This window comes from Sulfolobus tengchongensis (assembly GCF_036967215.1).
Lineage (GTDB): Archaea > Thermoproteota > Thermoprotei_A > Sulfolobales > Sulfolobaceae > Saccharolobus > Saccharolobus tengchongensis_A.
The window spans coordinates 57672-147500 of sequence record NZ_CP146016.1; the positions used below are offsets into that span (position 1 = coordinate 57672).

General features: G+C 33.9%; 94 protein-coding genes, 3 tRNA genes and 2 pseudogenes (2 of these 99 running past the window's edge). 60 read left to right on the plus strand and 39 right to left on the minus strand.

The window, feature by feature from the left end; genetic code table 11:
• Positions 1-73 carry the start of a hypothetical protein gene (locus V6M85_RS00380; protein ID WP_338601559.1) on the minus strand. It extends 239 nt beyond the left edge of the window, so only the first 73 of its 312 coding nucleotides appear in the window; its start codon is at positions 71-73; its stop codon lies off the left edge, out of view.
• A complete protein-coding gene (locus tag V6M85_RS00385; RefSeq protein ID WP_338601562.1) occupies positions 70-288 on the minus strand; it encodes a hypothetical protein in 219 nt (72 codons plus the stop codon). Before V6M85_RS00385 ends, V6M85_RS00380 begins: the two co-directional genes overlap by 4 nt.
• Positions 289-396: 108 nt before the next feature.
• Between V6M85_RS00385 and V6M85_RS00390 the strand changes: the two genes are divergently transcribed.
• From V6M85_RS00390 to V6M85_RS00415, 6 genes are all read left to right on the plus strand, one after another.
• Entirely contained in the window at positions 397-924 is a 528-nt protein-coding gene (locus V6M85_RS00390; RefSeq protein ID WP_338601565.1) for a hypothetical protein, read from the plus strand.
• On the plus strand, positions 866-1489 hold the full coding sequence (locus tag V6M85_RS00395) for an N-glycosylase/DNA lyase (RefSeq protein WP_338601568.1): 624 nt from the start codon (positions 866-868) through the stop codon (positions 1487-1489). The genes V6M85_RS00390 and V6M85_RS00395 overlap by 59 nt, the downstream gene beginning before the upstream one ends.
• A gap of 194 nt (positions 1490-1683) precedes the next feature.
• A complete protein-coding gene (locus V6M85_RS00400) occupies positions 1684-2655 on the plus strand; it encodes an NAD(P)-dependent oxidoreductase (RefSeq protein WP_338601569.1) in 972 nt (323 codons plus the stop codon).
• A complete protein-coding gene (locus tag V6M85_RS00405; RefSeq protein ID WP_338601572.1) occupies positions 2652-3773 on the plus strand; it encodes an aminotransferase class V-fold PLP-dependent enzyme in 1122 nt (373 codons plus the stop codon). Before V6M85_RS00400 ends, V6M85_RS00405 begins: the two co-directional genes overlap by 4 nt.
• Positions 3764-4051 (plus strand): DNA-directed RNA polymerase subunit K, encoded by a 288-nt coding sequence (locus V6M85_RS00410; protein ID WP_338601575.1) that lies wholly within the window; start codon positions 3764-3766, stop codon positions 4049-4051. Before V6M85_RS00405 ends, V6M85_RS00410 begins: the two co-directional genes overlap by 10 nt.
• Positions 4052-4056: 5 nt before the next feature.
• Complete coding sequence (locus V6M85_RS00415) at positions 4057-6087, plus strand: DNA topoisomerase I (RefSeq protein ID WP_338601578.1); 2031 nt, start codon at positions 4057-4059, stop codon at positions 6085-6087.
• A gap of 25 nt (positions 6088-6112) precedes the next feature.
• Here the strand turns inward: V6M85_RS00415 and cdvC are convergent, their stop codons facing one another.
• Genes cdvC through cdvA form a run of 3 tightly spaced genes read right to left on the minus strand, consistent with a single transcriptional unit; the run spans position 6113 to position 8762 of the window.
• On the minus strand, positions 6113-7228 hold the full coding sequence (gene cdvC, locus V6M85_RS00420; protein WP_338601581.1) for a cell division protein CdvC: 1116 nt from the start codon (positions 7226-7228) through the stop codon (positions 6113-6115).
• A gap of 16 nt (positions 7229-7244) precedes the next feature.
• Positions 7245-8027, minus strand: a complete 783-nt coding sequence (cdvB, locus tag V6M85_RS00425; RefSeq protein ID WP_338601584.1) for a cell division protein CdvB — start codon at positions 8025-8027, stop codon at positions 7245-7247.
• Between the two features lie 18 nt (positions 8028-8045).
• Complete coding sequence (gene cdvA / locus V6M85_RS00430) at positions 8046-8762, minus strand: cell division protein CdvA (protein ID WP_338601587.1); 717 nt, start codon at positions 8760-8762, stop codon at positions 8046-8048.
• Between the two features lie 177 nt (positions 8763-8939).
• Between cdvA and V6M85_RS00435 the strand changes: the two genes are divergently transcribed.
• Positions 8940-9191 carry a hypothetical protein gene (locus tag V6M85_RS00435; RefSeq protein WP_338601590.1) on the plus strand — a complete coding sequence of 84 codons (252 nt, stop codon included), beginning with the start codon at positions 8940-8942 and terminating at the stop codon, positions 9189-9191.
• Here V6M85_RS00435 and eno read toward each other — a convergent pair.
• Complete coding sequence (gene eno, locus V6M85_RS00440; RefSeq protein WP_338601593.1) at positions 9188-10447, minus strand: phosphopyruvate hydratase; 1260 nt, start codon at positions 10445-10447, stop codon at positions 9188-9190. The genes V6M85_RS00435 and eno overlap by 4 nt on opposite strands.
• A 29-nt stretch (positions 10448-10476) precedes the next feature.
• Between eno and V6M85_RS00445 the strand changes: the two genes are divergently transcribed.
• Genes V6M85_RS00445 through V6M85_RS00455 form a run of 3 tightly spaced genes read left to right on the plus strand, consistent with a single transcriptional unit; the run spans position 10477 to position 11532 of the window.
• Positions 10477-10797, plus strand: a complete 321-nt coding sequence (locus tag V6M85_RS00445; RefSeq protein WP_338601596.1) for a hypothetical protein — start codon at positions 10477-10479, stop codon at positions 10795-10797.
• The gene (locus tag V6M85_RS00450; protein WP_338601599.1) at positions 10797-11126 is read left to right on the plus strand and encodes a chromatin protein Cren7; all 330 of its coding nucleotides are present in this window, start codon (positions 10797-10799) and stop codon (positions 11124-11126) included. Before V6M85_RS00445 ends, V6M85_RS00450 begins: the two co-directional genes overlap by 1 nt.
• A complete protein-coding gene (locus V6M85_RS00455) occupies positions 11107-11532 on the plus strand; it encodes a signal peptidase I (RefSeq protein ID WP_338601602.1) in 426 nt (141 codons plus the stop codon). Before V6M85_RS00450 ends, V6M85_RS00455 begins: the two co-directional genes overlap by 20 nt.
• Here the strand turns inward: V6M85_RS00455 and gcvPB are convergent.
• Together gcvPB and gcvPA are read right to left on the minus strand one after the other, a co-directional pair.
• Positions 11525-13051 (minus strand): aminomethyl-transferring glycine dehydrogenase subunit GcvPB, encoded by a 1527-nt coding sequence (gene gcvPB, locus V6M85_RS00460; RefSeq protein WP_338601603.1) that lies wholly within the window; start codon positions 13049-13051, stop codon positions 11525-11527. The genes V6M85_RS00455 and gcvPB overlap by 8 nt on opposite strands.
• Positions 13035-14399, minus strand: coding sequence for an aminomethyl-transferring glycine dehydrogenase subunit GcvPA (gene gcvPA / locus V6M85_RS00465; RefSeq protein ID WP_338601606.1), 1365 nt, complete (start codon positions 14397-14399; stop codon positions 13035-13037). Before gcvPA ends, gcvPB begins: the two co-directional genes overlap by 17 nt.
• 34 nt (positions 14400-14433) lie before the next feature.
• On the opposite strand from gcvPA, the gene gcvT reads away from it, so the two are divergent.
• The 9 genes from gcvT (at position 14434) to V6M85_RS00510 (ending at position 21757) form a co-directional block, all read left to right on the plus strand.
• Positions 14434-15474: a glycine cleavage system aminomethyltransferase GcvT gene (gene gcvT / locus V6M85_RS00470; RefSeq protein ID WP_338601609.1), complete on the plus strand. Its 1041-nt coding sequence runs from the start codon at positions 14434-14436 to the stop codon at positions 15472-15474.
• A gap of 11 nt (positions 15475-15485) precedes the next feature.
• Positions 15486-15902 carry a glycine cleavage system protein GcvH gene (gene gcvH / locus V6M85_RS00475; protein ID WP_338601612.1) on the plus strand — a complete coding sequence of 139 codons (417 nt, stop codon included), beginning with the start codon at positions 15486-15488 and terminating at the stop codon, positions 15900-15902.
• Positions 15895-16650 (plus strand): proteasome assembly chaperone family protein, encoded by a 756-nt coding sequence (locus tag V6M85_RS00480; protein ID WP_338601615.1) that lies wholly within the window; start codon positions 15895-15897, stop codon positions 16648-16650. The genes gcvH and V6M85_RS00480 overlap by 8 nt, the downstream gene beginning before the upstream one ends.
• A gap of 6 nt (positions 16651-16656) precedes the next feature.
• The gene (locus V6M85_RS00485; protein WP_338601618.1) at positions 16657-17025 is read left to right on the plus strand and encodes a hypothetical protein; all 369 of its coding nucleotides are present in this window, start codon (positions 16657-16659) and stop codon (positions 17023-17025) included.
• A gap of 72 nt (positions 17026-17097) precedes the next feature.
• Positions 17098-18099, plus strand: a complete 1002-nt coding sequence (locus tag V6M85_RS00490; protein WP_338601621.1) for a phosphate uptake regulator PhoU — start codon at positions 17098-17100, stop codon at positions 18097-18099.
• A gap of 16 nt (positions 18100-18115) precedes the next feature.
• On the plus strand, positions 18116-18862 hold the full coding sequence (gene sufC / locus V6M85_RS00495) for a Fe-S cluster assembly ATPase SufC (RefSeq protein WP_338601622.1): 747 nt from the start codon (positions 18116-18118) through the stop codon (positions 18860-18862).
• A 65-nt stretch (positions 18863-18927) separates the two neighbouring features.
• Complete coding sequence (gene sufB / locus V6M85_RS00500; RefSeq protein WP_338601625.1) at positions 18928-20367, plus strand: Fe-S cluster assembly protein SufB; 1440 nt, start codon at positions 18928-18930, stop codon at positions 20365-20367.
• Positions 20354-21529 (plus strand): SufD family Fe-S cluster assembly protein, encoded by a 1176-nt coding sequence (locus tag V6M85_RS00505; protein ID WP_338601628.1) that lies wholly within the window; start codon positions 20354-20356, stop codon positions 21527-21529. The genes sufB and V6M85_RS00505 overlap by 14 nt, the downstream gene beginning before the upstream one ends.
• 84 nt (positions 21530-21613) lie before the next feature.
• Entirely contained in the window at positions 21614-21757 is a 144-nt protein-coding gene (locus V6M85_RS00510; protein WP_338604838.1) for a ribbon-helix-helix protein, CopG family, read from the plus strand.
• Here the strand turns inward: V6M85_RS00510 and V6M85_RS00515 are convergent.
• Positions 21739-21828, minus strand: a tRNA-Thr gene (locus V6M85_RS00515). The genes V6M85_RS00510 and V6M85_RS00515 overlap by 19 nt on opposite strands.
• 234 nt (positions 21829-22062) lie before the next feature.
• Between V6M85_RS00515 and V6M85_RS00520 the strand changes: the two genes are divergently transcribed.
• The 3 genes from V6M85_RS00520 (at position 22063) to V6M85_RS00530 (ending at position 25440) form a co-directional block, all read left to right on the plus strand.
• Positions 22063-22135: transfer RNA gene (locus tag V6M85_RS00520), tRNA-Gln, on the plus strand.
• 365 nt (positions 22136-22500) lie between these two features.
• Positions 22501-25020: an adenosylcobalamin-dependent ribonucleoside-diphosphate reductase gene (locus V6M85_RS00525; protein WP_338604841.1), complete on the plus strand. Its 2520-nt coding sequence runs from the start codon at positions 22501-22503 to the stop codon at positions 25018-25020.
• A gap of 51 nt (positions 25021-25071) precedes the next feature.
• Positions 25072-25440 (plus strand): transcriptional regulator, encoded by a 369-nt coding sequence (locus V6M85_RS00530; RefSeq protein ID WP_338601631.1) that lies wholly within the window; start codon positions 25072-25074, stop codon positions 25438-25440.
• Here V6M85_RS00530 and V6M85_RS00535 read toward each other — a convergent pair.
• From V6M85_RS00535 to V6M85_RS00550, 4 genes are all read right to left on the minus strand, one after another.
• Positions 25433-26473 (minus strand): hypothetical protein, encoded by a 1041-nt coding sequence (locus tag V6M85_RS00535; RefSeq protein WP_338601634.1) that lies wholly within the window; start codon positions 26471-26473, stop codon positions 25433-25435. The genes V6M85_RS00530 and V6M85_RS00535 overlap by 8 nt on opposite strands.
• A gap of 74 nt (positions 26474-26547) precedes the next feature.
• Positions 26548-28449, minus strand: a complete 1902-nt coding sequence (gatE, locus tag V6M85_RS00540; RefSeq protein WP_338601637.1) for a Glu-tRNA(Gln) amidotransferase subunit GatE — start codon at positions 28447-28449, stop codon at positions 26548-26550.
• Entirely contained in the window at positions 28442-29779 is a 1338-nt protein-coding gene (gene gatD / locus V6M85_RS00545) for a Glu-tRNA(Gln) amidotransferase subunit GatD (protein ID WP_338601640.1), read from the minus strand. The genes gatE and gatD overlap by 8 nt, the downstream gene beginning before the upstream one ends.
• A 33-nt stretch (positions 29780-29812) precedes the next feature.
• Positions 29813-29971, minus strand: coding sequence for a 30S ribosomal protein S30e (locus tag V6M85_RS00550; protein WP_009992370.1), 159 nt, complete (start codon positions 29969-29971; stop codon positions 29813-29815).
• A gap of 65 nt (positions 29972-30036) precedes the next feature.
• Here V6M85_RS00550 and V6M85_RS00555 point away from each other — a divergent pair, with 65 nt between their 5' ends.
• From V6M85_RS00555 to V6M85_RS00575, 5 genes are read left to right on the plus strand one after another with little or no spacing between them, the layout of a single operon-like run.
• Positions 30037-31263: a C/D box methylation guide ribonucleoprotein complex aNOP56 subunit gene (locus V6M85_RS00555; RefSeq protein ID WP_338601684.1), complete on the plus strand. Its 1227-nt coding sequence runs from the start codon at positions 30037-30039 to the stop codon at positions 31261-31263.
• Positions 31264-31269: 6 nt separating this feature from the next.
• Positions 31270-31968 (plus strand): fibrillarin-like rRNA/tRNA 2'-O-methyltransferase, encoded by a 699-nt coding sequence (locus tag V6M85_RS00560; protein ID WP_338601686.1) that lies wholly within the window; start codon positions 31270-31272, stop codon positions 31966-31968.
• Between the two features lie 4 nt (positions 31969-31972).
• On the plus strand, positions 31973-32389 hold the full coding sequence (locus V6M85_RS00565; protein WP_338601687.1) for a DUF61 family protein: 417 nt from the start codon (positions 31973-31975) through the stop codon (positions 32387-32389).
• 3 nt (positions 32390-32392) lie between these two features.
• The gene (locus V6M85_RS00570) at positions 32393-33322 is read left to right on the plus strand and encodes a helix-turn-helix domain-containing protein (protein WP_338601689.1); all 930 of its coding nucleotides are present in this window, start codon (positions 32393-32395) and stop codon (positions 33320-33322) included.
• Entirely contained in the window at positions 33288-34418 is a 1131-nt protein-coding gene (locus tag V6M85_RS00575; RefSeq protein WP_338601692.1) for a tRNA (guanine(26)-N(2))-dimethyltransferase, read from the plus strand. Before V6M85_RS00570 ends, V6M85_RS00575 begins: the two co-directional genes overlap by 35 nt.
• On the opposite strand, the gene V6M85_RS00580 is transcribed toward V6M85_RS00575, so the two are convergent.
• The 3 genes from V6M85_RS00580 to V6M85_RS00590 all read right to left on the minus strand — a co-directional run bounded on the left by V6M85_RS00580 (position 34415) and on the right by V6M85_RS00590 (position 36104).
• Positions 34415-34792, minus strand: a complete 378-nt coding sequence (locus tag V6M85_RS00580; RefSeq protein WP_338601695.1) for a winged helix-turn-helix domain-containing protein — start codon at positions 34790-34792, stop codon at positions 34415-34417. The two genes, V6M85_RS00575 and V6M85_RS00580, sit on opposite strands and share 4 nt — an antisense overlap.
• Before the next feature lie 161 nt (positions 34793-34953).
• Positions 34954-35835 (minus strand): transcription initiation factor IIB family protein, encoded by an 882-nt coding sequence (locus V6M85_RS00585; RefSeq protein WP_338601698.1) that lies wholly within the window; start codon positions 35833-35835, stop codon positions 34954-34956.
• Complete coding sequence (locus tag V6M85_RS00590; protein ID WP_338601700.1) at positions 35832-36104, minus strand: Gar1/Naf1 family protein; 273 nt, start codon at positions 36102-36104, stop codon at positions 35832-35834. The genes V6M85_RS00585 and V6M85_RS00590 overlap by 4 nt, the downstream gene beginning before the upstream one ends.
• Positions 36105-36259: 155 nt before the next feature.
• On the opposite strand from V6M85_RS00590, the gene V6M85_RS00595 reads away from it, so the two are divergent.
• Both V6M85_RS00595 and V6M85_RS00600 read left to right on the plus strand, forming a co-directional pair.
• A complete protein-coding gene (locus V6M85_RS00595) occupies positions 36260-37156 on the plus strand; it encodes a hypothetical protein (RefSeq protein ID WP_338601702.1) in 897 nt (298 codons plus the stop codon).
• Complete coding sequence (locus V6M85_RS00600) at positions 37128-38195, plus strand: DUF373 family protein (RefSeq protein WP_338601704.1); 1068 nt, start codon at positions 37128-37130, stop codon at positions 38193-38195. Before V6M85_RS00595 ends, V6M85_RS00600 begins: the two co-directional genes overlap by 29 nt.
• Here the strand turns inward: V6M85_RS00600 and V6M85_RS00605 are convergent.
• Positions 38179-38388, minus strand: coding sequence for a DUF5622 domain-containing protein (locus V6M85_RS00605; RefSeq protein ID WP_338604843.1), 210 nt, complete (start codon positions 38386-38388; stop codon positions 38179-38181). The genes V6M85_RS00600 and V6M85_RS00605 overlap by 17 nt on opposite strands.
• A 43-nt stretch (positions 38389-38431) precedes the next feature.
• Here V6M85_RS00605 and V6M85_RS00610 point away from each other — a divergent pair, with 43 nt between their 5' ends.
• Complete coding sequence (locus V6M85_RS00610) at positions 38432-39277, plus strand: BadF/BadG/BcrA/BcrD ATPase family protein (protein WP_338601705.1); 846 nt, start codon at positions 38432-38434, stop codon at positions 39275-39277.
• On the opposite strand, the gene V6M85_RS00615 is transcribed toward V6M85_RS00610, so the two are convergent.
• Together V6M85_RS00615 and V6M85_RS00620 are read right to left on the minus strand one after the other, a co-directional pair.
• Positions 39266-39823: a TATA-box-binding protein gene (locus V6M85_RS00615; RefSeq protein ID WP_338604846.1), complete on the minus strand. Its 558-nt coding sequence runs from the start codon at positions 39821-39823 to the stop codon at positions 39266-39268. The genes V6M85_RS00610 and V6M85_RS00615 overlap by 12 nt on opposite strands.
• A gap of 88 nt (positions 39824-39911) precedes the next feature.
• The gene (locus tag V6M85_RS00620; protein WP_338601707.1) at positions 39912-40667 is read right to left on the minus strand and encodes a metallophosphoesterase; all 756 of its coding nucleotides are present in this window, start codon (positions 40665-40667) and stop codon (positions 39912-39914) included.
• A 42-nt stretch (positions 40668-40709) separates the two neighbouring features.
• Between V6M85_RS00620 and dph5 the strand changes: the two genes are divergently transcribed.
• Both dph5 and V6M85_RS00630 read left to right on the plus strand, forming a co-directional pair.
• Positions 40710-41483 (plus strand): diphthine synthase, encoded by a 774-nt coding sequence (gene dph5, locus V6M85_RS00625; RefSeq protein WP_338601709.1) that lies wholly within the window; start codon positions 40710-40712, stop codon positions 41481-41483.
• Entirely contained in the window at positions 41465-42139 is a 675-nt protein-coding gene (locus V6M85_RS00630; protein WP_338601712.1) for a DUF357 domain-containing protein, read from the plus strand. Before dph5 ends, V6M85_RS00630 begins: the two co-directional genes overlap by 19 nt.
• Before the next feature lie 3 nt (positions 42140-42142).
• Here the strand turns inward: V6M85_RS00630 and V6M85_RS00635 are convergent, their stop codons facing one another.
• From V6M85_RS00635 to gatC, 4 genes are read right to left on the minus strand one after another with little or no spacing between them, the layout of a single operon-like run.
• Positions 42143-42766: a DUF120 domain-containing protein gene (locus tag V6M85_RS00635; RefSeq protein ID WP_338604848.1), complete on the minus strand. Its 624-nt coding sequence runs from the start codon at positions 42764-42766 to the stop codon at positions 42143-42145.
• Between the two features lie 36 nt (positions 42767-42802).
• On the minus strand, positions 42803-43879 hold the full coding sequence (gene twy1, locus V6M85_RS00640) for a 4-demethylwyosine synthase TYW1 (RefSeq protein WP_338601715.1): 1077 nt from the start codon (positions 43877-43879) through the stop codon (positions 42803-42805).
• 33 nt (positions 43880-43912) lie between these two features.
• Positions 43913-45337 (minus strand): Asp-tRNA(Asn)/Glu-tRNA(Gln) amidotransferase subunit GatA, encoded by a 1425-nt coding sequence (gatA, locus tag V6M85_RS00645; protein WP_338601718.1) that lies wholly within the window; start codon positions 45335-45337, stop codon positions 43913-43915.
• 4 nt (positions 45338-45341) lie between these two features.
• Positions 45342-45635 carry an Asp-tRNA(Asn) amidotransferase subunit GatC gene (gene gatC, locus V6M85_RS00650; protein WP_338601721.1) on the minus strand — a complete coding sequence of 98 codons (294 nt, stop codon included), beginning with the start codon at positions 45633-45635 and terminating at the stop codon, positions 45342-45344.
• Between the two features lie 107 nt (positions 45636-45742).
• Between gatC and V6M85_RS00655 the strand changes: the two genes are divergently transcribed.
• Entirely contained in the window at positions 45743-46111 is a 369-nt protein-coding gene (locus V6M85_RS00655; protein WP_338601722.1) for a hypothetical protein, read from the plus strand.
• The gene (locus tag V6M85_RS00660) at positions 46071-47726 is read left to right on the plus strand and encodes a DEAD/DEAH box helicase (RefSeq protein ID WP_338601723.1); all 1656 of its coding nucleotides are present in this window, start codon (positions 46071-46073) and stop codon (positions 47724-47726) included. Before V6M85_RS00655 ends, V6M85_RS00660 begins: the two co-directional genes overlap by 41 nt.
• Here the strand turns inward: V6M85_RS00660 and V6M85_RS00665 are convergent.
• Entirely contained in the window at positions 47696-48214 is a 519-nt protein-coding gene (locus tag V6M85_RS00665; protein ID WP_338601726.1) for a hypothetical protein, read from the minus strand. The genes V6M85_RS00660 and V6M85_RS00665 overlap by 31 nt on opposite strands.
• A gap of 76 nt (positions 48215-48290) precedes the next feature.
• On the opposite strand from V6M85_RS00665, the gene V6M85_RS00670 reads away from it, so the two are divergent.
• Positions 48291-48575, plus strand: coding sequence for a hypothetical protein (locus V6M85_RS00670; RefSeq protein WP_338601729.1), 285 nt, complete (start codon positions 48291-48293; stop codon positions 48573-48575).
• Here the strand turns inward: V6M85_RS00670 and V6M85_RS00675 are convergent.
• Positions 48550-48870, minus strand: a complete 321-nt coding sequence (locus tag V6M85_RS00675; RefSeq protein WP_338601731.1) for a hypothetical protein — start codon at positions 48868-48870, stop codon at positions 48550-48552. The two genes, V6M85_RS00670 and V6M85_RS00675, sit on opposite strands and share 26 nt — an antisense overlap.
• Before the next feature lie 79 nt (positions 48871-48949).
• Positions 48950-49243, minus strand: coding sequence for a chromatin protein Alba1 (gene alba1, locus V6M85_RS00680; RefSeq protein WP_338601733.1), 294 nt, complete (start codon positions 49241-49243; stop codon positions 48950-48952).
• 120 nt (positions 49244-49363) lie between these two features.
• Between alba1 and rgy the strand changes: the two genes are divergently transcribed.
• Positions 49364-52867 (plus strand): reverse gyrase, encoded by a 3504-nt coding sequence (gene rgy, locus V6M85_RS00685; protein ID WP_338601736.1) that lies wholly within the window; start codon positions 49364-49366, stop codon positions 52865-52867.
• Here the strand turns inward: rgy and V6M85_RS00690 are convergent.
• Both V6M85_RS00690 and V6M85_RS00695 read right to left on the minus strand, forming a co-directional pair.
• Entirely contained in the window at positions 52832-53101 is a 270-nt protein-coding gene (locus V6M85_RS00690) for a DNA-binding protein (RefSeq protein ID WP_338601739.1), read from the minus strand. The genes rgy and V6M85_RS00690 overlap by 36 nt on opposite strands.
• Before the next feature lie 111 nt (positions 53102-53212).
• Complete coding sequence (locus tag V6M85_RS00695) at positions 53213-56011, minus strand: DEAD/DEAH box helicase (RefSeq protein WP_338601742.1); 2799 nt, start codon at positions 56009-56011, stop codon at positions 53213-53215.
• Between the two features lie 74 nt (positions 56012-56085).
• Here V6M85_RS00695 and V6M85_RS00700 point away from each other — a divergent pair, with 74 nt between their 5' ends.
• The 15 genes from V6M85_RS00700 to V6M85_RS00770 all read left to right on the plus strand — a co-directional run bounded on the left by V6M85_RS00700 (position 56086) and on the right by V6M85_RS00770 (position 69334).
• A complete protein-coding gene (locus V6M85_RS00700) occupies positions 56086-56325 on the plus strand; it encodes a hypothetical protein (protein ID WP_338601745.1) in 240 nt (79 codons plus the stop codon).
• A gap of 73 nt (positions 56326-56398) precedes the next feature.
• Positions 56399-57847, plus strand: a complete 1449-nt coding sequence (locus V6M85_RS00705) for an RtcB family protein (RefSeq protein ID WP_338601748.1) — start codon at positions 56399-56401, stop codon at positions 57845-57847.
• Complete coding sequence (locus tag V6M85_RS00710) at positions 57844-58782, plus strand: deoxyhypusine synthase (RefSeq protein WP_338601750.1); 939 nt, start codon at positions 57844-57846, stop codon at positions 58780-58782. Before V6M85_RS00705 ends, V6M85_RS00710 begins: the two co-directional genes overlap by 4 nt.
• Positions 58783-58809: 27 nt before the next feature.
• Positions 58810-60402 carry a DNA topoisomerase VI subunit B gene (locus V6M85_RS00715; RefSeq protein ID WP_338601752.1) on the plus strand — a complete coding sequence of 531 codons (1593 nt, stop codon included), beginning with the start codon at positions 58810-58812 and terminating at the stop codon, positions 60400-60402.
• A complete protein-coding gene (locus V6M85_RS00720) occupies positions 60399-61568 on the plus strand; it encodes a DNA topoisomerase IV subunit A (protein ID WP_338601755.1) in 1170 nt (389 codons plus the stop codon). Before V6M85_RS00715 ends, V6M85_RS00720 begins: the two co-directional genes overlap by 4 nt.
• A 342-nt stretch (positions 61569-61910) precedes the next feature.
• A complete protein-coding gene (locus V6M85_RS00725; RefSeq protein WP_338601758.1) occupies positions 61911-62306 on the plus strand; it encodes a translation initiation factor IF-5A in 396 nt (131 codons plus the stop codon).
• A gap of 2 nt (positions 62307-62308) precedes the next feature.
• The gene (locus V6M85_RS00730) at positions 62309-63652 is read left to right on the plus strand and encodes a signal recognition particle protein Srp54 (RefSeq protein ID WP_338601760.1); all 1344 of its coding nucleotides are present in this window, start codon (positions 62309-62311) and stop codon (positions 63650-63652) included.
• Positions 63621-64736: a pseudouridylate synthase gene (locus V6M85_RS00735; protein WP_338601762.1), complete on the plus strand. Its 1116-nt coding sequence runs from the start codon at positions 63621-63623 to the stop codon at positions 64734-64736. Before V6M85_RS00730 ends, V6M85_RS00735 begins: the two co-directional genes overlap by 32 nt.
• 22 nt (positions 64737-64758) lie before the next feature.
• A complete protein-coding gene (locus V6M85_RS00740; protein WP_338601765.1) occupies positions 64759-65628 on the plus strand; it encodes an NAD(P)-dependent oxidoreductase in 870 nt (289 codons plus the stop codon).
• A gap of 24 nt (positions 65629-65652) precedes the next feature.
• Complete coding sequence (locus tag V6M85_RS00745; protein WP_338601768.1) at positions 65653-66450, plus strand: SDR family oxidoreductase; 798 nt, start codon at positions 65653-65655, stop codon at positions 66448-66450.
• Between the two features lie 111 nt (positions 66451-66561).
• Complete coding sequence (locus V6M85_RS00750; RefSeq protein ID WP_338601771.1) at positions 66562-66744, plus strand: chromatin protein Cren7; 183 nt, start codon at positions 66562-66564, stop codon at positions 66742-66744.
• Between the two features lie 32 nt (positions 66745-66776).
• Positions 66777-67457: a UMP kinase gene (gene pyrH / locus V6M85_RS00755; RefSeq protein WP_338601773.1), complete on the plus strand. Its 681-nt coding sequence runs from the start codon at positions 66777-66779 to the stop codon at positions 67455-67457.
• Positions 67458-67461: 4 nt separating this feature from the next.
• Positions 67462-67737, plus strand: coding sequence for a hypothetical protein (locus V6M85_RS00760; RefSeq protein WP_338601775.1), 276 nt, complete (start codon positions 67462-67464; stop codon positions 67735-67737).
• A 63-nt stretch (positions 67738-67800) separates the two neighbouring features.
• A complete protein-coding gene (gene lysS / locus V6M85_RS00765; RefSeq protein ID WP_338601778.1) occupies positions 67801-69186 on the plus strand; it encodes a homocitrate synthase in 1386 nt (461 codons plus the stop codon).
• Positions 69187-69235: 49 nt separating this feature from the next.
• Positions 69236-69334 (plus strand) — tRNA-Leu (locus V6M85_RS00770).
• On the opposite strand, the gene rpiA is transcribed toward V6M85_RS00770, so the two are convergent.
• On the minus strand, positions 69316-69999 hold the full coding sequence (gene rpiA, locus V6M85_RS00775) for a ribose 5-phosphate isomerase A (RefSeq protein WP_338601780.1): 684 nt from the start codon (positions 69997-69999) through the stop codon (positions 69316-69318). The genes V6M85_RS00770 and rpiA overlap by 19 nt on opposite strands.
• Positions 70000-70158: 159 nt before the next feature.
• Between rpiA and V6M85_RS00780 the strand changes: the two are divergent.
• Together V6M85_RS00780 and V6M85_RS00785 are read left to right on the plus strand one after the other, a co-directional pair.
• A pseudogene (locus tag V6M85_RS00780) lies at positions 70159-70251 on the plus strand (DUF202 domain-containing protein); the annotation flags it as partial.
• The gene (locus V6M85_RS00785; RefSeq protein WP_338604861.1) at positions 70247-70447 is read left to right on the plus strand and encodes a hypothetical protein; all 201 of its coding nucleotides are present in this window, start codon (positions 70247-70249) and stop codon (positions 70445-70447) included. The pseudogene V6M85_RS00780 and the gene V6M85_RS00785, both read left to right, overlap by 5 nt.
• Positions 70448-70749: 302 nt before the next feature.
• Here V6M85_RS00785 and pyk read toward each other — a convergent pair whose 3' ends face one another.
• The 6 genes from pyk to V6M85_RS00815 all read right to left on the minus strand — a co-directional run bounded on the left by pyk (position 70750) and on the right by V6M85_RS00815 (position 77752).
• The gene (gene pyk, locus V6M85_RS00790) at positions 70750-72096 is read right to left on the minus strand and encodes a pyruvate kinase (protein ID WP_338601783.1); all 1347 of its coding nucleotides are present in this window, start codon (positions 72094-72096) and stop codon (positions 70750-70752) included.
• Positions 72096-72608, minus strand: coding sequence for a DUF1955 domain-containing protein (locus V6M85_RS00795; RefSeq protein WP_338601785.1), 513 nt, complete (start codon positions 72606-72608; stop codon positions 72096-72098). The genes pyk and V6M85_RS00795 overlap by 1 nt, the downstream gene beginning before the upstream one ends.
• A gap of 323 nt (positions 72609-72931) precedes the next feature.
• Positions 72932-74029: an FAD-dependent oxidoreductase gene (locus tag V6M85_RS00800; protein ID WP_338601787.1), complete on the minus strand. Its 1098-nt coding sequence runs from the start codon at positions 74027-74029 to the stop codon at positions 72932-72934.
• A complete protein-coding gene (locus tag V6M85_RS00805) occupies positions 74026-74712 on the minus strand; it encodes a hypothetical protein (RefSeq protein ID WP_338601789.1) in 687 nt (228 codons plus the stop codon). Before V6M85_RS00805 ends, V6M85_RS00800 begins: the two co-directional genes overlap by 4 nt.
• Positions 74713-74721: 9 nt before the next feature.
• Entirely contained in the window at positions 74722-76422 is a 1701-nt protein-coding gene (locus V6M85_RS00810; RefSeq protein WP_338601791.1) for a glycogen synthase, read from the minus strand.
• A complete protein-coding gene (locus V6M85_RS00815) occupies positions 76409-77752 on the minus strand; it encodes a glycoside hydrolase family 57 protein (RefSeq protein ID WP_338601794.1) in 1344 nt (447 codons plus the stop codon). Before V6M85_RS00815 ends, V6M85_RS00810 begins: the two co-directional genes overlap by 14 nt.
• Before the next feature lie 37 nt (positions 77753-77789).
• Between V6M85_RS00815 and V6M85_RS00820 the strand changes: the two genes are divergently transcribed.
• Genes V6M85_RS00820 through V6M85_RS00840 form a run of 5 tightly spaced genes read left to right on the plus strand, consistent with a single transcriptional unit; the run spans position 77790 to position 84414 of the window.
• Positions 77790-79055 carry an NDP-sugar synthase gene (locus tag V6M85_RS00820; protein ID WP_338601797.1) on the plus strand — a complete coding sequence of 422 codons (1266 nt, stop codon included), beginning with the start codon at positions 77790-77792 and terminating at the stop codon, positions 79053-79055.
• A 26-nt stretch (positions 79056-79081) separates the two neighbouring features.
• Entirely contained in the window at positions 79082-80944 is a 1863-nt protein-coding gene (locus V6M85_RS00825; protein ID WP_338601800.1) for a glycoside hydrolase family 15 protein, read from the plus strand.
• A 13-nt stretch (positions 80945-80957) separates the two neighbouring features.
• Positions 80958-82805, plus strand: a complete 1848-nt coding sequence (locus V6M85_RS00830) for an amylo-alpha-1,6-glucosidase (RefSeq protein WP_338601803.1) — start codon at positions 80958-80960, stop codon at positions 82803-82805.
• Between the two features lie 39 nt (positions 82806-82844).
• Positions 82845-84026, plus strand: coding sequence for an MFS transporter (locus tag V6M85_RS00835; RefSeq protein WP_338601805.1), 1182 nt, complete (start codon positions 82845-82847; stop codon positions 84024-84026).
• A gap of 31 nt (positions 84027-84057) precedes the next feature.
• Entirely contained in the window at positions 84058-84414 is a 357-nt protein-coding gene (locus tag V6M85_RS00840; protein ID WP_338601808.1) for a PadR family transcriptional regulator, read from the plus strand.
• On the opposite strand, the gene V6M85_RS00845 is transcribed toward V6M85_RS00840, so the two are convergent.
• From V6M85_RS00845 to V6M85_RS00855, 3 genes are read right to left on the minus strand one after another with little or no spacing between them, the layout of a single operon-like run.
• On the minus strand, positions 84380-84763 hold the full coding sequence (locus tag V6M85_RS00845) for a DUF302 domain-containing protein (RefSeq protein WP_338604851.1): 384 nt from the start codon (positions 84761-84763) through the stop codon (positions 84380-84382). The two genes, V6M85_RS00840 and V6M85_RS00845, sit on opposite strands and share 35 nt — an antisense overlap.
• A 34-nt stretch (positions 84764-84797) precedes the next feature.
• Positions 84798-85631 carry a carboxylating nicotinate-nucleotide diphosphorylase gene (nadC, locus tag V6M85_RS00850; RefSeq protein WP_338601811.1) on the minus strand — a complete coding sequence of 278 codons (834 nt, stop codon included), beginning with the start codon at positions 85629-85631 and terminating at the stop codon, positions 84798-84800.
• Position 85632: 1 nt separating this feature from the next.
• Complete coding sequence (locus V6M85_RS00855) at positions 85633-87057, minus strand: L-aspartate oxidase (RefSeq protein ID WP_338601813.1); 1425 nt, start codon at positions 87055-87057, stop codon at positions 85633-85635.
• Positions 87058-87142: 85 nt separating this feature from the next.
• Here V6M85_RS00855 and nadA point away from each other — a divergent pair, with 85 nt between their 5' ends.
• Both nadA and V6M85_RS00865 read left to right on the plus strand, forming a co-directional pair.
• Positions 87143-88084 carry a quinolinate synthase NadA gene (gene nadA, locus V6M85_RS00860; RefSeq protein ID WP_338601815.1) on the plus strand — a complete coding sequence of 314 codons (942 nt, stop codon included), beginning with the start codon at positions 87143-87145 and terminating at the stop codon, positions 88082-88084.
• Between the two features lie 113 nt (positions 88085-88197).
• A pseudogene (locus V6M85_RS00865) lies at positions 88198-88695 on the plus strand (ATP-binding cassette domain-containing protein); the annotation flags it as partial.
• A gap of 963 nt (positions 88696-89658) precedes the next feature.
• Here V6M85_RS00865 and V6M85_RS00870 read toward each other — a convergent pair.
• On the minus strand, positions 89659-89829 hold the 3' portion of the coding sequence (locus V6M85_RS00870; protein ID WP_338601817.1) for a type II toxin-antitoxin system VapC family toxin. It continues 195 nt past the right edge of the window; 171 of the gene's 366 nt are visible here — the last part of the coding sequence; the start codon falls outside the window, past its right edge — the gene reads right to left on this strand; the stop codon is at positions 89659-89661.

An 89829-nucleotide genomic window follows, 5' to 3' on the forward strand; every position in this document is an offset into this window, starting at 1 on the left:
ATATTAAAATAACGTTATCTTCATAAATAACAGAAAATCTTAATCCATTAATATTATATTGTGTTATCGTCATGGGAGTGGTACCAATTCAGTTCCACAATAAGGACATTTCCCCTTTAATCCTCTCTTATCTGCTTCACAAAAGTATGCAGCATACTTCTTTTCACATTTAGGACATTTATAAACAATATCTGTACCTATTATTAACTTCCTATTACATATTCTACAATATACTGTTAACCATCCCAGATGTCCATAAGCATTTGAACCTCGAATTCTAATGCTCAATTTAGATCAATAACACTTCGCATGAATTAACTTAAATTTTTATTCTTAGCGTTATACCTTTGCCTACTTTAAAAGACTTTATAGTCTTAAAGAGGGTGTATTTGATAGATGAATTTAGTATCGTACTATAAGTTAGAAGCCTTAAAAATAAATGACATAATTACACTTTATCGTATACAAAAGATTAAAGATATGGAAGTCGTTGATAGTACTTATGATTTAGAGTCAATAATGCCAGATGATTCTAGCGATATAGTCATAATTCAAGGGAAAGATGAAAAATATATTAATGGTAAGCTCAATTTTGACTTTCAGTTTTCTCGCCCTTTGAACGTTACATCAATAGGTTTACCTCAACAATTAAATGGCGATTCTGTTCAGCTCATGAAAATAGAGGTTAATGCAGATAATGTAATTGGCGGTTCCTTAATCAAGAAGGATTTTCCATTTATAGTATTTTATACTGATGATGGCACTAAAATGATTTCAATATCAGATATCAATCCACCTATCCCTGAAAAGAAACAGACTACTACATCTAGAAGATCTAAAAAGAAGAAAAAGAGGAGTAAAAAACGTGCTAAGAAGTCTAGTTCAAGATCCAAAAGTAAGAGTAAGAGTTCTAGAAAGAGTTGAGGAATTTAAGTTAAATAATTCAGCCGACGAAAAAGTCTGGTTTAGAGAGCTCGTTCTATGTCTATTAACTGCAAATTCTTCTTTCATATCCGCATTTAAGGCCTTAACGTGCTTGGGGGATAAGATATATTATGGAACAGAAGATGAGATCAGAAGTATTCTCAAATCATGTAAATATAGATTTTACAATCTAAAGGCGAAATATATAATAATGGCTAGGCAAGACGTTTATGGTAAATTAAAAAGGGAAATTAAACCGATAGCGGATTTTGATCAGCAATTAGCGAGAGAAATATTATTGAAAATTAAAGGCATAGGAATGAAAGAAGCGAGTCATTTTCTCAGAAATGTTGGGTATTTTGATTTAGCTATAATAGATAGACATGTAGTAGATTTCATGATAAGAATAGGAGCTATTGGAAAACTCAATGCTAAACATTTGTCAAAAAAACACTATATGCTTTTTGAAGAAATTCTTAGAAGCATAGCCTCAAATTTAAATATAAGTCTAGGCGTTTTGGATTTATTTATATGGTATCATGAGACCAATACTATAGTTAAGTAGCAATAAAAAATATAAACTAGTAGTAATAGTTTGTTATGACTTGTCATGCAGATGAGCAATACATTAAAAAGATGGTTTAAATTAAATTATGTTTTAAATATTAATATGCTTTTTAATATAATTTCATCATTCTCAAGCTCATTCTCATCATCATGTTAAATTAAAATTCTTCTTGCAGTTTGTAGGTGGTATGTATGGAGACTATACAAGGTGTTGACTCTATAAACAAATTAAATTTCAAAGTATTAATAACAGATCCAGTAGATCAATATATGCTGAAAACTTTACAGAGCTACGGCTTAATGGTGGACTATAAACCAGAGATGAGTAGAGAAGAACTGTTAAAGGTAATAGGCAATTATCAAGCTTTAGTTGTTAGAAGTAGAACTAAGGTAGATAAAGAGGTTATTCAAAGAGGAATTAATCTTAAGGTCATCGCAAGAGCTGGAATAGGTTTAGATAATATAGATACGGAAGAGGCCTCAAAAAGGAATATAAAAATTGTGTACGCTCCAGGAGCTTCTACAGATTCTGCAGCAGAACTAACTATAGGTTTACTTATAGTTGCAGCGAGAAGGCTTTACGATTCTATGAATATGGCTAAGGGAGGTATATTTAAGAAGATAGAAGGAGTGGAGTTAGCAGGAAAGACAATAGGTATTATAGGTTTCGGAAGAATAGGCTCTAAAGTAGCTAAGGTTTGTAAAGCATTGGATATGAATGTGATTGTATATGATGTTATTGATGTGAGAGAAAAAGCTAATATGATTGGAGTGAAAGTTGCAGAGAGTTTAGAAGATTTACTTAAAGTCTCTGATATATTATCTTTTCATGTAACAGTAGGTAAGGATGCTAAACCAATTCTTAATGATAGTACATTTAAGATTGTTAAAGATAACGCAATTATAATTAATACCAGTAGGGCTGCAGTGATAGATGGTAAGGCATTGCTAAAGTACATTGATGAAAAGAATTTGACATATGCTACAGATGTATTATGGAATGAACCACCTAAGGAAGATTGGGAAATGAAACTACTAAGACATGAAAGAGTTATAGTAACCACTCATATAGGCGCGCAAACTAAAGAAGCCCAGCGCAGGGTTGCAGTAGTTACGACTAATAACTTAATTGAAGCCTTAAAAGAGATTGGTGTTTTGAGATGATGTTAATTCCGGGTCCCGTTAACGTTCCTAAAAGTGTTCTACAAGAATCCCTCACCTTAGTTAATCATAGATCAGATAAATTTAGGGAAACTGTAAAAAAATTAGAGCAGCTGATGAATAAGCATTTTAGCTCTACTAGAGTCGCTTTACTTAGTGGATCTGGAACCCTAGCTGTAGAATCTATGGTATTCTCTTTAGTAAAGAGAGAAGAGAAAGTGATAACGTTCCCTTATGGTGAGTTTGGGCATAGATTACGAGAATCATTGATCAGACGAGGAGCCAAAGTAATTAGTTATGAAAAGAAGCCTGGCGAGTCTTTTAGCGTAGAGGAAATAAAGAAATCCATTGAAGAAAATAAAGATGCAACTACAGTGGCTTTAGTCCACAATGAGACTAGTACTGGAATAGCATTTAGAGATCTTAAAAAAGTAGCTGAAACTATAAAGAAAGCAGGGCTTAAATTACTTATTGATTCAGTATCTGGCTTCGCAGCATACCCTTTGTATGTTAATGAATGGAAAATAGATTGTGTTGTAACTGGAAGTCAGAAGGCCTTAGCAAGTATACCTGGAATGGGATTTGCAGCATTATCTGATGAAGGCATTAATGAGTTAGTCAAATATGACCTGCCCAGTTATTTAGATATATCTCTTCACTTAAAATTTCAAGATAAAGGAGAAACTCCATTTACTCCTACTGTAGGAGCCTTTTTTGCATCTAAACGAGCTGCCGAACTATTAGAAAAGGAAGGTATAGAAAATAGATGGAAGAGACATGAGGCATGTGCTAGGTATTTAAGAAGAGTTATGGAGATCATGGGATTTAAATTATTAGGTAATGATTCCAATTTCTCCAATACAGTCGTAGCTGGAATACCTCCAATTTCTCCAAGTATGTTGATCAGTATGTTAAAGGAAAGAAATATAGAGATCTCTAGTGGCATGGGTGAGTTAAAAGATAAAATAGTGAGGATAGGTATTTTAGGCGTAGTTGATGATAGAGCGTTAATGAAATTAGTGAAGAATTTGAATGAAATACTCAGAACAGATGTGGAAGTTGAAGTCCCACAAGAATGTAAATTACCGGAAGAGTTAAAAGTTGAAGTTTCATGGGATTAGAGAGGGATGAAATTTTGTCTCAAGATTTACATTTTAATGAAGTTTTTATTTCATTATGGGAGAATAGGTTAACTAAATACGAGATTGCTAGGATAATAAGTGCTAGAGCATTACAATTGGCAATGGGCGCCCCGGCACTCATTGATGTTAATAACATTAACTCTACTGATGTAGTTACGATAGCCGAAGAGGAGTTTAAAAGAGGAGTTCTTCCAATAACTATTAGAAGACGATTACCAAATGGGAAAACAATTTTAATATCTCTTAGAAAGAGTTAAATCAGATGAATTTATGTAATATAAACAATTTTTACCTCATTATAGCTGAAAAGTCAAAAGCCGCCAAAAAAATTGCAGAAGCACTTTCTGATAAGCCTGTGTTGTGTAGAAAGTATGGTGTTAATTATTGGGTGGTGACCTACTATGATAATAGCAAATATGTAATAGCTCCTGCAGCAGGGCATCTATTTGGATTGCAAGGTAAAAGTGGATTCCCTGTATATGATGCTGATTGGAAACCTTTATGGGAAATAGATAAAAATGCATATTATACTAAGAAATATTACCGATTGATCTCAACCCTTAGTAAGTACGCTACAGGTTTCGTTAATGCGTGTGATTATGATATAGAGGGGTCAGTTATAGGCTATTTGATAATTAAATACCTTGGTGATATCAAGAGAGCAAAACGAATGAAATTTTCTGCATTAACTAAAAACGATATACTATACGCGTTCAAAAATATGTCATCATTAGATTATAACATGATAAATGCGGGAGTGACCAGACATAAAATTGATTGGTTATGGGGAATTAACATCAGCAGGGCTCTAATGCTTTCTTTACAAGATTTTGCAAAAAAGAGGGTGATACTGAGTGCAGGTAGAGTTCAGAGCCCAACACTTGTTCAAGTTGTTAATTCAGAAATTGAGAGGAATTTGTTTATTCCGCTACCAAAATTCACTGTTTCAATTAATGTTAAAATTAGAGATTATACATTGAAAATTAAATTAGATAAGGAGTTCGATAGGATATCTGAGGCAAAGGATTTTTTAAATAAATTAGTTAACAAAAAAGTAAGAATAATTAAAATTGAAAATAAAATAAAAATCTTGGAGAGACCCTCCCCATTCAATCTTACTGATCTTCAAGTTGAAGCAGGAAGAATATATGGAATCTCTCCATATAATGTAGAACGTATAGCAGAAGATCTATATCTGGATGGACTTATAAGTTATCCGAGGACAAATAGTCAAAAAATTCCACCAACTATAAGTGTATATAATATAGTTAAGGGTCTTGAGAACAGCTCGTATAAAGAATTAATTAGTTTAGTTAAAAAAATTAGTGGGGGTAATTACATCGTTAAACAAGGTTCAAAAGACGATCCTGCACATCCAGCTATACACCCAACTGGCGAGCCACCCAAAAAATTACCTGTAAATAAATTTAAACTATATGATTTAATAGTAAGAAGATTCTTGGCATCAATATCAGCTGACGCCAAGATCGCTACCACCTACTATACCGCTAGAGTGCTAGATTTTCCGTTAGAATTCACAATTTCATATACAAAAATACTGGAAAAAAACTGGTTGGAAATATATCATTTTCACAATATAAATGAAGATAAACCAATAATTCTTTCTAAAGAAGATGAAGGTTTAATTCAAGGAGGGAAAATAGATATTAGCTTAAGTAGATCTATACCACGATATACGAAAGTTTCTTTGCTCAAGTGGATGGAATACTCTAACCTAGGCACGGAAGCTACCAGAGGGAGAATAATTGAAATTTTAGTAAAAAGAAGATATCTAACTAGTAGTGGGAAATATTTAATTCCTACGAAATTAGGATTTTATGTTGCTGAAGTATTAAATAAATTTTTCCCTGATATAGCCGATGTTAAGATGACAGCAGATATGGAGAATAAACTAGAATTAATAAAAACTGGCAATATTTCGGAAAACTACGTAATTAAAGAAAACATAGAGAGATTAAATAAATTTATAGAGGAATACAAGGTAAATAAGGATAAGGTAGGCGAGTCGTTGGCTAAGGGCTTAGGTCTTGTAAAAGTTGCAAGATGTAAATTATGTGATCTTGAGCAGTATAAAGACGAGTTGTGTAAGTACCATTATGAAGCCAAATTAAAACTTCTAGATACCGTGAAAATATGGGAGGAGAGAACAGGTTACGATTATAAAAAGATTTTAAAGAGGATTGGTAATAGTAGATCTACTGGTAAGTATGTAAAAGACGTAGTAGCATACTTATTAAACGGTGATGAGAGTCATGCCAAACTGAAAAGATGAGGTAAGCTCTGGGGTATCTGACTTTTTATAAGGCCTTAAACTTCTCAGTCCAAGCTTCATACGCTTTTATGAGTTCTGGATTAACGCTAGGCATTCTGACCTTTAGTATTTCCTTAAAGTCCTGCATCGTAATTTCTCTTGGTTCATTCAAATTATTCTTAAACATTTCCTTGACTACCTTTATATGAGCAGCCTGTACTATGTCTCTAATATCACTTGCAGTATATCCTTCAGTTAATTTAGCTAACTCTTCAAGGCTTACGTCACTTGCTAATTTGACTTTCGCCGTATAATATTTGAATAATGATAATCTCTGATCATAGTCAGGTAACCTCACATATATTCTTTTCTGGAATCTCCTTAAGAATGGCTCATCTAACCTCCAGGGCTTATTAGTAGCACCTATTACATACACTTTGTAATTCTCTGACTTATCCAATAAGCCATCCATCTCTTTTAGAAATTGATTTCTAACTCTTGCTTCTCCTCCAACTTCTGTAGAATATATGCCTAATAAAGCATCTAACTCGTCTATGAATATTATGGCGGGCTTATTTTGTTTCTTAGACTCCTCTCTAGCCATCTTAAATACATTAGCGACATTTTTCTCGGCCTCACCAAGCCATTTTGACATTACTGATGCAGCATCTAATTGGATAAAGATAGAGTCTATTTCGTTAGCTACCGCAGCCGCGATCATTGTCTTTCCACAACCTGGAGGACCATAAAGCAAAATTCCCCTAGGCCATCCCAACGGAAATAAATCTGGCCTCCTTGTTGGGTATATTATTGCTTCTCTTAATGCTTCCTTAACGTCGTCTAAGCCAATTATATCATTAAATGAGACCTTAGGTTTTTCAGTGACTATTACTTCTTCTGGTGTAGTTTTATCATCTTCCCCATCATTAGAAGCTGGTAAAATTTTTTCCAAATAGTTGATTCTCTTCTTGTACTCGTTTATCATTTGTTCATATGCTGTTCTTGCTACTGATTCAGGGTATAGAACTATAATCTGGCTTAAAACTTCTATAGCCTTTTTATAATATGTTATTGCGTCGTCTACTTTTCCCTCTTTATCCGCTTTTACTGCCATAATAGCATATTTTCTAGCCATATCTTCTAACATCACTTGTGCACTCATCTACTTAACCCCTATGTTAACTTTCTACTGCTACAAGTCCCTTGTTTTGTAGAATTTTAAGTAACTTTAATACATCCTCCTTTTCTATTCCATATGTTTTGCTAAAATGTTCTATATCTAAGAAACCTCCATTACTTACTATGTAATCTAATAAGTCTCTTTCGGTTATCTTTCTCACCGTAGGTTTAGTTTGCTGTAATCTTGATTGCTGTTCTATTGGTGGGTGTGGCAAATCTGGTAGTAATTCTTTAACCTTTACCTCAGCCATTTTTTGTGCTTCGTCTAAGATTTGTCTTGCTTGTTCATCTACTACTGCTGGAATAACCCCTCTATCGTTTATTGCACCCGTTTCCACTGCTATCCCATTTACGCTACTTATGATAGAATCTAAGGCTATTGCAACCTCTGGCGCAATTCCCTTTATTTGATCTTTCAAATCCCCTAATATTTTAGCTACCGGATATAATACTAATGAAACACCTTGGAGTTCTTGTACGGTATCTAATTTTAGTCTGACCTTCTCGATTGCTAAGAAGGCTGTATAAATTACTTTAATTATTCTTCTAATGTCAGCTATTTCCTGCGCGTATATCTTAGCCTTAGCGTCGTCTCCCTCAACTTGAGCCCTTACTACTTTCTCGAAGAGTTCCTTATCTCGATCTTTCAACCTCCTAATAGCTTCTTCTAATCTAGTCTGTTGATCCTTTAGCTTAAGCGAAATTTCAGTAAGTATCTTGCCCAGTTGAGCTTTCCTCCTCTTTTCACTGTTAAAAATAAATGGTAACTTTTTTTCAAACATCCTAACTCACTAGATTGGTTAAAGAGTATTTATTACCTTTACCGGTATTGGCAATGGTATTTCCGATTTTGACTGATCGTTCTTCTGATCACCTTGTTGTGCCGTGGATAAGGAGCCTAAAGGCTTAAGTTCTATAGAATCTTTGTCTAATGAGTCCAATTTATCCAAAGTCTTCCTTATATCATCTCTTTCCAATGTGTAACTATCCTTTGATAATCTCAAAACTTCCATGGAACTCTTATAAGAAGCTTCAGGTATTTCAGATGAGATATAACTCATCTTTAATGAGATTACTGCCTTATCTATGTGTGCTAGTTGATCTTCTATTTCATTAAGTCTTGACTTCAGCTTCCCCTTTAGTTTGGTTTGATCATCTTTTATCTTTAGCATTTCAGTATCAAGTTTTCTCTTCATGTCGTCATAGTCACTCTTAGGAATTTCTTGCTTACTGTATAATTCCTCTAATGCTCTCTGTCTTTTTCTAATTTTTTCCATTAAACTTAATATTCTGATGGCTTCTGCTTTCCAATCTGGTAGAATTAATATGGAATCTCCATCTACCTTTATTCTCTCTGGTCCAATTGTCAAAACGGAAGATCCTTGTGCAACCTCAATACCGGTTATACTACCATCTATCTCACTATAGACATGGATAAGATATCCAAATTCTCTTCCATATATGTCTTTAACTTTTTGTCCGATAAATTTCGTTAGTACTTCGTACGATACGGGCATGGTAATACTCCTCAAAAATATTTGGTCTTTTAAGTAATACTTATAAAGGTTGGGGCTCCTCAGTTAGCGGAGATTCGTCATCTATTAAGCGCTTTTAACCTTCATCATCAGCAGGGAATATTATGTAGTCAAGCTTAAAAAGTATAGCTAAGAGTAATAATTATTTCGATTAGTGTTATGTCCATTCAAGCTCTTAGCAATATATCATCACAGTTTACCCATCTAGTAGGTAATATAAATGTTGAGCCAATAAGTTACGTGCTAGTTGCAATAGGGTTTGCTCTCTTATTGATTATAATAATAGGTGGTATAATTTATGGTTTAACGAAGGCAGTTAGAGCAGTTCCCTCAATGTCAACAAAAGAATTCATATTATTCTTACTAGGCATAGCAATATTCTTGATAATTCTAGGGATATTAATACCTTAAAGATAAAAATATTTTCCATTATATTCTAATTCAAATCTGTTTTCTATTTCTAGTAATTTATTATATTTGCTCGTTCTCTCTCCTCTTGCAGGAGCTCCAGTTTTTATAAAGTCTGATGAAATACCTACAGCAAATTCTGCGATGAAATTATCTTCAGTCTCCCCACTTCTATGGCTGGTTATGAGTTTGATAGAGTTTCTTCTTGCTAGATCCGTAAACTCCATCGTTTCAGTAATTGTACCAACTTGATTAGGTTTCACTATAACACCCTTAGTTGACATCTTCTCTATACCTATTTTCAAATACCTTATATTTGTAGTATACAGATCATCTCCAGTTATAACTACATTTTTAAGTTTGCTTTGTAACTCGCTAAATTTATCGAATGAGTTCTCCTCAAATGGGTCTTCTAAGTAAACTATTGGATATTCGTTTGCTAGACTTAAGTAGAACTCTAATAACTGATTCCCATCTAACTCTTTTCCATCAATTACATATTTTCCTTTCTTGTTATCGAAGAAATCGCTTGCTGCAGCATCCATACCCATGTATATCCGCCCTTCATAACCAGCGTTCTTAATAGAAGTGTATATTAGGTCTAATGCCTCTCTAGTTTCTTCTAAAGGTGGAGAGAATCCCCCTTCATCCCCCACCGCAGTGTATAGCTTTCCATATCTCTCTGTTATTAGCCCTTTTAGGCTTCTATAAACATCTATGGATGCAAAAAGGGCCTCCTTAAAGGTATTGAACTTTATGGGAACTATAATAAATTCTTGAATTTTCAGCTTATTTCCTGCATGTAATCCACCATTTATTATATTGAGAAGAGGTATTGGAATTTTAGGTGATCTTGGGCCAGCAATATATTTGAATACTTCTAAGTCCAGTGATCTCGCAGCAGTTTTTAAAGCAGCTATAGAGGTAGCTATTGTTGTATTTCCTCCTAACCTAGACTTATTTTCCGTCGAATCCATTTCTATCAAGATCTTATCAATTATAGCTTGTTCTCTAACATCAATTCCGTGTAGTGCTGGGTCAATTATGTAGTTTACGATATCTATGGCCCTTTTTACTGTAAGGCCATTGTCATCTCTTATTTCTATGGCTTCTCTTGTCCCCTTAGAAGCACCAGCTGGAGCATCTCCAAAAGATTCTATACCATCACTAGTTTTCATGAAAACCCTTATTGTAGGATTACCCCTAGAATCTATGATTTCTAACCCTCTAACCTTCTCTATACCAAAACGATTAATCATATTTACTGTAAACGTGTTAAAGATAATTAATGTTATCTGACAGTTTCAGTATTGCCTCATTTATATTCCTTATATACGGGTTATTGTCTCCAATTTACTCTAGATTTCTAAGGAATAAGGTTAGTAACGAAACTTTATTTCTTGTAGCATGGTCACTAGCTCCTCATTTAGTAGCGTTATTTTACTCATCGTCACTTTTAGTCGTTCTACTAGTTCTGCTGTCCTTGGGTATCAATTTATTTGTTGTTTACAAAAGAAAGTTTAGAATAATTTACTCTGGTGCTACGTTCTTATTTATGGCTATAATTATACAGATATTTATTAATCCTTTCAGTGGATTATACAACTGATGCCAAAAAAGAAACAATCGGACCCATACATTTGCCCAAATTGTGGCACAAAAGTAGAGAAGCCACAAAAAACATGGCAGTTAGTTTCACCTCTGCCTGATTCATATGGGCGAATAACGATAACTGTAATGGGTTCTTTCGAGTGTCCCAATTGTGGCCATAAATGGAAATCCGTAGTATCTAAGATAAAAGCAGGGGGGTCTTCTGTAGAAATTGAAGGTAAAAAAGGTGTTAAGAAAATAGAGTCTAACGAATCTGATGAAAAAGCCAATGAAGGTGAAATTATAGAACTTGATTTAAGTGATTTAGATGAAGATGAAGAAGAGTGACCTAATCATTATCTTATTTATAGCGCTCATCTATATTCTTATGTTTTCTAACATAGTTCAAAGTGCAAGTGTTGAAGGAGTTTCCATGTATCCTATATTTCAAAATGGAGCATTGACCTTTTACACTAGACCAAATTCCATTGAAATAGGTAATGTAATAATATATAAATCTCCATATTTTAATAATTACATAATACACAGAGTAATATATGCAAATAATGGATACTATGTTACGCAAGGCGTGGATAGAATAACCAATCCAATACCGGATAATAGAATTGGACTAGAACCACCACAAGGTATAACAAAGAATCTAATTGTAGGGAAAATAGTAGAATTTGGTAATATTACGTTTTCAATTCCTTATCTTGGTTATATATCGATATTATTCTCCTCGATTATTTAAGGTAAGTTATTTTACCCTGTTTTCGCAGTTTTAGTACTCTATATGTTGGTGTTATACTAGAAGGGTGATTAGCATATGCTTGGTCTAACCTTCCAATACTTGTATTATTAGGACCTTTAAGTATTTGGTCTGGATTGTTTTTTGCCATCTCCACTATTTTTCGTAGCACTTCAGCAAACTTATCTAGAGTTTCCTTTGGTTCAGTTTCTGTAGGTTCTATCATTAAGGCTTCTTCAATAATTGGCGGAAAGTATATGGTAGGAGCATAAAATCCGTTATCAAGTAAAGCCTTTGCTATGTCATTTGCTGTTACACCATAATTGTCAGCTAAGGGTTTTGCACTGAACACTACCTCATGCTTCCTAGGCCTATTCTCTGCAATCAACTCTAATTCTTTAACGTCTTTCAGTTTAGCTATAAGGTAATTAGTTGCTAAAGTACTCATTTTCCCTATGAGTTGAATACCTTGAGGGCCTAATCCTAATAAATACGCGAAACTGCGCGCTAAGTTGCCTACATTTCCATAAAATGATGCAATTTTTCCTATACTTTTTTGAGGGATTTTACTTAATTTATATTTTCCATTTACTTTCTCTACTAAAGGGTAAGGAAGGTATTCTGTCAGTTCTCCTTTGGCACATATTGCTCCTGCACCTGGCCCTCCTCCTCCATGCGGAACTGCAAATGTCTTATGGAGATTTAGATGTACAATATCAAATCCCATATCCCCCGGTCTAGCCACTCCTAATATTCCATTTAAATTAGCTCCATCATAATATAACACGGCATTAACTGAATGCATTATCTTGGAAATTTCCAGAATATTTTCTTCAAATAATCCTAGAGTATTGGGATTAGTTAACATGAAACCAGCAGTCTTGTCGTTTACGATTTCCTTTAGGATATTGATATCTACTAGTCCCTCTTTATTGGATTTAACGTATATAACCTTATATCCAGCCATGGCTGCGCTAGCTGGATTAGTTCCGTGAGCAGTATCTGCAACGAGCATAAGATCTTTGTAATTCCTATTGTGTTCTTCATGGAATTTCTTAATCATTAATACTCCAGCAAATTCCCCTGCAGAGCCTGCAGGTACTTGTAAACTACATTCGTCCATGCCAGTTATTTCACTTAACCAAACTTGTAACTCATACATCATTTCAAGAATTCCTTGTACGTAATCTTCGTCTTCTAATGGATGGTGATGTTCAACTACTTCAGGAGCTTTTTCCTCAATTTTTGGATTGTATTTCATAGTGCATGAACCTAAAGGCATCATTCCCGTATCCACACCGAAACTCATCTGAGATAGTCTAACAAAATGTCGAACTACCTCTAATTCACTTAGGTTAGGTAAATCTGGAACTTCTTCTCTCAATAAATTTTTAGGTATATTTATTTCTGTAATGTAATTTCTGATTTCTTCGTCTTTATTTATCAAAAATCCTTGTCTAGTGGAATTACTCTTGTTCAATTCAAATATTAATGGCTCTTCCCATTTAGCTTGTCTCCACATTTTTTATCGCCTCCTCTATAGTTGAGGCTAATAAGTCTATTGATTTTTTGTCATGAATTTCTGTTACGCAAAAGAGTGCTGTTTTATCAGATAACCTTAGACCACCTTGTAATCTTTTTTCTTTTAATTTACGGCTAATAATATCATAGTTTACAGGGAACTTAATAACGAATTCCTCAAAGAAATCTGAGCTAAAAGCATTACTAACATCTTTTATCTCGGTTAGCTTTTTAGAGGCATAATGACTTCTAAAGTAGATTTCCTCTGCCAATTCTTTTATTCCTTCTTTTCCTAACAAACTTAAGTAAATAGCATTTGCTATGGCCATTAGTGCCTCATTAGTTGTTATATTTGAAGTAGCTTTTTCTCTTTTTATAAATTGCTCTCTTGTCTGTAGGATAAGTGTGAATCCCATATTACCATTATTATCTTTTGTAATTCCTACTATTCTACCCGGCATCTGCCTTATTAATGTCATGTCCCATTTAACTGCAAATATACCCATTAGAGGTCCTCCAAAATTTAACGGAAGACCCAATTCTTGACCATCACCTATAGCTATGTCAACGTCGTATCTCCCGGGTGGTTTTATTAGACCTAAGGACAAAGGATTAACTCCTACTATACTTAACGCCTTTTTATGTTTTGCTATATCAATTACGTGTTCAATGTTACTTTCAAATATGCCAAAGAAATTTGGTTGCTGAAGATATATTGCCGTAATATCGTCATCTGCCTTTCTTTCCAAATCCTCTAAGTCAATTTCTCCTGTATTTTTATTGTATTTAACTTCTTTTATTCTTATCCCCTTTCCCTGTATCCACGTTTTTAGCACTTCCTTATGGAAAGGATTAGAATTTTCCGGTACTAAAACCGTTTTTTTACCATTTATTCTATTAGCCATTAATACAGCTTCAGCCAGAGCAGAACCCCAATCATACATTGATGCATTGACTACCTCCATTTCTAGTAACTCTGCGACTAGGCTTTGATATTCAAATAGTGCTTGCAAAAGTCCTTGAGAGATTTCAGGTTGATATGGGGTATAAGACGTGTAGAACTCTGATCTGCTTATGATAAATTTTATAGCACTAGGAATGTAATGTGGACAAACACCAGCTCCAATGAAGGGAGGTGCACTTAGTTCTATATTTTTTTTGACTTTCTCTTTAATCTCTTCTTCAATCTCGTATTCAGATAGTGGTTTTCCTCTTCCTATGTTCAATAATCTATTTAATTTAATTTCAGCAGGTATATCATTGAACAATTCATCAATATTAGCCACACCTATTTCTTTCAGCATTTCATTTACTAAGCCCAGATTTGGAAGCCAAGGGTGCTTATACATAAGCCTTAATACACTTTTAACACACTTTTAATATATGTTTGTTTCACCCTTTCATGACCTTGAGGAAAAGTTAGGAGCTAATTTTGGGGAGTTTGCAGGTTGGGAAATGCCAATGAGTTTCAGCAGTTACGCAGAAGAACATATGAGCGTCCGAACTTCAGTGGCTTTTTTCAACTTATCTCATATGGGTAGACTGAGAGTTAAGGGAAATTCGAAAGAATTTGAAATGTTAATAGCTAAGGAGGTAAGCAAGGCAAATATTGGAAATATGATAGGTCCCACAGCATTCCTAAACGATAAAGCGGGTTTTAAAGATGATGTGATGGTATATAAGGTAACTGAAGACGAATGGTTAATTGTTACCAATGCGATAAATAGGGAAAAAATTATTAGTTGGATAAAGTCTAATTCAAATTTAGACGTTGAAGATTTAACGTTTAAATATTGTATGATAGCCATACAAGGTAGAAAATTAGAAGACGTTCTAGGTAAGGTTGAGTTAAGGCCATTGGAATTTAGACTTAATACCAATTTTTTAGGTTATGACGTTTTTTTATTAAGTAGATCTGGATGGACCGGCGAAAATGGCTTAGAAGTTTGGGCAACAATAGATGTCGGAAGAAAGATAATAATGGATCTAGTTAAGATGGGAATAAGACCTGCAGGGCTAATTGCGAGGGATAGTTTAAGACAAGAAATGGGCTTTGTACTTTATGGTGAAGATATTGATGAAAACGTTACTCCAGTAGAGGCCAGATATTGGGTTTTCTCGTTAGATAAGGACTTTATAGGAAAATCAAGTTTAATTGAACGTATAAGAAGTGGTGTAGATAAGATAAGGATTGGTTTTAAGATGAAGAAAGGCGAAAGAGTTATACCTAGGCATTTGTCTAAGATATACTCAATATCAAATGAGGTAGGATATGTGACTAGTAGTATTTTCTCCCCTTATCTGAATAGAGTTATAGGGATGGGTTATGTTAACCCTAAATATTTTTACTTAGGATACAATCTTGCAGTAGATATTAGAGGTAAACAATATGATATAAAAATTGACGAGTTTCCATTTATTTAGGTGAACGGTATATGAGCGAGATAAAAGTAGGGAGGTACATAGTGCTAACGGATAGGCTATACACGGAAACTGATGAATGGGTAAAAATTTCTTCTGTCGATAATGTAGCAATAGTGGGTATAACTGATTATGCTCAAAAGAAGTTAAGGGATATAGTAGGTATCGAGTTACCTCAAGTACAGAGGGAGGTAAAAGCTGGAGAATCTGTAGGTGTAATAGAATCTGTAAAAGCCGCAGCAGACATTTTTTCGCCATTAAGTGGAGTGATACTAGAGGTAAACACTAAGCTACTTGAGCATCCTGAGATTATAAATAAAGATCCTTATGGTGAAGGCTGGATATTTAAGTTAAGAGCCTCTAGTCTAGCTAAGGAGAAGGAAAAATTACTTAGCCCAGAAAAGTATATTGAAAAGATAAAAGGTGGATAAATTGTCTGAAGGATTTGAGATTAAGGAAAAATATATTCCTCAGATAGGTAAACCCTCTTATCTAATAGTAAGCTTACCTGATGCAGGGTTAGTTGGAAGTATAGCTGGAGAATTCTTGATAAATTATTTGAATTTAAAGGAATATGCAGAGCTTTATTCAAGTAAACATTTGCCACCTATTTCTCATGTCGTTAACGGTGTAGCTAAATCACCACTACGTATGTATCATTACGAGAATTTCCTTTTGTTACATTCTTGGGTCGCAATTCCTGCTAATACATTATATCCCTTAGCTAGGTTCATTATAGATTATGCAGAAAAATATGGTATACAAACAATAATATCAATAACTGGAGTCCCAGTACCTAATAGATTAGATCTGGAAAAACCAACCCCCTATTGGATAGTAAATTCTGAGGACTTAGCAAAGGAAATAGATAATTTAAATTTGATGAAAAGGTTCACTGATGGGTATATAGCGGGACCGTATGCCCCTATTTTAATAGAATCTGCAAAAAAATCAGTAAGAAACTTCGTTATAGTTGTAGAATCATTTCTAGACTTACCAGACCCAGAAGCCTCTGCTGTAGCTTTAGATATAATTTCTAAGATCTTAGGGTTTAAGATTGATACTTCTTCCTTGCTTAAAGAGGCTGAGGAAATTAGAGAAAGAATAAAGGGGTTAATGCAACAGACAAGGCAAGAGATTCCAAATTACGCTGGGCTACGTCCATTTACATATGCGTGATCCTCAATGCCCGCATATAAGGATTTATACGATATGATAAAGTCTATGGTAGAGAAAGAGATAAACAGAATTGAAAGGGAATTCAAAAGAATAGAAAGCGAAATTGAGGAGGAAGTAAGAAGATCATACACTCCATTATATTCCTTATACGAATCTGGAGATTCGTATTATTATTTAATAGATATTCCAAATATAGATATGTCTACATTATATGTGAAAGTGGAAAAAAACACGTTAAGGATAAGGGGTAAAGATAAGTCTAACAAGGAATATTATCTAAAAATACAATTACCAGAAGACGCCAATGCAGATTCTTTAACGATTACTAGAACTAAATGGTTAGTTAAAATAACTGTACAACGTAAAAAAGATTAAGAATTAGCTTTCCTAAGAGTTTGAAAGACTTTTATAAACACTGTTTAAGAAAATAGTATAGAGGGACTGTTTTTGAGTGAAGAAAAAATAGCAAGAGAAATAGAGACTAGGAAAGTTCAGAAATTGGGTTCTTCTTCACTATTTATTACACTTCCAAAAAAATGGATAAATAAATGGAATATTAAGCCGGGTGATAAGGTAATTCTTGAATCACTAGATGATGGTAGTTTAAGATTAGTAGCTGAAAAAGCCAAGACAAATGCTGGAAAAAGGACGATACTAGCTGATATTGACGCGTTTAAACAACCGCTGATTAATATTATTCCTTGTTTATATATACTAGGATATGACGAAATTGTATTTGAAACTAAGAAGGATTTCAGCAAAAAAGACCTTGAAGACGCAATGTATGCATCCGAACATTTAGTTGGAGCTGAAATTGTTGAGAGTTCTGAGAAAAAAATTAAAATGGAATGTTTATTAGATACAGAAAAAGTAGGTGTAGAATCTTTATTGAGGCGTATACTAAATATTATTTCCAAAAGAGTTGATGAGTTAGCTAAGTCTTTAACAGCTACCAACGTTCATAATAATAACAATGTTAATAATAGTGATGACTTAAGGAAAATATACTTGATGTTACTCAGAAGGATAATAGGCAATAAATATCACTCTAGTAACACAGAATATTATAGAAATTCATTCATTTTGCTTAACATGTCAATTTTATTAAATATAGATCATATAATATCAAAAATATATCAGATTAAAAATTTAGGTGAAATAAATTCGAATATCATAGAGTCCTTGCGTACAATTTTTGGTAATGTAAATGACGTTTTAGACGAGATAATAATGAGCGTTTTATTTCCGAGCGTTAAAAGAATATCCAATGGTTTTAATCTAATATTACAGATAAGACAGACTCTAGACAAAATTAAGGATAGTTTACCGCAAACAATTACTTTGTATTTAGAAGATTTAGTAAATTTATTGGAAAATGCTCTTAATAACTCCATGTGTGGGATTTTCTTAGAAGATTTACCTTGGATAGAAAAAGATTTAACGGCGTAAAAAGAGAGGATAAAGTATGGTAACGCTCAAAATAGAAGATTTACATGTAGAAGTTGAAGGTAAAGAAATCCTTAGAGGTATAAATTTAGAAGTAAAGAGCGGAGAAATTCATGCATTGATGGGACCTAATGGAAGTGGAAAAACTTCACTATCATTAGCTATCATGGGACATCCGAAATACAAAATTACTAAAGGGAAAATAATACTAGATGGTGAGGACATAACTAACTTAGAACCTCACGAAAAAGCAAAGAAGGGTCTTTTCTTAGCTTTTCAAAATCCAATCGAAATAACAGGTGTTAGGCTATCAACACTCTTAGTTACAGAATATAATAAGGTAAGTGGTACTAACGCTGCAGTTATGGAAGTTATATCTAAGATTAAAAGTATTAGCAAAGAAGTTGGAATAGCAGACTCATTACTGAATAGGGGAGTATTTGAAGGTTTTAGCGGAGGTGAAAAGAAAAGGGTTGAAATACTACAGATGCTTCTATTAAAGCCTAAAATAGCAATTCTAGACGAACCCGATTCTGGAGTTGATGTAGACGGACTTAGGATGATTTCATATTTTATAAATAAACTTAGAAATGAATTAAATGTAGGATATCTAATAATAACTCATTATAGAAGAATTTTAGATCATATAAGTGCGGATAAAGTTCATGTCTTATATAAGGGTAAGATAGTTGCTGAAGGAGGGATGGAGCTAGCAAAATTAATAGATGAGAAGGGATATGAAGCTGTTCTTGAGAGGAATTCATAAGTTAATTTTTTATTAAAGATAGACTTATATTCATCTTTAACAGAGTTAAAGAATAGGTTATGAGTATGCAAGAAGATAAAATATCACTAGATCTGAACGAGATAATAAATGCGACGATAGATGCCAAGTACAATAAGCTTAACCAATTGGAATTCCATAGAAGGATAGTTGAATCCGGATTAAGTAGATCAACTATAGAGGAAATTTCTAGAATAAAAAAGGAACCAGAATGGATGTTAAAATTAAGATTAAAAAGTTTGGAATTATTTGAGAAATTACCTACGCCAAATTGGTTACCAGATGTCTTAGCAAGCTTAGATATTTCCTCATTAGAACTTTACGTTAAGCCAGGTGTAGACAAAGCTCAAAATTGGGAAGAACTACCTCCAGAGATAAGGAAGTATTATGATGAATTAGGTATACCGGAAAGTGAAAAGAAATTCCTAGGGGGTTTAGTTGCAGTACTAGAATCAGAACCAATTTACTCTAATGTTAAGCTAGAATTAAGAAAAAAGGGCGTAATAATGTTACCTATAGACGAGGCTGTAAATAAATATCCAGATTTAATGAAAGAGTATTTTATGAAAATATTTCCAGCATCTGATCATAAGTTTGCTGCTCTACACGGAGCGTTGTGGAGTGGTGGAGTGTTCGTATATGTACCAAAGAACGTTAAAATAACCACTCCAGTGGAAGGATTCTTTGTAATAGGATCTGAACTTGAAGGACAATTCGAACATACATTATTAATAGCAGATGAAGGTTCTTACATACATTTCATCGAAGGCTGCACTGCACCACAATTTAAGAAGTTTTCATTCCATGATGGAATGGTTGAGTTATATGCTAAAAATAATGCTTATATTAAATTTACAACTATTCAAAATTGGAGTAAGAACGTGATTAATTTTAACAATAAGAGAGCATGGGCTGACGAGAACGCGACTGTGGAGTGGGTTGAAGGATCCTTAGGATCTAAATACAGTTTCGTGTATCCATCTACCATACTTAGGGGCAAAAATGCGTCATCTACAAGCTTAGTAGTTACTATGACCAGCGGAGAGGGTGAATGGAAAGATAGTGGTTCAAAGATGATTCATGCAGCACCTTATACTAAGAGTAAAGTAGTGAATAAAAATATAGGATTTAATGGTGGTGTTAATGTATATAGGGGATTAGTACGAGTAAATAAGGGTGCAGTAGGATCTAAAGCATTTGTCAAATGTGATTCTTTGATGCTTGATGATAAGACCAAAGCCTATACATATCCCCATAATCAAGTGTTAGAAGAAGACGCAGATGTGGGACACGAAGCCCATACGTTTAGAATGAATGAGGATCAACTCTTTTACCTTATGACTAGAGGTATAGACGAAAAAGAAGCTACTTCAATGTTAGTATTAGGATTCATAGATGAGATAATGAAAGAGTTACCATTTGAATACGCCACAATGTTAAATAAGGTTATAAAGCTGGAGTTAGATAAGCTAGGTGCAGTGGCTTAAATTGGGAGTAGTCGATATTCAAGCAGCTAAGAAATTAATTTCCGAGAATTTCACTCAAGATAGAGCGGAGCGAGAAAAAGCATTTTCTTTATATGTTTCTAAACCTTATCAAATAATACATGATTCTCCAACTATAAAACATTATACTGAATGGAATCTGTACGATTCATTAAACCTTAACAGTATTTCCAAACAGGAGGTAACATATAGTGAGAGCGTAAGAGACAATGCAGTTGAAATTGATAATGATAGCATTATTGTGAAAAAGGGAGGGGTGTTAATAGATGACTCAATAAAGGATGATGTAACAAGTAGTGATGAGCATAAATTAGTATCGTTAGCCTTCTCTCTTTCTAGACGAATAGTAATAGATAGTGAGGGCGAATACTATATTAGGCATGTTATCAATAGAAATATGCATTTCTCTCCATCACATGTTATAGTAAATGTGCCTAAAAATAAACAAATTAAGTTGGTTTATGAAATATCAAATTTAGGGGAAAATTCGCTTGTGAGTCCCATTATTTCTATAAACGTGGAGGAAGGTTCGTCCTTAGATTTCCAATTTATAAGTCTTTCCGGAGATAATAGCTTACTTTTCTCTTATATTAAGGCCAATATAAAGGGTACAATGCGATCTTCATTATTTGTTAATGGTAATAAGATGGGCCATGTACAGTTTAATACGAGACTAGAAGAAAACAGTGTAAGTGAATTCTCTTCAAGGGCGTTTGGAGTACATAATAACAAAATTGACGTAGTAAATAATATAATTCATTTAGGTGGAAAAAGTACTAGTAATGGTTTTATGAAAGCTATTTCTAATGATCAAGCATTTACTGTAGTACGAGGTGTAGCTACCATAGATGAGATTGCAACCAATTCCTCTACTTCAATAATTGGTAGGTCGTTAGTCTTAGGTAAAGAGGCCAAGGCAGTAGTCTCTCCCATGCTTGAAGTAAAAACTGGAAGAGTACTTATGGCTAAGCACTCTGCGGCAATAAGTAGGATAGATGAAAATCAGATATTTTATTTGCAAACAAGAGGACTAAGCAGAAAAGAGGCTGAAGGAATAATAGTAAGAGGATTCATAATTGAAGAACAAGATCCTGAAACTCTTAAGAGTCGTATAGAAGATATTTTGAAATCGTTAGGATATTAGTTTCGATGAACTCCCCCTCTGTCTGCTTATAATTGAAAATTTCTTATAATATACTACCTATTCTTAACTTACTAATGAGGACAAATGGTAAGAGTAATAACTTTTAAGGCAGAAGAAGATCTCTTGATACGGCTAGATTTATTTGCGTTAAACAAACGAATGAGCAGAAGCGAAGTAATTAGGAAAGCTATAGAAAAATATTTAGACGAAGCCGCCGGCGGGATTTGAACCCGCGACCGCCGGCTTTCCCGGCAATAACTTACAAGGCCGGCGCTCTAACCAGGCTGAGCTACGGCGGCATCAAGAAAATTATCACATAAATAACATTTAAAGCTTATTGTCGTTGTTGATCCCATGTCTTTTTAATATAATTTGAAATTTCCAAAATAATTAGGAAACATTTATTATATAAATGACTAATGCAGGTTAAAATTAAATCATGTAATTGAGCTAAGAGACCTATACTTTTGGAATCAGAACCTATCTTACTCTACGATAATAAACTTTTAAGTGATGATATATTATTTAAACATAGCCGGGTAGTCTAGTGGTCAAGGATCCAGGGCTCTGGCCCCTGGGACCAGGGTTCGAATCCCTGCCCGGCTACCTTATATTCAATACTTGCCCTGCTATGATCGATTTTCTCAGCTAAATGACTTACTTTAGGTTTATGGTATACGGGATCTCTCCTAAATTATTATATCAATGAAGGTAGTTTGTGGATTTTCTGAAAATTGAGGCTATTCTCTGTATCAGGACTATTCATAGAATTATCGTCTAGTTTTCAAATGATACACACACTACAATGAAGGTATAGATTATGAGTTATTGTCTTAACATTTACTTTTTTCTTTAAATTTCTATTTTTAACGAAAATGGTGTAGTATCTTTTTGGGATTCTATTAGGTAATACCACATTCGATATAGTTAAAAGGTTAAAACTAAGTAAGTCATAATAATCTATGAAAGCGATGGAGCAGATATTATACTCTACATCTTTAAGGAAGATTAAAGTAGTTAAGAGGGATGGCAGGTCTGACGAATTTAGGTTAGAGAAGATAATTTCTAAATTATCTTCAATACCGGATGAAGTAGTGGATGGTATAGCAAATGATATACGAGCTAACGTTAAAGACAATGCAATAGATACTAGAACAATAGCTGATATCGTAGAGAGAAATTTGATAGAGAATTCGTTAAAGTACCCCTTTTTAATGGATCTAGCTAAACGCTATGTTTTAGCAAGGATTTACAACCATGTTTACGGTAAGGGAAAGTGGCAGGATTTTGATCCTAAGGATCTATTGCTTTCATACAACGCGTTAAAAGTATTAGAGGCTAGATATTTACTAAAGGATCCCAACACGTTAAGATATATTGAAACGCCACAGATGTTATTTAGGAGGGTATCTAGATTCTTAGCTTCTGTTGAGAGAAAGTATGGTAAGTCTGAGGATGAAGTAAAATATCTAGAAGAAAAGTTTTACGAGATGATAAGTAATCTTAAGTTTATGCCTAATTCACCAACTTTGATGAATAGTGAAACTAGATTAGGTATTCTCTCTGCGTGCTTTGTCATTCCAGTTAAGGATGCTATGACTACACCAGAAGGAGATGGGATATATGATGCATTAAGAGCTACTGCATTAGTTCATCAACAAGGTGGAGGAACTGGATTTGATTTCTCAGAGTTAAGGCCTAAAGGTGATGTTGTTGCTTCGACTGCTGGTGTTGCCTCTGGACCAGTCTCATTTATGAAAGTGTTTGACGCATCTACTGACGTTATAAAACAAGGTGGCAAGAGGAGAGGAGCTAATATGGGAGTAATGCATGTATGGCATGCCGATATTGAGGATTTTATAAGAGCAAAGACAGGTCAGTTAAAGGACGTTCAGTTACAGAATTTCAATATCTCTGTTGGTGCTTATGATTACTTTATGGAGGCAGTAGAGAAAGGAGAAAGTGTTCCATTAATTAACCCTAGAAAGACCAAGATATCTGGAACTGATCATGAATACTATATTTCAAAGGCTAGGGGTTATATGAATGAGGAATGGATTCAAGAGGTAATTTTGTCAGAATTGGAAGAAAAAGGTGGCGTAGTTCCATTAGATGAGAGTAAAATTATAACAGTAGATGAAGCATTGGTGATAGCATCAAAGGAGGGTGCAATTGTCAAATATATAAATGCCAGATCACTATTTAATGAGATTGTAAAAGGTGCTTGGGATAGTGGTGATCCGGGTCTTCTCTTCATCGATACGATAAATAGGAGACATCCAGTATGGTATCTTGGAAAAATAAACGCTACTAATCCATGTGGTGAAGAACCATTACTACCCTGGGAGTCATGCAACTTAGGGTCGATTAACCTTGAGAAGTTTGTCATAGAGAAGGACGGTAAGCCAACAATTGACTGGGATGGGTTAGCTGAGGTAATTCAATATGCAGTTAGATTCTTAGATAATGTGATCGATGCTAACCGTTATCCATTAAAACAGATAGAGGAAGCGACAAAGAGAACTAGAAAAGTTGGTTTAGGTGTAATGGGTTTAGCTAGGATGCTAATCAAATTAGGTATACCTTATGACTCAGTAGATGCAGTTTATCTTTCATATCAATTAGCTAAGTTTATTTTCTATCATGCGTATAAGGCTTCTATTGAAATAGCTAAAGAAAAAGGATCATTTCCTGCATACGATTCAAAATTGTATAGGGATATTTGGGAAAGTGCCATGAGCTTTGACAGTATACTGCAAATTTCTGGTATTGTTGGTAGTGAACCATCAGATTATGTTAGGAAACTGAGTAGTGTGGTAGATAAATTAGATTTTGATGAGTTGAAAAGTAAACGATTAAAGTATGGGTTAAGGAACTCTACGGTAGTTTCTATTGCTCCTACTGGTACCATATCCATCATTGCTGGTACTTCTTCATCAATCGAGCCATTATTCGCATTGGCGTTTGTTAGGAATGTTGCAGTTGGAAAATTCATAGAGATTGATCCACTTTTTCTCGAATATCTGAGAAAGTATGAGCTAGACGATCCTGAAGTAATACAGAAAATAGCGGAAACTGGCATAATTGGTGAGAATATATTTATGCCGAAGTCTTTGAGGAAATTATTTAGAACTGCGCACGAAGTTTCACCAATTTATCACGTTCTACACCAAGCGGTATGGCAGCAATGGAATGACTCTGGTACTTCAAAGACTATTAACTTAAGGAGTGAAGAACCCCCTGAAACTGTTGAAAAAGTTTACCTATTAGCTTGGAAACTTGGGATTAAAGGCATAACAGTATATAGAGATAAGAGTAAGCAGCAACAAGTTATTTACTTCGGTGTTAAGAAAGAAAGGGAGGAATACGAAAAAAAGAAAGAAGAGGAAGTTAAGAAAACTCAATTACTTCCTTCTAGTTTAAGGATGGAAAAGAAATTTGTTGAGGTTTCAGAGACTTATGCTGGTGGATGTAAAACGTGTGAATTATAAAAACATTTTTATTTACCAGTTGTTATATATTTAGACTGAAGTGTATTAGATATGTCATTACAATTACCATGTGAGTTTTCAGTTAGAGAGATCTTACCAGCAGTGAGAAGTATAGTTGCAGAGAAATTAATAAAAGAGAAGAAACTGTCTGAGTATAAAGCTGCAAATCTAATGGGGCTTACACCAGCTGCTGTTTCTAACTATATAAAGAGTAGGAGAGGAGGTAATCTAAAGTCAATTTTGGAAAGGGATGAGAAATTTATGGATCTTGTGAATGAGGTTACTAATAGGATTCTAAATTCTAACTCCAATCTTTCTGTATATTATTGTATCTTATGTTCTGAAGGTAAGAAAGTTCTTAGTAAGCATGGGTATAGTTTGAGCCCTTGTCTATATGAAACTACTGTAGAAATCAAATAGCTTTTCTCTTAAGTAATAAGTCTGGAAGTTTTTTTATTTCTAATAATAAGCTTGTTATTCCCCATCTTCTTATAGGTATTTTCACTCTATCATATTCTCCTTGTACAATATCATTAGGTTCTAATATTTTTGAGATTCTTGCTGAAAAATAAATCGTAGCAATCACAGGTCTATCGCTGAAATTCTCTATTATCATTTCTAATCTGTCTGTCTTATCGTCGAATCTAATATATAATGGTACTACTGATGATGGTTCTATTCTGTATAACGATATTGGAAATGGTGGTTTACAGTCCAACTCTAATACATTATTTATCATTTCCCATAATAATCTATGGAGTTTAGCTTCAGTTGAGGTTTTTGTTTTAGAAATAAGTATTTTTCCGTTGGTTTCCGCATGTATTTTACCCAAATCAAATCTCAAATCCATAATTGAGTTGCTCACAAGCGAATAAGCTTCCGTTAGTTCAACACTCATTGCATACGTTTTCTCTAATGGTTTGTTATCATTCTCTATGTAGAATGGGTTTATATAAAAGAATTGAGGATTAAGAAATCTTGTATTTATAGTTACTTGGTTTTCTTCCAATCTGATATTCTCAATTTTTGTCTTTCTCCCATTACCTATTTCACCTTCTTTTAATTCTATGATTTCGTTTCCATTAAAGACGTATCTCGGCCAGGGGGAAATATTAAATAAAGATGTACCTTCTTTGCATGGTAATAAATACTCTACTAGCTTCTCCAATGACTTGTCGTCGATCTTATTAAAGCTCCAAGGGAATGAGAGTTTCATTAAAGGAGTTCTTATTATCAATTCCTCAGTATTCTTATCCCCATCAGTTACTATTGTAGATAAATCAGGGCCGATGATTTTAGCCTTATATTTCCATTTTACTTTTTTAACTCCACCAATTGTTAATAATTGAGGTAATTGTGCTATATTAAGTAAATTATCCTCTAGTTCTATTTCCTCATTAAGATTTCTGAATGGATATTCAGCGGCTACCTTTATTACATCATCTAAATTCATGAGTGGTCAAGCTCATCATCTTTAAATCCGACAAATGCCTTGTCTTCATTAGCTATCCGTCCGAGGGTAATTCTTCATCCAATAATGTTTTTTAATTTAGTCTTTATTAACTCTAATACCACTTTTCCGTCAGCTCTCCCTTTGACTCTACTCATAACTTTCGACATGACTAGATTTATCGCTTTTTCTTTTCTTTTGTTTATCTCATCTAGATTCGTTTTTATCACATCATCTATAATTTTTTCTAACTCCTCTTGTGATAGGGCTTCGTATTTACGTATCACATCTTTAAGTATGATATTTTTATTTGTAGTGTACTCTAGGAGTATCTCTGGAATTGAATCTTTACTAATTCTGTTATCATAAACATTCTTTACTAATTCTTCTATATCATTATCGCTAATTTTTGATATATCTCCACCTTTAGATTTAACATATTTTAAGGTATTAGTAAGTGTAGTTGCTATCACTACTGGAGAGACTTTAGGTGAGTACTTATTAACTAAGTCCTCAAAAAGGTCAAGTTTAGGATCTCTAATAACTTCTTTTGCGAGTTCTTCACTTAACCCTAATGCAATATACCTTTTCATTTTAGTTTCAGGGGATTCTGGAACTAATTTTTTAGCTTCTTCTAGTAATTTCTCATCTACTCTTCTAGGTGGTATATCAGTTTCTGGGTACATTCTAGCTGAGCCAGGCTGTGGCCTTAAGAACTTAGTAGTTCCATCATCTTGTGCACCTCTAGTTTCCTTAGGTACGCCATCAAATGCTAATGCAATTCTATCTCTTATAACTTCTAATGCCTTTTCTAACTTTTCTTTTTCACCTACGATAATGATAAAGCCGTCCTCAGCTGACGCACCTAATACTTCTCTAACTTTGTTCACCTCTTCTTCAGATATTCCATAATTCGGTAATTCGTCAGAATGAAAGAGTCCTCCTAATCCCGCAAGCGCTCTAACGTAATCTGCGATTTCTGTTCCAAATCTCCGTTTTTTAGGTATTAACTCCCAGCCTAATATCCCTTTAAATTTATACACTCTTATCCCATATACCAATTCTCCCTTTTCTATTCCATTTTTTATAATTTTACTTTTAGTGTTTTTAAATAATTCAGTGAGATCTTTTATAATTAAATTAGATAAAATTAGCTCCTTAGATAGCCCTCTCACCTTTAGTTCTTCCTTTATTTTTAATAGGTTAAATTGGCGCATTGCTTCATATTTTACTATCTCTGGTATTAATTCTAGTTTCTGTACTCCTTTAATTTCTATCTTAGTTCCACCTTTTATGGAAATATTTAAATCTTGTCTTATTGTTCCTATGCCCCTTTTAACTTTTCCAGTCATTCTGAGCAATTGGCCTATTTTTAATGCTACCCTTTCTGCTTGCTCTGGACTCTTTATATCTGGCCCAGTGGATATTTCTATTAATGGGATTCCTAATCTATCTAGGGAATAAACTACTTGATCCCCTTCTTCACTGATTTTTCTCGCTGCGTCTTCTTCTACAGCTATTGTTTGTATTGTTACTCCTTCGTCCTTTAATATACCACCAAGCGCAACTATAGCAGTTCTCTGGAACCCTGTTGTGTTTGATCCATCTATTACGATCTTTCTCATCACGTAAATTTCATCTACTATGTTGCTATTTAGGGCAATTGCGACAGCTAATGCTATTTTTAACGCCTCATCATTTATTAAATGCGGAGGTTCTTCATCAGCTTCTACGTTACAACTTGAAGTAATAGGTATTTTATAAACATATTTCTTGCCTTTTTTCCATTCAAACAATGCAGCTACATCAACTTCCCCTAATTCGCTTAGTGCTGGTCTCAAATATCTCTCTAGGGATAATTTGTGCTCTTCTTCTAAATTGGTGCTACAGTTACAAAACAACTTATGAGAGGTATTTAGTTGCTGATGAATTTCTAATCCTACTTTTAGACCTAGTTCCTCATAATTTAGTTCACTCATATAACCACCTCGGGTAAAGGTCTAAAGTATGACGAGGATTTATTTCTCCTACTAGATTAGTAGTCATCATATTTCTTATCTTTTCTAAATCCTGTTCATGCGCAAGTACCCACATTAATTTTACTAATGCAACTTCTGGTAACATATCCTCTAATGGTGTAACTCCTGCATCTAATAATTGTCTTCCGGTAGTGTAAACATTCATATTAACTCTTCCAAATAAACATTGTGTGGTCATTCCTATAAATATACCATCTTTAGTGGCTTTTTTGAATAATTCTACATATTCTGATGAAGTGTGTCCTAAACCTGTACCAGCTATTATGAGTCCCCTTATTTTGGTATTTGATATGATTTGCTCGATTAGTTCTCTACTTAGTCCCGGATAGTAATATAACAGAAATACTCTCTCATCGAATTTAGCATCTAATGTAGTTTCAGTCTTTTTGGTTATGTAGTCTTCTCTTAACATTGTTAACTTCCTTTCCTTCCAAAGGACTTTGGCTAAAGGTTTATCGTTTATTGACTGAAATGCATCTCTTCTGCTACTATGCATCTTTCTAACCTTTACACCTCTATGCACTAATGTAAACGTGTCTGAGGATTCTGCGTGCATATTTACTACGACTTCACCGAATGGTGCATGTTTTGCTACCAAGACGGATGATAAGAGGTTTATTGCAGAGTCACTACTTGGTCTATCGCTACTTCTTTGGGATCCGACTAATACTACTGGCCCTTCTAAGGATTGTAACGAAAAGGCCAATGCTGAAGCTGTATATGCCATAGTATCTGTACCATGAGCAATGACTACTCCACTATTTCCTTTATCAAAAGCATCCTTTACTGCTCTAGCAATTTTAATCCAATATTCGGGTTTCATGTTTTCACTTAATATGGAGAATAAGATTTCTGCATCTATATCTGCAATTTCATTTATCTCTGGTAAGAATTGTATAATTTCCTCTGTAGACAATGCAGGTCTAACTGCGCCTGTTTCATATTCAACTTTACTTACGATAGTGCCTCCAGTACTGATTATTTTTATCTCACTTTTAGTTTTTTTATAAGCACTTTTACTACTCTCTCTCTCAGTAGTTTTTTGGAGTGATTTTGAAAGAACTTTAATTTCACTTATATTCTCTATGGATATTCCTATATTATACCCATTATCCAATTTTATAACTATTATTCTATCATCTCTAGAATAACTAGGCAATAGTATACCTCTTACTATAAGATCCCCTTTTTTGATTTCTATAAGATCTCCTATATCTATATTAAGCTTTTTTAAAACATCGTAAGCTTTTCCTTTATAACCTTCTTGCACAGAAAAAGATTAGACAATAGCAAAAATAATTTATCATCTAGCTGGCGCTTGTTGCCTAGCTTTTACAACTCTCTTTTCATATTCTTTTCTGTTCCTAACTCTAGGCACTTCTTTATGCTTCTCTTTTGGTTGTATCTTTGGAGTTTGACTTCTAACTTTTCCCGCTTTAGTTAACGAACCGTGTGAAGGCATGTTTGCTCTCCTAATAACTTAAGCATTTAAACTTAAAAATTTGTCAGATAGGTTTGTAGTGAGAGATGATGAAAATATATCTTATGGAACACGTTATTGGTGCAATTGCCTATGACGAGAACGGAAATGTTATTGATTATATATCTAATCCAAAGGATTTGGGAAAAGTAACTGAGGAGCTTATAGATAATGAGAAAGGTACCCCGCTTAGTGTGTCAATAGAGTTATTGAAAAAAATTAATCCACAAGAAGTAGTCGTTGAGAACGAAGCTGAAGTACCTAAATTGCAAGCATTAGGTTACAAGGTAATATATGAACCGCATAATAAGATATCTAGGCTATTTAGAGAATCGTTACCTAAAGTAGCTATAGATATTAAATTTGCTAATAGTGAAGATGAATATTATAATTTTCTTCATGAGTTATCTTTGGAGTATACAAGAAGGAAACTTAGATCTGCAGCACAGAAAAGAGATCTTTTGGCAATTCAGGCAGTCAGAGCGATGGATGATATTGACAAAACCATAAACTTATTCTCAGAAAGATTAAGGGAATGGTATAGTATACATTTTCCGGAGTTAGATAAATTAATCGAAGATCATGAACAATACGCAACAATAGTCTCCAGATTTGGAGATAGAGAACTTCTAAGCAAAGACGCCTTAAAAGAATTAGGTTTTAATGAGCAGAAAATAAACAGAATTTTAGATGCAGCAAAGAAAAGTATAGGTGCGGATATTTCAGAGGACGATTTATCCGCTATGAGGATGATTGCAAATACCATACTGGATTTATACAATATAAGAAGAAATTTAACCAATTATTTAGAGGGCGTAATGAAAGAGGTTGCTCCAAATGTTACAGCATTAGTGGGCCCAGCGCTTGGTGCTAGACTGCTAAGTTTAGCTGGTAGCTTAGATGAGTTAGCCAAGATGCCTGCTAGTACAATTCAAGTTTTAGGAGCAGAGAAAGCACTATTCAGAGCACTAAGAAGTGGAAGTAGGCCACCGAAACATGGTGTCATATTCCAGTATCCTGCAATTCACACTTCGCCAAGATGGCAAAGAGGAAAGATTGCTAGAGCCTTAGCAGCGAAATTAGCGATAGCAGCAAGGGTTGATGCTTTCAGTGGAAGATTTATAGGTGATCAGTTAAATGAACAGTTAAAGAAGAGAATAGATGAGATTAAAGAGAAATATGCGCAACCACCACCTAGAAAACCTCAGCAACAACCACAGAAACAACAGGAAAAAGGTAAAAAAGGTGGAAAGAGAAAAGGTAAAAGAAAGTGATTTAAAATGTCAGAAGTAGTGAGTGTAAAACAAACTAATATGGAAAATATTTACGAATGTGAATTTAACGATGGTAGTTTTAGGCTATGTACGAAGAATTTAGCACCTGGATTTAATGTGTATGGAGAGAGACTAATTAAATATGAGGGAATTGAGTACAGGGAGTGGAATGCATTTAGAAGTAAGTTAGCAGGTGCGATATTAAAGGGCCTTAAGCATAATCCCGTAAAAAAAGATATAAAAATGTTATATTTAGGAGCTGCTTCAGGGACTACAATAAGTCATGTTTCTGACATTATAGAATTGAAAGGCAAAGCGTATGGTGTTGAATTTTCTCCCAGAGTGGTAAGAGAATTATTGTTGGTTGCGCAAAGAAGACCTAACATATTTCCAATATTAGCAGATGCTAGATTTCCCCAAAATTATAAATCCTTAGTGGAGAATGTGGATGTATTATACGTTGATATCGCGCAGCCTGACCAAACCGATATCGCAATATATAATGCAAAGTTCTTTCTTAAGGTAAATGGCTATATGCTTCTTGTTATTAAAGCCAGAAGTATTGACGTCACTAAAGATCCAAAGGAAATATACAAAGCTGAAGTGGAAAAATTGGAGAATTCCAATTTCGAGACTATTCAGATTATAAATCTTGATCCGTATGATAAAGACCATGCTATGGTTTTAAGTAAATATAAAGGGTAAGATTTTGATAGATAAAATTTTTGAGTTAGGTCTGAAAGATATATTTTCATCCACTCCTGCAGAATACGTTAGTATTATGGACGCATTAGAGGGAAAGTTAAAAATTAAATTAAATAACGGTCTTTATCACGAGTTTAAAAAGAACGAAGTGGAAAGACTTTCTGCGCATATCCCTCTCTATTTATGGGCATTAGTGAAAATTCCGTTTATATTTATTAAATCAACTGAAATTGGAGAGTATTTTATAAGTGGTGAAGAATGGAATCGAAAGGCAATTTCAATTTTGCTTGAAAGGGAAATATCAAATGTAATATTAAATACAGATGTTGAAAAGCTATTAAGAGAGTATTCTTCATTAATATTTATAATTCTTAGTCCTACTAGAAATTATACAGAGGAAACAGAACTAAGTGAGATGTAGAATATGAATACAAGGATTATTAATGATGTTATAGATCTGTTAGAGGATAAGAAATATACCTACACTTTGATTGAATATCCAGAGCATAATAGGAAATCAGTAGATATAATTATAAATGCTAAAGACCCTGCCCTAGTTAAAGTTTCTGAAGAAAGGATTACTAAAGAGGAGATCTCTGATTTAAAGAAAATAGCAATATCAACACAAACCGCGTCTTTAATTGTTACCAATGAGGAGGAGGAAGATATAGTTTCAGTAAAAGCAGATAACGTCTTTGCGATCTCGCCTGAAGGATTTAAAAGAATAGTAGATGGGGAAAAGGTCTTTCTATATAGGACTAGAGGTGGTATATTTATAAAAATAAGGCACGACTTACTGAGGCATAAGAGAGAGGAAATGGGATATAGCATAGGGGATTTAGCTAAACTTCTTGGCGTCTCAAGAAAAGCCGTGTACGATTATGAAAAGGGCGATTCTGATGTCTCACTGGAAGTAGCTGAAAAATTAATAGATTTATTCGGAGATGAGATAATAGGTGACGTAATATGGGATTCTATAAAATCCAAGAAAGAAGTCAAAGATGAATCGATAGATATGTCTGAAAATTTCAAATCAAAGCTAATTTATATGTTAAGAGAAAATGGATTAAACGTTCTATCGTTAAAATTGACAGCTGCTGATTTAATAGTTAATGCTAAAGATGATAATAAGAGGTATTTAGTTACAATAGAAAATAAAGACTATAATAGATCAATAAAGAAGTTTTACGAAGCTACGAAATTAGCCTCTTATACTAAATCCGAATTAATAATAGTTGCTCGAACATCAAGGGTCTTAAAAGATTGTGAAGATCTTGGATATAAAACTTATGAAGAAAATAAGATACATTCTTTAATAGATGAGATTAAAGGAAGTAATAGAAGGGAAGATTAGAATATTCATACCAGATCCAAGTGAATATATGAGAGAAGGTAACTTTGATCCAGCGTGGGCTCCTGTATTTTATAACCCTAAAATGGTTTTTAACAGAGATCTGAGCGTTATAGTTGTTAGTATATTAAAGCCAAAGATTATAGTTGATGCCTTAAGTGCAACTGGAGTAAGGGGAATTAGATATTATATAGAGGGCTGGAGATCTGAACAATTAATATTAAACGATAAGAATCCCAAGGCTATTACCCTCATAGAAACTAATGTTAAAAATAACGGGATTGATAACGCTAAAATCTATAATAGAGATGCAAATTCCCTTCTCTATGAAATAAAAAGCGATTATGTTGATATAGATCCTTTTGGTTCACCATCTCCATTTATCCTTTCTTCTATAAGCGCTACTATAAGAAACGGGGTTGTCGCATTTACTGCCACTGATTTATCTCCCCTTGAGGGGTCCTCAGTAACTTCATGTAGAAGAAAGTATGATGCTATTAATCAAAAGCTTTCTTCCTCAAAGGAAATTGGACTGAGAATACTTATTGGTAAGATCATCAAAGAATCTGCAATATTAGAGAAAACGGTATATCCTCTGTTTTCTTTTTACGCTGATTATTATTATAGACTATTTTTAAAAGTGGAAAGTGGTGCAAGGAAAGCTGACCAGAATATTAATATAAATATTAAATATTTTGGAGAATGTCCTCGGTGCGGATTTCATAGTTTTTTAGAAGATAAATGTGACGCTAAATGTCCTCGGTGTGGATCTAATCTAGTTATTGTAGGTCCACTCTATTCGGGTCCACTTTATGATACAGATTTCGTGGAGTCTATACTACAAACGTATACAAGATTTAACTATATATCATCTTTTAGCAGAGTACAGAAGTTGATTAATTTGATTGTAGGTGAAATGAGGTATAGGAACGTATATTATAATCTCAGCAAACTTGCATCTAAGTTAAAAATATCAGCGATCCCCCCTATTCAAGCTGTTTTGGAATGTTTAGGAGACGCATCGCGAACACATTTCGCTTCAAATGGAATTAAGACCGATAAGGAATATGAAGAAATTGTGGAATGTATGAGAGTTTAAAGTGGTGTTTTTTCTAAAATCCAGCTCGAGAGTTTACCACATGTTTGTGGGCTTACATGTATTCCGTTACCGCATTTTGTCAAATTCTTACAGCTTAAGCAAGGTATATCTTCTAAACTATCTAGATTCACATAAATGTTAATGTTATAAGTATTATCAACTGCAAATAGTTTCACTATATTTTTACCATTTTCTTTAACTGCCTTTTTTATAACAAGTTTCTTCTCAACTAATTTTTTTATTATCCCGCTAATTTCCCTAATCGGTAATCCGACGGATTTCGCGAGTTCTTGTTGAGAAATGCCTTTTTCTCCCATCTCCTTTATCTTTTTATGTACTATCGCTTCATAATTATTTGTTGAATCAGATTCCATCTTTTACACCCGTGTTGGCTAAATTATATATATGTATTCCACACTTATTTATTTTACTCTTTTTTGTGATCACGTTAGAAACGTATCGAAGCTACTAATTAGTTTTCAGCACTTTTTATCATAATAAAAATAATATCTCTTTTAATAAAAATTATCTAAGTTCAAATAAAAACTACAATATCAAAGTTGTCAACAATTTCCTTATATCTGTTCCTTATAGTTACTTCTGTTATGTCCAGTGCGTCTGCTACTTCCTTTTGTGTCTTTTTTATATCCATCAATGCGGATATAAGATATACAGAAGCTGCACTTAACGATAAATAACCTTTTCCACTTGTGAGACCATGCTTATGCATAAGGTCTACCAGTTCAGACGCTTTAGTTCCTATAATTGGGGGTAAATTTAATTTGTAAATAATTTTTGGTATGTATTCAGTTGGTCTTATTTTAGGACGAAAGTCTGGTATTGTTTTGGCTACGGATTGAACTCTTTGTAGAGCATTCCAGAATTCACTAGAAGATATGGAGTACCTTATTTTAAATTCTTGCAAATGTCTTGGTATGTTGTTTACTTGGCAAGAATAGTATAACGCAGCTATTACAATTACGTATTGGTCTATTCTTTTAGTCTTACCGTTTTCAACCATTTTTCTTATTATTAACGAAGCAGTTTCTTTAACATGCTCTGGTAATTCTAGTTTAGAACTTTCATCATTTAAAATTGAAAGTAAGGTAACTAGTTTCTTATCCTTTGGTGAAACACGCATTTTATTCTGCATTCTCTGCATTTTAAGTGTTTTCAATCTATCTTTAGCTCTACCATATCCTATAATAGTGTGAAATCCCCAATCATGAACTTTTGGCGTAGATGGGCTTCCCACTCTCTCTTTCTCATTTCTATCCTTTGTGTTATAAGCCCTCCAATCTGGACCGGGATCTATAGCATTATCCTCTATTATACTACCACAATTTGTGCATACGTACATTCCTTTCTCTGCATCATATGTTACTGAGTTTTCCATTCCACAGAAAACACACTTCATTTTCTAAACCTCCTCTTTTCATAACTAACGAAAATTTTTTCATTGTATGTTATTTTGAAATTCTGATCAAATGTGGCTAAAGCGTAGGGTTCATTTACGTTCCCTAGAACATCAAGTATCTTTCCTATTTTCTGTTTATTTTCATTATATATCGATTTCCCTATAATGTTATATGTCGTATAATTTATATCTTTCCTTAATTTTATTAAAATCTTATCCTTCAAAACATTCTTTGTGAACGTGCCAATTTCATTAAAGTTGTTTTTCATCTCATTTTTATGTTACTACTACATATGTTTATTATTAATTGTTGATAATACCTCATGATTTTCTATCCATAGAGTATCTCGCATTTTAGGGTGTATTAAGGGTTATTATGTGGGAAATAGTTATTTATACGTATTTGTCATTAAAATAAACAAGAATGTCATCTACCTCAACGAGTGCGGACGAACTGTATAAGAAGATATCTGAGCTGAGAGAGAATATAGTCAGGTTAAAACAACTTAAATCAGAACTTCTTGAAAAAGCTAGAAAACTGAGAGAAAAGAGAAGAGAAAAAATATCTAAGGCAAAAGAATTAACAGAGCAAATCAACACCTTAAGGCAAGAGTATAGAATAAGGCTGGAAGAATTTAATCAGTTAAAGGAGAGAAGGAAGAATTTGGCTGAAATAATTCAACAGATAAAGAAAGATTTTGAGGAAATTAAGAAATTATCCTCGCAGAATTTAGGTAATCCCGATGCCATTGAGAAGAAAATACGAGATCTTGAATGGAGATTACAAACTAGTTCATTAACATTAGAGGAGGAGAAGAAAATCATACAGAGAATTGCAGAACTGGAAAAGAAACTGCAGGATGCTAAGAAGGTTGCTAAAATAAAGGAGAAAAGAACAGAAGAGAAGGCTGAATTATTAGCTAAAAGAGTGGAGTTAAATTCTGTTAGAGAAAGAATCAAGGCAATTATAAATGAAATCAGTGAAAAAAAGAATATTATTAAAAGATTAATTGAAGAGAGAAATAAGTTGAGAGAAGAGATAGATAATCTGAGTAAGGAGATTGAAGAGATTTATAAGCAAGTAGAAAGTTTAAACGCAGAAATTAAAACTAAAAGCGAAGAACTTAGCGAGAGCCAAAAAAGATTAAAAAGTCTTCAAGAAAATCCTGTTGCGATAAATACCACCGAGGTTATTGAGAAGAAGAAGAAAGCAATAGAGGAGAAGCTCAAACAAAATAAGAGGCTATCTTTTGAAGAATTTTTAATACTTTATGGAGAAGTAGATAATAAGGATGGTAAAGACAATAGTAATTTACATTGACATTGACGATGATATAGGAGATTTAGGTTTTTTATCACCGATTGTTGGTGAAGAGAACTGTAAACTTGCTCTTGATAAGGCAGCATATTTTATGCCTACTGATTCTGATTTTAATTCAATGGTTGTAGCTTTTAATATATATAATGATCTTAAAAGAAAAGGAGAAGATGTTGAAATAGTCTTTATATCGGGGTCTAAAAAAGGAGGAATAGAATCTCAATTAGAATTTTCTAGAAAATTAGATAAAGTAATCGAAAAGTTATCACCAGAATATGCAGTTGTGGTATATGACAGTCCAGACGACGCACGTGCGATACCTATTATCCAATCTAGGCTAAAAATTTCAGCTGTTCAGCAAGTTATTGTGGAACAATATAGAGGGGTTGAGGAGACATATATGCTTTTAGCTAAGTATATAAGGAAGGCTATAACTGAGAAACGATATGCTAGAATTTTCTTGGGAGTGCCAGGTATAGTACTAGCGTTAGCTGGCATATTAGCAGTTCTTAATTTATCTGTTTACATAGAGCCCACAATTCTAATAATATTAGGTGCAGCGATGATAATAAAAGGACTTAAAATAGATGATCTTATAGAAAATTGGTGGGAGAACTCTACTATTATGGTCATCACGTCTACAGTATCAATTATATCTATTTTAATTGGTATAATAAACCTTTATATACAACTTCAATTAACGAAAGGTCTTAATGGCATTCAAGAGTTTGCATTTGCTATTCTGCAACTTCTTCCATATGCGTCATTTTCAGCCATAATCCTATTTGGTGGTAAAGCTATATCGAAAGGTCTTAATAAAGATATTAGAGTCTGGCATGATATAATAAAGATTATAAATATAATTTTCATATATTTTGTATTATTTACTGTTATAAAAGATATCATTGATAATTCCTATATATTGACTGTACAATCATTATATGTATTAATATTAACTTCAATAGTAATTATCTCAATATACATAACTTTGAGTGCATTAGAAAAATATGGAATATTAGAAAGGCTCATAAAAAGAATTTAGTTAACTTATCTTTAACCTCTACTGGAAGATTATCCAATTTTATTGTAATCGCATCTTTAGGCTTCTTTTTATTTATAGAACTTGTTAGGATATATCTTTCGGGGGAGTTTTCGTCCCTAGCCTTTAACACTCTTACTTTTATGTATTTACCATTTCCTAAATCTACGTAAACATACTTGCCATGTTTGAGCATTTTTAGCACTAAAACTTTAATGACATTTTAATTTATAATGTTTGTGGACTATCTCCTAATTGATGCAGGCGGTACATCAACTAAAGTCTATATTTATAGTGATGGTAAAATAACAAAACAGTATAGATTTAATCCAGCGAGTGTAGATAAGGTAGGACCAGATAAGGCAATTTCACAAATAACTCGTATAGTATCGTTGTTTAATATGCGATTTAAAGGGATTGCGATATCATTAGCTGGAATAGATAGCGAGGTTATGGCTAAGAACGTTAAAGCTAGATTGTATCCAAATTTGAGCAGGTTCGCTGAGAAAGTAGTAGTGGAGCATGATGCTCATGTTGTGCTTTTGTCTAATGCTGACAAAGGTTGTATAACCATTTCCGGAACTGGAAGCATAGTATATGGATATGATGGAAAAAGGAGAATAGTGAAAGGTGATAGAGGTTGGTTAGTTGGGGATATATGTTCCGGTTTTTGGCTAGGTAGAGAATTCTTAAGGGAAGTTTTAAAGGAATTTCAAGGTTTATCTGATTCCAATTCATTACTTCGTTTCTCAAATTTTAAGACTGAGGAAGAACTAGTAAAGTTTTTGTATGAGAACTCTTGTAATCCGTCAAAAATAGCTCAATTTTCTGTTAATTTACTTAATGCTGTAAAGCTAAATAACAGAAAGAGTATAAGGATTTTAAGTGATTGTATTTCAGAATTTTCTAGCATAATAAAAATGGTATGTGATGCCGTAAATTCTAATGTAGTTTATTATTTTGGCGGTATGTTTGAATCTCCAGTTTATGTATCATTTTTTAATAAAGAGGTTAGTAAAAGAGGAATAAAAAGTGTTAAGAGTAAAAGTATAACAAATGGTCTTCTTAAGCTTCTAGAGCTCTAGTTCCTCTTCCTCTTCTATTGGCTTTATGCAATCCATTTCAGCCAGTTTGTCAAATATTTTCTTTACAGCTTTAGATACTTCTTCTTCTCTTTTTGCTCCTGTTATTACCATTTTACCGCTGCTAAAAATTAGCAATACTACCCTAGGATCATCCATTCTAAATATTAACCCTGGGAATTGTTCTGGTTCATACATGTTATTTTCAAGGAGAAATGCAGCCTTATCCAAGTTCACGTTTACATGTAAGTTGGCTGATGCTACTATATTTTGAATCTGTATTTTTGGCTTACCTACTATTTTTATTCCATATTTTTTAAGTGTTTTTATTATTCTTTTTACAGCTTTTATTAATTCATCTGTGCTCTTAGCTCCAGTTACGACCATTTTACCAGATTTAAATATTAAAGCAGTAACCTTGGGCTGTTCTAGTCTAAATATTAATCCTGGGAATTGATCTGGATCGTATTCTATGTTAGGTATGCTTCTTTCCATTGCATACAGGTCTAAATTCTGTTCTAACGTTACTGTAGCTACGATATTTTCTATGTTTACGATAGGTTTATACGAGGCTGATGAATTGGAGATGTGAGTTCACCTTAAAAACTTTTTGATTCTGAACTTATAAATCCCTCTTTTAAATAAGTATGTTCTTGATTAGGCCTAATTCAGGGAATTCCATTATACCTTCTCCCTCAATAATAACGTAGGGTTTTGCTTTTTCTAGAATTGCATGTTCTTTTACCAAATTACTCATGTAATTTGAATGTATTAATGATATATCATTTCCTGCTTGGTATATTCCAATTGCTGGTAGCACTATAATTCGTGAATTATGCTTATCCTTTATTGGTATTGATAAGAAACATTGTAATTTTCTAGAGAAGCCTAGCTTATCTCTTATTGACAACCTCGGATGTTCATGGCCTATAATATAAGTTATATTATCCTTTGGCTCTATTACCTTATGTCCATGAGTTATAAATATCTCTCCAAGATCTATATCTTCCACTAACTTCACATTATCGAACTTTTCAGTAACTAAAGAAATATAGTTATCGTGATTTCCCTTAACTATTGTGACTTCTACTCCATTTTCCTTTAAATATTTCAATATTTCAGTTAATTCATCTCTCTCTTGTTTAGTTAGTTTTTCGAATGTATGTTTGAAATCTCCATTTATTATTAATCTTTTAGTGTTAAATGTTGAAAACACTCTATTAACTACGTTAAAGAATCTCTTCTTTTGGATTCTAGGGATATATATGCCTTTTCTTGACATCTCTTCCTCATAGCCTATGTGCACATCAGAAAGTACTATACTATTATTTTGTTTTATGTAAAGCGCTGGCAAATCTTCAGAAATGAAGATGCCTTTGGCTAGCTCTAACATTAAAATATGATAATATTAAACACAATTTTATACATTGTTTCTATGAGCACCTTAAGTTTGGTAGGTCTTGGAATCTCTAGGAAATTTATAACTCAAGATGCCATAGATACGTTAAATAGTTCCGACATTATAATTTTCGATAAATATACATCACGATCATGCGATATAAATATCAATACGCTAAGGGAATTAGTAAAAGGAGAGAAAACCTTTATTGAGGCTGATAGAAACCTATTGGAAAATAACTCTAAAATTATCTTTGATTATCTAGATAGAAATTATAATTTAAGTATAGCAAGTATTGGAGACCCATTAATAGCCACAACTCATATATCTATACTTATAGAAGTTAAGAGAAGAGGTCACCAGATTAAAATTGTTCCTGGAGTTTCTGTTCATTGTTATATTATATCTAAGTCTCTATTATCTTCTTATAAGTTTGGTAAGTCTGTTACAGTGACCTTTCCCTATGATAACTTTGTAGATCCAGCACCTTATACCGTAATAAAAGAAAATAAAGAAAGGGGCCTTCACACGATAGTATATCTCGATTTGAAAGAGGATAAAGCAATGACTGCCAATGATGCAATACAGATTTTATTACAATTAGAGGAAAAATATAAGAAAAACGTAATTTCAAAGTCAGACATTGTAATAGTAGGGGCCAGATTAGGTTGTGATGACGAGAAAGTGATAGCACTTACCATAGAAGAGGCTCTAAGATTTAATTTTGGTAGTACACCACATATTATTATAATTCCCGGTAACCTTCATTATATGGAGGCTGATGCGATAAAATGGTTGTTGATGAGTTAAGAAGCAGGGTAGAAAAGTACATTAAAGGTGTGGAAGAACGCTTAAAGAATGCTAACAGTGGTAGTAATAAGATAATAGAGCTAGCTAGGCTATATGCTGAAGATTCGAAATATTATCTGGAGAAAGGAGATTATGTAACTGCATTAGTGGATATAGTATATGCTGAAGGTTTGTTAGATGCTATAGAAATATATGAGGGTAAGGATCTCAAATCGAATGTATCAAAAAAGGTTTTTGTAGCTGGCACCTTTGATATATTACACCCAGGGCATATAGAATTTTTAAAGGAAGCGTCAAAATATGGTAGAGTTTACGTAACTGTTGCAAGAGACTCCAACTCAGAAAGAATTAAAGGTAGAAAACCTATTAATGATGAGCAAACGAGATTAGAGATCGTTAAGAGTATAAGGTATGTTTTTGATGCCATATTAGGCGATAAGGAAGATTTCTTAAAAAGTGTAGAAAGGATAAATCCCGATATAATCTTTCTAGGCCCAGATCAGAAAATGGATGAGAATAAACTTCTTGAAGAGTTAAGAAAACGTGGCTTAAATCCGCAGATAATTAGGTTAAAAGAAAGAATAAAGAAATGGCCCCATTCTAGTACTACAGAAATAATAAACGAGATTAAAAAAAGGTATTGCAATTCTAGTTAAGGTTTAAACATAAACTTCTATTGTCACTTCATCTCCATCTTTCAGATTTAGTTTTTCCCTTAGGTAGAATGGGGATATTATCTCTATTACACTCTTTGGATGAGTAGTTCGTAATGGCATTACGACTGCAGCTGGTTTTATCGAGTTAATTGAAGCTGGATATAGTTTTACCGCACCCAGTACTCTATCTTTCTGTTTATATTCTGGAATTAATAAAGAAGGAGATGAATCTAACAATAATCTGTTCTCTAATGATTGTTTATCGTATATTACAATATTTAATGTACCTGGATATGGATCAAATCCCATTATCTTATTTATCTGTGTTTTATAATATTCCATTGATAGGAATATTTTGCCTTCTCCAAGCCCTGATACAATATTACCTCTTATCTCAATACTGTGTAGTGACAATATTGCATCCTTTAAGCTGGTTAGGCACGTATTTAAAAACTTTTCCCCTTCTTCAGTTAACCTTATAATCTCTCCTTCCTTTGATATTATACGTACTATTAATTTATCTTCTTCCAGTTCTTTTAATTTGCGAGATATGGATTGCTGTGAAAAGTTTAGCAACCTAGCTAACTCTGTTTGTGTTACGTAAGATTTGCCCTTTGAATAAGTTATTATTTTAGCTAATATACAAGCGTTTGACTCATCTTTTCAAGTAGATCCCTCAGTACAACCTTGTTCTGCTTCCTTATATTCTCCACTCATATCATCTTCCATATCAATAGTTGCCCAATTCCACTTTTCATTCCATGCATTGCCAATTTTAATTGGCCTATCTAATTTGCTCAGCAGAACTATTCTACTAGGTACATGTTCTGACAGTACTTTATAACCAGTATATTTTGCTAATAGTTTAGAGAATTCTCTAATTTCACTATGTTTTGGCATTGCATCTCTGCTTAATCTATATGTAGATGGGCCTACATGCATATACGCTTTAACTTCTATATAGGTTGGCATCGCAATTTCCATTAATTTTGCAAATTCTTTTGCGTCTTCCTCGCTCATATTATAGCCCTTTATCATCGTGAGCCTTATCACAGTAGGAGAGCTAAAGCTAGGTAAAATCTCTAAGGTTCTCATTACTAATTGCCATGAGTTAGCAACTACTGGCCTATTAATCATCTTATGTTTTATCTCATTAGGTGCTTGTAGAGATACAAATAATTGAGTAGGTTCCTCCTCTAGGCTTGCAAGTATATCTGGTCTTACACCACTCGTTACAAGAAATGTTGTTAAGCCTCTTTTATGGTATTCTTTTATTAGTTCTCCTAATTTCTCATAAAGTGTGGGCTCTCCAGTAAGGCTTATTGCAACATGTGCTGGTCTCATCGCATCCTTAACCTTTTGTATGCTAACGTCATCTCTGCCCAAATATCCAGAAACTGCTCTCTTATGCTCTTCTATACTTCTTTCCACAATATATTCTGGATCATCATAAGTAGGCATTTTTGTATCATCCCATTCTAAGCCAACATCCTCTGGTTCTAATCTCCAGCAATGTACACATCTAAACCAGCACCATGCTGCAGTAGGTGTCATCTGGACACACCTATGGCTTTCAATTCCATAAAACTTACCCTTGTAGCACGATCTGTTAGTTACTAAAGCTTCATGAGTCCAATGGCATTTCTTATACGCACTATGGCTTCCGATAATGTGATACTTTTCTTTTTGTAACTCTTTAAATATCTCGCTTACTGTATCGATCCTTAAATTACTTTGCATATTATTTCCTCTATAACCTATTAGATTAAAAAATTAGGTATTAATAGGTGCAGTTAAATTGTATAACTTTGTCACATTTTTCTCTATATAAGAAGCTATCTTAATTAAATACATATCTGATAAGTATTTACCCATTAACTGTAATCCTATAGGCAGATTGTTATAAAATCCTGCTGGCATAGATAAAGCCGGTATAGCAGCTAAATTAGCTATTACGGTATTTAGATCCATTGCGTACATCTTTACAGGATCATTAATTACCTCGCCAATTTTAGGAGGCAATATCGGCATTGTAGGAGAGATCAAGATATCATACTTTTTAAATAATTCATCTAGGCTCATTTTAATTAGATTTCTAATTTTTAATGCTTTTAGATAAAATTCTTCATAATATCCGGCACTTAAGATGAAACTGCCAAGGAGTATCCTCCTTTTTACTTCTATACCAAAAGCCTCTCCCCTATTTTTCGCGTAAACTTCCCTCCAACTTCCTTCCATATACCTACTGTAGCCATATCTAACTCCATCATATCTAGCTAAATTAGAGCTGGCTTCTGACATAGCTATAATATAATATGCGGGTAAGGCGTACTCCGCGTACCCTAATTTAGTCTCCTCTATTATTGCTCCTTCATTACTTAACTTATTTACAATATTATTTATAGCACTTATTATTGGCTTTTCTGACATTTCTAAGATATCGTTAAGAATACCTATTCTAACTTTTTCTAATTTTTGCTCACTTATATCCAAATTAGGCGTAAAATCTATTGTTGTGGCGTCTCTTTCATCTGGACCCGCAATTATAGTGTAAAGTAATCCCAAATCCTCAGCGTTTTTAGCCATAGGTCCAATTTGCTCTAAACTATTAGCATAAGCTACTAAACCATATCTACTTACCGTACCGTAAGACGGTTTTAAACCAAAAGTAGCAGTATATGCAGCTGGTGCCCTTATAGAACCGCCTGTATCGCTACCTAATGCCAAATCAACGTAATCGGCTGCTAACGCAGCACCGCTTCCACCAGATGAACCTCCTGGAGTTCTTTCTAAATTCCAAGGATTTTTAGTGGGGCCAAAATAACTAGTTTCAGTAGTGGATCCCATAGCAAATTCATCCATGTTTGTTTTTCCAATGATAACTGCCCCTTCTTTCTTCAATCTTTCAATTACGGTAGCATCATATGGTGGTATATAATCCTCTAGCATTTTTGAAGCACAAGTTGTTCTAATTCCCCTAGTAGAAATATTATCCTTAATTGCTATTAAAATTCCAGCTAACTTGCCACCTCTAACTATATTCTCCTTTACTTCGTTTAGTACTTCATTCTTGCTCCTTATCGTTATAAGTGCATTAATTGTCTTATCATACTTTTCTATTTTCTCATATGCTCTTTCAACGTACTCTACCGGATCTAGATTTCCATACTTTAGATCATCAACTAACTTAGTTATCATTGTGCTAATCACCATAAGTTCTTGGTCCTACAATGTACCCGTTTTCCTTTCTTTTCACGTTTTTGAGAGCATTTTCTCTATCTAATGGTTCCCTTGGTGTATCTTTTCTTAATCTACTTTGTGGAAGAGGGTGAAATAATGGCTCTATATTACTCAAATCCAGTTCATTAATCTTCTCAAAGAACTCTATAATATTTTTTATATCATTTTCTATCATTTTCTCCTCTTTTTCTTCTAATCTAATCAAAGATAAATTTTCTAAATGCTTAATTAATTTCTCATTAACCTCTATTTTCATTGTTATCACTTTAGCGGGGGTAGTTTATATATTCATTCAGCCAGTAAAAATGTACATTAATCTATCCGAAATAATTTTAAATTAAACTTTTCATAATCTACATTGTTGTGAACAGAAGCAAGTTGGATAATTTACACTGGTTAGGATTAGATGAGGCACTTAATTATGGCTTTTCTGAGGCAGAAACATTAGGTAAGAACTTCATTGGCATTACATTAGATAATGGAGATGGTTTAATCTTGTACGTGAACCCCTACTTAAATGAAATATATAGGATACTTCTAATGAGTAAATCTAAATATAACTTAACATCAATAGGAGTATTTTCAAATTTTAGTGGGGATAAATACTTTATTTATGACGTGAAAGATACTTCAGAGCTTATAAATATCTTTGGTCAAAATGTTAAGGTTATATATGTTGAAGTGATCAAGGATGTTCTCGAAGACTTTTTATATCAAGCAATGGATAGATGAGGACGCATTTAAGAGATTATTACTGTTCTCTAGGTATTTAGGAAGAGACTCTAACGGTTCCCAATTTATGATAGATATAGAAAGAGCGAAACGAAATAGAATAAAGGTTATTGATATAATGGAAATCTTAGAAGACTTTGGGATCAAACTCGCTCGAGAAGACATAATAAGACTGAAGGAACAACTTCTTGACTGTTCTTTCGAAAAAGAGGCTGGTAAAATAATTATGAAACCATATACATATTTAGCAGATATTTTAGAGAAAATTAATGAAAAAGATGATAAAGGAGAACTTAAATTTAAGATAAAATACGATAAGGCCAATAAGAGATTTGTAATACGTCCCATGGACTATTTTGATTTAGTAGAGAAATTAAAGGAAAATGGTTTAGAGGTTAAAGAATTAGATCTATCATTCAAGGAGTTCGAATTTGAATTTAGTGGTCAACTACGAGATTATCAGAAAGAAGCCATTGATTTCTGGATAAAAAATGGGAACAAAGGCGTTATAGCGCTTCCAACCGGGGCTGGAAAGACAGTAGTCGGCATAAAAGCAATAGATGTGATAAGAAAGCCCACCTTAATAGTGACGTTCACTAAAGAGCAAATGCTACAATGGAGGGAATCTATAATAAAGTTTACAGCAAAAAGGCCAGATATAGGGCTATATTATTCGGAGGAGAAGAGAATAAGACCAATAACTATAACCACATATCATACAGCATATAGGCACCTTGCAGAATTATTTGATAAATTCTATCTGCTAATAGTTGATGAGGTTCACCATTTACCTGCAGATAAGTTTAAAGCTATAGCTGAAGGGCTAATAGCGCCATATAGAATGGGATTGTCCGCAACGCCATATAGAGAAGATAACAAGCATAACGAATTATTCAGCCTTATAGGGGGTATTGTATATTATAAGTCCATTACCGAACTATCTAAATTAGGATATCTTGCATCCTATGAGATAATTCAGAAAAAAGTGAGACTAACCTTAGAGGAAAGGAAAAAATATAATGAATTACTTAATAAATTTAAGGTTTTATCAAAGGGCAGAAAAGTTAGTGAGTTAATTGAATTAGTTAAGAAGGGAGACGAAAGCGCTATAGAAGCAATGAAAGTGTACAACGAAATGAGAAGGATAGTAAATTTCGCATCAGAGAAATTAAAAGCGATAGATGAGATACTTAAAACCGAAAAGGGAAAGATACTAATTTTTACTCAGTATGTTGATCAAGCAGAAGAGATAGCTAAGAAGTATAATTGTTTGCTTTTAACTGGTAAAATGTCTAAAGAAGAGAGAAAAAGAGTTTTAACAACTTTTAAAAATATGAATAGTGGTATCCTCGTTCTAACTACAGTTGGGGATGAGGGAATTGATATCCCTGATGCCAATATAGGGATTATCGTAACTGGGACTAGTTCTAGAAGACAATTTATTCAAAGATTAGGTAGGATTTTAAGACCATATAACGGTAAACAAGCTAAACTTTATGAGATAGTTGTAGGCGGTACTCCAGAGGAGTATCAAGCTAAAAAGAGAAAAGAGACAGATATCCTCTCATTTGACGGCTTGTCTTCTCAGCCTTCTGAAGATTTTGATAATATATAGTAAAATATGGAATATGTGAATAATCTTAATATGTTATCTCTGTTGTTCTCATTATTTAAAAATTGTATACCAGTATAAACAATTCCCTTATCCAAACTTATTACTGGAATATTGTTTACACTAATTAAAGGTATCCCTTTAACTCTTGACACGTAACCTTTAATCTTATTGCCAATCAACTGTTTAAAAGTAAAAGCTGTAAGAATACTAGGTTCTAAAATTTGTATTTCTCCCTCTTTTACATACTCTTCCCCCTTAACCGAAATTACACTCTCAGTTATCCTTTTATTAACTGTTATGCCTTCAACCCAGCTTAGACTCATAATTTCATGCTCGCATTGTTCACTTACTAGTGAAAGTGGAGGGAAAACTATCAAGGTTCTATCTACATTTAACGTAGTCGGAGATACTAATACAAGGTCTCCCTCTTTAATTTCTTGCACCTCAGTAGGTCTGCATATCTTACTATGAGCATCTACATAAGGCATATTAAGTAATATTGAGTAATATTATAAAAGATGTGTGGACTTGTAAGGGCTGAATAGTTGATGAATAACCAGGCTGATGAATATGAGGTGGCTTAAAAAGAGGGAGGTAATAATATATTTCCTACTTTTCAAAAAGTTTAGATACGAAAAGTTTAATATAGGTGATGCTTTTTATGTTTTAAAACCCTATTTCTCTAAAAAAGTATCGTACAGTAGTATAAAGTATATGAGCAAAATAGGGCTAATAACTAAATTAAATAGTGTCGAATATAGGCTCAATCCTTTTGAGGATTTCGTCCTTACCTTTTTAGCTAAAGCTTATCTAGAAAGAAGGTCTATTCTTCGTCGTAGAATTCGATAGTAATCTTAACTTTAACCTCTTTCCTGCTTAATGGAGGAATTTTATCCCCAAAATCTACTCCTACGCTTATTGGATTCCCCATAGAGTCTGTAAATCTAACGTCTGCTACATAGTGAATATCTTGTCTTTGATTTAACATATTCATTAGCTCTGAGTATATCCTGGAAAGTGCCATCTGTAATGATAATGGGCTAGAGAAATCTTCTGGTTTTAGTTGTATCGCTTTGAAATTGCCCATTACTTCCCCGATTTTGGCTTTTCCTTCAAATTCAACTTTTATTGTGGGTTGGCTCATATATATCGCATAAATATTATACTTACGCTCCTTATTAAAAGTAGCGCATAATAAAAGAAAAGTCTAAAAAATGTTACCCTTACTTTTTCCTTATAGCAATTTCGATTGTTGAAACTCTTGACTGTCTTCCGTCCTGGCTTGTTACTACTTGGCTTCCTATTCTAATCTCCTTAATCTCTATCTTGTCTGGTAAGAATCTATTCCTTACTATTTCTACAGTATCTACAGCCTTGCTAATAGCTCTTCCTCTAGCTTTAATTACTATTTCACTAACTCCTTGGTTTAATAGAGTTAAGGCAGCTAAGACATAGTTCATTACTGGTTTCTTTCCTATTAATACTACATTACTTGGAGTTGGGGTTGCACTGCTCATTTTTTCCACCTTTTTGGTCTCAAATACACATTCATATGAAGCTAAAAAAGTTAACCGAATAGAGTAACACTTCGATAACTCTTTTAAAAGATCTTACCATGGTAAAGATTTTTTCTAGCTATGATTAATGTAGTGTATAAAAACTCCTGCCCTAACTGTGGTGGAGATATTTCCGCTTCTAGGCTATTAAATGGGCTCCCGTGCGAATCTTGCCTTCCCTATCTTACTAAGTTAGACAACGAGGATCATGTCTCAAGGGTAAAGGTATTATATAATATTCTAATTAATGATAACAAAATTAAAAACTATTGGAATTTATACTATAATATCACAACTTACGAATCTGTATTTAAATATTTTAAAGATAAAACGGGATATGAACCATGGTCTCTTCAAAAATTGTGGTTAAGAAGACTTGTTAATAATCAAAGCTTTACCATGTCTGCTCCCACTGGATTAGGAAAGACCACAACACTAATGGTGTATTCAGTTTTCGTTAATCACGGTGTTGTGTATATAGTTCCCACTAAATCATTAATGGAACAAGTTTGTAAGAGGTTGGAAAAATTAGGAGCTAATGTATCTTGTGGAAAAGTAGATGACAAGAAGGTAAGTGTGATAACTATAAATTACCTAAATAGGAATATAGACTCGATAGCTTATTTCAAACCAACATTAGTTGCAATAGATGATGCTGATGCCGTAATAAAGAGTGGTAAGACAACTGATAGGTTGGTCAGCCTATTAGGTATTCCAAAAGAGGTATATGAAAGTGCTATTCAGCTAATTAGGCTTAAAAATAAGTATTATTTCTCTAATGACGAATATAGTGAAGAAATTAAGGATAAAATTAGAGAATTGGAACTCAAGATAGCCGAATTTAAGGATAAAATCTCACAATTAGTAATAGCTAGCGCTACTATAAGACCTAAGGGTATAAAGCAGAAAGCTTTAAGGCTACTAACTGGATTTGAACCTTCATCTATTCAACTATATGCTAGAAATATTGTGGATACTTACATCAATAGTCTAGATCTTTCTATTATTAAAGAATTAGGATCAGGAGGTTTAATTCTAGTTTCAAAAGAGTATGGAAAAAATAAGCTAAAGGAAATAAAGGACTATGTCGACAGTCTAGGTTTTAATTCAAAAATTGCAGTTAGTGGCAGGAAGTTTCTTGATGAGTTTTCCCAAGGAAAGATAGATATCCTTATAGGTTCAGCCTCGTATTATGGCGTGGCTGTTAGAGGTATAGATGAACCTAAAAGGTTAAAATATGTGATATTTTACGGAGTACCTAAAGTAAAAGTTAATTTGTTTGATGCTTTGTCTAATCCCTTTACACTACTTAGAGTAGCCAAATTACTTAATATAGATCTTTCAGATTTGCAGAATAAGATTTTAGTACTGAGCCCCTCAGAAGTGCAAGTTTTAAAGTTCTCTATAATTAAAGATGAGTTAATTAATAACCCGAAGTTAGAAAGAATAAGAGAAGATCTGGTATCGTATATTTCACTTATCAAGGACAAATTAAGAGAAGTAGGAAAAAACATAATTATCTCTGACAATTTTGTTATTACTAAACAAGCCTCAAACTATTATATAACTTATCCAGACATAATAACTTATTTACAAGGTTCCGGAAGGGCTAGTAGGCTCTTTAATGGTGGGTTAACTCTAGGGTTATCGATTATACTTGTAGATGATAATTACTTATTTGAAATATTAAAGAGAAAGATGCAAAAATTATATCCTACGGCATCATTTCTCTCAATATCCGATTTTAATCTATTAGAATTGAAAGCTAAGTTAGATGAATCTAGAAGGGACGAGGGAAACAGAGTACATTTCAATATATCTACTGGTCTTCTTATAGTCGAGTCTCCTACAAAAGCCAAGACTATAGCTAAGTTATTTAGTAGACCGTCAGTAAGGGTTGTAAACAAAATACCAATTTATGAAAGTATAATAGTAGACGGTAACCAAATTTACGTGCTTGATATTGTAGCTTCTAAAGGGCATGTTACAGACTTAACTTTAGACGATGTAGGTTACCACGGTGTAAAGATAGATAATAACGGAGATATAAGACCATTTTACAGTTTGATAAAGAGATGTTTAGACTGCAATAAGTCATTTTCAAGCTCTTCAGAAAGATGCCCATATTGTGGCTCTGAAAATGTGCAATCAGTCGAAACTTCAATAGATCTGCTTAGAGAGCTTGCTCTGTCAGTTGACAATGTATTCATAGCATCAGATCCAGATACTGAAGGCGAGAAGATAGCATTTGATCTAGCATCGCTACTATCTCCATATAACTCAAATATCTATAGAGTAACGTATCATGAAATTACTAAGAAGGCTATATTAGAGGCATTGAGAAATCCTAAAAAGATTAACATTAATCTGGTAATGAGTCAAATAGTTAGGAGAATAGAAGATAGGTGGATAGGATTTGAACTAAGTAGTTTACTTAAAACAAAGTTTAATGAATACAATCATGGTGCTGGTAGGGTACAAACTCCAGTTCTAGGCTGGATAGCAGATAAGACACTCAAGTACAAAAATAATATGGGATATGTCGTTTATATAGATGTTGCAGGTTATTCCATTAAAAAATACTTTAACAGTAAAGATAAAATGCAAGAGTATATAAATGGTCTAAAAGAAATCAGTATCGAAAAAATTTCTGAGGACAAAGTACTGTTATCGCCCGTTCCTCCCTTCACTACGGATACTCTACTTATTGAGGCTAATATGAAGTTTAAATTGCCTGCAACCGTCGTTATGAGAATTGCTCAAGACTTATTTGAAGCTGGATTGATAACCTATCATAGAACAGATAGCACTCGTATTTCATCGGTTGGCATAGAGATAGCAAAGGAGTATCTACATAAGCATGGGTTAGCATCAGACTTTATTCCTAGATCGTGGGAATCCTCAGATGAGGGGGCCCATGAGGCAATAAGACCTACTAGAACTATAGATGTTAATGAATTAACTCAGGAAATAGAGGAAAATCCATATAGATACCCCATAAGATTTAGCAAGCTACATTTCCTAATTTATGACTTAATATTTAGAAGATTTATTGCCAGTCAAATGTTGCATGCAATAGGTACTAAAACTAAGTATTTGATAGTAATTAACGATAATGATAAAATTACTGTAGAACTATTAACTAACGTCGAAGGTGGTTTCAGTAAGGTCTACCCAATGAAAGTATATAACCTGCCTTTAGGTAAAGTACAACCTAAAATCAGAACCAGTAGAGGATCAAGTGAGCAATTACTGAATTATTCAGACGTTATATCGTTAATGAAATCCAAAGGGATTGGAAGGCCTAGCACGTATGCAAAGACAATAGAAAATCTTGTTAGACATGGATATGTTATCAGCAGTAAGAAAAAGTCGTATTTAATAGCAACAAAACGTGGTATTTCAGTGTATCAGTTCTTACGTTCTAAGTTCTATGACCTAGTATCTGAAGAAACGACATCTAGGTTAATGACCAAATTGGATGATATAGCATTGAATAAGTTAAATGCCTCTAATGTTATATTGGAGATCTACAATGAAATTTCAACGTTAGTAAACTCTCTTAAGTCTGAGCTGAATGTATGATATGCGTCTTCTATCCCTTACTTCACTTCCGGTTTGTACACTTACCAGCTGTATGCCATCACCTAATCTATCCTTTAACGAATTATAAACATCCACTGCCTTAGAGATTTCTTTTCCTATTCCCTTTAATATTACTTCATCAAGTCCTTGATTAAATAAGACGATTATATCTAAAACGTGATCTTCTACACTTCTTGATCTTCTAACGATCACTTCATTCAATTTCTGCGACATTTTCTCTCACGTGTCATAAACGGATATGCAAAAATAAATCTAATGTTCAGTAACACGGGCCCTTATCACCATTCAAATTGAAGGGCGTCATCATCAATAAGAAAGTTTATCCTACGAATATTTTAAGCTTTGTAAGTATGCAACAGCATTTAATAATAAGTATACTATCACGTCTTTTCCTACGTGATAGTATTTTTGTACAAACTGATAGGAGGTATCTATAGCTTCTCTGATCTTAACCTCTTCTATGGCACTAAATGGTATTTTTCTCAGTATTTCCTCTGGGTTATTTATTAAATCAATTGGTTTAAATAATACCTCTACTTCATTATCGCCAGATTTGAAATCAGCTACAAATATCTCATTATTATTTAAAGGCGCAAATGAGGAATAATATTCTTCAGATTTGACAATTTCTATGAAATCTTCATATAAGCACCATCTATTTTCTCTACTGTCAACATCTACGAAAGACATAACTTTATACTTGCCGTTAGTTCTTCTAAGTTGTTTCAATTTATTTTCTAAGCTCTTTGCTGAAACTCCTAAGATTTCTGACAATTCACTAACAGTATATGCACCACCTTTTAAACTGTGATATATGCTTATGTTCAAATCGAATAGCCAGGGCCTTATTTGTGCATGAGCAAGTATAGCTTCAGTTAATGGTCCAGCATTTTCTGTGTACACTATCTTTATTTTACCCTCTTTCACTTTTCTAATAAATTCTAAGGTTTTTCTTATACTAAAGTATCTCTTTATGGTTTGTCTTAATGCTTCCCTTATTAGGAATTTGTCTTCAGATTGATTAACTTTTGAGATCTTACCAAAGCTTGGCAGGATTTCTTTAAGCGTTGCAACGTAGACTGGAGACCTCAGTATAGATTTCAATATGATTTTTTTAATTTTAGATTCATCCATGTTTATTATTTCTTTTAGTAAATCTGTTGGCGTTCCTTTTACAGAAAATCCATATATTGAACTTCTGCTGGAGGCGTTTAATGTATATTTCTTTGTTACTAAATAAAGTAAAATATGAGATAAAGTGTTTGAGACTTTTTCATCGATTAACACTGTATAAATCCATTCATCTTCCTTATTCTCCACTAATATGACATTTTCCGTAGGCATATCAAGGCCTCGCTTACCATATTCGCTTATTAGTTTCATTATACTTTCCTTAGAATTCTTATCCATAATTTCATTCATTAATAAATAATATTCATTTATATCTCTCATAATTTTCTTAATATATTCCACCATCAGTGAGGACTTCGATGTATTTTCTCCTTTCCATATTGGTATTTCACCTTCACCTTCATTTGCAGGAGTGACATCTATCGTATTCTTATTTGTGTTTATCCTTACTACTTTCCAGAATTTTCCACTTATCCTTATTACATCATTTGATCTCACGTGTTTGTAAACGTAGACTGCGTCTATCTCACCTACTGTTACTCCATTATACTTTAAGGTAAAAGTCTCATCATTGTTAATTAGCGAAAAGAATTCGGAGAAATCTTTTCCCCAGCCACTCTTTATATCTCTATTGAACCTCCATATTTTAAAAAATCCTTGACCTAGTTTTAATGAGTCATCCTCTATTTTTATAATATTATTTTTAGCTAAATAATTGACAAGTTCCATAAATTTTGAGAATTCCAAATTTCTATAAACGAATGCTCCATGAATGACATTATAGGCTTCCTCAATCCCTACCTTCTGATTTTGTAATATCATGCCTACTAGCTCTCTTGCAACTACATCTAAACCATCATCTATGAAAGGTTTTTCTATTTCACCATTCTTAGCTGAAAGATATAATGCAAATGCTTCTAATACATCGAAGTCATAAAAACATATTATTTCTCCTTTAGGAACTCCATGTACTAGATGCCCACTTCTACCTAATCTTTGAAGAAATGACGCAACAGAAGTTGGAGGTCTAAGCATAATTACCTTTTTAATATCACCTACGTGTATTCCTAGTTCCAATGTTTTCGTGCAAACAACTGCTTTTGCGTTACCACTCCTTAGTTCTCCTTCTGCTAAATTCTTAAGATCTCTAGAAACTGAAGAGTGATGAACATAAATTTCTTTATTTCCTAACTTCTCTAACTCTTCATGTAATCTTTCTGTCGAAAATCTAGAGTTTGTAAAGACTAGAGTAGGTCTTTCTATTAGTTGGTTTATTTTGTCTGCCGCATTCTTCCACAGAGAAGGAACATTATGATCAATTTTGTGTATCCTTATCTCAAAATTTCTGCTGTCATTTAGTCTTATTATTGACATTTTTCTTTCAGAAGATCCAAAGAGAAATTTAGCGACTTTTTTCTCGTCATTTACCGTTGCTGATAAACCAATCCTTTGAAAATCGTATCCGATAAAGTTCTTCAATCTCTCTAATAGTATAGCTAATTGAGTACCTCGTTTTGAGTTTATTAGTTCGTGTATTTCATCCACTATAACCCATCTAACGTTTTTATAATGTTCCCTAAACCTGCTTGCCCAGTCTAAATCAATTTCCAACCCTTCTGGTGTTGTAACCATTATATGCGGGATTCTCTTTAATCTTAAGTTCTTCTCCTTCTGGGGTACCTCTCCATGTTTCCTATTGACCAAAAATCCTAACCTAGATGACCACCATTCAATTCTGTACAGGAGATCATTAATCAGAGCTTTTAATGGTGTAATGTAGATCACAGTTACAGGTTTTACATCTTCCTTCAACATTTTGTTTAAAATTGGCAGTAAAGCTGCTTCAGTTTTTCCATAACCTGTTGGGGCTATAATAAGAGTATTATGTCCGTTACTTATTGGTTCGAAAGACATTTCTTGTATATTAGTCAGCTTGCTCCAGTTCTTTTCCTTTATCAGTTGTCTTAATCGCTGGTCAAGTCTATCTAGCATTAATTATCACACCAAATTTACTGAATAGCACCATTTACCGTTATTTTTAAAAATATAAAATCAACGATCAATCTATGACACAGAAATACACTTGTAATACATGCGGTAGAGTTTTCCCGGAGGGTCAAGGGGTCATTCTTGAGGTAGGTAGCGATAAATTATACTTCCACAGCAAAGCATGTGCTTACAAATTTCTTAAAGAAATTGTTATAGGATCTGATACTGATTGTATTAGCTCTTCATTAAAAAAGGTAAAAAAGAAATATGAAGAGATCTTAGAAGCAGCTAGCAAAAAAGCTGAAAAGAAAATTTAGCAGTTAGAAAATAAATACTTAGCTAATAGGTGCAGTTTTATTTAGGCTAGGTAATATTTATATTCGAGCGAAAATGCAGATTAACCTTACTAGAGTAAACTCATATGAATGGCGTATTGATAAAGGCGTTCAAAGTTGTATGAAAGTGCCTGTTACTGTATTTGCAGATGATGTTCTGATAGAGAAAATGAAACAAGATTTAACTTTAAGGCAGGCTACAAATGTTGCCTGTTTACCTGGAGTTCAAGAGTCCATTTACGTCTTACCAGATGGTCATCAAGGTTATGGTTTCCCAATTGGAGGAATAGCAGCTACATCAATTGATGAAGGAGGTGTAGTAAGTCCAGGTGGTATTGGATATGACATAAATTGTGGAGTTAGGCTACTTAGGACAAATTTAGATTATAAGGATGTAAAGCCCAAATTGGCTCAACTAGTTGAAGAGTTACATAGAAATGTTCCTAGTGGTGTAGGAAGTGAAGGTAAAGTGAAACTAACAACTCAACAGTTAGATCAACTACTAGCCGAAGGAGTAGCCTGGGCGGTAGAGAAAGGCTTTGGATGGAAAGAAGATATGGACCATATTGAACAACACGGTAGCTGGGAATTAGCAGATCCTTCAAAAGTAAGTCCAATAGCAAAACAGAGAGGAGCCTCTCAATTGGGTACTCTAGGTGCAGGCAATCATTTCTTAGAAATCCAAGTTGTAGATAAGATATACGATACTCAAATTGCGAAAGCGTTAGGAGTAGATCATGAAGGGCAAGTGATGGTGATGGTGCATACAGGTTCTAGAGGGCTAGGTCATCAAATAGCTAGTGATTACTTACAGATAATGGAAAGAGCAATGAAGAAATATAACATTCAACTTCCAGATAGAGAATTAGCAGCTGTACCTTTTGAGAGCAGAGAAGGACAAGATTACTTTCATGCAATGGCGTCTGGAGCTAACTTTGCATGGTCGAATAGACAATTAATAACTCACTGGGCAAGAGAAAGCTTTGGTAGAGTATTTGGAGTAGATCCTGAGAAGTTAGATCTTCATATAGTTTATGACGTAGCTCATAATATAGCTAAGATTGAAGAATATACTATTGAAGGTAAAAGGAAAAAGGTATTAGTACATAGAAAAGGCGCTACGAGAGCATTTCCTCCCGGAAGTCCAGAAATTCCTGCTGATCATAGGAACACTGGCCAAGTAGTTTTAATTCCGGGCAGTATGGGTACTGCTAGTTATGTAATGGTTGGTATACCAGAGGGTAGAAGAACCTGGTTCACTGCACCTCATGGGGCTGGAAGATGGATGTCTAGAGAGGCGGCTGTAAGAAACTATCCTGCAAATGTAGTTGTAGAGACTTTAGCTGAAAAAGGAATAGTTGTGAAGGCCGCTACACGAAGAGTCATAGCAGAAGAAGCACCTGGAGCTTATAAAGATGTAGATAGAGTAGCTAAAGTAGCTCATGAAGTTAAGATAGCAAAGTTAGTTATGCGTTTGAGACCTATAGGGGTTACGAAAGGATGATAAGCAGAGATGAGCTTTTAAAGAACCCCATTGAGGATATTACACTTAATGATCTAGAGAAATATAAGGATATAACTGATATATTTAACAAAATATACGGTTTTAGTAGTGAAAATATAGTTAATGGATCTAGAATACTTAAAGAGATGATTAAGACTGCTGACTTGAGATTTTTATCATTTACTGCTAACTTAGTTTCAACTGGATTAAGGGGACTGTTTGCAGATCTTATAGAAAAAGGATACTTTAATGTTATAGTGACCACAGGAGGTACCGTGGACCATGATTTGGCTAGAAGTTTTGGTGGAAAATACTACAAAGGTTCTTTTGAGTTAGATGATGCTATGTTAAAGGATTTAGAGATTCATAGATTAGGCAATATTTTGGTACCCTTTGAATCTTATGGTAAGATAATAGAAGATGTTGTAAGGAAGTTCTTGCCAGAAATAATTAAAGATAAAAGAGAAATTGGAGTATATGAACTATTGTGGGAGTTTGGGAAGAGAATTAACGATCCTCATTCGATTCTGAGGAAAGCTTATGAAAAGAAGGTTCCAATAATAGTACCTGGAATAGTTGATGGTAGTTTTGGTACAAATCTATTTATACAATCGCAATTTCTAAATTTTAGAATCAATTTATTTGAAGATATGCGTCTTATTAAAGATTTAATATTCTCCTGCAAGAAGAGCGGCGCATTAATAATTGGTGGAGGTATAAGTAAGCATCATACGATATGGTGGAATCAGTTCAAGGATGGCCTAGATTATGCGGTCTATGTGACTACTGCTCAAGAATATGATGGTAGTTTAAGTGGAGCTAAGCCCAGGGAAGCCATATCGTGGAATAAGATTAGGCCTAATGCTCAGCATGTTACTATATATGGAGATGCTACAGTAATAGTTCCTATTTTGGCTGCGTCTTTATTAAGCTAAAACTTTAATATATAAGGTGTAACACTTATGTCTGCCAAAGAGAAGTTTACTAGCTTATCGCCAGCGGAATTCTTTAAAAGGAATCCTGAATTAGCTGGTTTTCCTAATCCAGCTAGGGCTCTTTATCAAACGGTTAGGGAGTTAATGGAGAATTCCTTGGACGCAACCGATGTTCACGGGATATTACCTAACCTTAAAATTGTAATCGATTTAGTTGACGAATCTAGACAGATATATAAGGTTAATGTAGTTGATAACGGAATAGGTCTTCCACCTCATGAGGTTCCTAATGCGTTTGGAAGGGTATTATATAGTTCAAAATATGTGAATAGACAAACTAGGGGTATGTACGGTCTTGGTGTTAAGGCAGCGGTTTTATATAGTCAAATGCATCAAGATAGGCCTATAGAAATTGAGACTTCTCCCATAAATTCTAAAAGAATATATATATTTAAGTTAAAGATTGATATAAACAAAAATGAACCAGTAATTGTAGAGAGAGGATCCATAGTAAATGACAAAGGTTTTCATGGCACTTCAGTATCGATATACATTCCCGGAGATTGGACTAAAGCTAAACCTAGAATTTATGAATATATTAAAAGAACCTATATCATAACTCCGTATGCGGAATTCATCTTTAAAGATCCAGAAGGAAATGTTACGTATTATCCTAGACTCACAAATAAAATTCCTAAACCACCTCAAGAGGTTAAGCCTCATCCTTACGGGGTTGATAGAGAAGAAATAAAGATAATGATAAATAATCTGAAGAGAGACTACACAATAAAAGAATTCTTAATAAATGAATTTCAAAGTATAGGAGAGACCACTGCAGATAAAATCTTAGAGTTAGCAGGTTTAAAATCCAATAAAAAAGTTAAGAACTTAACAGAGGAGGAAATAACCAGATTAGTTGAGGTTTTTAAGAAATACGAAGATTTTAGATCACCTTCAGCAGACTCACTGTCCGTAATAGGTGAGGATTTAATAGAGTTAGGGTTAAAGAAAATATTTAATCCAGAATTTGTTGCTTCTATCACTAGAAGACCTAAAGCATATCAAGGGCATCCCTTTATAGTGGAAGCCGGTATTGCCTTTGGTGGAAGTGTTCCAGTTGGTGAGGAACCAATAGTTCTTAGATATGCTAATAAGATTCCATTAATATATGATGAGAAGTCTGATGTTATATGGAAAGTAGTAGAGGAATTGGATTGGAAGAGATATGGAATAGAATCTGAGCAATATCAGATGGTTGTCATGGTTCATTTGTGTAGTACCAAAATCCCTTATAAAAGTGCAGGTAAGGAAAGTATAGCGGAAGTTGAAGATATTGAAAAAGAAATAAAAAATGCATTAATGGAGGTTGCAAGGAAACTCAAGCAGTATTTGACAGAGAAGAGAAAGGAAGAGGAGGCAAAGAAAAAATTACTTACTTATCTGAAATACGTTCCCGAAGTCAGTAGGTCATTTGCGACCTTTCTAGTGAATGGTAATAAAGAGCTAGTTTCAAAATATCAAAGTGAGATAGAGAATGAATTGTTTGGACTAATTTCTAAGAAGTTAAATTTAATTGATATCAACGAATATAGAAAAATGTATAAGGTGGATAGTGAATGAGTTCAGAACTTACATCTAAAGTCGATAAAGAGGCTAGAAGAAAGGCTGCTAATATACTACGTGACAAGTTTCTAAACTTAATCGAGCAGCTTAAAAGAGGCGAGCCCTTAGTTATGGAAATTCCAATGAGAACATTATCTAATGCCATCTATGACGAAAAAAGAAAATTACTCCTATTAGGAGAGAAGAAACTCAAAAGAAATTTTCTAGATTTAAACGAAGCTAAAAGATTCATGCAGACAGCGTTAATGGCTTCTATTATTTATGACGCGTTAATTAATGATGAATATCCCACGATACGTGATCTTTATTATAGGGGGAAACACTCTCTTCTGTTAAAGTCTATTCAAGATAATAGGACAATATCTGAGGAAAATACTTGGGACGAACAAAAGGAATCTGATAGTGTAATAGTAGATATTGAAGTATTTACGTCTTTGTTAAGAGAGGAAATGCTTATCCTTAGTAAAGAAAAAGGGAAGGTAGTAGGTAATTTAAGAATAAGGAGTGGAAATGATGTGATAGATCTAAGTAAAACTGGTCATGGTGCGTACGCGATTGAACCTACACCAGATCTGATAGATTTCTTAGATGTGGATGCTGAATTCGTATTAGTAGTAGAGAAGGATGCAGTGTTTCAGCAGTTACATAGGGCTGGTTTTTGGAAACAATATAAGTCAATTTTGATAACAAGTGCAGGCCAACCAGATAGGGCAACTAGAAGATTCGTTAGAAGGCTTAATGAAGAACTGAAATTGCCAGTGTATATCTTAACTGATGCTGACCCTTACGGATGGTATATATTTAGCGTGTTTAGAATAGGTTCGATATCATTGTCTTATGAGAGTGAGAGATTAGCTACGCCAGACGCTAAATTCTTAGGGGTATCAATGAGCGACATTTTTGGAAATGCTAAAAAGAAACCATATTTAAGCGATGCCGAAAGAAAGAATTATATAATCAAGGCTAAAGACGCTGATATAAAGAGGGCCGAAGAAATTAAGAATTATGAATGGTTTAAAACAAGAGCATGGCAAGAAGAGATAAATACATTTTTGCAAAAGAAGTCAAAATTGGAAATAGAGGCTATGGCTAGTAAGGGTCTCAAATTCCTTGCATTTCAATATATTCCAGAGAAGATAACTAACAAGGACTACATAGCTTAATCAGCCGAGACAGGTTATTTCATTTTATCAATCTTATGGGTTTCATCACTTCTATTCAATATACCCTAAAATCTCATTAAAAGTATTTCTCTTACATATATTACAATAAATGTAGATGGTCTTTTGAGAACTTATGTCAAAACTTATATTTAGTATTCGTTCAGTATTACACTCTGTACATCTTATTTTCCATGGCATACTTTAATAACTAGTTTGAAGTAAAATAAAATTGCTGTGAAGACCTAGCTAGGCCTGAAAAGTGATGAAGGGCCAAAGCTCAGAGCGGTTTAATAAGAGTAAGAGTTTAAAGTTTAACACTTTTTATATGATAGAGGGTTAAAGATGAGTATAACGTACACGACAGTCGGTGATTTGAAAGTAGGTAGTTATGTAGTAATAGATGGAGAACCATGTAGAGTAGTAGAGATAACTAAAGCGAAAACCGGAAAGCATGGCAGTGCAAAGGCTAACGTAGTAGCTATAGGTGTCTTTAGCGGGGCTAAAAAGACATTAATGGCACCTGTTGACCAGCAAGTTGAAGTTCCCATAATTGAGAAGCATGTGGGTCAAATAATTGCCGATATGGGAGATAAAATACAGATAATGGACCTAGAAACCTATGAAACTTTCGAAATGGAAAAACCTACAGAGGATGAAATAGCATCTAAAGTAAGGCCCAACGCTGAAGTGGAATATTGGGAAATAATGGGAAGAAGAAAAATAGTTAGGGTTAAGTAATAATGCTAGAGAATATAAGGGATGCAGTAAGAAAGTTTTTAACAGGCTCCACACCCTATGAGAGAGCCGTAGACGAGTTCATAAAAGATCTTCAGAAAGCTCTCATCTCATCTGACGTTAATGTTAAGCTAGTTTTTTCCTTAACAGCAAAGATCAAAGAAAGATTAAGTAAAGAGAAACCTCCTTCTGTTTTGGAGAGAAAGGAATGGTTTATATCTATAGTCTACGACGAGCTATCTAAATTATTTGGAGGGGATAAAGAACCAAACGTTAATCCCAACAAATTACCTTATGTCATAATGTTAGTTGGCGTTCAAGGTAGTGGAAAAACCACTACAGCAGGGAAATTAGCTTATTTTTACAAAAAGAGAGGCTACAAAGTTGGGTTAGTTGCTGCTGATGTATATAGACCAGCTGCATATGAACAATTAACGCAATTAGGTAATCAGATCGGCGTACCCGTATACGGTGAGCCAAATAATCCAAACGCTGTAGAGATAGCAAAAAGAGGTGTGGATATTTTCGTTAAAAGCAAAGTGGATATTATTATAGTAGATACCGCAGGTAGGCATGGATATGGTGAAGAAAACAAACTTCTAGAGGAAATGAAGGAGATGTATGAAGTATTAAAACCAGATGATGTTATTCTAGTTATAGATGCTTCTATTGGTCAAAAAGCTTATGATTTGGCATCTAGATTTCATCAAGCAAGTCCCATAGGTTCTATAATAATAACTAAGATGGATGGTACTGCGAAAGGAGGAGGTGCATTATCAGCAGTCGCAGCTACTGGGGCTACGATAAAATTCATAGGTACTGGAGAAAAAATAGACGAGTTAGAGGTATTTAATCCTAAGAGATATGTCTCCCGAATACTTGGCATGGGAGATATAGAAGCTATATTAGAAAAAGTAAAGGGATTAGAGGAATATGAAAGAATACAGAAGAAAATGGGAGATGTTATCGAGGGTAAAGGAAAGTTGACGCTTAAAGATGTTTACGCTCAAATGGTAGCCTTAAGAAAAATGGGTCCTCTTTCTAAGGTGTTGCAACATATTCCTGGACTAGGCGTTATGCTTCCAAATCCCAGCGAAGAGCAGTTAAAATTAGGAGAAGAAAAAATTAGGAGATGGATGGCTGCTTTAAATTCCATGACATACAAGGAATTAGAGAATCCAAATATAATTGACAAGTCGAGGATGAGAAGAATAGCTGAAGGGGCTGGATTAGAGATAGATGAGGTAAGAGAACTTTTAGAATGGTATAATAACATGAATAAGTTGCTAAAAATGGTTAAAAGAAGGAGGGGCGATATTGAGAAACTCTTCGGAGGAAAAATCGGATAAATGGATAATAGAAAAAGCAATGCGTTTACTATCTAAGTATCCCCTATGTGATAGTTGTTTAGGTCGCTGTTTTGCACGATTAGGATATGGTCTAGAAAATAGGGAAAGAGGCAAGGCTATAAAAATCTCACTTATGCTTTATTTAGACGAGAAGATAAAAAATCATGAGATTACGGATCTTTCCTCAATTAAAGGTATAATGGAGAATCTTGGATCAATAGGAGAGAAATGGTTTAAATTGTATTTTTCTTTAGACTTCCAAACGCATGCATGCTATATATGCAAAAATGAAATAGAGGAAATAAAGCGGGACTTTGCTTCCAAGGCCCTTGAATTATTATCACAGTCTAAAGCTAAGAATTATGTACTGGGTGTGGAATTAGATGAAGAAATAAAAAGAAAAGAAAACGAGCTTATTAAGGAATTTAATCTTTTATATTATGAAAGTATTAAATACGAAATAAAGAGGGAAGTTGGTAAAATACTAACTGAGAAAGGTTATCCTCCAAATCTAGAGAATCCTGAAATCGAAATAGTTTACAGACTTTCTGACAAACAAATTTTTATTATTCAAAAGAATACAAGGATGTTATACGTTTATAATCGCTTAAGCAGAAATATACCAATATCGTCTTGGTTTTCTAGAGAAAAAGATAAGAAAGGTCTCGACACGTTACTTCAAAAAAAGATTATACTTGCATTTTCTGAACCTTCAGAAGTAAGAATTTTTGTCGATTATCCTTTGGTTATAGAAAATGAAAATAGGGAGAAGATAGAAGTATATGGATATAATATTTTGAGAGTAATGCAAATAGGGAGAAGAGAGTTATATGCTATATCTGTCTCTAAACCAGTAATGAAGAAATATAGGGTTTCCTTCTATTCTCATAATGAACTTCAAGGTGCAATGAGAGTATATGATAATTTGTACGATATCTATATTGACGCTAGATCATTTGAAGAATTAAAGGAGAAAGTAAATAAGTTACAATCTGAGCACGATATCATAGTATTAGCTATTGATCTAATTGATATCGATGGTAAAATCAAAAATATAATTGAAACATACGTGAAATCTTTTTAACTAGTAGAATAATAGCTAGTTTATGAAGATAGGTCTCATAGGTTTAGGAATAATGGGATACAGAATTGCTGCAAATTTAGCAAAAGCAGGCAAGCTTAATGTAGTTTTTGATAGGACTCAAGATAAAATGGAAAAGTTCGTTAAAGAATATAAGGTTGCAAAATCTTCAACCACTAAGGAACTTGTTGAATCATCAGACGTTATAATAACTATGCTAGCCGATGATAATGCAGTAAAGTCTGTTGTAGAGCCACTAACACCTTTAATGAAGGGTAAGATTTTAATTGACATGAGTACAATAAGCCCTACGTTAAGTATCAGCCTTGCAAGGAAAATAGAGAATAGTGGTGGCTTAATGTACGACGCACCAGTTATAGGAACCTCGACATTTGTTGAACAGAAAAAATTAGTAGTGTTAGTAGGCGGACCAAAGGATAAGTTTGACGTAGTTTATGACATAGCTAAGGAAACAGCGTCCGCTGTAGTATATATGGGTTCAAACGGCATGGGACTTTATGCTAAATTGGTAAATAACTTACTTTTAGGCTCTTATATTGCAGCAGTTGCGGAAGCTTATAACTTTGGAGTAAGAGCTGGTTTAGATCCTCAACAAATAGCTAATATTTTAACTACCTTAAGTAGCGCTAGGTCTCCCACAACTGAGTTAAAAGCTCCAAAGCTATTGAAAGAAGATTATTCTACTCAATTTGCTACTAAACACATGAGTAAAGATTTGGAAATTATTTCAAGAGAAGCGCAGAACTTGAAGGTTATAACACCAATATCTTCATTAGCGTTACAATTATATAAAATGGCAGAGGCATTAGGTTATTCTGAAGCCGATTTTATTTCAATCGTTGAGGTATTCAAAAGGCTTTCCCCTAAAACCTAAAATCCTTTTTTCCAAAAATTTCTTATGCACATTAATATTTCTGGTAAAAGGGTTCTCATTACAGCGTCAACTGAAGGGATAGGTAGAGGTATTGCAGAAGCCTTTTTAAGAGAAGGTTGCAATGTTGTGATATCCTCTAGAAATGAAGAGAAGGTAAAGAAAGCATTACTAGAGATGAGAAATATAAGCCCATCTGTATGGGGCTTCGTATCTGATTTAACAGATCTTAGATCATTAGAGGAATTAGTTAAGTCTAGTATTGAAATTATGAATGGAATAGATATTTTAATAATAAATTCTGGAAATCCACCCCGAGAGCCCTCTTATTTCTTTGAAAACACTTTAGATGATTGGGACTATTCAATCAAATTATATCTCCTAAGCGCAATAAAATTAGTAAATTTAACTCATGAATACATGAGAGCTCAAAGATGGGGCAGAATATTTTTCCTTTCTTCTTGGACAGTTAAGGAGCCACAAAGGATGTTTTCATTAGCTGACATATCAAGAGCCCCTTTAATTCAAATGGCAAAACTACTTAGCAAGGAACTGGGCGGATATAACATAACTGTTAATACAATTTTAATGGGAAGCTTTGAGACAGAAGGTGCAAAAAAATCTCTGAGAAGATATGCTGAAAAAACTGGCGAGCCTTTAGACTTTGTGTGGAAAAGAGAGGTCATTTCACAAATACCTATTGGCAGAACGGGAAATATAAAAGAGGAATTAGGTTCCCTATTAGTGTTTTTGTCCTCAGACTATGGTAGCTACATTAATGGTACGTCAATTCTAATTGATGGCGGGATGACTAGGTCGATTTAAGAGCTAATGGAAACCTTTAATATTACCCTTGAAGGACTTAAGGTATTATCCTTCATCTAAGTCATGGAAAGGTTTATAAAATTAGTCCTATATTAGTATTATAGAGAAAATATGAGTGCAGGGAAAAAGCCAGTAAAAGTAAAAACACCAAGTGGGAAAGAGATGGAATTAACTCCAGAGAAAGTGTGGGCTTTAGCACCTAAGGGCAGAAAAGGTGTGAAAATAGGTTTGTTCAAAGACCCAGAATCGGGTAAATATTTTAGGCACAAACTACCAGATGACTACCCCATATAACTTTAAAATTATTTCCCTTTTTTGATAAAGTGATGAACATTATTTTAAAGATAAGTGGGAAATTTTTTGACGAGGATAATGTAAATAATCTATTAACCTTAAGGGAAAGTGTAGAGAGCTTAATTAAACATGGATTCAGAGTAGGAATAGTTACTGGTGGGGGTTCCACAGCTAGACGATATATAAAATTGGCGAGAGAAATTGGGATAGGTGAAGCTTATTTAGATTTGTTAGGTATATGGGCATCTAGACTTAATGCCTACTTAGTGATGTTTTCTTTGCAAGATCTGGCTTATATGCACGTTCCTCAAAGCTTAGAGGAATTTATACAAGATTGGTCTCATGGAAAGGTTGTAGTGACTGGTGGATTTCAGCCGGGACAATCTACCGCGGCCGTGGCTGCTTTAGTGGCTGAGGCATCCTCTTCTAAGACGTTGATTGTAGCCACTAACGTTGATGGTGTCTATGAGAAAGATCCGAGAATTTATAATGACGTAAAGTTACTACCTCATTTAACTACTGCAGATTTAAGAAAAATTCTAGAATCGTCACAATCAGTTCAAGCAGGTACATATGAGCTATTAGATCCCTTAGCTATAAAGATAGTTGAGCGTTCAAAGATAAGAGTTATAGTGATGAATTATAGAAAACTTGATAAGATAATTAACATATTAAATGGTAAGGAAGTATCATCGGTAATAGAACCAGCGTGAGATTATGTCAATTTTAGAAGATCCGGAGTTTGTAAAGCTAAGGCAATTTAAAGGTAAGGTTAATCTTGATCTGGTAATGCAAATATTGGATGAGATAGAGCTAGATTTAAGGGGAAGTAATAACATTAAGACGACTATAATATACGTTTACTCAAGCCATCTAGATGAGGTAAGAAAGAATAAAGAATTTTATGATATAATTGCCGATATATTGCAGAAATATTACCAAAAAATAGGCATAGAGAATGTAAGTCAATTGATACTAAACACTATAAGATAATTCGTATTTCGAACCTTTCTTTACCGAATTCATTATATATCCTTTACCTTAACTCTCACTCATATGGTAAAAGTAGGTATTTTAGATTCAACTCTAAGAGAAGGCGAACAGACTCCTGGTGTGATATTCACTGTAGAACAAAGGGTGGAGATTGCTAAGGCATTATCTGATTTAGGAGTAGCTATGATAGAAGCAGGTCATCCAGCGGTTTCTCCAGATATTTATGAGGGAATCAAAAAAATAATTAAACTAAAGAAAGAAGGAGTTATAACATCAGAAATTGTAGGTCACAGTAGAGCAGTTAAAAGGGATATAGAAATTGCAGCCGAATTAGAAGTAGATAGAATAGCGATATTTTATGGTGTTAGTGATATTCATTTAAAAGCTAAACATAAGACTACTAGAGAGGAGGCCCTAAGGGTAATAGCTGAGACTATTAGCTATGCTAAAAGTCATGGCGTTAAAGTGAGATTTACTGCTGAAGATGGGTCAAGAACAGACTTCGAATTCCTAGTTACTGTTTCCAGAGTAGCTAGGGATGCTGGAGCTGATAGGGTAAGCATAGCCGATACTGTTGGAATATTATATCCATCCAAAACTAAGGAATTGTTCAGTGCATTAATAAAAGAGGTCCCAAACTTGGAATTTGATATACATGCCCACAATGACTTAGGTTTAGCGGTTGCTAATGCATTAGCAGCAGTAGAGGGTGGTGCTACAATCGTTCATACCACAGTTAATGGACTTGGCGAGAGAGTGGGTATAGTTCCTCTGCAACAGATAGCTGCTGCAATTAAATATCATTTTGGGATAGATGTAGTAAAGCTGGATAAGTTACAATACGTATCAAGTCTTGTCGAGAAATACAGCGGTATCCCTATGCCACCTAATTATCCTATAACTGGGGATTATGCATTTTTGCATAAAGCAGGAGTTCATGTTGCAGGTGTGCTTAATGATCCTAGAACATACGAGTTTATGCCACCAGAGACATTTGGTAGATCAAGGGATTATACTATAGATAAATACACTGGAAAACACGCATTAAGAGACAAATATGAAAAATTGGGTGTAAAGTTATCTGATGCAGAAATAGATCAAATATTAGCTAAAATTAAATCTAATACCACAGTTAGATTTTATAGAGATGTAGATTTACTAGAGTTAGCTGAAGAAGTAACTGGGAGGATATTAAAACCAAGGCCACCAGAACATATAGAAGCGCTTATTTCTGTTAAGTGCGACTCCAACGTTTACACTACTTCAGTTACTAGACGCTTATCAGTAATTTCTGGTGTTAAGGAGGTTATGGAGATTTCAGGAGATTATGATATCTTAGTCAAAGTAGAGGCTAAAGACTCTAATGATCTAAACCAGATAATTGAAAGTATAAGAGCTACTAAAGGAGTGAAGTCGACTCTAACTTCTCTAGTTCTTAAGAGAATGTAAATTCCCTTCTAAAACTTTTTAAGGATAAGGTATTTTATATTTAAAATGTGCGGGGGTGCCCGAGCTGGTCAAAGGGGGCGGACTCAAGACCCTACAGTAAGAGATCCGCTGGCGAAGGCCTTCGCGGGTTCAAATCCCGTCCCCCGCATACATTTCTTCAATTTTGCCTTGTTCATCAGCCAATATTATCTTATCATAAAGTTCTTTACAGAAAACGCCAGTCTCTATTACTGCTGGTATTTCTTTAACAGTCTTATCAAACTTGCATAAATCTTCGTCTTTTACACTAACGTCTAAAATAGCATTTCCATTATCTGAAATAATTGGTCCTATTTTACCAGTTCCCTCTCTAACTTTCACGTTAAATCCTCTTTTTTCTAGCTCTTTCTTAACGTAATTTAAACTGATACTTATCACCTCCACTGGAACATCAATAATTTTAATGTCTTTCAATTTACTAAACTCTCCTATAAATATTCTGTATTCTGAAAAATAAGCTAAAACTTTCTCTCTTAGCAATGCACCTCCTCCACCTTTTATCATAATACCATTTTTTGTAACTAGATCAAAACTATCAATATAGACTAATGGCTGGATTCCGGAGAGAGGTGAGATAACGTTAAAGCCATATTTACTTAATTCAATTTCAGTGTCAATAGAGCTTGCTATAAACAGAGAATCTTTTCTTATACTATCATCTCCGCTTAAAACCTCTATTAATTTCCTCACGGTTCTTCCAGTACCTATACCGATTACTTTCTTTCCCTTTAAGTAGCTTAATACGTATGTTGCTAGTAATTCTTTTGCATCCACGAGTAAATGGTTAGTGCAACAAATATAAAACCTATGTCAGCGTTTGCACATCCTTCTTCATCTAAATCATTATAAGCCTGGAAGTTCATCACTAATCTTTACTTTATGATAATACAATAAGGTAATAAAAAATATATTAGCAATATAGTAGATTGAAGTATGTCAAACTCTAACCACCTGGCTAACGAAAGGACCTTATTAGCGTGGATACGTACGGGTATTGCTCTTATAGGTTTTGGTTTTGTAATTGCCGTTGAAAGCAGTTCCCATAAAGGCACGAAGTTTATATGCTATACTTACAATTTGCTTTTTAGGTCCCACTCTAGATGTTGATGGTAAATTTCCGAATGGTGGTGGGGTTAAAACAAGATGTGGAGGGTTTTCTCAAAGGGTGAGTGGGGGTTATCCCTCTAATGGGATTGGAAAGGATAAGCGGAAAAATCCGTGACTTCGGTGAAATCCAGGGGTCGAGAGTTGAATACAAAGTATACGAGATTCAATGAGACCCAAACCCCAAATTTGTACTCTTTTTACATATTTTAAAGGCTAATAGTGGCCAATCTTTGTCGTCTGTAATTTATAGCGAGATCATGATAATTTTTGGTGTAGTTACAGTGATTTATGGATTATATACCTAATCTGTCTTATGAAAAAGACTTAGAAAAAGGAAGATTAAACCTAAGAAAACTCAAAATACTATCTTTGCGTTGGCAATTATAATTTTAGCCATTATTCTTTCATTTCTCCTAATTATTCTAGAGATTTAATTATAACGAAGTTAGTTTTGCCTTCTTTTTGTTTGGGGTCTCCTCCTACTATAATAACTTTCTTGAATTTTGTACCTTTCATCTTTTCTTCGGCCAATTTTACTGAATCCTCTATTATTTCATCTATAGAGTTCATTTTCTTACTTATAATAATGGGTATTACACCGTAACATAATTTTAACCTTTTAGCTAATTTTGGGTTAGGGCATATTCCTATTATGTCTTTCTCTGGTCTTAATCTAGATACTCGTAGTACAGAGTTTCCAGATCTAGTATACACTATTATTGCGTCAGCCTTGGATATTTTGCAAGCGTTTACAGATGCTAATGCGATGGCATCACTTTCATTATTTAATGGTCCAATTGATCTATGATGAATACTTTTCTCTACATTACTAATAATATTGTGTAATGTTTTTATACTTTCAACTGGATAATTCCCTATGGCCGTTTCGTCACTTAACATAATTGCGTCAACACCCTGCATAATAGAGTTAGATATATCTATAATTTCGGCTCTAGTGGGTATAGGATTGTTTATCATTGAAGTTAGTACTTGAGTAGCCAAAATAACTGGTTTTCCAAAAACTCTTGCTATTCTTATTATTCTTCTTTGGATTAAAGGTAAATTTTCTAATCCGTTTTCTACTCCTAAATCGCCTCTAGCTACCATAACCCCATCAGCTTCTTTGACAATATTAACCAAGTTCTTTAGTGCTTCACTTTTTTCAATTTTGGCAATAATCCAGGCATCACCTTTTACAAGTTCCTTCACTTTTTTTACATCATTCTCGTTGATTACAAAAGAAAGTCCTATATAGTCTGCACCTAAATCTAAGGCCCTCTTCAATAATCGCAGATCATTTTCAGTTATTCCCGATTTTAAATTTACATTAGGAATATTTATTCCTTTTCTCGGTAATAAAATACCACCTTCTATTACTATTCCTTCTACTTGATCTTTTTTGACTGAAGTTACCTTTACCCTTATTGTGCCATCTGCAATTAAAATATATGAACCCTCCTTAACTGCAGAATAGAATAGCTCATCATCTACTGGAATTCCGTTATTTTGGGAGAAAATTATCTTATCTCCTTTCTTCACTTCTATTGGCCCATTAAAATCTCCTAACCTCAGCTTAGGTCCGGGGAGATCGACTAAAATTCCAGCTTCTGGGGCATATGTTTTAATGAGATCAAAGTATTTTTTATGGGACTCCTCGTCTCCATGCGCAAAATTAATTCTAAAAACGTCTACATACTCGGCTAGTTCTTTTACTTTTACCTCAGAGGAAGGACCTAAAGTAGCTACTATCTTAGTTTTTCTCATCACATAACCTTGCTTGCTACTTCTTTAATCTTTTCGCATGCCTCCTTTAATCCATTCTCGCATGCTTTTCTTAATACATCATTACTTTCTCTGATTGCTCCTAATTTTCTATACGCTATGCCTATCTTTAGTAAAAATTCTGGTTTAATATTCTCATTCTTTAAATCATTATATAATTTATCAAGAGAATCTTTCTTATTTAATTTAACTATAGTATCTAGTGCTAGATCGATATACTCACTCATTTTATTCGTAATAGCATAACAATAAACTATCCTCTTAATATTTGCACACGCAGATATATCAAATATCTTACCTAAAGAATTTAAGATGTTTACAACGGCATCGCAACTTGCAGTATCTATCACATTACATATGATCCAGTTCGAGTCCTTAATATTTTCAGGGGTTATTATCTTAGAGAGTAAATCTATCCCTTGCTCAACAAACCCGTCAAGGATCAGCTTTTTGGCTTCAATTAATTTTTTTCTAAGCTCTTGACTTTCGCTCATCAATAATACTCTACGCATTAATGGTTTAAATGATTTCCTTAAAGCTAGCGCTAAATACGTTTCAATAGCATGTACGCAATTGAAAGACTACTTCTGAATAAAATTAAGTCTGTTTATAATTAGGCAATAAGATTTTAACCAGTCTAAAGTGAAGTTGAGATGAATTACCATATTAAGAGTTACACTGCCTATCACGACATTTTACAAATGTTGTTACTTTTATATGTTGCCTCTACAAAATCTAAAATCTTTCAATTTATAATAAATTATAATATAGACTAAAAGCAGATTTTAACCTTATACGAAATATCACATAAATCATTTTATTGATGATAATATCTGGAAATATAACCAAGATCAGTAACCTTACTTAATGCGAAATCTGATGCGTATTTGCCAATTGCGGGTCCATAACTCCATCCTAGTCTGCAAGCTCCAGTAGCTAACACTACATTGTTTTTCCTTCCTATTATTGGGAATCCATCTGGGGAACAAGGTCTAAAGCCAATATTAAGATCATATACGTAGTATATATCCACAATCTTTTCAGCCCTTTTTAGAAACCCTTCAGCTCTTATAGAATCATTTGAGAAATCAGCGTCGAAACCACCCGTTATTTTTATATGATCGCTTAAGGGAGATATTGCCAAACCATAATCAACGATAACAGAGGCTTGCTTTAATTTACTAACTCCCCTTACTCTATATCCATAGCCCTTAAACGCAGTTATTGGTACTTTTAGATATCTAGACCATATTCCGGAAGCGACCACTATTACGTCATATTTTTCGTCGTTTATATATCCATCCTCTGATATTTTGTTAACCATCTTATTTACGATAGTAACGTTACTTTCTATTTCCCTTATAATTCTATTAATGAATTTTTCAGTAGAAATTCTACTTAACTCTGGAAAGAATATTCCACCAGCAAAGCCTTCAACTTCCATCACTTCAAATTTGGGATTAAAAGGGCTTTTTCGTTCCTCTTCTATTCCCTTCTCTAATTCTCTATGACTATAATACAATTCTAAAAGGCCATCTTCATGATAATCAAAATCGTTTTTTTCTTCTGCTAATCTTTTATATTCCGATAGGGAGAATCTAGCCATTTCTCTTAGTGTATCCCAAGCGTCCTGAGGTGGATTCTTTTCCAAATTTTTAATAAGCTCGGTTAACCAGAGTTTATCGACTTCCTTTATGTCCGTGGCTCCATTTATTTTATACTTTAGCATCTTTTTAACCATATTTATGGTATTTATTCTATCAAATCTATATGGTTCTATTAATCCAGCAGCGTGAATGGAACCTGCACCAGGAAAACTTTTTTCGTAGATCACTAGATCTTTTATTCCTTCTCTAGTCAGATAATAAGCCGTGAATAAGCCTACTATGCCACCACCAACTATTCCAACTTTCAAGTTAATTCTTTAACTAATTTCTCAGCAACTTTTTTAATTTTACTTTGATGTAATGTTAGTTCTTCTAGATACTTGACATTTGCCTTTAATTCTTCTAAAGTGATGAAGTTTTCCTTGAGCAATAAAATCGCAGTCCTCCAAGCTAATATCCTAACATTTGCCTTTCTGTTCTTTAGAAACTCAAAAAACCTATCTTTATCAGACGAATCGAAGATACCTTCATGAACTAGTGTTACAAATAATCTCCACGCTTTCTTTCTTATTGTAGGGTAAATGCTTCTTAATAATCTCCAATACGTATATCTAATACTTCTAACGTAAGTTTTAGTAACAATTTCTAGCTGGATTAGTTTCAATACATTATTCCATGCAGACCATTTTATCTTATCCGAATAAGCAGTAAGGGCTCTCTCAATCCCTTCTACTTGTAAGATCTTATATATATGTAAATTCCTCCAAGCTTCATCTCTGACGCCTTGTAATCTATGCCATAACAATGACCTTAAATATGCCTTGTACGGGATTAGCTCTTTAATGTTTCCATTATCTAACAATAGGTTTATTGATTTCCATCCAATATCCCTTTCTGAGCTATCCTTACTTTTCAATAGGGTGAGTATTTCTTTTATGGATTTTAATAAATACTCAATATCTTTTTTATCTAAAGCTTCTTTTAGCTTCATGTTAATTCCTCAAAATGAGGCTAATGCTCTATACTTAGCCATTTCAAGAGTTTTTTTATAGCATTCTATTAAAGAGTTCACTGCGACATCCCATCTAAACTTAGTCCTAACTCTATTTATGGCATTCTCACGCACTTTATTCCAATAATTTACATCATTTATTCCAAGTTCACTAACGTTGTGCAATAATTCACTTTTATTATTCTCTGATGCTTCTGATAGATATAACGCAATTTTTATAGCCTTAGCTAAGTCGTCTATGCTTTCGGGTTTTGCTAATAATCCCGTACCATTATCTTTGTCCTCTCTAATATCAACTATAGTTTCCCTTAAACCCCCCACAGCATAAGCTACTACCGGTAACCCCACAGCCATAGCTTCTATTGAATTTATACCGAATGGTTCCCATCTAGATGGTATTACAAACACTGAAGATGCGTAATGAAACAATTTATATAGATCATGATTCATTCTACCCACTATTAATCTTACATTATCTCTTATCTCTGCTGCTCTTTCTATTATGTCCCAGAGTAAGTTATAGTCTCCAGATGGTATTCCAAAAACCAAAAGTCTAGCATTATTTATTTCATTTACAATTATTTTCATAGCTCTTAAAAGCAAATCTATACCCTTCTGATATACCAATCTTCCAGTGAATAGCATTAAAGGTCCTTCTGCCAGATCATCATATGTCCAATCATCCCTTAATCCTAATCTGCCTCTATTATTCCATAACATATTGCCCGTTATATAATCTTCTGGAATAACTCTCAAAGAATGTAATGACGAAAGAAGCTTTCTTCTTAACTCTTTTCTATCTGTGGTTCCATATGTTGTAGTAGCCTTATTTTTTACCTCCTCTACATCCCAATCCGTGCCATTATATGTTACGCAAGACTTGTTAGCGATCCAATTTCCGGCGAAGTTAAATACGTCAAAACTCAAATAGCTGTAACTAACACTACTTATCATATCAGCTTCATAACAACCAAACTTCTCTATTTTTCCGTTCGAAAGAACATCCCATACATAAGAATATTTGTAAAGTTTATGCATTGATACCATCCAGATATAATGAGAGCAATCTTCTATTCCAGCCCAGTCTTGAGAGGCGTAATGCCACGGCGCACCTACGTAGTTTAATAAGTGTATAGTATAAAGGATTGGCATAATTATTCTTCTTTCCTCTAGGACTTGTTTAATTTTGACAGCTGGTATTACCGCATGCCAATCTTGTGCGTGTATGATGTCTGGGAGATTTTGTAGATTATTTAAGACAAATCCCTCTAAGCCTCTAGCCAATAACGCTGATTTCTCCATCGAATTATCATAGATGTTCCACGAATCTAATATTCTACCTGTATTATAATCTAATCCCTTTACTAAAATTACTTTAAAATTATCTAATTTTCCCTCTTCAAATCCAATTTTATAAGGATAATAATTATAATCTAGGCCTTTTCTATTTCCCTCTATTCTTAAGTCAATATGTTTCAGATTTAGAAGAGATCTGTAGTAATCGTCTAGGTGTCTGCCATGAGAAGGCATGAAAACGGTTACATCTAATCCCTTTTCTGCTAAATGTTTAGCCATATTGTAAGTAGCGTTACCCAATCCTCCCATACTTGCTACTTTTTGTAACTCAAACGTTATCATCCATACGTTTTTAATATCCTCTGGAATCCAAAGTGATTCAATCCTTTTCATTTCCTAACCACAGCCTTAAGTTCTTTAAATGAGCTTTAAACCTTTCATCTCTCATTACTACTTCCATGAATTCCTTTTCATTCCATGCTATTGAAGCTCTTTTATTTCCTAAAGTAAATATATATGGCTCATTTTTTATACTCAGTTTCTGAAGCTCTTCATGTATAAATGCTGTTATCGCATAGAACTCATTTATAAACGCGTCTATAGGAGAGCCAAAAGCGTTAAAGTACGAATGAACTTCAGCAGGACCGCCAGAGCCTAGGAAGAGGTAGTAGTAATTGTCACTTGTTGTAAAATATCTCCAGACCTTTAAATACTCGTTTCCTAATTCTTTGGAAGGCATCTCACCCCTTCTTACCGCATCGTCATAGGCCCACTGCATTATATTACCCAACCAGCTCTTTTCGTCCTTTTCAATATCTGCCCATGACGTGGTATGATCTATATCAATCTCATGATATACGTCATTGTAAACATCTTTTGGCGTTACCATTTCAACTTCTCTTTTACTTAATTCTATTGGTAGCCATCTAAGAAACTCAAGAATACCAGTATGTTCTTTATGATGCTCTCCAAACGTTTCGTAGTCTATGAAAATTAACCCTACGTTTCCCTCACTTGCGCTTATCCAATCTGCATATTTAGAAGCTGTTAATGGATATTGATCCCATTGCGGATTAGAAAATCTAAATGCAATATCATCACTTAGTCTGTAATTTCTAAAAAGTATTCTAATTTCATGCTGTTTTAGCTTATAAACGTAATTTGGGCTTCTGCCCTTTAGATTTCTTTCAGTACCTTCACTTAATATCATTTTAAATCCCATTTTTTCAGCTTCTTCAACAATCTCCTTGTTGGTTATTAGTTCAGTATTTTCAAATGTAGTAGGATTCTGATCAAAGTACGTCCTTATCGCTTCTTTATGCATTTTAACTTGCTCTTTCCATTCACTCTTGTCTTCCCATAATCCAGTTACTGAGTGATAGTATGTTTGGGCTAGAAATTCTACCTTATGAGTGTATGATAATTGCTGAAAAAGTTCTATAACTTCTTTTCCCCATCTTTCTGCTTGTTCAAGGAAAGTCCCTGAGATAGAAAAAAAGTACTTTATTTCTCTTCCCTCCTCTTCCGCTCTTTCAATAGAGTTAAGTATTATGCTAGTTGCTGGAATATAGCAATTCTTTTTTATTCGCTCAAATATTTCCCTATTTCTTTCAGTATCGAAAAATCTATCTTCAAGATTTTGCCTAAATCTAGGATTCCAAAAGAAGTCCTTTCGGATTCTAAACGGTTGATGAACTTCAAATCCTAATATTATCCTTTTCATATCCTTTTATAAGTAATGCATTCATAAATATTAATTGATGGCAAATTGGGATTTATCAGATATAAAGGTTATAATACCAATAGGCGGTGAAGCGACTAGATTACGTCCGTTGACTATAGAAACCTCTAAGGCTGCAGTGAGATTGCTCAACAGGCCACTTATAGAATATACAATATTAGAATTAGCCAAGCAAGGTATTAAGGAGTTCATCTTTGGTGTAAGGGGGTATGTAAACTATAGATCACTGTTCGACCTATTTAAGGAGGGTATAGGATTTTCAGCTAGATATAAAATAAAGCCTAGGGTTCATTTTAAGTATCAACCCAGAGTTGATAGTATCGGTAATGCAGATTCCGTGAGGATAAACGTAGAGTATTATGATATTAACGAACCTATTATAGTGGTTCAAGGGGACAATATCTTTAAGTTAGATGTAAATAAGGCATTGGAGTTTCATGAGTCTAAAGGCGCATTGATGACTATAGTGTTGAAAGAATATGAAGGAGATTTAAGCGAATTCGGTGTAGCTGACGTAACTGAGAGTTATGCTATAAAGAAATTTGTCGAAAAACCTAAAAGGAAAGAAGAGGCTCCCTCTAATCTGATAAATACTGGAATTTACATATTGTCACCAGAAATAAGAAAGATATTGAGAAGTAATGATATAATGGAAATGTATAAAATGGGTAAAATGGATTTTGGGAAAGACTTTATTCCATATTTAATAAATAAAGGCTATCCAGTTTACGGATATCCTATGAAGGAAATATGGTTCGATATAGGCACGCCAGAGAGATACCTAGATGCGATGATTACACTATTACGTACGTTGCCAGATTCAGAGATTGGAGGTAAAAGAATAGATCCAAATAGACGTATATTTGTACAAGGCGCAAGTCCAGACTCCAGAAAAAGGAGACGAGAGATTCAGAGGAAATTTAAACAAGGCCTTATTAAAATGGAGGGTGACATACTTATAGGTAGACATTGCCAGATAGGTAACGATACTTATATAGAAGAATCTAATATAGATAACTTTACCATATTGGGGAAGGGTGTGAAAATAATAAGAAGCGCAATCATGGATAGGGGCTATATTGGTGATTATGCATATATTGAAAATTCCATCATAGCTAGACATGTAGAAATAAGGTCTAGCCTAGATAGACCAGTTAGGATAATAAATAGTGTAATAGCAGATGATGTAGTAATAGGTGAAGGTAGTGAGATTATAAATTCACGAATCTACCCGCATAAAATTATAAATTCTGGTAGTAAGATCCATGATACAATATTAACATAAAATATTAGCATAAAAAGGCATTTACCATGAGAGTTTCTTCGATAGGAAATGGTAGGCTTTTGATTAATTTTGATGAAAAGGGAAGAATAGTTGACATTTATTATCCTTATATAGGAATGGAAAATCAGACTTCCGGAAATCCAATCAGAATTGCAATTTGGGATATTGAAAAAAATATATTGTCCTTAGATGACGAGTGGAACACAAGTATATCATACTTAGATGACGCTAATGTAGTTGAAATTAGGAGTGAGATTAAAAAACTAGGCTTGTCTCTCCTTTCCTACAATTTTGTAGATGTAGATGAGCCAATATATTACTCTATCATAAGGCTAGTAAATAATACAAATATTCAAAAAAATGTGAAAATGTTCTTCATACATGATATAAATTTATATTCGAATCCTTTCGGAGATACCGCATTCTATGATCCATCAACTTTCTCAATAATTCATTACAAGTCTAAGCGATATTTGGGATTTAAAGCATTTACAAGTACTTCATCCTTCTCGGAGTATAATATAGGGAAAGGTGATCTAATTGGAGACATTTACGATGGACACTTAGGCCTTAGTGGAATAGATAATGGAGACGTCAATTCAAGTTTAGGTATTGAGTTAAGAATTGAACCTAATTCCTTTTCAAAAATATATTATTTAATTGCGGCAGATAGAAATTTAGAAGATTTAAGGCAAAAAATAAGAAAAATAAACTTTGCAACTGTAGAGACTTCATTTACGCTAGCCTATATGTTTTGGAGAAATTGGTTAAAGAAGAATAGATTAAAAAATGATCATTTGATTCAAGATATTAAAAGGATATACGACGTTAGCTTACTCGTGATAAGAAATCACATGGATATTAACGGTTCGATAATAGCCTCTTCAGATTTTTCCTTCGTGAAGCTTTATGGAGATTCATATCAATACTGTTGGCCAAGAGATGCAGCGATAGCAGCTTATGCGCTAGATCTTGCCGGGTATAAGGAATTAGCCTTGAAACATTTTGAGTTTATCTCGAACTTAGTTAGCTCAGAAGGTTTTCTTTATCATAAATATAATCCCAATACAACTCTTGCCAGTTCTTGGCATCCTTGGTTTTATAAGGGAAAGAGAATATATCCAATTCAAGAAGATGAAACGGCATTAGAAGTTTGGGCAATTGCAAGCCATTATGAAAAATATGAGGATATAGACGAGATAGCTTCTATCTATAAGAAATTCGTTAGACCAGCTTTAAGGTTCATGGTATCATTTATGGAGGAAGGATTGCCAAAGCCATCTTTTGATTTATGGGAAGAAAGATATGGTATCCACATTTATACGATCTCTACAGTTTATGGCGCGTTAACTAAAGGTGCAAAGTTAGCTCAAGATATAGGGGATGAAATCTTAAGTGAAGACTTAGTTGACACTGCGAGTCTATTGAAAGAAATGACTTTAAAAAGGATGGTTTATAATGGGAGGTTCATTAGAAGGATAGACGAAGAAAACAATCCAGATTTGATAGTAGATGCCAGCCTTTATTCACCATTCTTTTTTGGCCTTGTAGATGCTAATGATAAAATTATGATAAATACTATAAATGAAATTGAAAATAAGCTGAAGGTAAATGGAGGTATAATAAGATATGAAAATGACATGTATCAAAGAAGAAAAAAGGAACCAAATCCTTGGTTAATTACTACGTTATGGATAGCCGAATATTATGCATCGATTAATGATAAAATTAAGGCAAACGAATATATAAAGTGGGTAACCAATAGGGCATTACCAACCGGCTTTTTACCCGAGCAAGTAGATCCAGAAACCTTTGAACCTACTTCTGTTACACCTTTAGTTTGGTCTCACGCGGAATTCTTAATAGCAATTAATAAGCTTTTAAGTTAAATATAACCCTTGGATGTTTACCTTAGACCAATGTGAGGAGAACGAGTGGGTTCTGCCAACTAGAACAGGTGGTTATGCATCATCAACAATATGTGGAATTAACGCTAGAACATACCACGGTTATTTGGTAGTACCCTTAAATCCTCCTCATCATAGGTTTTTAGTTCTCTCGAAAATTGAGGATTTCCTATTAATTAATGGAGACGAATACCCAATGTCCACAAATCATTATCCTAACGTTTACTATCCAGACGGTTACAAATATTTGACTAATGTCAATAAAAATAGTAATAATAAAGTAGTTTGGCACTACGACTTTGGTTATTCACAAGTAGATAAAACTCTCATAGTTCATAAGGGCTATAACGCAATAACAGTGACCTATAATGCTACGAAGGGTAAGTTTAAGATATGTCCCTTCATTACTTTTAGAAGTCATCACATAGCTAAAAAGGCCCAAAATGAATTTTTCACTTATGAACTTTTATCTCCAAACATTGTTCGTATATTCTATGATGGTAAAAGAATTTTAAATATGGAATTCTTTGAGAATTTTAAATTGATTGAAACTAATTATTGGTATTATAATTTTATCTACAAATTAGATCAAGAGTTAGGTAATAACTATATAGAAGATTTATATAATCCATTTTGTGTGATATCCTCTTCAAACAGATTTTCTGTTATTGCGTATTATGATGAAAGGCCTAAAGAAATTAAAGGCGAAGAAAACGAACATTTCGACATTTTGAGAATGTTATCAGTTGCTGGAAAGGACTTCGTAGTTAAAGGTAAGAATGGCTGGGCAATTATCGCCGGTTATCATTGGTTTGATGAATGGGGGAGGGACACTTTTGTATCTTTAGAAGGGCTATTATTAATAGACAAACAATATGATATCGCAAAAGACATAATCTTAAGGTATCTTAGCCTTGAAGATAAAGGAATGCTACCTAACAACTTCATCAGCTATAACGGCGAGCCAGTTTATAGGGGTGTTGATGTTTCGCTTTGGGCTATAAACGCTATTTACAAAACTTACCTTTACACTGGCGATAAGGAATTCATAAGAAAAGTGTTCAACACAGTGTTAGATATCGTTGACTGGTATTCTAAAGGAAATGGGATAGTCTATAATATCGACAATCTCATCTTTCATAAAGGCGCTCCTAGGACATGGATGGACGCATCTTATGATAGTAGGATTGTAACTCCCAGGGAAGGAAGTGCAGTTGAGATAAATGCTTTGTGGTATAACGCATTGAAAATTACGGAATTTTTAGCGAAGGAATTGGGTGATAATGGTGAAGGATTTGCAGAAAAAGCGGAAAAGGTTAAGAAATCATTTATAGAGAGATTTATTTCACGAAATGGTCTTTACGATTATATAGATTGGGATATGAGACCTGATGATAGTATAAGGCCAAACCAAATCCTTGCAATCTCTCTCCCCTTTCCAATAATTGATAATAAGCACTTAGCGTTAAATGTACTCTCAACAGTGGAAAATAAGCTTCTCAGACAATACGGTTTGAGCACTTTAAGCAGAGATAACCCGAGTTACAAGCCAGTATACAAGGGAGACAGAAAAAGTAGAGATGAAGCTTATCACAATGGCCCCATATGGCCTTGGTTATTAGGAGCGTATATTGATGCTAAGTTGCGATTAGAAAGTAACGTAATAGAACTTAAACTTCTCCTAGAGTATTTTAACCCACTACTCTCACACGCGACTAAAAATCAAGGATATATTCCAGAAATATTTGACGATATTCCTCCATACAAGCCAAGAGGATGTATAGCTCAAGCTTGGAGTAATGCAGAAGTATATAGAGCGATCGTAAACTTATCTAAACTTTAATGGATAAGTTTTTTAGGGATAAGCAAATAATCTATGCTTATGAAATCTAGGATATTAACCTTAACTTCAATATCTCATTTCATTAACGACGGAAATAGTTGGTTCTTTCCCATCACCTTCACTTTCCTAATAACTTACCTAGGCCTAACTAAGCTAATAATTGGTATATTATCAGGAGTATTCTTCTTCGGCGTATCAGCCTTAACCTCACCACTAGTGTCAAGGGTAGCTGATAAGACCAACAATTACTCTGGAATAATGGGAATAGGAATATTGCTATGGGGAATTAGCTTAATACTATTTGGTTTTTCACTTCAACTTCGCTTATTGCCGCTAATATTCCTAGCAGTTGGGCTTGCGGGATTTGCTTCAACATTTTATCATCCATTAGGTGCGGCTATGCTTTCAATAACCTATAAGGGAAGCGCAGGATTTGCACTAGGAATAAACGGATCTATGGGTAGCCTTGGAAGAGCAATATATCCAACACTAACTTTAGGGTTATTTGCTCTACTCCATAGAAATATGGTTATAGATTCCATAATATTAGGAATAGTATCAATAGTTGCAGCAATTCCATCATTGATATTTAAAATTACAATATCAAAGGAAGATCCTAAGCCTATACAGCAACAATCTGCCAGTAGAAGCACACTATCTGTAATAATAATTCTTACAATAACTGCATTTTTAAGAAGTGTATTTGGCCAAGGTATATCACAATTCTTACCTACGCTATTAGTTGAAAATTATGGCTATTCTTATAACGTTAATTTAGGTGAGATAATAAGTATAGCATTAGCGGCAGCTATAGTAGGGCAACCACTATTGGGTTTACTATCGGATAGAATTGGAAGAAGATTAATTTACGGAATCTCCACATTAGGGGCTGGTTTAGCTATGTTGAGCTTTTTAATAATACCTAATGTAAGCTTATTGGCACTCTTCGGCTTCTTCAACTTCAGCGCATTTCCTTTAATGTTATCAATAGTTGGGGATTTTGTACCTAGAAATTCCTCTGGATTCGCCAACTCTCTAGTCTGGGGGCTGGGGGTTACAGGAGGTGGTGCCGTAGGCCCAATAATTGTAGGTGCTATATCACAAGTTACGAATCTAGTTTTTGCCAGTGAAATTGTTACAATAATGGCATTTATTGCTGCTGGTTTAGTGTTGCTAATTCCTAAACCACCAAAGAGAAGTAAAGTTCCATTATTTGGATAATTTTTTTATCCATAAATTACATACATATATAATGGCTAGAAGAACAGAAAAAATACTTGGTGGTGTAATAACCCTTATCATTCTTAAATCCCTAATAGAGGAACCAAGACATGGTTATGAGTTAGAAAAGATAGTTCTTGAGAAACTGGATTATAGATTACCTGAGGGTTCAATATACGTCATACTCAAGAATATGACAAAAAGGGGATTAATTGCTTCTCAAAAAGCTAAAAATAGTAAAGGACAAGAAATAAAGAAATATCATATAACTGAAAAAGGTAAAGATTTTCTCATGTCTCATGAGAAACCTCTAATAGCAGTAAGAAAAGTTATAGATGAATTAATAGAATTTATCATTGAAGAAAAACAGAGAGCAAACCCTCAATGAACTTATCCATTTTCTCTAAGATCTCCTTCTTATTATCAGATATATTGTACTCTCTACCTATTTCGCTGGGTCTCTTATACCCTATCCTTGTAATACCATTCTCGAACCATACTAGAAACCTTAACGGTAACTCATATGCGATGCTTCTATTTTCAAACATTAAAAGTGTACCAACTTTAGGATTTCCAAAATAAATCACCTTTGTTGGATCCAAATTAAGTCCTACCTTTTTAGCATTCTCAGAATGATCAATAATAGCGAAAATTTCAGCTCCACTATTCTTTATCGCATTTATAAGTCTTTCCACACACTCATCGAAGCTTAATCGGCACTCTCTGATCACAAGCATTGTAACACTACCCTTTAAGATCGTAAATAAAACTTTACCCAAATTTCTCCACGTCTAATGAGAAGTCTAACGACCTAGAGCTATGTGTAATATACCCGCTAGATATCACATCTACACCAGTTTTAGCGTACTCTTTAACGTTGTCAGGAGTTATCCCTCCCGATGCTTCTAAGATAATCTTTCCTTTAAGCTCATTTACAATAGGAATGATCTCATGAGGTCTCATATTATCTAGTAGTATGGCGTCAGCTCCGGCTTGATATGCCCTTATTGCGTCTTCATATGATGATACCTCAACTTCAACGACTTTAGTAAAAGAGACCTCGTTCTTTATCTTTTTTACTAAACCCTCTAAATCTCCGTATAGTGATATGTGATTATCCTTTATCAAGACCGCATCGTATAAATTATATCTATGAGGATCACCTCCACCTAATTCTATAGCGTATTTCTCGAAAATTCTAAATCCAGGTGTGGTTTTTCTAGTACCGGCTATCCTTACATGGGGATCTACCTCTTTAGCTTTCTTAACCATTAGATTAGTAATGGTTGCAATTCCAGAAAGTCTACCAATAAAATTCAGAACAAACCTTTCCACACTTAATACATTACTAGCATCGCCATCAAAGACTAGGATCACGTCATTTCTCTTAACTTCACTACCATCCTTAATGCTAGCAATTATATTAAAATTCAGATATTTTAGAAAAGGCAAAATAAATCTATTACCTGCTAATATTCCTTGATCTTTACATTTGACGTATCCTCTAGCTCGCATTCCCTCTAAGTATTTTGAAGTTATATCTTCCGGGATTAAATCTTCTTCAAGATAGTCAATCATCCTTTTAACGTAAACCCAATCAATCAACTTAGCTCACCATCCTAAAGTATATTCTCTTGCCATCTTTCCACGTTTTAAGAGGGAAGTCATCTCTATAATGTACACCTCTACTCTCAGTTCTCAAAAACGCTGATTTAGAGGCTAATAATGATATTAGGGACGCAAAGGATTCTGGAGTATTTGAAATTGTATCAGCATTTTCATAAATACTAATTAACTTTGATAAGCCCTCAGCATTTCTAATAATTCCCAGATAATTCCAATTATTTTCTCTAATCTCCTCTATGGTTAATCTAACCCCACTTTTTACTCTTATTCTCTCAATCTTCATGAAATCGTCTACTTCTAACCCTTCCCATCTATCAATATATTGAGGTATATTAATGCCGTAAACTAAATTTTGAGCTAAGGAATTGCTAGCCAATCTATTTGCACCATGCAAACCAGTATCTGAAACCTCACCTATTGCGTAAAGCCCTTTAATATTACTTTCTCCCCTCAAATTTACCCTAATTCCACCTATTGTAAAATGAGCTCCTGGAAAAACCTGAATCTTCTTCCCGTATTTTTCTACATATCTGCTTAAAATTGGGAATTTTTTCTCAAAACTCCCAATTTGTGAAAGGTCCATGTAAACCTTATGCCCTTTCTGATACTGATCATAAATTGCTCTACTTAAGATATCTCTGGAGGCAAGTTCACCTCTAGCATCATACTGAAAGGCAAACCTCTCTCCCTTATCATTTACCAGTATCGCTCCTTCACCCCTTAACGTCTCAGTCAACAGATATGGTTCGTTTCCGAAGAACCCTATAGTTGGATGGAATTGAATAAATTCCATGTCTGAAACTAAAGCACCAGCCTTAAAGGCAATTGCTATCCCCTCACCTAAGTTCGTATCTGGATTCGAAGTAAACTTGAAGAGATACCCATATCCGCCAGTGGCTAAAATCACTTTATCAGCATCTATGACTCCTCTTTTCTCAGTAACGAATCCAGTTATCCTTCCATCTTTAGTTCTTAACCCCAATAACCTATCTTCAATAATGTTAACACTTTCCTTTAATGCTAAATTTAAGAGAAAGTTAGTAAGTTCTCTTCCAGTTTCATCAGTCTTATGTAGAACTCTTCTCTTAGAATGACCTCCTTCCAATCTCAAATCGCTATCGAAAATAAACCCCCACTCTTCAAGAGTCGAGATCACATTACGTATTTCATGGGTAACATAATTGACTACTTTTACGTCACATAGACCATCACCAACTCTTATGGTATCTTGAGCGTGAAGATCTGGAGAATCGTCAGCACTAGTCGCTACGGCAATTCCACCCTTAGCCCAGTAGCTCGAACCTGATCTGATTTTTTTGGAAATTATCGTTACTTTATATCCAGCTTTACGTAATGATATTCCAGCGCTCAGTCCAGCTACGCCACTTCCAAAGATGTAGATCATAATCGAACATGTGTTCTGTTAAATAAAAACTTTTTTTATAATAAAAGTTTTTATACCAGGAGGATATACGAACACTTGTTCGAACATGGGTAAAATCGAGGAGATAATAAATCAGATAAAGAGATTAAAAAAGGAAAAGAATGCAATAATCTTAGGGCATAACTACATGGATTATTCAATACAATTAGTATCTGACTTTACTGGAGATTCTTATGATTTAGCGTTAAAGGCGATGAAGACAAACACCGACATCATCGTATTTGCTGGAGTATACTTTATGGCTGAACAAGCATCTGCATTAAACCCAGACAAGAAAGTACTATCACCGGATCCTAATGCAGGTTGTTCTTTATCAGACTCATTAGATGTCAAGACATTAAAACAATATAAGGAAATGTACCCACATGCACCAATAGTACTTTACATTAATACTAGCATTTACGTCAAAGCTTTAGCTGATTACATTGTTACTTCATCAACAGCAGTAAAAGTAGTACAAAAACTAAATGCAAATACTATACTATTTGGACCAGACGCAAATCTAGCTAACTACATCCAACAAAAAGTTCCTCATAAGAGAATAATTAAAGTACCTCCTAATGGCAGGTGCGTAGTACACGCAAACTATACTAGACAATTAGTTGAACTTGCGAGAAGGAAATATCCAAATGCAATTCTAATTTCGCATCCCGAATCGCCCTTAGAAGTCTTAGAGGCCTCAGATTTCGTAGGTTCAACAAATCAGATGATACAGTATGCAAAACAATCTCCTTATAACGAATTCATAGTCGCAACTGAAATAGGAATGATAAACGCGTTACAGATTAACGTACCTAATAAGAGATTTTACCCCCTAGTAACTACTGAAGCTTGTGCATGTGCGAGATGTCCCTATATGAATATGATAACGTTAGAGAAAGTAAAGAAATCCTTAGAAGAGGAAATCTATGAAGTAAAAGTACCACAAGAAATTGCGCAGAAAGCGAAAGAAGCCTTTGAGAGAACTGTGAAACTACTTGAAAGTTAAGAATTACGTTCCAATAAAGAGATGTCGCATATTATCGTTATATTAGATACGAAGTATTTTGTTCAAACCCTAATTACGTTACCGTTTTTTGAGTATATCTCAGAGATATTTAGAATAAGAAAGTAACCCAAATTAGTCGTGGGCAACAGCAGGGAGTATCATTGGCTAGGACAATAGTACGAAATACCTCATACTTTCTTCTCGATGAACCCTTAAGCAATCTAGATGCTAGGGTAAGAACGACAGCTAGAGGTGAACTAAAAAGAATCCAGAAGGAACTAAAGGGCACTTTTATTTACGTTACTCACGATCAAAAGGAAGCTTAGCAGATAGAATAATAGCAGTACTTCATGCAGGAGAATTCGAATTATGAATATCCTAAAACTAAATGGATAGCACAATTGGCGGGAGAATTTCCGATGTTGCCAGGTGAAACTGTAGGAGAAAAAGTTCAAGAAATAGGATTTAGGCCAGAGTGGGTCCACGTTGGAAAAGGTAACTTGACTTGCTACGTAGAATCTGTGGAAGCTTTAGGAGAGTCCAAGTACTTGCTCTGTAACTATAAAGGAAGCGTATTAATAATTCTCTTACAAGAATATTATGATGTAGGATAAGAAGTCAAATTTGAGATAGAAAAGTATAGAAAATTTAACGATGGAAAACTAATTGAGTGAAAAGCTCTTTGCTTTGCAAAATTTGCGTTGTTTCTTTTTATCTAAATATGCATAAGATTAACTTTATTCATGATTACTCTATATTTTATATATTCGGATTAATAATTACAACTTCAATTACCCTGACTCTCCTAGTCTTACTTGAGTCAATCTTAAGGCTTATAACTTTTAAAGTCATATTTAATTCTTGGATGTTCTAATTGGTCTTTGCTGAAAAATGATGAATGCACGTCAGGGAGAACACTGGTAATAAGTAAATGTTGAGGATCTTAAGGGATAATTTAGTATTATCTGCTTCTCTTTCACGAGAGTGTCTTGAGTGAGAAAAATCCAGTGAATAATTATTTGAAATCTATCTCATTAATGAAAAACTGAATAATACTTAAGTTGGGCAAATTGACATCTATGTTAGCCAATTTAACCTCTAATTAAGTGATAACTTGGAACATAGAATTAATTTTATACTTTATATTAAAATAAGCTGAATTTTATGCAATCCTGACACTCACTCGTGAAGGAGTTGTGCTAACAATTCTGAAGATTATTAAAAGTACTGGATTGAATGCTAAGATATTACACGAGATGATGCTTAATGTGTATTTTTCACGAACTAGTTTAAAAAAATATTATTTATTATATAAGGAAAAACCCTTGCGTGAAACCTTTTAGACTGTAAAATAATAAATAATTGCTGATTTCTAAAATGTATTTTACTTAAAAAAAAACTAAATAGATTATTTGACCTCCAGTTTCACCTAAAAATTTATAGAAATATATCATAATAGAAAGTTCTCAAAAATCTCAATTTTAAGCTAATTTACATAAATTGTGAATTAGACATCACCGCAAAAACTTTCCAGAAATAGCAATGCCTTTAGCCTTTATAACATTCTAACCAATTCAAATTAAAAATATGTTAACTTCCCTTATTTTTTCGAAATCCTTATCCTTTGTTAAGATGGCCAATTTTCTATTTATCGCTTGAGATGCTATTAGTATATCCACTAGCCCTATTAACTTTCCACTATCCTTTAACTCCTTATATATCGATGAGGCCGTTACACTATCCCT

What these genes read in the sequence shown, in the direction of transcription:
- V6M85_RS00390 (WP_338601565.1), top strand. Translation starts at nt 397, where the DNA reads ATGAATTTAGTATCGTACTATAAGTTAGAAGCCTTAAAAATAAATGAC.
- V6M85_RS00400 (WP_338601569.1), top strand. Translation starts at nt 1,684, where the DNA reads ATGGAGACTATACAAGGTGTTGACTCTATAAACAAATTAAATTTCAAA.
- V6M85_RS00405 (WP_338601572.1), top strand. Translation starts at nt 2,652, where the DNA reads ATGATGTTAATTCCGGGTCCCGTTAACGTTCCTAAAAGTGTTCTACAA.
- V6M85_RS00410 (WP_338601575.1), top strand. Translation starts at nt 3,764, where the DNA reads ATGGGATTAGAGAGGGATGAAATTTTGTCTCAAGATTTACATTTTAAT.
- V6M85_RS00415 (WP_338601578.1), top strand. Translation starts at nt 4,057, where the DNA reads ATGAATTTATGTAATATAAACAATTTTTACCTCATTATAGCTGAAAAG.
- cdvC (WP_338601581.1), bottom strand. Translation starts at nt 7,228, where the DNA reads ATGAGTGCACAAGTGATGTTAGAAGATATGGCTAGAAAATATGCTATT.
- cdvB (WP_338601584.1), bottom strand. Translation starts at nt 8,027, where the DNA reads ATGTTTGAAAAAAAGTTACCATTTATTTTTAACAGTGAAAAGAGGAGG.
- cdvA (WP_338601587.1), bottom strand. Translation starts at nt 8,762, where the DNA reads ATGCCCGTATCGTACGAAGTACTAACGAAATTTATCGGACAAAAAGTT.
- V6M85_RS00435 (WP_338601590.1), top strand. Translation starts at nt 8,940, where the DNA reads ATGTCCATTCAAGCTCTTAGCAATATATCATCACAGTTTACCCATCTA.
- eno (WP_338601593.1), bottom strand. Translation starts at nt 10,447, where the DNA reads ATGATTAATCGTTTTGGTATAGAGAAGGTTAGAGGGTTAGAAATCATA.
- V6M85_RS00445 (WP_338601596.1), top strand. Translation starts at nt 10,477, where the DNA reads ATGTTATCTGACAGTTTCAGTATTGCCTCATTTATATTCCTTATATAC.
- V6M85_RS00450 (WP_338601599.1), top strand. Translation starts at nt 10,797, where the DNA reads ATGCCAAAAAAGAAACAATCGGACCCATACATTTGCCCAAATTGTGGC.
- V6M85_RS00455 (WP_338601602.1), top strand. Translation starts at nt 11,107, where the DNA reads ATGAAGATGAAGAAGAGTGACCTAATCATTATCTTATTTATAGCGCTC.
- gcvPB (WP_338601603.1), bottom strand. Translation starts at nt 13,051, where the DNA reads ATGTGGAGACAAGCTAAATGGGAAGAGCCATTAATATTTGAATTGAAC.
- gcvPA (WP_338601606.1), bottom strand. Translation starts at nt 14,399, where the DNA reads ATGTATAAGCACCCTTGGCTTCCAAATCTGGGCTTAGTAAATGAAATG.
- gcvT (WP_338601609.1), top strand. Translation starts at nt 14,434, where the DNA reads ATGTTTGTTTCACCCTTTCATGACCTTGAGGAAAAGTTAGGAGCTAAT.
- gcvH (WP_338601612.1), top strand. Translation starts at nt 15,486, where the DNA reads ATGAGCGAGATAAAAGTAGGGAGGTACATAGTGCTAACGGATAGGCTA.
- V6M85_RS00485 (WP_338601618.1), top strand. Translation starts at nt 16,657, where the DNA reads ATGCCCGCATATAAGGATTTATACGATATGATAAAGTCTATGGTAGAG.
- sufC (WP_338601622.1), top strand. Translation starts at nt 18,116, where the DNA reads ATGGTAACGCTCAAAATAGAAGATTTACATGTAGAAGTTGAAGGTAAA.
- sufB (WP_338601625.1), top strand. Translation starts at nt 18,928, where the DNA reads ATGCAAGAAGATAAAATATCACTAGATCTGAACGAGATAATAAATGCG.
- V6M85_RS00510 (WP_338604838.1), top strand. Translation starts at nt 21,614, where the DNA reads ATGGTAAGAGTAATAACTTTTAAGGCAGAAGAAGATCTCTTGATACGG.
- V6M85_RS00525 (WP_338604841.1), top strand. Translation starts at nt 22,501, where the DNA reads ATGGAGCAGATATTATACTCTACATCTTTAAGGAAGATTAAAGTAGTT.
- V6M85_RS00530 (WP_338601631.1), top strand. Translation starts at nt 25,072, where the DNA reads ATGTCATTACAATTACCATGTGAGTTTTCAGTTAGAGAGATCTTACCA.
- V6M85_RS00535 (WP_338601634.1), bottom strand. Translation starts at nt 26,473, where the DNA reads ATGAATTTAGATGATGTAATAAAGGTAGCCGCTGAATATCCATTCAGA.
- gatE (WP_338601637.1), bottom strand. Translation starts at nt 28,449, where the DNA reads ATGAGTGAACTAAATTATGAGGAACTAGGTCTAAAAGTAGGATTAGAA.
- V6M85_RS00550 (WP_009992370.1), bottom strand. Translation starts at nt 29,971, where the DNA reads ATGCCTTCACACGGTTCGTTAACTAAAGCGGGAAAAGTTAGAAGTCAA.
- V6M85_RS00555 (WP_338601684.1), top strand. Translation starts at nt 30,037, where the DNA reads ATGATGAAAATATATCTTATGGAACACGTTATTGGTGCAATTGCCTAT.
- V6M85_RS00560 (WP_338601686.1), top strand. Translation starts at nt 31,270, where the DNA reads ATGTCAGAAGTAGTGAGTGTAAAACAAACTAATATGGAAAATATTTAC.
- V6M85_RS00570 (WP_338601689.1), top strand. Translation starts at nt 32,393, where the DNA reads ATGAATACAAGGATTATTAATGATGTTATAGATCTGTTAGAGGATAAG.
- V6M85_RS00575 (WP_338601692.1), top strand. Translation starts at nt 33,288, where the DNA reads ATGAGATTAAAGGAAGTAATAGAAGGGAAGATTAGAATATTCATACCA.
- V6M85_RS00580 (WP_338601695.1), bottom strand. Translation starts at nt 34,792, where the DNA reads ATGGAATCTGATTCAACAAATAATTATGAAGCGATAGTACATAAAAAG.
- V6M85_RS00585 (WP_338601698.1), bottom strand. Translation starts at nt 35,835, where the DNA reads ATGAAGTGTGTTTTCTGTGGAATGGAAAACTCAGTAACATATGATGCA.
- V6M85_RS00590 (WP_338601700.1), bottom strand. Translation starts at nt 36,104, where the DNA reads ATGAAAAACAACTTTAATGAAATTGGCACGTTCACAAAGAATGTTTTG.
- V6M85_RS00595 (WP_338601702.1), top strand. Translation starts at nt 36,260, where the DNA reads ATGTCATCTACCTCAACGAGTGCGGACGAACTGTATAAGAAGATATCT.
- V6M85_RS00600 (WP_338601704.1), top strand. Translation starts at nt 37,128, where the DNA reads ATGGTAAAGACAATAGTAATTTACATTGACATTGACGATGATATAGGA.
- V6M85_RS00605 (WP_338604843.1), bottom strand. Translation starts at nt 38,388, where the DNA reads ATGCTCAAACATGGCAAGTATGTTTACGTAGATTTAGGAAATGGTAAA.
- V6M85_RS00620 (WP_338601707.1), bottom strand. Translation starts at nt 40,667, where the DNA reads ATGTTAGAGCTAGCCAAAGGCATCTTCATTTCTGAAGATTTGCCAGCG.
- dph5 (WP_338601709.1), top strand. Translation starts at nt 40,710, where the DNA reads ATGAGCACCTTAAGTTTGGTAGGTCTTGGAATCTCTAGGAAATTTATA.
- V6M85_RS00630 (WP_338601712.1), top strand. Translation starts at nt 41,465, where the DNA reads ATGGTTGTTGATGAGTTAAGAAGCAGGGTAGAAAAGTACATTAAAGGT.
- twy1 (WP_338601715.1), bottom strand. Translation starts at nt 43,879, where the DNA reads ATGCAAAGTAATTTAAGGATCGATACAGTAAGCGAGATATTTAAAGAG.
- gatA (WP_338601718.1), bottom strand. Translation starts at nt 45,337, where the DNA reads ATGATAACTAAGTTAGTTGATGATCTAAAGTATGGAAATCTAGATCCG.
- gatC (WP_338601721.1), bottom strand. Translation starts at nt 45,635, where the DNA reads ATGAAAATAGAGGTTAATGAGAAATTAATTAAGCATTTAGAAAATTTA.
- V6M85_RS00660 (WP_338601723.1), top strand. Translation starts at nt 46,071, where the DNA reads ATGTTCTCGAAGACTTTTTATATCAAGCAATGGATAGATGAGGACGCA.
- V6M85_RS00665 (WP_338601726.1), bottom strand. Translation starts at nt 48,214, where the DNA reads ATGCCTTATGTAGATGCTCATAGTAAGATATGCAGACCTACTGAGGTG.
- V6M85_RS00670 (WP_338601729.1), top strand. Translation starts at nt 48,291, where the DNA reads ATGAATATGAGGTGGCTTAAAAAGAGGGAGGTAATAATATATTTCCTA.
- V6M85_RS00675 (WP_338601731.1), bottom strand. Translation starts at nt 48,870, where the DNA reads ATGAGCCAACCCACAATAAAAGTTGAATTTGAAGGAAAAGCCAAAATC.
- alba1 (WP_338601733.1), bottom strand. Translation starts at nt 49,243, where the DNA reads ATGAGCAGTGCAACCCCAACTCCAAGTAATGTAGTATTAATAGGAAAG.
- rgy (WP_338601736.1), top strand. Translation starts at nt 49,364, where the DNA reads ATGATTAATGTAGTGTATAAAAACTCCTGCCCTAACTGTGGTGGAGAT.
- V6M85_RS00690 (WP_338601739.1), bottom strand. Translation starts at nt 53,101, where the DNA reads ATGTCGCAGAAATTGAATGAAGTGATCGTTAGAAGATCAAGAAGTGTA.
- V6M85_RS00695 (WP_338601742.1), bottom strand. Translation starts at nt 56,011, where the DNA reads ATGCTAGATAGACTTGACCAGCGATTAAGACAACTGATAAAGGAAAAG.
- V6M85_RS00700 (WP_338601745.1), top strand. Translation starts at nt 56,086, where the DNA reads ATGACACAGAAATACACTTGTAATACATGCGGTAGAGTTTTCCCGGAG.
- V6M85_RS00705 (WP_338601748.1), top strand. Translation starts at nt 56,399, where the DNA reads ATGCAGATTAACCTTACTAGAGTAAACTCATATGAATGGCGTATTGAT.
- V6M85_RS00710 (WP_338601750.1), top strand. Translation starts at nt 57,844, where the DNA reads ATGATAAGCAGAGATGAGCTTTTAAAGAACCCCATTGAGGATATTACA.
- V6M85_RS00715 (WP_338601752.1), top strand. Translation starts at nt 58,810, where the DNA reads ATGTCTGCCAAAGAGAAGTTTACTAGCTTATCGCCAGCGGAATTCTTT.
- V6M85_RS00720 (WP_338601755.1), top strand. Translation starts at nt 60,399, where the DNA reads ATGAGTTCAGAACTTACATCTAAAGTCGATAAAGAGGCTAGAAGAAAG.
- V6M85_RS00725 (WP_338601758.1), top strand. Translation starts at nt 61,911, where the DNA reads ATGAGTATAACGTACACGACAGTCGGTGATTTGAAAGTAGGTAGTTAT.
- V6M85_RS00730 (WP_338601760.1), top strand. Translation starts at nt 62,309, where the DNA reads ATGCTAGAGAATATAAGGGATGCAGTAAGAAAGTTTTTAACAGGCTCC.
- V6M85_RS00740 (WP_338601765.1), top strand. Translation starts at nt 64,759, where the DNA reads ATGAAGATAGGTCTCATAGGTTTAGGAATAATGGGATACAGAATTGCT.
- V6M85_RS00745 (WP_338601768.1), top strand. Translation starts at nt 65,653, where the DNA reads ATGCACATTAATATTTCTGGTAAAAGGGTTCTCATTACAGCGTCAACT.
- V6M85_RS00750 (WP_338601771.1), top strand. Translation starts at nt 66,562, where the DNA reads ATGAGTGCAGGGAAAAAGCCAGTAAAAGTAAAAACACCAAGTGGGAAA.
- pyrH (WP_338601773.1), top strand. Translation starts at nt 66,777, where the DNA reads ATGAACATTATTTTAAAGATAAGTGGGAAATTTTTTGACGAGGATAAT.
- V6M85_RS00760 (WP_338601775.1), top strand. Translation starts at nt 67,462, where the DNA reads ATGTCAATTTTAGAAGATCCGGAGTTTGTAAAGCTAAGGCAATTTAAA.
- lysS (WP_338601778.1), top strand. Translation starts at nt 67,801, where the DNA reads ATGGTAAAAGTAGGTATTTTAGATTCAACTCTAAGAGAAGGCGAACAG.
- pyk (WP_338601783.1), bottom strand. Translation starts at nt 72,096, where the DNA reads ATGAGAAAAACTAAGATAGTAGCTACTTTAGGTCCTTCCTCTGAGGTA.
- V6M85_RS00795 (WP_338601785.1), bottom strand. Translation starts at nt 72,608, where the DNA reads ATGAGCGAAAGTCAAGAGCTTAGAAAAAAATTAATTGAAGCCAAAAAG.
- V6M85_RS00805 (WP_338601789.1), bottom strand. Translation starts at nt 74,712, where the DNA reads ATGAAGCTAAAAGAAGCTTTAGATAAAAAAGATATTGAGTATTTATTA.
- V6M85_RS00810 (WP_338601791.1), bottom strand. Translation starts at nt 76,422, where the DNA reads ATGAAAAGGATTGAATCACTTTGGATTCCAGAGGATATTAAAAACGTA.
- V6M85_RS00815 (WP_338601794.1), bottom strand. Translation starts at nt 77,752, where the DNA reads ATGAAAAGGATAATATTAGGATTTGAAGTTCATCAACCGTTTAGAATC.
- V6M85_RS00820 (WP_338601797.1), top strand. Translation starts at nt 77,790, where the DNA reads ATGGCAAATTGGGATTTATCAGATATAAAGGTTATAATACCAATAGGC.
- V6M85_RS00825 (WP_338601800.1), top strand. Translation starts at nt 79,082, where the DNA reads ATGAGAGTTTCTTCGATAGGAAATGGTAGGCTTTTGATTAATTTTGAT.
- V6M85_RS00830 (WP_338601803.1), top strand. Translation starts at nt 80,958, where the DNA reads ATGTTTACCTTAGACCAATGTGAGGAGAACGAGTGGGTTCTGCCAACT.
- V6M85_RS00835 (WP_338601805.1), top strand. Translation starts at nt 82,845, where the DNA reads ATGAAATCTAGGATATTAACCTTAACTTCAATATCTCATTTCATTAAC.
- V6M85_RS00840 (WP_338601808.1), top strand. Translation starts at nt 84,058, where the DNA reads ATGGCTAGAAGAACAGAAAAAATACTTGGTGGTGTAATAACCCTTATC.
- V6M85_RS00845 (WP_338604851.1), bottom strand. Translation starts at nt 84,763, where the DNA reads ATGCTTGTGATCAGAGAGTGCCGATTAAGCTTCGATGAGTGTGTGGAA.
- V6M85_RS00855 (WP_338601813.1), bottom strand. Translation starts at nt 87,057, where the DNA reads ATGATCTACATCTTTGGAAGTGGCGTAGCTGGACTGAGCGCTGGAATA.
- nadA (WP_338601815.1), top strand. Translation starts at nt 87,143, where the DNA reads ATGGGTAAAATCGAGGAGATAATAAATCAGATAAAGAGATTAAAAAAG.